This window comes from Arthrobacter sp. Soil761, from assembly GCF_001428325.1.
In the GTDB taxonomy this organism is placed as follows: domain Bacteria; phylum Actinomycetota; class Actinomycetes; order Actinomycetales; family Micrococcaceae; genus Arthrobacter.
Genome location: NZ_LMSF01000023.1, coordinates 284,081 through 396,795, shown reverse-complemented (window position 1 = coordinate 396,795; position 112,715 = coordinate 284,081). Strand labels below are relative to the sequence as shown.

The window sequence follows — 112,715 nt, the reverse complement described above, 5'->3', positions numbered from 1 at the left end:
TCACGCCGCCCTGGAACTTCCCGGTCGCCATCCCCGCAGGGTCCACCCTCGCGGCACTCGCCGCCGGCTCCGCCGTCGTCATCAAGCCTGCCAAGCAGGCCGCACGCAGCGGCGCCGTGATGATCGAAGCCCTGTGGGAAGCCGGCGTGCCCAAGGGCGTGCTGACCATGGTGCAGCTGGGGGAGCGGGAACTGGGCCGGCAGCTGATCAGCCACCCGTCCGTGGACCGCGTGATCCTCACCGGCGGCTACGAAACCGCCGAGCTGTTCCGTTCCTTCCGCAAGGACTTGCCGCTGCTTGCTGAAACGAGCGGCAAGAATGCCATCATCGTCACGCCCAGCGCGGACCTGGACCTGGCGGCCAAGGATGTGGCCTACTCCGCGTTCGGCCATGCCGGCCAGAAGTGCTCCGCGGCCTCGCTGGTGATCCTTGTGGGCTCGGTTGCCAAGTCCAAGCGCTTCCACAACCAGCTGATTGACGCCGTGACGTCCCTGAAGGTGGGCTACCCGCAGGACCCCACCAGCCAGATGGGCCCCATCATCGAGCCCGCCAACGGCAAACTCCTCAACGCCCTGACCACCCTGGGCGACGGCGAGAACTGGGCCGTGGAACCGCGGAAGCTGGATGACACCGGGCGGCTGTGGAGCCCCGGCGTGCGGTACGGCGTCAAGCGCGGCTCCTACTTCCACCTGACCGAGTTCTTCGGCCCGGTCCTGGGTGTGATGACCGCTGACACGCTGGAAGAGGCCATCGCCATCCAGAACCAGATCGAGTACGGCCTCACCGCAGGCCTGCACTCGCTGAACTCCGAGGAGCTGGGCATCTGGCTGGACACCATCCAGGCCGGCAACCTCTATGTGAACCGCGGCATCACCGGCGCGATCGTGCAGCGCCAGCCGTTCGGCGGCTGGAAGAAGTCCGCCGTCGGCGCCGGAACCAAGGCCGGCGGCCCCAACTACCTGGCCGGGCTCGGCGATTGGGCGCCGGGTACGGCCTCGGCGAATGCCGCTGTCACCCACCCCGGCGTGCGGCGCATCGTCAACGCCGCCGGCCCCGCCCTGCAGCCCGCCGAGCTCGAGTCCGTCCAGCGCGCCCTGGCCTCCGACGCCGAAGCGTGGGCCGAGGAGTTCGGCACCGCCAAGGACGTCTCCGGACTCAGCGCCGAGCGCAACATCTTCCGCTACCGGAGCCTGCCGGTCACTGTCCGGCTCTCCGAAGGCGCTCCGCTGGCGCACCTCGTCCGGACTGTGGCGGCCGGCGTGCAGGCGGGTTCGGCAGTCACCGTGTCCACCGCCGTCGAACTTCCCGCCCAGCTGCGCTCCGTGCTCACCGCCCTTGATATCGACGTAGTGGTGGAGTCCGACGCCGGCTGGCTGGCTTCGGCGGCAGGCCTCGCCTCCGCGGGCAAACTGTCTGGTGCGCGCATCCGCCTGATCGGCGGCGACGCTTCCGCGCTCGCCGATGCGACCGGCGGCCGGCCGGACGTGGCCATCTATGCCCACGCCGTCACAGAGGCCGGGCGCGTGGAACTGCTTCCGTTCCTGCACGAGCAGGCCGTCAGCATCACGGCACACCGGTTCGGCACCCCGAACCACCTGTCGGACGCGCTGATCTGAGCCATTGAGGCTCTGATCCCTTGAAACCCGCGCGCCGGAGCCAGGCGCAAGGAATGGCCGGGCAGCCACCGAACGGTGGCTGCCCGGCCGTGTCTCTTTAGGGCCGTGTCTCTTTAGAGCAGTGTGTTTAGCCGGTCTCGCTAGCCCAGATACCAGCCCGGTGGTGTCCAGGTGGCCGGGACGCTGTGGGCCGAGAATTCCTCGCAGCGGGTGCAGGTGTACGCCACTTCGCCAAGAGTGGCTACGGTTCCGTCACGCCGGTAGGTGGGCGGAATGTACGATTCGAGGTAGACGAACTCGTCCGTACGGCATTTGTCGCAAGTGGGTTTTCCCACGTAGCCGGAGTCCACGGAGGCGTGTCCGGTTCCGAGGGTGTTCTGGCGGGTGGACGGCCGTGCGGTGTTGTACGGGCGCGCGTGCGCTGAACCGAGATGGATGTTCCTGGCTGTCGTCATTGGCTGCCTGTCCCAAGCGCGGCTTTCCGGCATGCGGATGCGCGCTTGTTTTAGTGAACCGGCCTGCTGCTTGACCTTGGTAATTGAGCATAGGGGATGGCACCTCCCCTATCAATGGACACGGGCCCCCTAACTCCCCTAAATGCAGGAATTTGTGCCGGTAGGGAGTTAAGTTTGGCGGTTAATGGTCCTTCCGACGATCGATTGGGTGAGGGCGTCGATCACCTCGGCGTTGGCCAACGGGTTGCGGATCAGCGTGAAATCCACATCCCCCACCGCCGGAAGATCGAACCGGCGCGTGATGATTTTCAGGTCCTCAGGCACCAGCGACGTCGGCATCACGGCCACGCCGATGCCGGCCCGGACTGCCGCAAGCACGCCGCTGATCTGGCGGGTGGTGCAGGTAATCCGCCAGGTCCTGCCATGGGCTTCCAGCGCATCGATGGCCAGCTTTCGGCTGAGGCTCGGGGAAGGGTAGGCGATCAAGGGCACGGGCGTCCCAGGCTCCAGCACCGTCTGCTCCAGCCCCACCCAGGAGAAGGAATCGTGCTGGACCACGGTGCCGTCCTTTGCGCCGGCAACCCATTTCACGAACACCAGGTCCAGCTGTCCGGCGTTGAGCTTCCGGTACAGCTGGTCGCTTTGCCCAACGGTCAGTTCCAGGTTGATCTGCGGGTAGATCTGCCGGAATTCACGCAGGATCCGGGGCAGCCCGGTGATGGCGAGGTCGTCCGCGGTGCCGAACCTCAGGCGGCCGCGCATTGCCGAGCCGGAGAAGTAGCGCGCGGCGGCGTCGTGCGCGGACAGGATGTTGCGGGCAAAACCCGCCATGGCGTCGCCGTTGTCCGTGAGCCTGACGTCCCGGGTATCCCGGGCAATCAGGCTGCGTTTGGCGGCCGCTTCAAGTTTTCGGATGTGCTGGCTGATGGTGGGCTGGGCCAGGCCCAGGCGCTCGGCGGCCTTGGTGAAACTCAGGGTGTCCGCCACCGCGAGGAAGGAACGCAGCTGGGCTGGTTCAAACATTGTGGGTTCCCGGGCCTTCCACTCTGGATGGGTTATTGCGTTTCGCAATACGAGTTATAGGGACCATACGCCTCCATAATCTGCTCCGCCAGCCTAGCGTTAAAGACATCCCAGACCGCCCGCAATTTGAGGACACTCCTGTGGCACCCCCACCGCCTTCGTCGGCCTCCGTCTCCCAACCAGTCATCGACGCCGCGGGCACACCGCCGCCGGACAACCAGACCCAGCCGCTCGCCGTCGTCGCCGAAAAGCTCCCCTGGAAGCACACCTTCATCTCGTTGAAAGTGCCCAACTTCCGGATCTTCGCCGTGGGCCACTTCATCGCCGTCATTGCCATCTGGATGCAGCGCATCGCCCAGGACTGGCTGGTGCTGCAGCTCTCGGGATCGGTGACGGCCGTCGGATTCACGGTGGCCCTGCAGTTCATGCCCTCCCTGCTGCTTGGCCCGTGGGGCGGCATGATCGCCGACCGGTTCGCCAAGCGGAAAATCCTCATCCTGTGCCAGGCTGTGGCCGCCATCCTGGCTGCATCACTGGCCCTGCTGGCCCTCACCGGCGTCATCATGGTCTGGCATGTCTATGTCATCGCCTGCGTCCTGGGCCTGGTGACCGTCCTTGACCAGCCCGCACGGCAGGTGTTCGTCAATGAACTCGTCGGCCCCAAGTATCTGCGGAACGCCATCAGCGTCAACTCCACCACCTTCCAGCTGGGCGGGCTGATCGGCCCTGCGATCGCGGGCCTGCTCCTGACGGCAGTAGGGGCGGGCTGGGCGTTCGCGGCGAACGCCCTGGCCTGCTGCTCAACGGTGACCATGCTCCTGCTCCTGCGCAAGGACCAGCTGTACGTCAGCGCCCCGACGCCCAAGAGCAAGGGCATGCTCCGGGAAGGGCTGCGCTACGCCCTGAGCAAGCCCACCATCTACTGGCCATGGCTCATGGCAGGGTTCATCTCGGTCTTCGCCATGAGCCTGCCGGTGCTGCTTGCCGCCTACGCGGACCACATCTTCCAGGTGGGCGCCGGCGGGTACGGACTCCTCAACGCCCTGGTGGCACTGGGTGCCCTGTCCGGCGCCGTGGCGTCCACCCGCCGTCGGCAGCTCCGCCTGCGGTCCGTGGTGTTCTGCGCGGGGATGTATGGCCTGATGCTCTGCCTCGCAACCCTCGCCCCGTCCATGGTGTGGTTCGGGGCCGTGATGGTCCTGTCCGGGTTCTGGTGCCTGATGTTCCTTACCGGCTCAAACCAGCTGGTGCAGGTCAGTTCCAACATGGCCATCCGCGGCCGCGTGATGAGCCTGTACATCATGGTGCTGATCGGGGGCCAGGCGCTGGGCGGCCCCATGCTGGGCTGGATCGCCGAACATGCCGATCCCCACGTTGCCCTGCTGGTAGCCGGCGGTGTTCCCGCGCTGGCGGCCATGACGGTGGCGGTGGTCCTGGCGCGCAAGGGTGGATTGAAGCTCCGGATGGACCTGAAAGGCGGCCACCCGGTGAGGATCGTCAGCCGCCACGCAGGTGCCTAGGACTGCGCCAGCCGGTCCGCCATGTGAAGAACCTGGTGCGGATACTCCGGGGAGCGCTCCTGGAACTGGAGCACGGCTTCATTGCGGATGACCCCGTCACGGATCTCGATGGCCCGCGCGATGGTGTCATTGCCTTCCCAGGCGTCAGGACCGGCCATCACGGTTTCGAGGAACGGCTGCAGGGCCTGGCTGATCTCCCAGCTGGAGGAGTTCCAGAGGTAGGAGGGGCTGTGGTCCACCGCGTAGTAGTTGATGTGGTCCCCGACCGTAAACATCGGATCGGCAAACGTGGTGGAGCGGGCCCAGCTGAATCCCATGCCCTCATCACAGGAGACATCGATGATGAGGCTGCCCGGGCGGAATCCCGCCAGGTCCTCTGGCCGCAGGTACGTCAGCGGGTTGTTGGGGTCCTGCAGCGTGCAGTTGACCACGATGTCGCTTTCGGCGAGGAACGGGGCCAGCGGAACCCGGCCCCGCTCGGTGATGACCTGGCTCAGGAAGGGGGCCTCGGCGTCGTGGTCAAACTGCACGATGTTCACCGAATGGATAGGGGCACCCACCGCAGCCACACCGCGGTTGGTGAGCACCTGGACGTCGTGGACGCCGTGTGCGTTCAGTGCCGTCACAGCCCCGCGGGCGGTGGCGCCGAAACCGATCACCATGGCACTGAGGCGGCGCCCGTAGTCCCCGGTGGAACCGGTCAGGGCCAGCGCGTGCAGGACCGAACAGTAGCCGGCAAGTTCGTTGTTCTTGTGGAACACGTGCAGGCCGAACCCGCCGTCGCTGGCCCAGTGGTTCATCGCCTCAAAGGCGATGAGGGTGAGCTTCTTGTCAATGGCGAGTTGGGTGATTGCACGGTCCTGGACGCAGTGCGGCCACCCCCAGAGGACCTGCCCATCGCGCATGTCGGCAAGGTCTTCCGGCTGGGGTTTGGGCAGGAGCACGACGTCGGCCGCGGCCAGTAGCTCTTCCCTGTCCGCCATTCTTCCCACCAAGGTGGAGAGGTGGCTGTCCGGAACACCGAAGCGCTCGCCGTAGCCCTGTTCCAGGATGATGCGTCCGCGGAGTTCGGGGTCGATCCGCTCAAAATGCAGGGGATGGATGGGAACCCGGCGCTCGTCCGGTTTCCGCGTAGTGGCCAGGACGCCCAGGCTCAGCTGGGCCTGTTGGCCTGTCACTTCTTCTTAGCGGCCTTGCTGGATGTGATGTCCAGGGAGCTGGCCGGCGCAGCGGCGGCCTTCTTGTCTGCGCGCTTTTCCTTGAGGGACTTGCCGGACTTTTTTGATGCCGTTTGACGCGGGGACTTGTCAGCCATGATTGCTCCTGTAGCGGAACCGAAAAGGTTCCTGACTACCGACCCTACACCCCTGTACCTAATACGCGCCGGGGGTTGCAAAGCTGTGGGAAGAGGGAAAACAGAGCGGCTGACGGGAATCGAACCCGCGTATCAAGCTTGGGAAGCTAGCGCTCTACCATTGAGCTACAGCCGCATGCCGCCACTCGCGCGGGGCAGAACTTAGCTTAGCGCAGATCTGCGGGCTCCCCGCCAACCCCGAAGCTGCGCGGCTTTCGTGTCCTGAACGCGGGACGTCATCCAGTAACTCTTCAATAACGTCGGCGCTGTCGGCTGGGTCTGGGCGCCGGGCGCTGGCTAACCTGATCCGGGTAGCGGCCGCGTTGGGGGAGGCAGCTATTGCGGCAGCCCACGTCAACCACAGGAACTATCTTCATGGCAATCGCAGAGTACGAGGTCCTCATAGAACGCGACGCCATGGCCGTCTACCAGTACCTCCTCGACGCCACCAATCTTCCCTCCTGGCGCAACGATGTCCGCAGCGTGAAGCTCGTGCAGGGGCCGGCCGAGGCTGCGGGGGCTGTCTACCGGAAAATGGTGGCGGGCCGTTCGGGCCTGAGCATTCCCGCGGACCTGGAAATCACCAACGTGCGCCCCGGCGCAGAAATCCAGTTCCACGTTGTGTCCGGGCCGGCAACCCGCTGGGGCGGCTATTACCTGAGCACCGAAGACGCGGGAACCCGGGTCCGGTTCGCCATGGAAGCCAAACGCGAGGGGCGCCTCGGTTTCTTCAGCAGGTTCGGCTTCCTGGACGGTATGCTGCAGCGCCGTGTCAGCGCGGATGTGGCCCAACTGGACCGGCTGAAGCACGTGCTGGAGCTCCAACCGGCCATCTGAGCCCATGCCGGCAGTCCCGGCCTACTGGGCCAGCCGCTGCCCGGTCCAGGGTCCGGCAAGGTTCGACGGCGAGGCAAGGCTTCCCGCGGTCAGGTCCCAGTACTGCACGGTGTCGTTGGCGCGGCGGAGCGCCACGCCCGTGGAGTTCAGCCCAGTGACGTTGCGCAGCGCCCGGATTCCCGTAACGTCCGTCCAGCCGGTGGCCACGGTGGGCCGCGTCTCTGCACGTAGTGCGGTGGTGCCCCACCCGCGGTAGAGCTGCACGCTGCCGTCCGCTTTCAGCGCCAGCACGTCCTGGAAGCCATCGGCGTCATAGTCCACCATCGAAAGCCGGGAAGCGTAAACACCGGTGGCAACGGTGGCCCGCTCCGCGATGTCGCCGGTGCCCTTGTTGGCGTAGAGGAACAGGTTCCCGGCCCCGTCCAGGGCCAGGATCTGGGGCATCCGGTTGTTGGCGCACCAGCCGCCCACGGCCAGGGTCAGCGTGTTCCAGCCGCCCTTACCGAGAGTGATGGCGGCCTGGAACCCACCCCCGGCGATGCCCCGGTGCAGTGTGAGGTCGCCGCCGGTCCACTGGGTGAGGACGTCATATGTGCCGTCACGGTCCCAGTCCGTGACAAAGACTTCCTTCGCTCCGCTGAACCCTGCGCCGATCACCCTGGCCGGAGCATAGGTGCGGGGTCCGGTGGATGCCCTGTCCAGCAGCTGCCCTGCGGAGTCGACGGACACGATGTCGGCCGGGCCTGTGATCGCGGCGGCGGCGAGATTAAGCGTGGGCGGCATGTGCTTGGCGGGTGCATCGCACAGGCTAGGCGCCGGCGGCGGGAAAGCGTCCCCTGATCCCCGGCCGCCCGGGGAATCCAGGGTCCCCGCCGGCAGCGTGGTGTAGCCGAAGAAGTTCACCACGCCCCAGATCTGGTAGGTGGAGTTGGTGTAGGAAATGCCGGCACCCATCACGTTGAACCGTGGATCGAGGAGCATGGCGTTGTGGCCCGGCGACCCCTTCCACCATTCCACCAGCTGGGCGGCGTCGCGGTCGGTACGGATGGCGATCACCTCGCCGGCGCCGTTGTTGGGGCTGAGGGCGCGGGGATCGGTCCAGAAACTTGCCCGGTGCTCGATCACGTCACGGCCGGCGATGCTGTCCGACCATTCCTGCGACATGCCCGCCACCGTGGGGTGGTACTTGACCTTGTTCAGGCCGTTGGCCACCCGGTATTCGTTGATCCTGGTGAACACGGTGAGGATGGCTGCAGCATTCGAGTCCGGGACCAGTGCCTCCGTGGAGGGAAGCGCGGTGCCGGACTCAGGGGTGGCCAGCCGGGTGGCCGGCGGCGAAGCCAGTTCCTGGTCCGGCGCCCACAACGGAGGGACGGACACCGTCTGGGGTGCGGGCTCCGCCGGAACGGCAGTTGGTGATGCCACCGGTGACGTTTCCGTGGAGGGCACAAGCGCAGTAGTTGCAGGAGCGGCTGTCACGGGCGCGGACGCTGCAGTTGGCGTGGCTGTGGCCGCCGGCAGGGGCGAGGCCACCCGGATGTCCGGGTCCACGGCAGGGGTGAGGCGTCCTTCGGAACCGTCACCATCGACGGATGTTCCGCCCCGAACCACGGGAGCCGCCAGCGAGATGCCAGCCGAATCCGCCTGGCTGAACGGCAGCGGCGCGGGAGGCGCTGCTGCCGACGAGGAGACCAGTGCCCAAGCACAGAGCACGCCAATGAAAGAGGGTGCCACCAATTTATTCACAAACATCCCCAGCCCTGTTACGCCATCCGGGAGACCATTCCGGCGGCTTTCATTCGCAACATTAGCCCCACGAGGCCACAGCAACAACGGGAAAGTGCGGCTGTGGATAACCGATACGGTAATTTGGGACGGTGCTGATCTCTGACCGCGACATTCGTGCCGAAATTGATTCCCAGCGGATCGTGCTGGAACCGTTCGATCCTGCGATGGTCCAGCCGTCGTCCGTGGATGTCCGGATCGACAAGTTCTTCCGCCTGTTCGACAACCACAAGTACGCGCACATCGATCCCGCGCAGGAGCAGCCTGAGCTGACGAGGTTGGTGGAAGTGGAGCAGGACGAGGCCTTTATCCTGCACCCGGGGGAGTTCGTCCTGGGTTCCACCTATGAAACCGTGACGCTGCCCGACGACATCGCGGCCCGCCTGGAAGGCAAATCATCCCTGGGCCGCCTGGGCCTGCTCACGCACTCCACCGCAGGTTTCATCGACCCCGGATTTTCCGGCCACGTCACCCTGGAGCTGTCCAACATGGCCACGCTGCCCATCAAGCTGTGGCCGGGGATGAAGATCGGGCAGCTGTGCTTCTTCCGGCTCAGCTCGGCCGCGGAATACCCCTACGGCCAGGGCGAATACGGCAACCGGTACCAGGGCCAGCGCGGCCCGACCGCAAGCCGCAGCCACCTCAACTTCCACCGCACCAGCATTTAGCCGCACCAGCATTTAGCCGCACCAGCATTTAGCCGCACCAGCGTTCAGCTGCGGCAGTGTCCGGCAGAACCGGCACGGACGCCGGCGCGCCCCCAACGCCTAGAGCTGCGGGGCGACGGCCGGCCTCCGGATAAACGGCCTGGCCAGCGGTTCCACGTAACGTGCGGCCAGCGGGCCCAGCACCCCCATCAGCAGCACGTAGGCCGTAGCCAGCGCCGCCAGCTCGCGCGGGACCACTCCCGATGCAACGGCCAGGCCGGCGATCACGATGGAGAATTCGCCGCGGGCCACGAGCGCGGCGCCGGCGCGGAACCGGCCGGGCCTGGCGATGCCGGCGCGTTTGGCGGCCCAAATCCCGGTGGCCATCTTGGTGGCGGTGGTGGCCGCAGCAAGTACCAGGGCCCAGCCAAGGACCGGGGGAATGGATGACGGGTCCGTGTTGAGTCCGAACGCCACAAAGAAGATGGCGGCAAACAGGTCGCGCAGGGGTTCAAGGATCCGGGTGGCGTTGTGGGCCGTGGAACCCGAGATCGCGATGCCCAGCATGAAGGCCCCCACCGCGGCGGAGACCTGCATTGCCGATGCCGCCCCCGCCACCAGCAGGGCGGCCCCCAGGACGTTGAGCAGGAAGACTTCGGAATTCTCGCTGTGCACTGCCTTGGAAACATGGTGCCCGTGCCGCAGCGCCACCATGAGGACCATGGTGACCACCGCCAGGGCGATGCCCACCGCGGTGAGCCCGCCCAGGAAACTTACTCCCGCGAGCGTTGCCGTGAGGATGGGCAGGTAGACGGCCATGGCCAGGTCCTCGAACACCAGGATGGACAGCACCACTGGTGTCTCGCGGTTTCCCAGCCGGCCGAGGTCGGTGATGACCTTGGCGGCGATGCCGGATGAGGATATGTACGTGACGCCGCCCATGACCATGGCGCCCACGCCGCCCCAGCCCAGGAGCAGGGCCAGTCCCGCGCCGGGCAGGAAGTTAAGGACCAGGTCCAGGACGCCGGCCTGCCACGAGCGCCGCAGGCCGGTGAAGAGCTCAGACGCCGTATATTCCAGTCCGAGCATAAGCAGCAGCAGGATGACACCGATCTCGCCGGAGAGATGCGCGAACTCGTGCATGCCTTCCAGCTTGACGATGCCGCCCGCACCAAAAGCCAATCCGCCCAGCAGGTAGAGCGGGATGGGCGACATTCCGATCCGTCCGGCCAGCCTGGCCAACAGCCCCAGGCAGAACACAACGGCCCCCAGTTCAATGAGGGTCAGGGCCAACGGGTCCATAGGGCTTAGCCGTGGCGCAGGATATCGGCCGCTGAGTCGAGGCCTTCCTGGGTACCCACAGCCACCAGCAGGTCGCCGGGGTGCAGCACGACGTCGGGACCCGGCGACGGCAGCACCTCGCCCTCGCGCATGATGGCCACGATCGACACGCCGCAGCGGGTGCGGATGCAGGCCTTGCCCATGGGCTGGTTCTGGAACGGGGAGTCCGCGGCGATGGAGAACTGCCGGGTGACAATCCCGGGAACGTCCTTGTGCTCTTCCGCGAGCTTCATTGCCAGGTGCGTGCCGCCGAGGAGGTTGCCCAGGGTGGCGGCTTCGTCGCTGGTGAGCGGAATGGAAGCCTGGCAGGTGTCGGGGTCGTCCCAGGTGGAAACGATGAGTTCCGTCTGGCCTTCCCGCCGCTCCACGACACCGATGCGGCGTCCGGAGGCGGTCATGAAATCCTTCCGGCGGCCCAGGCCGGGAAGGTTGGTTTCGTCCACGTTCATAGGTCAAGCCTAGTCTGCCTGGCAACACTTGGCCGGGGCCTGGAACGTTGCCCGGAAGGTGTTTTCAGGCGGCGGGGACCACGGCGATGGGTGCCTTGGCCGGCGACTTCACCGGCAGCAGCACCAGGAGCCCTGCCAGGAGGACCACCATGATGCCCAGGATCCCCCACCGCTGTGCCTGCCCGGCCGGCACCAGGGGGGTGGCCACGGTGATGCAGAGGGTGAACAGCGCCGGCGCCAGGAAGCTGACGGCCCGTCCGGTGGTGGCGTAGAGGCCGAACAGCTCCCCGGATTCGCCGTGCGGCGCGAGCCGGGCCAGGTATGCGCGGGATGAGGACTGGGCAGGCCCGACGAACAGGCAGAGGAAGAGCCCGAATACCCAGAACGTGGTGGTCCCGGCCCACTGCATGCCGAAGAAGACATAGTCCCCGTTGCCCAGGGCCAGGATCGCCGACCCGGCGACCAGGAGGCCTGCCAGGGACCCGGCGATGACAGCCTTGGGGCCCACCTTGTCGTCCAGGAATCCGCCAATGACCGCCCCGACGGCAGCCACCACGTTTCCGAAAATGGCGAAGAAAATCACCTGGGACAGGGCAAAGCCGAAGGTACCGGCAGCGATGATGCCGCCAAACGTGAAGACGGCGGCCAGTCCGTCACGGAACACGGCACTGGCCAGCAGGAAGTAGATGGTGTGCGGGCTGGTGGCATAGATCGCCTTGATGCGCCGGAACAGCAGTCCGTAGCTGGCAAAAAAACCCAGACGGCCCGCCTGGGCGGACCGGGGCAGTTCGGGGACGGCAAACAGGACGGGGAGGGCGAAGACGAAGAACCACAGGGCGGAGAAGACGGCAACGAGCCTGATGTTGAGGCTGTCCCGGGTGGACGCGCCGAACCAGTCAAAGGCCGGCTGGACGAACAGCTGCAGGACGATCAGGAGTGCCACGATGCCGCCAAGATAGCCGGCTGCCCAACCCAGGCCGCTGACCTTTCCGATGTTTTGCGGCGTGGAGACCTGGGCCAGCATGGCGTTGTAGTTCACGCCTGCAAATTCAAAGAACACGTTGCCCAGGGCGATCAGCGATACCCCGAGGAGCAGGAATTCCGGGCGGGGGAATACGAAGAAGCACAGGGCCGTCAGGATGGCGACGGCGGCCGAATTGACTCCCAGCAACAGCTTCCGCCGGCCCCCCGCGTCCGAACGCTGGCCCGTGACGGGCGCCAGCAGGGCGATGGCGAACCCGGCAACGGCAAGTGCGGCGCCCAGGACCGCAGAGGCACTGTCCTCGCCGCCGAAAGCGTTGGACGTCAGGTAGACGGTGAAGACAAAGGTGGTCATCACTGCGTTGAAGGCCGCCGAGCCCCAGTCCCAGGAAGCCCAGGCCAGTACGCGGCCCTTGCTGGAGTTCCGGGTTCCGGCTTCGAGTTCCGAGGCAGGCTGCATTGCTCCCGGAGCGCTGGCGCTGTTCATACGATGCATCGTATCCGCCGGTGGCGAACACCCTTGGGACCACGGGCCTTTGACGGCGGGGTTCCGCCGTCGGTGGCGCCGCTGACGGGGGAAGACACCCGACGGGCCTTGATAAACTGAGCCCTCCCGGACCTTACTTTTTGCCGCCTGCTCCAACTTTTGACAATCGAATTCCTGACGTTGCGGAGAATACAGTGATCACAGTCCTTGCCGTGCACTTTTCGGTGGCTGTCCTCGCGCCCTTCCTCTTCAGGCTCTGGGGCCGCAACGCCTTTTACGCGCTGGCTGCCGTTCCGGCTGCTTCCTTCGGCTGGCTGGTGTTCCAGCACGGTCCCGTCTACTCAGGGTCAGGGTCAGGAGCCGTCACCGAGGCCTGGGACTGGATCCCCAGCCTCCACCTGGAATTCGCCTTCCGCATGGACGCACTGGCTTGGGTGATGTCACTGCTGGTGCTTGGCGTCGGCGCCCTGGTGCTGGTTTATTGCGCCCGGTACTTCAAACGGAAAGACCAGGACCTCGGCCCGTTCGGCGCCCAGCTGCTGGCCTTCGCCGGTGCCATGTTCGGGCTGGTCACCGCCGATGACCTGCTGCTGCTGTTCATCTTCTGGGAACTGACCACCATCCTGTCCTACCTGCTGATCGGCTTCGCCCGGACCAGGCTTGCCGCCCGCCGGTCCGCCCTCCAGGCACTGATGGTCACCACTGCCGGCGGCCTGGCCATGCTGGTGGGCCTGATCATGCTGGGCTACACCGCCGGCACGTACCGTATCTCCAGCATCCTGGAGCAGGCTTCCACACTGGCGTCCGGACCGTCCGGCGCCGTGGTGGGTGCCGCCGTCGTGCTCATCCTGGTGGGTGCCATCACCAAGTCCGCGCTGGTCCCGTTCCACTTCTGGCTCCCCGGCGCCATGGCCGCGCCCACCCCCGTCAGCGCCTACCTGCATGCCGCCGCCATGGTGAAGGCCGGCATCTACCTGGTGGCGCGCCTCGCTCCGGGATTCTCCGCGACGGCCTACTGGCAGCCCGTGGTCCTGGGCCTGGGCCTGGCCACCATGCTGGTGGGCGGCTACCGGGCACTGCGGCAGACCGACATCAAGCTGATCCTCGCGTACGGCACCGTCAGCCAGCTGGGCTTCCTCACCATGACGGTGGGCCTGGGAACGCCCGACGCCGCGCTGTCGGGCCTTGCCATGCTGCTGGCCCACGGCCTCTTCAAGGCCACGCTCTTCCTGGTGGTGGGCATCATCGATCACCAGTCCGGAACCCGCGACGTGCGCAAGCTGTCAGGGGTCTTCCGTTCCTCCCGTGCGCTGGGCATCGTGGCCGGCATCGGTGCCGCGTCCATGGCGGGCGTTCCGCTGCTGGCCGGCTTCGTCGCCAAGGAATCCGTGCTGGAGGCGTTAGTGCACCACGCCGCGGACCCGCACTCCGGACCGTGGGGCACGGTGGTCCTGGCTGGGCTGGTGGTGGGGTCAATCCTCACGTTCGCCTACAGCGCCCGCTTCATGTGGGGTGCCTTCGCGGTCAAACCCGGCGTGGACCCCATCCCCTTCAAAGCCATCCGGCCCTCCTTCCTCGCCGCCCCTGCCGTCCTCAGCGTCCTGACCATCGTGTACGGGCTCTGGCCCGTGCCGGTGGAGGCCTGGATCCAGCCGTACGCGGCGCTGTTCGCTTCCACAGCGCCCGACGCCGGCACTCCGGCCGCGCAGGCGGGCCACCTTGCGCTGTGGCACGGACTGACCCCGGCGCTTGGGCTGACGGCCGTCACCTTCGTGCTTGGCGCGGCCATGTATCTTGGCCGCAACGCGGTGGCCCGCGTCCAGTCCCTGGTCCCGGCCTGGGTGGACGGCGACCGTGCCTACCAGCTGACCATCGGCGCCCTGGACGACGTGGCCGTCTGGATCACCGGCCGGACCCAGCGCGGCTCACTGTACTTCTACCTTGCCGTGATCCTCAGCGTGGCGTTCGTCCTGCCGCTCACGGCCATCCTCCTGGGTGGCAACCCCCTGCCGCAGAACGTCTACCTGGTGGATCCCAACTCCCCGCTGCAGCTTGTGGCCGGGGTGGGCATCGTGATCGGCGCCCTGGCCGCCGTCAAGGCGAACAAACGCTTCCTCGCTGTGCTGATGGTCTCCGTGACCGGGTACGGCATCGCCCTGGTGTTCGCCCTGCAGGGCGCTCCGGACCTGGCGCTGACCCAGATGCTGGTGGAGACCATCATCCTGGTGGCGTTCGTCCTTGCCATGCGCAGCCTCCCGCCGGAACTGCGGGACCGCACAGGCGGCAAATACCGGGTGGTGCGCGTCATCATCGGTTTGGGTTTCGGCGCCACCATGGTGTTCGCGGCCATTTTCGCCATGGGCGCCCGGACCGCCCTGCCCGTATCACTGCAGTTCCCGCAGCTTGCCTACGAGGGCGGCGGCGGCCTGAACGTGGTCAACGTGACCCTGGTGGATATCCGCGCCTGGGACACCTTCGGCGAGATCAGCGTCCTTGCGCTTGCCGCCACCGGCGTCGCCAGCCTGATCTTCGTACGCGGGCGCGGCGACCGGCTGCAGCGGTCCGCATCCGTTGCCGAGGGCACGGTGGGACGGTCCCACGGCGTGGATCCCGGCTCCCGCGACGGCGCGGCACTGGCCATCAGCCGCAGGTTCGCAGCCGCAGCCCGCGATCCCTGGATCGTCGCGGGCCGCACCCTGGCCCCCGAACGGCGCTCCATCATCTTCGAAGTGGTCACCCGGCTGCTCTTCCACTCGATGATCATCTTCTCGCTCTACCTGCTGCTGGCCGGCCACAACCTGCCGGGCGGCGGTTTCGCCGGCGGCCTCACCGCCGGCCTGGCGCTGACTATCCGCTACCTGGCAGGCGGACGCTTCGAACTGCGGGAGGCGGCGCCACTGAGCGCCGGCGCGCTGCTGGGCACCGGCCTGGCCCTGGCCGCCGTGTCCGGCGTGGTGCCCCTGCTGCTGGGCGGCCAGGTGTTCCAGTCCGCCATCATCCAGGTGTGGCTGCCCGTCTTCGGGGACATCAAATTCGTCACCTCCACGATCTTCGATATCGGGGTGTACATCGTGGTGGTGGGGCTGGTGCTTGACGTGCTGCGCAGCCTCGGGGCCGAAATTGACGAGCACATGGAGGAACGATCGGCGGCCGCCCCACACCAGGACGAGCCGGACATCGACCGTCCCGGGCAGCCGGAACTGGAGGCTGAACGGGACCTGGAACCCCCGCTGGAGCCCGACACCGTCCCCGCCGAGACCACCGCAAAGGGCCACGCATGAGCGTCAACCTGACCCTGCTGATCGTCATGGGCGCCCTGTATGCCTGCGGCATCTACCTCATCCTGGAACGCAGCCTCACCCGGGTGCTGCTGGGGCTGATGCTCCTGGCCAACGCCACCAACCTGCTGATCCTGGCCACCGGGGGCTATGCAGGACTGGCGCCGCTGTTCGCCAAGGACACCCCGGCACAGGACTACAGCGACCCGCTCCCGCAGGCCCTGATCCTGACCTCGATCGTCATCTCCTTCGCCGTCACGGCGTTCATGCTCGGCATCATCTACCGCACCTGGCTGCTGGCGCGCCAGGACGACATCCAGGACGACCTGGAAGACCGCCGCGTGGCGGCGACCCCCAGCTTCGACGCGGAGGACGACGCCGAAGTTCCGGCGGAAACCTCCGAGTTCCCGCTCACCATGCTGGGATCGGACGGCCGGGACGTCTCAAACCATGCAGCGTCCAACAACAACGCAGATCTGCAAACGGACCAGCCGGTGGCCACGCTTGTGGCCGGCGGCCGGGAGATGCCCGCCGAACACGCTGCCGCGGAGGAAAAGCCCGGCTCACTCAACGTCGACTCCGGCCCGGAAGGAGGCGGAAAGTGAACATCGCAAGCTTTGCCCCGCTCGCCGTCGTACTTCCCATCCTGGGCGCTGCCCTGACCTTCCTGCTGATCCGGCATACCCGGGCCCAGCGCGCGGTGAGCATCGCCCTGCTCTCGCTGACGCTGGCGCTCGAATGCCTCCTGCTGGCATCGGCGTGGAACGGCGGGACCGCTGCCGTGGCCATCGGCGGCTGGCTGCCGCCGTGGGGCATCGTGATGGTGGTGGACCAGTTCTCGTCCCTGATGCTGGTGGTGTCCTCCGCCGTGAGCCTGGCCGTGCTGGTGTATGCCACCGGGCAGGGCATGGCCGACGGCGACCAGGACGCCCCGGTCTCGATCTTCCACCCCACCTACCTGATCCTGGTGGCGGGGGTGTCCAACGCGTTCCTGTCCGGGGACCTTTTCAACCTATACGTGGGCTTCGAGATCCTGCTCACGGCAAGCTACGTCCTGATGACGCTGGGCGGCACCGGGCCGCGCATCCGCGCCGGCGTCACCTACGTGGTGGTGTCCGTGGTGTCCTCGGTGCTGTTCCTGATCTCCATAGCCATGGTCTACGGCGCCACCGGAACGGTGAACATGGCGGATCTGGCCATCAAGCTCGGGGACCTGGACCAGGGCACCAGGACCCTGCTGCACGTCATGCTGCTGGTGGCCTTCGGCATCAAGGCCGCCGTCTTCCCCCTGTCCTTCTGGCTCCCTGACTCCTACCCCACGGCGCCGGCCCCCGTCACCGCCGTGTTCGCCGGGCTGCTCACCAAGGTGGGTGTGTACGCGATGGTCCGGACCGAGACCTTGCTGTTCCCCGGGGACACCCTCAACACCCCCCTGATGGTGGCGGCGCTGCTGACCATGGTGGTGGGCATCCTTGGTGCCCTGGCCCAAAGCGACATCAAGCGGCTCCTGTCGTTCACCCTGGTCAGCCACATCGGGTACATGGTGTTCGGCCTGGCCATGTCCTCCGTTGCCGGGCTGGCCGCAGCGGTTTTCTACGTGGCCCACCACATCACCATCCAGACCAGCCTCTTCCTGGTCACCGGCCTGATCGAACGGCGGGGCGGGAGTTCCTCCGTGGACCGGCTGGCCGGCCTGGCCAAACTGTCGCCCATGCTGGCGATGCTGTTCTTCGTTCCGGCCATGAACCTCGCTGGCATCCCGCCCTTCTCGGGGTTCCTCGGCAAGGTGGGCCTGATGCAGGCCGGCGTTGAGCTGGGCACGCCACTGGCCTACGCCCTGGTGATCGGCGGGGTGGTGACGAGCCTCCTGACCCTGCTGGCCGTTGCCAGGGTCTGGAACCGTGCGTTCTGGCGCAGACCCACCGACGCTGAGCATCCGGATCCGGTGCTCCTTGCCAGCCCGGCCCGGGTGTCGGGACCGGGCGCCAAGCTGAACACCGTGACCCTCCTGCCGCGCACCATGGTGGGCCCCACCCTGGGCCTGGTGGCGCTGGGCGTTGCCCTGACCGTCTTTGCCGGGCCGCTGTTCGGGCTCTCGGACCGGGCAGCGCGGGACATGCTGGACCGGACCCCGTACATCCAGTCAGTCCTGGGCCCTGATGTCCCGGTTCCCGCCACGCCTGCCGTGGGAGGTATGCGATGAGCCGCAAACGCATCTCCCTGCGCCAGGAACTGCCTCTCCTGGTCTGGCTGGTGATTGTCTGGGGCGCCCTGTGGCAGGACTTCAGCCCCGGGAACCTCCTCTTCGGTGCCCTGCTGGCAGTGGGCGTGGCCCGGTTGTTCTACCTTCCGCCGGTGGAGCTCAGCGGCCGGTTCAACATCCTTTACGCGGTTCCCTTCGCGCTTGCCTTCGTGGGCAAAGTGGTGGTGGCCAGCGCCCAGGTGCTGTACCTGGCCACGGTCCGCGGCCCCAAGGTGACCAACGCCGTCGTTGCGGTGAGGCTGCGCAGCCACCAGGACCTGATCGTCACCGCCACCGGCCACGTGATCTCCCTGATCCCGGGGTCCCTGGTGGTCGAGGTGGACCGCTCCACATCCACCCTCTACCTGCACGCGCTCAACATCGCCTCCAAGCAGGACGTGGAGGGCCTGCGGAACGAAGTCCGGTCCATCGAGGCCGGCCTGATCCGCATCATGGGCAGCCCGGAGGAACTCGAAGCCGTCCGAATGGAGGCCGCCACGTGATGCATGTTGTCCTGGCTGTTACAGCCGTCATCTTCTCGCTTGCTGCGGCCGGTGCCATCATGCGGATCGCCCGCGGCCCGTCATTGCTGGACCGGGTGCTGGCGGCCGACGTCCTCCTGGCCATCCTGGCCGGAGCCCTGTGCATCGACATGGCCGTGAACCGGCACCTGAACAACCTCATGCCGGTGGTGGCCATTTCCATCATCGGCTTCATCGGGTCCGTCACCGTGGCCCGTTTTGTGGCGGACCGAAGGGTGAAGCCCGATGAATCCTGACTTGTCCGGTCCCGACGGCTGGATCGACGCCGTCTCGGCAGTATTCATGGTGGTGGGGGCGCTCATGTCCCTGGGCGCCGCCATCGGCCTGCTCCGCTTCCCCGACCTGCTGAGCCGCATGCACGCGGCCACCAAACCGCAGGTCCTGGGCCTGTTCCTGCTGCTGGCGGCTATTGGACTGCAGATGCGGACATGGTGGGTATGGCCTGTCCTGGTGGTTGCCTGGATCTTCCAGCTGCTCACCGTACCGGTGTCCGCGCACATGGTGGGCCGCGCGGGGTACCGCACCAAGCACCTGCACCGGGAGCTGCTCACGGCCGACGAGCTGGAGGCCGTGGTGCAAAAAGCCGCCGCCGAGGCTGCCCGGAAAGACAGCCCCGACGGCGGCGGGTAATGCCGGGAGCTAGACGATGTCCTGCGACTTGGCGAAGCGGGTGATGGCGCGCTGGGTGCCGCGGTTGGCCAGGACCTGGATGATGGCGCTGACCGACGCCGAGATCAGCGCGAAGGTCAACGCCGAACGCAGGCTGGTGGGGACATCCTCGTTCTTGCCGGTGGGGGCTTTCTGCCCGGTGGTCTTCTCCCAGATGGTGTTGACCAGCTTGGTGCCGGCCAGGCCTGCGCCGAGGCTCACCCCGGTTCCGAGCAGCTTGATGAAAAGGTTCATTCCTATTACTCCTTGCGGGCGGAAAACGGACTGCCTCCAGCCTAGCCGTACGCCCGTGCCGGTCCGGGCAAGGCCGTGGCGTGCTGCAGGCAGGTTGTTGGACTAAATGGCTTGTTGGACTACTTCGCGGGCGGCTCGGTGCGGAACTTGATCATCTTGTGCGTGCCGTCGCAGTAGGGCTTGATGGCCGAGGCGCCGCAGCGGCACAACGCAACTGTCCTGCGGTCGCGGGGCACCGCGTCCCCGGATGGGGTGACGATCTCGAAATCACCCCTGACGATCAGGGGCCCGTCCGGGCAGACCACGATGGAGCCCGCGGCGGATTCGTGGTCCATGTCCGATCCTGTTCCATGCTGTCCGGGTTTCATGCCTGCACCGCTTTCGTCGTAGTCATGCTGCCGCCGGTACGGCCGCCCGCAGCGATGATGCCCCGGCTTCCCATGAGGACATCAGATGGGCGGACAGCCGGCCGTCGAGGGCCATGGCGGCAGTGGCCCCAAACAGGACGTCCGCGAGGAGTTCCGGCTCGGCTTCGACGAGGCCGCCGGCGAGGTCCCGGCCTGCGATCTGCTCGTGGACGGCGTCGGCCTCCACATGCTCATCGAAGTAGTGGGTGATGTCCGCGCCGAAACCGTGCCGGCGGAATCCGTTGCCGTAGAACCGGTTGGGCTGGGAGGAGGTCATCTCGTAGATCGCCAGGTGGCCGGTGATGGCACCCCGGAGCCGCCGGTTCAGGCCGCACAGCGACATGAGGTTGACGGACGCGAGGGAGACGGCGGGGACGGCATCCACGTACGCGCCGTAGCTGACGTCGAGGCCCAAACCGCGCATGGTCCGGGCGAACAGCGCGCTGTGCATGCGCTCGGGGCGGCCGCCGCCGTATTCATCCGCCTGGATTTCCACCAGGGCCGCCTTGGGCCGTCCGCTGAGCCGCGGAATGGCCCATGTATGCGGGTCGGCTTCCTTCAGCTGGTACATCGACTTGTGGATCAGGAACTCCCGGAGCTGGTCCAGGCCCGCCCTCCTGGCGACGTAGCGGGAGACGCTGGGCCCGGTGTCCGTGGCTGCGAGGCCGAACAGGACGTCGGCGACCTGGTCGCTGGTCAGGGCACCGGCAGGCAGTTCGAAGTCTGCGGCGGCCTGGTGCGCGGCAGCACGGAGGGCTGCCTCAAACGGTGCCTCGACCAGCTGCCGGACCCGGATTAACGCCGGCTCCCACTCCCAGTTGTCGGAGACGCCGGCCAGGCCGGAATAGTGGAGCTCGTAGAGGCAGAAGAGGGCCAGCTGGATGTCCTCGTCGCCGATGATGTCATTAGTGCCGGCCACCTGCCGTGCCGCGAGGTGGTACAGCCCGTCCAGCCCCGTCCCGGCTTCGGCCGGAGCCTGCGCAAGGAGTGCGAACAGGGCGTTGCTGAGGGGGCCTCTGGATTCCGGGATTCTCATGGTGCTCCTTGGTCTGCCGCGCTGGTGACGGGAACGAACGCGGGACCGCCCATGGTGACTCCCATGCCCTGTCCTCCTCGAAACCCGGGAACCAATATAGTAAGCATGATTACTAATAAAAGCTAAGCAGGCTTCCTGTTGGCGGCAGGTCAACCGGCGCCTAATCCCGCAGCGACGACCCCAGGATGTCGCGCAGCGCCTCAACCACCAGGTCATGGTCCTGCAGCTGCGGCAACCCGGAGACGGTCACCGTGGCCACGGCGCCCACGCCGGTGACGTAGATCGGAAAGGCGCCGCCATGGGCTGCATACCGGGATTGATCGAACCAGGCGTTGTCCTCGATCCGGCCGCCGCCCAGCCGGCCGCGAAGCCCCACCAAAAGTGACGGCACCTCGTACCGGGCGGCAGTGCGCTGCTTGGCGCGGATCCAGTGCCCGTTGTCCGGCGTGGCGCCCGGGAGCGCGACGTGGAACAGGACCTGCTCGCCCTTGGTGATGTCGATGGCGATGGGAAGGGACCGCTCCTTGCCCAGCTCCACCAGGAGCAGGCCCAGGTTCAACGCGTCATCCAGCGAAAAGCCGGGGAACTGGAGCTCCCGGACCTCCGCCTCGATGCGGGCGATCGACGCTTCCAGTGACCCCTCCAGCTGGGCGTCGGCGGAATCAGGATCGAATCCGGTCACATCCGGTGGAATGGCGCTCATGGCCCTCAATCTACCCCCGCCAGGTGTAAACTTGACCACGCCCGGAAGGGCAGTTCAAAAAGCCTTACCCATCCAAAAGCACCACTAATAACGACAGGGGAGCGCCGCCGTCGGACATCCTGGCACAAGCCGGGCACCGCAGGTGGGCGCTGAGAGTGCGGACAGCCGCAGACCCTCGAACCTGATCCGGTTAGTACCGGCGCAAGGGAGTCGAGTTCTCAAAGTGCCGCGGCTGCACGGCAACAGCCGTCAGCCGGGTCCACTTTCCCCTCCTGTTTCCCAGGAGGATCACATGAGTACTGCAGCAATCAAGAAGACCACCAGTAAGTCCTGGCGCGTCGTGGACATCGTGGTCGCCGCGCTGGTGGCCATCGCGGGCGGCGTCATTTTCTGGGCGTGGGACCAGGGAGCAGCCGCGCTTTCTGCCCCCATGAATGCCGCCTACCCGCCCCTGACCGGGCTGCTGGCGGGCGGCTGGATGATTCCCGGCGTGCTGGGAATGCTCATCATCCGCAAGCCCGGAGCCGCCCTGTTCTGTGAAACCGTGGCCGCCACCGGGGAACTCCTCATGGGTTCCCAGTACGGTGCCTCGGTCCTCTTCTCCGGCTTCATCCAGGGCCTCGGCGCGGAAATCATCTTCGCCATCTTCGTCTACCGCAAGTTCAACCTGCCCGTCTCCCTGCTGGCAGGCGCCGCGGCTGGATTCTTCTGCGGACTGAATGACTCGTTCGCACCGTGGGGCTGGAACATCGCCTACTCCGGTGCGGACAAGCTGGCGTACATCGTGCTGACCACCCTCTCCGGCGCCATTCTCGCCGGCGCCCTGTCCTGGCTGGCCACGCGCGGCCTGGCGCGTACGGGCGTGCTGAGCTCCTTCGCTTCGCGCAAGGCCGCCACGGAGCCTGTCTTCTCCTGATGGCACCAGCCCAGCGTGACGGCGGCACCGTCCGCCCTGCCGCCGTCACAGCCCGGGGCTGGGGGTGGCGGCATGCCGGCAGGGCCAAGCCTGCCGTCCACGCGCTTGACCTGGACATCAGCCCGGGGGAGCGGGTGCTCCTGCTCGGCCCCTCGGGTGCCGGGAAGTCCACGCTCCTGCATGCGCTCGCAGGGGTGCTGGGGGACATTAACGACGACGGCGGCGAGGCGGGGGACGCCGACGAGTCGGGTTCGCTGCTGGTTGACGGCGCCGTGCCCCGCGCCCAGCGCGGGCGCGCCGGACTTATGCAGCAGGACCCCGAGACGCAGGTGGTCCTGTCGCGGGTGGGGGACGACGTCGCCTTCGGTGCCGAAAACCTTGCCGTCCCACGGGAAGCAATCTGGGCGCGCGTGCACGAGGCGCTTGCCGACGTCGGACTGTCCCACCTGCCGCTGGACCACCCGACGTCGGCCCTGTCCGGCGGGCAAAAGCAGCGCCTGGCGCTGGCCGGCATCCTGGCCATGCGCCCGGGCCTGATCCTCCTGGATGAGCCAACCGCCAACCTGGACCCGGACGGCGTGTTGGAGGTCCGCGATGCCGTGGCGCGGTGCCTGGACAAGACCGGGGCCACGCTGGTGGTGGTGGAGCACCGGGTGTCCGTGTGGAAGGACCTGGTGGACCGGATCGTGGTCCTGCAGCCGGGCTCCGCCGCGGATCCTGCCGTACTCCTGGACGGGCCGCCGGACCAGGTGCTCACGGAGGCGCGGGCCATGCTGGCCGCCGCCGGTGTGTGGGTCCCCGGCTACGTCCCGGCAACCCGTGCCCGGGCGGTGGTCCCGGCCCCCGGCACGGGAAACCTCCTGCTCGCGGCCGAACAGTTGGGAGTCGCCCGCGAACGTCCCCGACGCAAGGGCTTAAGGAAGATTCCGCCGTCACCGGTCCAGGAAGGCCTGGCCGCGCAGGTGCGCGCCGGGCAGGCGCTCGCCGTGACGGGTCCCAACGGCGCCGGTAAGTCCACTTTCGCCCTGACCCTGGCAGGGCTGCTGGAACCGGTGTCCGGAAAGGTCTCCGCCACCATGGACCTGAGCCGCGGTGCCGGCATTGACCCGTACCGGTGGAAGGCGGATCAGCTGATTTCCCGAGTGGGGACGGTGTTCCAGGAGCCGGAGCACCAGTTCGTGACCGGCAAGGTGCTTGACGAACTGCTGTTCGGCCCCCGGCACCTGGGCCACGGCGGGGATCGGGTGGACGAACTGCTGGAGCGGCTGCGGCTCACCGCGCTGGTGGACGCCAACCCCTACACGCTCTCCGGTGGCGAGAAGCGGCGGCTGTCCGTGGCCACCGTCCTTGCCGCCAGCCCGCAGGTCCTGGTCCTGGATGAACCCACGTTCGGGCAGGACGCCAACACCTGGGCCGAGCTGGCGTCCTTCCTGTCCGAGCTCCTGGATGCCGGCACTGCCGTGGTGTCCGTGACCCATGACGCCGAATTCACCCAGGCCTTGGGCGGGGCCGAACTGCGGATGGCCGCGGCGGAAGCGGTGGCGCCATGAGGCAGCAACTCACCCTGGGCGGCAACCATGCCCTCCTGGTCCGCGCCAATCCACTAAGCAAGTTCGCTGCCGTCCTGCTGATCACCGCCGTCCTGGCGCTGTCCATCGACTGGGTTTCGGCGTCCGTGGCCCTGGTCTTTGAGCTTCTGCTGTTTCCCCTGGCCGGGCTCACCCTGTACCTGCTGTGGCAGCGCGGCTGGCCGCTGATCCTCGCCGCTGCCGTGGGTGGCTGGAGCACCTCCATCCTGGCCCCGGACAGCGGCCGGATCCTGCTCGACGCCGGGATCTGGTCCATGAGCGAAGGTTCCCTGCAGCTGGGCATCGGCTTCCTCCTGCGCGGCTTTGCGATCGCCCTTCCGGCCGTGCTCCTGATGAGCTGCACCGATCCCACGGACCTTGCCGACGCGCTGGCGCAGAAGGCGCGACTGCCGCACCGCTTTGTCCTGGGAACGCTCGCCGCGATGCGCCTGGTGGGGCTCATGGCTGAAGAATGGCAGACCATCGGGATGGCCCGGCGTGCGCGCGGCGTGGGTTCGCGCGGCAGCGTGGCCCAGCGGGTGAAGGCCACGCTGGGGCAGAGCTTCGGGCTTTTGGTGCAGGCCATCCGCCGCGCGTCCCGGCTTGCCGTGACCATGGAAGCCCGCGGTTTCGGCGGCGGCAGCCGGACCTGGGCCCGGGAATCCACGTTCAGCGCGCTGGACCTTGGGGTGGTGGCCGGCGGTGTCCTGGTGGCCGGCCTCGCGCTATTTGCTGCCCTGGCCGCCGGGACCTGGAACATGGTGTGGCTGGGCAGTTGATGTTGGCGGTCCGGCCCAGGTGATTCCTATCGCATGCAGTGGGTAGAGGCTTTCCCGGTGCCCCGTACCGGTGGCCGATCAGGGCTCGCGTAACTCATCTATGATATATTTGCGGGTATGACGCAGGAGACCGCTGAGCACGTTGCCGCCATGTTGAGGGATGCCCGGAGCGAGAAGGGCTGGACCCAGGGCCAGTTGGCCGCCGAGCTCGGCACCAGCCAGAGCGCCGTTGCCCGGATGGAGCAGGGCAAGCAGAACCTGAGCCTGAAGATGATCCAGAGGCTGGAGAAGATCTTCGACCGCAGCATCGTCAACGTCGGCAAGCCGCAGATGACGCACCTGCGGGTGGAGGGCGGCCGTACCCTCTCCGGTGCCGTGGATGTCAACAGCAGCAAGAACGCCGGCGTCGCCCTGCTGTGCGCCAGCCTGATTAACCGTGGCACCACCGTGCTCCGCCGGCTGGCACGGATCGAGGAAGTCAACCGCATCGTCGAAGTGCTGACCAGCATCGGCGTCGAGTGCACCTGGCTTAACGACACTGACCTGCGTCTTCGCCGCCCCGCCGTCCTGGACCTGGAAGCCATGGACGTTGACGCGGCGCGCAGGACCCGCAGCGTCATCATGCTGCTGGGTCCCCTTCTGGATGAGTCGCGGGAGTACCGGCTGCCCTACGCCGGCGGCTGCGACCTCGGCACCCGAACTGTGGAACCGCACATGCAGGCGTTGCGCCAGTTTGGGCTTGCCGTGGAAGCCACGGCCGGTTTCTACACGGTCCAGGCTCCGCCGGCGGACGCGCAGGACCGCTCCTTCGTCCTCACCGAACGCGGGGACACCGTCACCGAGAACGCCATCATGGCCGCGGCGCACCGGCCGGGAACCACCGTGATCCGCAACGCCAGCCCCAATTACATGGTGCAGGACCTGTGCTTCTACCTGCAGATGCTGGGCGTCACCATCGAGGGCGTGGGCACCACCACCCTGAAGATCACGGGCCGGCCCGACATTGACGCGGAGATCGAGTACTTCCCCTCCGAGGATCCCATCGAGGCGATGAGCCTCATCACGGCCGGCATCGTCACCAATTCCGAGGTCACGGTGCGGCGGGTGCCCATCGAGTTCATGGAAATCGAGTTGGCCACCTTGGGCCAGATGGGGCAGAAGCTGGAAATTTCGGGCGAGTACATGGCCCGCAACGGCCGCACCCGGCTGGTGGACGTCACCACCAAGCCCTCCGGGCTGCATGCCCCGGAGGACAAGATCCATCCGATGCCGTTCCCCGGGCTGAACATCGACAACCTGCCGTTCTTTGCCGTCATTGCCGCGAACGCCGATGGCCAGACCATGATCCACGACTGGGTCTACGAGAACCGGGCCATTTACCTGACAGAGCTGAACAGGCTTGGGGCGCAGGTGCAGCTACTGGATCCGCACCGGATCTACGTCAACGGGCCCACCAAGTGGCGCGCCGCCGAGGTGGGCTGCCCGCCGGCGCTTCGTCCGGCCGCCTGCCTGCTGCTGGCCATGCTCGCCGCCCGGGGCGTGTCCGAACTGCGGAACATCTACGTGATCGAGCGTGGCTACGAGGACCTGGCGGAACGCCTGAACACCATTGGCGCCAAGGTGGAGTACTTCCAGGACTAGCATTCACGGTTCGTCATGAATCGCCGGGGCCCCTCGAATGCCGGACAAGTATCGCAGAATGTTCGTATGCGTACTTTTGGCGTAGAGGAGGAACTCCTGATCGTTGATCCGGAGTCCGGGGAACCCCTTGCCCTGGCCGACGCCCTCCTGGCCGGCCACCGCGTTGCGGCTGACGATCTTCCCGTGGACCCGGAGGTCCACCACTCCGGAAAACAGGCGGATTACGACGACGAGATGGGCTTGAGTGCCGAGCTGAAGCTTGAGCAGATCGAGACCCAGACCCGTCCGTGCCTCGAATACGGGAGCCTGCTCGAACAGATCCGCGCGGGCCGCGCCCTGGCGGACCAGGCCGCCAGGAAGCATGGCGCCCGGGTGGCGGCCCTCGCCACCTCGCCCTTGGCCTCCACCACCCACACGACGCCCGACCCCCGGTACGCCAAAATGCTGGAGCGCTTCGGCCTCACCGCCCAGGAGCAGCTGACCTGCGGCTTCCATGTGCACACGTTCATCGAATCGCCCGAAGAGGGCGTGGCGGTCCTGGACCGGATCCGCGACAAGCTGGCAGTGCTGACGGCCCTGAGCGCCAATTCACCCTTCTGGAACGGCGTTCCAACCGGGTTTGAAAGCTACCGCACCCAGGCCTGGAACCGGTGGCCCACGGCGGGCCCGGCCGGTATTTACGGGACGTACCCTGCCTACCGGCGCGTGGTGACGCGGCTGCTGGAAAGCGGCGTCATGCTCGATGAGGGCATGCTGTACTTCGACGCCCGGCTGTCCCGCAACCACCCCACCGTCGAGGTTCGCGTGGCGGACGTCTGCCTTCGTGCCGAGGATGCAGCGCTCATTGCCGTGCTGGTCCGGGCGCTGGTGGAATCCGCCAGCAGGGAATGGCAGGCCGACGTGGATCCTGCGCCGGTTCCCACCGTCCTCCTCCGGATGGCCTCGTGGCAGGCCAGCAGCGCCGGGCTAAGCGGTGAACTCCTGGATTTTGGGAATTTCCGGCCCGCACCGGCCGCGGACGTGGTCCGGTCCCTGGTGGATTACCTGGCTCCCGTCCTGTCCGAACAGGGGGAGCTGGCACTGGCACGGCAGGGGGTGGAGGACATCATCGCCCGCGGAACAGGAGCCGCCGAACAGCGCCGCGCCCGGGACAAGGCGCTGGCGGGACCGCCCCCGGAGGACATGGGGTTCGGCGCCGTGGTGCGGCAGGCCGTCAACGTGACCATGCGGGATGCCCTGGATCTAGCTGACGTGGAGGGCACGCCCGAACTGCTGCGGGTCCGCCAGAGCTGACCTTCGATGCGCATATCCATTCCCGACGCGCAGATTCCTCCTCGCGGCCCATATTTGGTGCGCGCCAGGGAATCTGCGCATCGAGAGTGAGGAAGCGCGTCGCCCGGACCCAGAGGAGCTAGGGCTTCCCGCGCGGCTAGATCTGCTTGAGTGCCTGTTCCAGGTCGCGGAGGAGGTCCTCCGGGTCCTCGAGCCCTACCGAGAGCCGCACCACGCCGTCACTGAGCCCAATGGCGGCGCGCCCTTCCGGCCCCATGGCGCGGTGCGTGGTGGTGGCGGGGTGCGTGATCAGGGACTTCGAATCACCAAGGTTGTTGGAGATGTCGATGATGCGCAGCCCGTCCAGCAGTGCGAAGGCCGCTTCCTTGCCGGAGCGCCCGCCGGAGGGAGCCAGCTCAAGCGTGAGGACCGTACCGCCGGCGCTCATCTGCCGTGCCGCCAGGTCGTACTGCGGGTGGGACTTGAGCAGCGGGTACTTCACCCAGCTCACGGCGGGCTGTTCTTCCAGCCACTCTGCGAGCCGGAGCGCCGTGGCGGAGGAATGGTTCACGCGCAGGCTCATGGTCTCCAGGCCCTTGGTCAGGACCCAGGCGTTGAACGCCGAGAGTGCGGGCCCGGTGTGGCGCATGAGCTGTTTCACGGGGCCGTCGATGAACTCCTTGGTGCCCAGGATGGCGCCGCCCATGACCCTGCCCTGGCCGTCGATGTGCTTGGTGCCGGAGTAGACGATGACGTCGGCGCCCAGGTCACCGCAGCGCTGCAGCAGGGGAGTGGCGAAGACGTTGTCCGCCACCACCTTGGCGCCGGCGGCATGCGCAAGTTCGCTGACCGCGGCGATGTCCACGATCTCCTGCATCGGGTTGGACGGGGATTCGAAGAAGACGGCGGTGGTGGGCTTGGAGAGGGCCTCGCGCCACTGGTCCAGGTCCGGCCCGTCCACGAAGACGGTCTCCACGCCCCACCGGGGAAGGATCTCGTTCAAAATCACGAAGCACGAACCGAACAGCGACCGGGCGGCCACCACCCGGTCGCCGGCAGCCAGCAGGGCACCAAGCGCGGTGAACACCGCGGACATGCCCGACGCCGTCGCGAAGCAGGCTTCGGTGCCTTCCAGCAGCCGGAGCCGCTCCTGGAAGGTGGCCACGGACGGGTTGCCGTAGCGGGAGTAGACAAAGCGTTCGTCCTCGCCGGTGAAGGCGCGTTCAGCTGCTGCCGCGGATTCGTAGACGAAGCCGGAGTTCAGGAAAATGGCCTCGGACGTTTCCTGGAAGTTGGTGCGGTCCAGCCCGCCACGGACAGCCTGGGTGTCGGGGTTCCAGCCGGGGGCGTCTTGGTTGAAGGTCACTTAGTTCTTTCCGAGGTTGGTGGGAAGGCCGCGGTTTTTCCAGCCGTTGACGGTGCGTTCGCCATAGCGGTCCGGCTCGCCTTCAAAGCCCTCCAGCACGTTGTAGGAGGTGAAGCCGGCCCGGGTGGCCGCGATGGCTGCCGCGATGGACCGCTGGCCGGAGCGGCACAGGAACACCAGTTCGGTTGAACGGTCCTCGGGCGCCTGCTGGCTGAGGTCGTTGATGAAGTCGGGGTTGGGGATGCCGCCGGGGAAGGTCCACTGGATGAAGAGGGGGTCGTTGTCCGTGGCCTTGGTGTCCGGAATGCCGATGTGGGCCCATTCGCCCTCGGTGCGGACGTCCACCAGGATGGCGCCCTGTTCCAGCTTCTCCCATGCTTCCTGGGGCGTGAGGTCTCCCGCGTAGCTCATGCGTGGCCCTCGCCGTCGAACTCGCCTTCAAATTCGGCGTCCAGTTCATCCACTGCGGTGGCAACCGCGGCATCGGCCGAGGCGATTGCCGCCGGAAGGACCACTGCCTGCGCCACGATCACGCTGGTGCCGTTGAAGGTGGCTGCCGGGCTGCCGTGCAGCACATAGCCGTCGGCCAGGGCCGTGGAGATCCGCTCGCAGAATGAACGGTCATCCGGGCCGGTGATCAGGCGGTAGGACAATTTTTCGTCGGGGGCAGGTGCGTCAGACACGACGGATCTCCTTCTTTCACGCTTGCAGCTCGAATCGGTCGATATGCCGAGTATTCACCTGAGGCACCCCGCCGCGAAAGGGAGGGTTGCCGACCGGCCAGTCAGGGCTTCACACCGGTACTCATTACTCCCCAAAAACGTAACATCTGCCGCGCCAAGCCGCACCGCCGCCGTCGTCATGTTCCGTAATTGAGCAGCGCTGAAGGGAGGCGCGGGGTTGAAGGAAAGCGCGACGGCGGACATCGCCGCAGGTGGGCGGCCCGCCACGTGCCGCCCGGGGCCGCGGGGCCGATAAAGTTCTTACCGGGGCGCCGCCCCGTCGTCACAGCAATGAGCACCGGGGGTCCTGTCAGCATGCGGGCAAACACATCGCGCCACCAGGCCGCCATTTGCGGGACCCGCCGGCCGTCCATCGGTGCGTTCCTGGCCGCGGCCATCGTCAGCCTCCTTGCCCTGCTGGCGGCTGCGCCGGCGCATGCGGCGGACGCTGCGCCGGAGAAGGGAAAGCCCTGGCTGGGCGCGGTGCTCGAGTGGGGCGAGGACACCGCCGCAGGCTTCAGCGGCCGGCTTGGTGCCAGTCCGGCCGTCTTCGGCCACGACATCACCATCCCCTACCGCGATTCGGAACGGAACGACCTTGACGGCTTCCTTCAGCAGGCCGCGTCCCTAGGCGCCCACGCCCTGCTCACGGTGAAGCCGTCAGTGCCCCTGGGCCAGCTCGGCACCGCGGAAGCGGAAGCATTCGCAGCGCAGGTGCGCGACCTTACGTCCGGGTTCAAGGGGCAGCTGCTGATCCGGTTCGCCCCGGACATGAATGCAAGCTGGGTGGCCTGGGGCCAGCAGCCCGCCGCGTACCGGCAGGCCTTCAGGGCTGTGGCGGCAGCGTTCAAGAAGTACGACGGCGGCCGGGCCACCTTGGTGTGGGCGCCTTACCTGGGCAAGGACTACCCCTTTGACCGCAACCGGGATGCCCCGCAGCCCGGAACCGAAGGCTTTTCCCTCCTGGACACGAACGGCGACGGGGCCTGGAACTCAAGCGACAGCGCCTACGCCCCTTACTACCCGGGCGACGACGCAGTGGACTGGGCGGGGCTGGCCGCCTATCACGACGACACGGCCGGCGGCCCCGCCGTCAACTCCCAGCCGAGGGCCGGCGAGCTCCAGGACATGCTGACGGCCTCCGGCGGCGAAAACTTCTACGGCACCTATTCCGAGGGGCGCAACAAGCCGTTCCTCCTCCAGACCTCTGCTTTCTACAGCCCCGCGTCCGGCGGCGCGCAGGAGGCGGACATCAAGGCGGGCTGGTGGGACCAGGTGGTGGGAACTGCCACTTCCCCACCTTTTGCCGGGACGGCCGCCGTTGTCTGGGACGAGCGCACCAGCACCAGGGATACCGGCGTGGCGAGCATCAGCTGGCTGCTCACGGGACAGGCGGGCATCGCCAAAGCGGCCCTGGACAGGCTGAAGGCATCGCCAATGGTCACCGGGCCGGTCACCGACGTGGCATCCGGGAGCACCTACGTCCGGGCCAACACGCTCTCCGGGGCTGCCGCCTGGACTGTTGCCGCCGCCATGGCCATCCTCCTGGTGGCCCTGTGGCAGATACCCCGCCGGATCAACGCAGCCACGGCCTGGGGCTACCAGGATCCCTCCGCCAGGGACTCGCGCATCGATCTGCTGCGCGGGATGGCCATCGTCTTTGTGGTGGTGAACCACCTGGGCATGGCATCGCTGTTCCAGCTGCTCACCCAGGAGGCCGTGGGCTTCGTGTAGGGTGCGGAACTGTTCGTCCTGTTCTCCGGACTGGTGGTGGGCATGGTGTACGGACCCAAGGCCAGGGAGGACTTCGGGCAGGTGGTCGACCTCACGACCCGCCGCGCCGGCAAGCTCTACCTGACGGCGCTGGCCGTGCTGATCGGCGTCTTCCTTCTGTCCCTGCTCCCGTTCTTCCACACCGAGGCCCTGACCACGTTCGTGGACCAGGGGACCGGTGGCGCCGGGCACAACGGGGCCGGCCGGACCTACGACCTCTATGCGGGCATGTCATCGCTGTTCCAGTTCCCCGTGCCGCCCCAGGTGCTTCCGGCCATCGTGCTGCTGCAGTTCGGTCCCTGGCAGTTCAATGTCATGGGGCTCTATGTGGTGCTGTTGCTGGTCAGCCCGCTGATCCTCGCGGCGCTGAACCGCGGAAAGGCCATCTGGGTCGTGGCGGTGTCGGTTGCCGTGTATGCGGCAGGTGCCATGACCAGGTTCCGGATCCTGCCCTCGCAGTTTGAGGACTCCTTCCCGCTGCTGGTGTGGCAGGTGCTTTTCGTGCTTGGGCTGGTTGCGGGCTACCATCGGCGCAGCATCACAGCGTGGCTGTCGCGCCACACGTGGGTGGTGGTTGCCTGCACCACGGCAGCATTCGCTTTAGCCTTCCTGTCCTGGGGCAACCCCTACCTGGCCAACGCCTATGACGTCCGACTGGCGCTTCTGCCGGATGCGTCCTACCGGGCAATGTATGACGCCTTCTTCGGCCGGACATACCTGGCCCCGGGCCGGCTGCTCAACGTCCTGGTCCTTGTGGTGGCTGCGTACGCATTCCTCGGTGCTTACTGGAAACCGGTGGACCGGGCCCTGGGCTGGTTCCTGGTCCCGCTGGGCCGGGCCACGCTGTACGTCTTCATCATGCACGTGGTGCTGATCGCCGTCGTGGCCAACATCCCGGCCCTGCAGCAGCAAAGCATCCTCCTCAACACCGTGGCCTACGCCGTGGTCCTGGGGCTGCTCTGGGTGATGGTCCGCACCAGGTTCCTCTTCCGGATCATCCCTACCTAGCCGGGGGCATGAAAAATGCTGCGGCACGGGCATGCCACAGCATTTGATCATGTACCACCCGGCTGCCCGGTGGCCTCTTACGAATCCGGGGGTCTCAGACCAGGCCCGGGTAGCTGGTCATGATGTAGTCCGCAGCGGCAGGACCCTTCATGCGCAGCCCGTTGCGGCGCGGCGGGATCCGGTGCTTCATGGCTGCCCAGAAGGTGGACTCGGTGCCAGCCGGCTGCTGGTTGAGGAAGCACCAGCTGGTGTACAGGCCGTAGAGGCGGTCGCGGTCCATGCTGGAACCAGCGGCGTGGTCGGGGTAGGTGGCTTCGTGGAGAAAAGTATCGAACTGCGAATGTGCCATGATGGCTTCCCTTCGCTAAGTGCTCGGCGCCGCCGTTCGGCTACAGCAGCAAGATTTGATGCCCTGCACATGGCCATCGAATCTATAGGTTGGGTCCCGTGAAAAGCGTCCGGGGCCTCAGCGTCGTCAGCGCCTGTCTACGATGTAGACTTTACTCGTAGACTACAAGTAAGGCAACCGTCTCGATTAATCCGGGCCGCCACTTCCACCGCTAGGACAACACCATGAATCCCCCGCACGCTTCCGGCCGCACCCCCGCCAAGGCCAGGCTGAGCAGGGAGGTCGTGCTGGCCAAGGCCCTGGAACTGGTTGATGCCGAAGGACTGGATGCACTGACCATGCGCCGCCTGGGGCAGGAGCTTGGCCGGGACCCGATGAGCCTGTACCGCTACGCCGAGAACCGCGCGGCGCTGCTGGACGGGGTTTCTGAGCTGGTGCTCAACCAGCTTCCGATTCATCCGGAGGACCCGGATTGGAAAGCGCAGCTGCGGAGCATCGCCCACAACCTGCGGATGCTGGCGCTCAAGCATCCCAACGTTGTCCCCCTGCTGGTGACCCGGCCCCTCTCCACGCCGCTGGGCATGCGCCCGCTGGGCACGTTGCGGCCATTGGAGCAGATCCTGACCCTGCTGGTGGCGGCAGGATTCGAGCCGGCGGATGCGCTGCACGTCTACCGCGCCTACTACGGCTTCCTCTACGGGCACCTCCTGAACGAACTGCAGGAGTACGTGGTGGACCCGGAAGAGAACGAGGTGCTGCTGCGGCTGGGGCTCCACCGGCTGCCCGCGAAGGAATTCCCCCGGCTGCGTGCGCTGGCGCCGGCGTTGGCTGACTACGACGGCGCCAAGGAGCTTGACCAAGGGCTCACCATCCTGCTGTCCGGGCTGGAAGCCCAGCTTTCACGGCAGGCGGCAGGCTCCAGCGCCTGACGGAGCGGCCGTGTAAAGGCGTGGTCGTTGAGCGGCCGCTATTCGAATGACGCCCGGCGCCGGTCCTGGAGGCGGGTGTTCCAGACGTCCGGCCGGTTCACCTGGAACCTGCGTCCGGTCAGCGCCTTGGCGTTCAGCCTGACGTAGTTTGCCTTTTCGCCGGGCTGCCACGGCTCCAAGCCAAGGCTGTCCACCGCATCTTTGACGGCCTGGTCTTCGATGATCCCGGTATTGCCCCGCGCCACCACGCTCCAGGCCAGTTCGGTGGTGGGGTCGTAGCCGTCGATCTCCAGTGCGGCAGGGCGTTCCATTTTCGCGTCCCACAGTTTTGAGCCGGGTGCCGTGCGGAAGACGATGCTGCGCAGGTGGACAACGTAGTTCACGGGGAAGATTTCCGGATGTCCGTCCACCACGATGGCCAGCCTGCCCACCGTGTCGGTGTCAAGGAGTTCCCAGCAGTCGTCAAAGGACAGTTTTTCGATCGGCAGCTTGTGCGAGTCCATGGTGCACACCTTACGGGTGATGCCGGGGCGGGAAAAGGGCCGGCCCTGCCTGTTGCGGGCTAATGGATGCCGGCGAAAAGTCCGCTCAGTTCTGTGGTCAGTTCCTTTTGCACAGACGGGGTGCCGATCTCCCTGCCGTCAATCCGGTTCACGGGCGCCAGCAGGCGGACACTGGAGATCAGCCAGACCGCGTCTGCGTCCAGGAGGTCCTGTGGCACCAGCGGCCCGTAGCCCAGTTCCCAGCCCGCCGCCTTGGCGGCAGCAAAGAGAGCCCCCTGTGACGTTCCAGGCAGGATGCCGCTGTCCAGCTGTGGTGTGATGAGGCGCTTCACTGTTGTGCCGTCGTCGGACTTCTCCACATGCGCCAGCAGCACCGTGGAGGTGGGCCCTTCCAGGACCCGGCCATCGGAGGACGTGAAGATGACGTCGTCGGCGCCCTGTTTATGCGCGTGGCGCAGCGCTGCCATGTTGACGGCGTAGGAGAGCGTCTTGGCGCCCAGAAGCAGCCAGGGTGCCCGTTCGGCCACGTCACTGTCGTAGCCGCGGTCAAGGAGGATGACGTCGACACCCGTTTCCCGCTGGCGGCGGGCGGCAGCTCCGGCCGGTGAGGCCTGGACCCAGGCGGTGGGGGCGGGCGCGCCTTCCACGCCGCGGGTCACCACCAGTTTGACCACCAGTTCATCTGCCGCCGGGTCTGCCGGCGGGTTCTCCGAACGGTGCCGGGCAACGGCAGCGGCAATGGCGCGCCGCCACACATCCTGGTCCGGGATGTCCAGGTCCAGCGCCGCGGCGGATCCGGCAAGCCGGTCCAGGTGGGCCTGCATCTTCCGCACCGTTCCCCCAACCGCCAGCATGGTTTCGAACACGCCGTCACCGCGCGTGACGCCAAGGTCCGTGACCAGCAGCTGGGGCTGGGAGGCATCCGCCACCCTGCCGTCGGGGAAGGCGGGGTCAAGGAAAACGAGAACCACGGGGGCTGGAGAGCTCATGGCACCAGCTTAGTGCGGCACCGCGGATAAGCTGGGCAGAGCGCCCCGGCCGGAAACCGTTCCCCGGGGCCCAACCTCCCCGGGAGTTATTGACGTGTTGTGGCCTTTTTCGCTTGCCGGCACCGCGCCGACGTGGGTTGTGGTGCTCCTGGGCTTCGCCGACCTTGTCATCAGGGTCCTGGCACTGGGCATCATCCCCGGCAACAGGCGGCCCACCACGGCGATGGCCTGGCTCCTGGGCATCTTCTTTATCCCATTCGTGGGCATCGCGCTGTTCCTGCTGTTTGGAAACTTCCAGCTGTCCAGCCGCCGCCGCGCCCAGCAGGAGCAGGTCAACGACCGGGTGCGGGCCGGCATCACCGCCCTCTCGGACGTGGACAGCGACTACCCCGGCCCCGAGTGGGTCAAGTCCGCCGCCGAGCTCAACCGCACCCTGGGTTCGCTGCCCATGGTGGACAACAACTCCGTTGACCTCATCCCCGGCTACCCGGATTCCATCCTGGCCATGACCCACGCGGTGCGGAAGGCGAAGAAGTTCGTCAACGCCGAGTTCTACATCATGAGCTCCGACCACGTCACCAACGACCTGCTCACGGCCATGGAAGAGGCCGCCGCGCGGGGCGTGGAAGTGCGGCTCCTGTTCGACCACATCGGCACGCTGCGCATCAAGGGCTACCGGAAGCTGCTGAAGCGCCTGAGGGCCGGCAAGATCCAGTGGAAGCGGATGCTTCCCCTCCTGCCCATCCATGGCCAGTGGCGCCGGCCGGACCTGCGCAACCACCGCAAGATCATGGTGATCGACGGCGAAATCGCCTTCACGGGGTCGCAGAACCTGATCGAGCCGTCCTACAACAACCCGCGCCACCGCAAGGCCGGCCGCGAGTGGGTGGAGCTGATGGCGTGCCTGCGCGGGCCCATCGTGACCACCCTGAACGTCGTCTTCGCCACCGACTGGCTGAGCGAGACCGACGAATCCCTGGAACACCAGTTGCAGCTCCCCGCGAATCCGGAGCCCGGCCACGTCACGGCCCAGGTGGTGCCCAGCGGTCCCGGGTTCATCACGGAAAACAACCTCCGGCTCTTCAACACGCTCATCTACTCCGCGCAGCACCGGATCTCCATTTGCAGCCCCTATTTCGTTCCGGACGATTCACTGCTGTACGCCATCACCACGGCAGCGCAGCGCGGCGTCGACGTGGAGCTGTTCGTGTCCGAGAAGGGCGACCAGTTCCTGGTCCACCACGCCCAGCGCTCCTACTATGAGGCGCTCCTTGAGGCCGGCGTGCGGATCTACCTCTACAAGGCGCCGTTCGTGCTGCACGCCAAGCACTTCACCATCGACGACGAGGTGGCCGTCCTGGGTTCCAGCAACATGGACATGAGGTCCTTCTCGCTGAACCTCGAGGTCTCCGTGATGCTCCTGGGCGAGGACATCGTGAACAAGATGCGGGCGGTGGAGGACACCTACCGGGACATCTCCCATGAGCTGAAGCTGGCAGACTGGCTGAACCGGCCGCTCGCCGCGCGCTATGTGGACAACGTGGCACGGCTGACGGCCACGGTGCAGTAGGACGGCCGTGCCTCCCTAAACCCGGGTCAGTCTTCGGGAAACTCCGCCCCCAGGGTGGAGAGCACCCCGTAGGCCTTGGTGCGGATCTCCTCATATTCGTCGTCCGGGTCGGAGTCCGAGGTGATGGCACCGCCGACGCCGAGCGACAGTTCCGCGGTTCCGTCGCCAGCCGTGCTGACCACCAGGGTCCTGATGGCGACGGCGAGATCCGCCGCCGCGTTGAGCGAGAAGTAGCCGATGGCACCTGAATAGAGCCCCCGCGGCCCTGCCTCCAGGTTGTCAAGGATGGCCATGGTGCTGATCTTCGGAGCCCCCGTCATGGAGCCGGCCGGGAAGCAGGCCGCCACCGCCTCTGCCCGTGGTGCTCCGGACAGGAGGTGGGCGTCGATGGTGCTGACCATCTGGTGGACGGTGGCGTAGCTCTCGATGGCGCAAAGCCTGCTGACCGTAACGGAGCCAGGCATGGCAAAGTGGCTGAGGTCGTTGCGCAGCAGGTCCACGATCATGATGTTCTCGGCCCTGTCCTTGACGGAGGTGGCCAGGTCCGTCCGCAGGCGGCTGTCCTCCTGCGGGTCGGCAGCCCGGCGCCGGGTGCCCTTGATCGGTTCGGCGCGCATTCCGCCGTCGGACCCTATCTTCAGGAACCGCTCGGGCGAGGTGCTGGCCACGGCAACGTTTCCCAGCCGGAGGTAACTGGCGAACGGGGCCGGGTTCCTGCTGCGGAGCGACAGGTAGGTGGCCCATGGATCCAGCGAGCCGGCCGGGACAGTGGCTTCGAGGGTGGTGGTCAGGCACACTTCGTAGGTGTTTCCCTGGGCGATCTGATGCTGTGCGGCGGCAATCTTCTCCCGGTACCGTTCCCCGGTGTCCCGGCTGCGGAAAGTGGGTGGTGTGGTGGGACGCACGACGCCGGTGCTGCCGCCGGCTTCCTGCGTTGGGTCCGCGGCGGCTTCCACGGCTGCCCGCGCTTCCACCAGCCACCCGCCGGCGTCCGGTGCCTCCAGGGCCAGGAGCCAGGCCGTGCCTTCGGCGTGGTCCAGGACCACCGCCCGGCCCGCGAAGATCAGGGCTGCGTCCGGCGTGGGCGCGGAAAGATCGCTGCCGCCGGTTTCGCGTTTCAGCTCATACCCCAGGCAGCCCAGCCAGCCCAGGGTGAATTCGCCGGGGTAGCCCTCGGGGGCCCGCACCGCCCGGCGGCCCCAGACGGTGTCGAGCCAGCGGAAGAAGGGGCCGGGAACGTTGGCAGTGGACGAGCCGGCGCTGATCCGGCTCACACCGCCACGGTGCGTAACGCACTGGCCGAATGTGCCGCCGTCGTCCGCCATGATGCTGAACCGGCTGCGCTCTGCGGCAGTCCGCTGTACAGGATCCGTGCTGTCCGGTCCGCTGCCTGTGTTGGAGGAGTCCAGCCAGACGGCGTTGCCAGAGCCGCCATACAGTGAGTGGAACAGGGTGGGTGCGTCCGGGGCGGCTTCAATGCGCTCGGCGTGAAGGCGAAGGCCGCGGCGGGCTGACAACTCGGGGGCGAGGACCGGAGCCAGGGCGGGCAGGTAGGGGAGGAGTTGGAGGAGGTCCGCGGGGGCTGAGCCGTCGGCGAGGTTCCGGACGCGGAGGTCCGCGTGGCCGGGGACGTCGTCGCGGCCCAGCCACTCTTGCTCCTGGGCTGCCCACAGGTCCCAGTACGGTTCATATGTTGCGCCGTCGCGCTCCAGTGCCCGGGTCCGCCGGACGTCGTCCGGGGATTCCGCCCAGATCACCGCGCCCAGCATGGGGCGGGCGGCCTCGGCGGCGGCCCCCACTCCCTCAACGATGACGATCTCCGCAGGCAGCGTCACCCTGGCGTCGCCGTCGTAGTGGTTAGCCCAGTCCCAGCTGGTCCAGGAGGCCGCCTGCCCCCGGCTCAGCGGGGTGAGGACCGTGGAGACGTAGCGTTCAATGCCCGCCGCCAGTCCGTCCCAGCCCGGGTAGATGTCCTCAAGGTGGAACAGCGAGACCTTGTGGTGCGCCCGGAGCCGGGCCGCGAGCTCGACGGCGAGGGTGGTCTTGCCTGCGCCGGAGCGCCCGTCGATGGCGATGATGACGGGGGCTGGGCTCATGGACTAGAGCGTACCGTTTTCCGTTGCACCCTTTCACCCGCGGGGCAGTTGCTGCGCCGATGCGTGACGGCCGCTGCTCAGGTGGCCGCCCAGGAACCCGCTCACCAGCAGCAGGACAGCCGCTGCCCTCGCCAGGCGGCGTTGGCGCCGGCATGCACGATGCCTGCACGCTTCAGGGCGCGGTCCTTGTCGGGCCATGTCGCCCAGCCGGAGACTCTGCCTCTTCCAGTGTGGCGAGAAGCCGTGCGTACTTGCCGGATGTGCTGGGAAGGCCGTCCATGCAGCAAGAAAATACTCCTGGTGCCGCTGGATTGCACCGTCTTTTGAAGAGTTTTTGGTGCCTAGTGCGGCTGCAGCTGGGTGTTCCGAAGGACCGCGGACCTGATGTGCTGGACCAGGCCGGGCAGGGCTCCATGGATCTGGTGCCAGACGGCGTCGAAATCCGCGTGGCCGCCGTACCAGGGGTCCTCGATGCCCTGATCCAGGCGGTCCCGCTCCGCCATGGTGGGATCGAAGCTGCGGAGCATCCGGATCTTGTCCAGGGATTCCTGGTCCGGCGCCGCCTCGGTGAGCCACGCGTAGTGGTCGATGTCCAGGGCCAGGATCAGGTCGCGCTCGCGGAACCACCCGGGTTCCCACTCGCGGGCCACGTGGTGGTCCGAGGCCAGCTGGGTTGCGGCGAGCCGGCGGGCGGCGCGGGGATCAATGGGCCGGCCCGCCTCGTAACCGGTGGTGCCGGCGGAGTCCACCTCCACCAGGCCGTCAAGGCCCTCGCGTTCAAGCGCTGCCTTGAGCATGAGCTCGGCCATGGGGGACCGGCAGATATTGCCCGTGCAGACGGTGATGACGCGATATGCGCTCGACGCTGAGTTCATGCCCTAAGCATGCGCGCTTCCGAACGCTCTTGGCTAGCCGCCTGTTCACAAAGTTTTACGGGTTTGTAAAGATGCATGACTAACGCCCGAATGGGTACGTCACACGCTGGTGCCGAGTTTGGTGGGTACCTGGTTCAGTGGATCAGGGCCAGCAGGATACCCACACCCACGAACAGGACACCGAACACCCTGCTGAGGACCATTTGGCCCTGTTCCGTGTTGGTGAAGCGCTGGAATGACCTGGCAGCCGCCGCAAAGAAGAACCACATCACCAGGATGTCGATGACAACGATTGTTGCCGTCAACACGGCGTACTGGGTGAACAGGGGCAGGTCGGGCCGGATGAACTGGGGAGTGAAGGCGAGGAAGAACACGATCGCCTTCGGGTTCAACAGGTTGACCCAGAAGCCGCGCCGGAAAATGGACCACGCGGGTTCGTTGCGAAGGGCAGCTGCCTGCTCCTGGGCCACCGTGGGCTTGCTCAGGAACTGGCGGATGCCCAGGTACACCAGATAGGCCGCGCCCGCGTAACGGATCACGTTGAAGGCAAGGGGGGAACTGGCCACCAGCACCCCGACGCCCAGGGCCACGATCAGGACGTGCACCATCAGCGCAGCCTGCTGGCCCAGGATTCCCCAGATGGACCGGCGGAACCCCGCGTTCAGCGAGTTGCTCATGGTGTTGATGGCCCCGGCGCCCGGGGTGAAGCTGATCAGGGCGCCGGCACCTGCCAGGGCCAGCCAGAGGGAAAATTGCACTGAACAATCCTACGGTGGCAATTGGCTGCCCCTTTTTCAGTCCCTGTGCTGCTGTCTGGGCAACCAGGGATCAGGCCCGGGCGATGACCTCACCGTTCGGGATCAGGAACCATCCGTCGTCCGTGGAGCCCCAGCGGTGCCAGCCCGCAGAGATACGGGCAAGGTCGGCCGGGTTGGCGAACCCGTACTCCAGCGCCTGCTCGGCGAAGGCTGAGTGGAGCACCCGCTCACCCCAGACGCGCGCCTGCCAGCGCCGCTGCTGCGCGGTGGCGTAAAGCCAGTTGCTGCTGGTGGGGGCGACGTCGGTGAATCCCGCAGCCTGTGCCCAGCTGACCAGCCGCCGCCCGGCGTCGGGTTCTGCACCGTTCCGGCGGGCAATCCGCTGGTACAGGTCCATCCACTCGTCCAGTTCCGGAATGGCGGGGTACCAGCTCATGCCGTGGAAGTCGGCGTCGCGCACTGCCACGATGCCGCCGGGCTTGGCCACCCTCCGCATCTCCCTGAGGGCCTCAACGGGATCGGTCAGGTGCTGGAGCACCTGGTGGGCATGGACGACGTCGAACGTTTCGTCGGCGAAGTCGAGGTCGTAGATGTTGCCGGCAACGAATTCAACGTTGGGTACTTCCCGCTCGGTGGCGAGGGCCTGCGCCTGGGCGATGATGTCAGGTGAGCGGTCCAGGCCCGTGACCTTGCCGGGGCTGACCAGGGCGGCGAAGTCGCAGGTGATGGTGCCGGGGCCGCAGCCCACATCGAGCAGCGACTTACCAGGCGTGAGGTGCGGGAGGACAAACGCCGCGGAGTTTTCGGCGGTACGGGCGGCATGGGCGCGGACCACCGATTCGTGGTGGCCGTGCGTGTAAACGTCGTCTTCAGGCTGCTGCGCACTCATAACCAAACGCTACCCCCAACCTGCATTGCACGAGCGGATTGCCTGCGGGCTACGCGGACTCGCTCCGGGCAGCCACCGTGGCCTCCACCATTGCGGTCATAAAGCGTGTGACTGTTTCCAGCTCGTCTTGCGAGAAGTCCGCCATGGCGCTGCCCATGTGCTGGGCCAGGGGAGCGAAGACAGCGCCCCCGTCCTGGAAGGCCTTGGGGGTCATCTTCAGCTGGACCTGGCGCCGGTCCGTGCTGTCCCGCTCGCGCACGATATGCCCCGAGTGGTCCAGTCGGTCGATGAGGGCGGTGGTGGCAGGCGAGCTCAGGTTCAGCTCTTTGCGCAGGACCCCGGGCGTCACCACGCTCCCGGCGGCCGTGTGCCGCATGATGACGGCGAGGGCATTCATGTCCGTGCGGTGCATGTCCTTCCTGCCGCCGGCGACATCCACATAGCGGTTGGCCTCCATGGTGAACTCCTGCAGGAGGCGGATCAGCGGGTGTGGCGGACCACCGGGAGGGCCGCCGGATGGTCCTGGTGCCGCGCCAGCTGACGTCTTGCGTGCCATGCCCACCTCCCTGCCTTCCTGGTTCCACGCCCACACTTCCGTCCGGCCGTACTGACGGATATTACTGCAGGCCCGGCATTCGTCCCCTACCTGCCGAAAAAAGCTTGGCAGCCACTTATCTCTATGGTGGAGATAATCTATGCTGGAACAAATACTACTCCGCCCGCTTATCGATGGAAGGCGCCATGAACCGCAATAAAGTTGCCAAGGAGCGAGTCCCTTTCTGGCTGCGCTGGCTGGTCCCTGTCGTCCTGGTGCTGACCTGGCTGGGTCTCGCCGGGGTCGGCGGCCCCACCTTCGGCCGGTTGGAGGAGGTCTCCTCCAACGACCAGGCGTCATTCCTGCCCGCCAGCGCCGAGGCCACCGAGGCGCAGGACTGGCAGGCAAAGTTCCGGGACTCGGATGAGGTCCCGGGGATCATCGTCATCGAGAAAAGCGAGGCTTTCACTCCCGCCCAGCTGGGGGAGCTGGCCACGCTCAAGACCAGCCTTGAAGACCTCAAGCTGGGCAGCACGGTGATCGGCCCGATTCCCTCCAAGGACGCCAAGGCGGTGCAGTTCGTGGTCCCGGTCGGGTCCTCGGTTGAGCTCAAGGATGCGGTCAAGGAACTCCGCGGGACTGTCACAGAAGCGGCCCCGGCAGGTGCCCAGACCTTCGTGACCGGCCCCGCCGGCCTTGCCGCCGACCTCACCGCAGCCTTCGGCGGCATTGACGGCATCCTCCTGCTGGTGGCCTTGTCCGCGGTGTTCGTCATCCTCCTCATCGTTTACCGGTCCCTGCTGCTGCCCATCATGGTGCTGCTGACCTCCGTGTTTGCCCTGTGCGCAGCAATCCTGCTGGTGTTCGGCATGGCCAAAGCCGGCTGGATCCAGCTCAACGGCCAAAGCCAGGGCATCCTCTCCATCCTGGTAATCGGCGCGGCCACGGACTACGCCCTGCTGTTCGTGGCACGCTTCCGGGAAGCGCTCACCCACACCACCAACCGCACCGCGGCTGTCCTGAACGCCTGGAAGGCGTCCTTCGAGCCCATCCTGGCGTCCGGCGCCACCGTGATCATCGCGCTGCTGTGCCTGCTCTTCTCCGACCTGAACTCCAACAAGGCACTGGGACCGGTGGCGGCCGCAGGCATCCTGTGTGCCCTGTTCGCAGCGCTGACCCTGCTGCCCGCGCTGATGGCCCTGCTGGGCCGGGCAGCCTTCTGGCCGTTCCGTCCCAAGCTCCTCCCTGCAGACCAGCGTGAACCCGAGCTGGTTACGGGCCTGGAAGGCCAGAAGGGGCTGTGGCGTGCCACCGGTTCGCTGGTAGCGCGGCGGCCCAGGACCGTCTGGGTGGCTTCGGTCCTCCTGCTGCTGGTTGCGGCAGGCGGCCTGTTCCAGCTGAAGGCCAACGGCGTACCGCAGACCGACGTCATCCTCACCGCCTCCAACGCCGTCGACGGCCAGGACGCACTGGCCCGCCATTTCGACGCCGGCAGCGGCAGCCCCGCCGTCGTGATTGCTGACCAGGCCAAGGCCGCCGAGGTGCTGGACCGCGTGAAAGCGGACGACGGCGTGGGCGAGGCCTACCTGCTGGGCCCGGGCAGCGTCCCCATCACCGGAGCCCCCGGGGCTCCCAGCGCCCCGGACGTCCGCGAAGGAAAGGTGATCATCAACGCCACCCTCAACGACGCGGCGGACTCGCTGGAAGCGGAGGAAACCGTCAAGGCGCTGCGGGCCGGGGTGAAGGCCGTCGATCCCGGCGCTCTGGTGGGCGGCGTCACCGCTACGGCGCTGGACACCAACACCACCGCCCAGCACGACCTGGTGGTCATCATTCCGGTGGTCCTGGTGGTGATCCTCTTCATCCTGATGCTGCTGCTGCGCTCGATCGTGGCCCCGGTCCTGCTGGTGCTCTCCGTGGTGCTTTCCTACGCGGCGGCGCTCGGTGTGTCGGCCTTTGTCTTCAACAACATCCTTGGCTTCCCGGGCGCGGATGCGACGGTTCCGCTGTTTGGCTTTGTGTTCCTGGTGGCCCTGGGCGTGGACTACAACATCTTCCTGATGAGCCGGGTCCGTGAAGAGTCGCTCAAGCACGGCACCCGGCCCGGCATACTCCGTGGCCTGGTGGTGACTGGAGGGGTCATCACCTCCGCGGGCGTGGTGCTCGCGGCCACATTTGCAGCGCTTGGCGTCATTCCCATCATGTTCCTGGTGCAGCTGGCGTTCATAGTGGCGTTCGGTGTGCTGCTGGACACCGTTCTGGTGCGCTCGCTGCTGGTGCCGGCCCTGGCCTACGACATCGGACCGAAGATCTGGTGGCCCAGCAAGCTGGGGCGCGCGGACGGCGGGAATGCAGCCCGGCCGCGGGAGCCCGGCGTCGAGCCGCTGGAAGAAGTGCCCAGCCGCTGACCCTGCGCCAAAGCGCTAAACCTCGGAGCACTAACCCTGCTGCCGCCACCAGTCCACGGTGGCGGCAGCAGCCGTTTCCAGCGGAGTCGGACCGACTTCCAGGGCAGCCTGGGACGCGGCCGAGTCCATGATGAACGGCCGCTCAAACTGGTACAGCATCTCGGCCAGCTCGCGGGCGTCGGTTGAGAGCATCCCGGCGGTGCGGAGGGTCCAGCCGGGCAGGGTGCGCACCTTGGGCGCCGGCCGTCCTGCCGCGGCGGCGAAGGCGTGGGCCAGCTCCATCTGGGTAAGGGCCGGACCCGTGGGGGCGTGCCATACGGCATTCCAGGCGGAGGGCCTGTCCGCCGCCGCGATCATCGCCGTGGCCAGGTCCGGGACGTACGTGAACGAGTGCGGCTGCCGTGAGCTGCCCACCACGCTGACGTTCTTCCCCGCCAGGATGGGCACCACCATGCGCTCCCCGCCGTGCGCCATCCGGACGCGGGGACCAAAAAAGTCGCCTGCCACCACGCTCACCGTTGGCGTTGTGGCGGCCTCGCGGGCCCGGAGCAGCTCCGTCCGCACCCCGCGTTTGCCGCCCGCAGCGTGGCGCGGGCTGCCCTCCGTCATCACGCTGTCCGGCTCGCTGTAGGAGTAGAGGCTTTCCGGGAATACGACGACGGCACCCGCTTGGTGCGCCGCAGTGAGGACCGCCTGCTCGGCGGCGGGAAGCTCCGCCCGCCATGCCGCGGCGGTGTACGCCGAGCCGTGGATGCAGTGGAAGACTGCCCGGGCGCCGGCCAGGGCTGATCGCAGAACCTCGGGATCCTTCGCATCACCGGCCATGAGCTCGATCAGCGGGTGCTGTGGTCCGCTGCCCGACCGCGTGAGGACGCGCACCTGCCGTCCCAGGTCTGCCAACTGTTCGGCCACCGTCCACCCCACCGGTCCCGCTCCGGTTACTACGTACACATCTGCCATTGTGGCCTCCTTGTTCCTTTCCGAGAGCACCGCTCTCGGGAAACAGCATGACCCCATACGCCGGCTAAGTCAAGAGCGGTGCTCTCTTTTGATTCCGGCGCTCTCGTTTATGGCATGCTGGACCCGTGACTGACGTCGAAAAAACAGCCGGCACTGTTGTCCGCCCCCTCACCCCGCGGCAACGGGCAAGGGCGCAAACCGTGGCGGATATCGTCCGCCTGGGGCGGCAGCACCTGGCAACGCACGGTGCGGCCGCTCTCTCCCTGCGGGCGGTGGCGAGGGACCTCGGGGTGGTGTCCTCCGCGGTCTACCGCTATGTGGAGAGCCGGGACGAGCTCCTGACCTTGTTGCTGATAGACGCCTTCGGCGAGCTTGGGGACGCGGTGGACGCCGCCGTCGCCCAAGCGCCGGAGGATGACCACACTGCCCGCTTCCGGGCGCTGGGCCGCGCGGTCCGGGAATGGGCCCTGCGCGAGCCTGCCAGCTACGCGCTCCTTTTTGGCAGCCCCGTGCCCGGCTACAGCGCCCCGGCGGAGCGCACGACGGGCCCGGGCACCAGGGTCATCGTCAGCCTCATCGGCATCCTGGACGCAGCTTCCCGGGCAGGGCAGCTGGCAGTTCCGGCCGAAGGCGCACCGCAACTGCCGCCAACCCTGGGCAGGGACCTTGCCGCCATCCGTTCCGAGTTTGGCCTGGACCTTCCGGAGGAACTGGTGGCGAGGGGTGTCCTGGTGTGGAGCTCCCTCTTTGGTGCGGTCAGCTTCGAGGTGTTCAACCAGTACGGGCCGGATACCTTCCATGCGCCCGCTGACCTCTTCGACCATCACCTCGCCGTCCTGGCAGGCATCGCCGGCCTGCCGGCAGGGGCCTCCCGATAGGTGCCGGCGAAGCCCTGTTGGTGCGCGCGGGCCGTCGATAGACTGCCAGTGCGCCCGCATGGACGCGGAGCCTCGAAGGAGAGATGCACCATGACCGAGAACCCTGAAGTTGCAGCCGAGGAGCCCCGCAAGGGAAGCAGCGCACCCGGACTGGAGGGTGAAGGCGGGCAGTACGTGGATGGTGACTATGGCGATGCCGGAGCCGTGGAAAGGCCGGCGGGTGAACGGGACGACCAGTATCCGGAAGGCAACTACGGCGATGCCGGAACAGTTGGGGCCCCTGCCGGAGGTGCGGGCGAAGGCGGGCAATACGTGGACGCGGACCATGGCGCCGCCGGTACCGTCAACGGGCCCGGGCGGGACCTTGCCGACGGCGAATACGAGGAAGGCGACTACGGGGAGGCCGGCACAGCCGGCGGCGCCCGAACAGAGGAGGCCGTGCGTGAAGGGCTTACCGACCGCCAGGTCCAGGCGACGGCGGAAGAGCGCGGCCCGCTGCACGGCGATCGGGACACGGAGCGCTGAGTAGCCCGGCGCCGCGTTCTCCTAAAGCGAACCCGCCTTCCGGCGTCGTAATTCTGCGCGCAAAAGCCCGGAAATCCAAGGAATACCGCGGCTGTTATCCGGCGCGGCTCCAAAGTTGAGCGGACTGCACTCAACTTTGGATTGACATCGGTGGCGCCCTGAGTAAAGTTGAGTGCAGAACGCTCAATGCTTAGGGCGCCAACCAGTTTCCAAGGAAAGAAGGAAGCAACACATGTCACGTGCAGTAGGTATCGACCTCGGAACCACCAACTCCGTCGTCTCCGTTCTCGAAGGTGGCGAGCCCACCGTTATTGCCAACGCCGAGGGTGGCCGCACCACGCCGTCGGTCGTTGCATTCTCCAAGTCCGGCGAGGTCCTGGTTGGCGAAATCGCCAAGCGCCAGGCCGTCAACAACATCGAGCGCACCATCGCTTCAGTCAAGCGCCACATGGGCACCGACTGGAAGGTGGACATCGACGCCAAGAAGTACACCCCGCAGGAAATTTCCGCGCGTATCCTCATGAAGCTGAAGAACGACGCCGAGTCCTACCTGGGTGAAAAGGTCACCGACGCCGTCATCACCGTCCCGGCCTACTTCAACGACGCCGAGCGCCAGGCCACCAAGGAAGCCGGCGAAATCGCAGGCCTGAACGTCCTGCGCATCGTCAACGAGCCCACCGCCGCGGCACTGGCCTACGGCCTCGACAAGGGCAAGGAAGACGAACTCATCCTGGTCTTCGACCTCGGTGGCGGCACCTTCGACGTCTCCCTGCTGGAAGTCGGCAAGGACGAAGACAACTTCTCCACCATCCAGGTCCGCGCCACCGCCGGTGACAACCGCCTGGGCGGCGACGACTGGGACCAGCGCGTCGTTGACTACCTGCTGAACCAGCTCAAGGTGAAGGGCATCGACCTCTCCAAGGACAAGATCGCCCTTCAGCGCCTCCGCGAAGCAGCTGAGCAGGCCAAGAAGGAACTCTCCTCCTCCACCAGCACCAACGTCTCGCTCCAGTACCTCTCCGTCACCCCCGACGGCCCGGTCCACCTGGACGAGCAGCTGACCCGCGCCAAGTTCCAGGACCTCACCAAGGACCTGCTGGAGCGCACCAAGAAGCCGTTCCACGACGTCATCAAGGAAGCCGGCATCAAGCTCTCCGACATCAACCACATCGTGCTGGTGGGCGGTTCAACCCGTATGCCCGCCGTCTACGACCTCGTGAAGGAACTGGCCGGCGGCAAGGAGCCCAACAAGGGCGTGAACCCGGACGAGGTCGTCGCAGTCGGTGCAGCCCTGCAGGCCGGCGTGCTGAAGGGTGAGCGCAAGGACGTCCTCCTGATCGACGTCACCCCGCTGTCCCTCGGCATCGAAACCAAGGGTGGCGTGATGACGCACCTGATCGAGCGCAACACCGCCATCCCCACCAAGCGGTCCGAGACCTTCACCACGGCGGATGACAACCAGCCGTCCGTGGCCATCCAGGTCTTCCAGGGCGAGCGCGAGTTCACCCGCGACAACAAACCGCTGGGCACGTTCGAACTCACCGGCATCGCCCCGGCACCGCGCGGTATTCCGCAGATCGAGGTCACCTTCGACATCGACGCGAACGGCATTGTGCACGTCTCCGCCAAGGACAAGGGCACCGGCAAGGAGCAGTCCATGACCATCACCGGTGGCTCCAGCCTCTCCAAGGAAGACATCGACCGGATGGTCCGCGACGCCGAGGAGCACGCAGCCGAGGACAAGGCGCGCCGCGAGGCAACCGACACCCGCAACACGGCCGAGCAGCTTGCCTACTCCGTGGACAAGCTGATCGCCGACAACGCGGACAAGCTGCCCGAAGAGGTCAAGACCGAGGTCCAGGCCGACGTCGACAGCCTCAAGAAGGCCCTTGAGGGCACCGACGACGCCGCTGTGAAGTCCGCGTTCGAGAAGCTGCAGGCTTCCCAGACCAAGCTGGGCGAGGCCATCTACGCCCAGGCCGGTTCGCCGGACGGCGCAGGCGCTGCAGGTGCTGCAGGTGCTGAAGGTGCCGCCGGAGCTTCGGCAGGTTCCAAGGACGAGGACATCGTCGACGCCGAAATCATCGACGAAGACGAAGCGAAGAAGTAACCCATGCCGCACCACGGTAACGAGGAAGAGCACAACACATCCGCAAGCCAGCAGAACACGCAGGGCAACGGCCAGGAGCCCGTCATTCGGGACAACCGCAAGGTTGACCCGGTGACCGGGCAGGCCCGGCACCCCGGGGGCGGCCAGTCCGCTCCGGGGGCCGGTTCCCGGGCCGGGGCAGCAGATTCCGACGGCGACGCGCTGGCCCAGGCCGAGGAGATTCTCAACGGCGTGGACGTGCCGGCCGAGGAATCCGTGGCCCAGGGTGCGCCCGCAGGGTCCGCCGGCGCCGAGGCAGCCGAACTGCGCAACGACCTGCTCCGCCTTCAGGCTGAGTACGTCAACTACCGCAAGCGCGTTGAACGCGACCGTGCCGTGGCAGGGGAAATGGCCGTCATCGGCGTCCTGAATTCCCTGCTCCCGGTTCTGGACGACGTCGACGCCGCACGGCAGCACGGTGACCTCACCGACGGCCCCTTCGCCGCGATCGCCACCAAACTGGAGAACGCGCTGAAGACCTACGGCCTGGTCCGCATCGACGAAACCGGCGTGGAGTTCGATCCCACGATCCACGAAGCCCTGATCCAGCAGCCCGGCGAGGACATCGAGGTTGACACCGTCAGCCAGGTCCTCCGCTCCGGCTACAAGTCAGGCGACCGTGTCCTCCGCGCAGCCCAGGTGATCGTGGCCGTCCCGGCTTAGTTGCCCCTCGCCTCCGCGGATGAGGGGGTCCCGCCCGGGCCCCCTCATCCGCTCCGGCGTTCAGCGGTAATCTCGCCCTAACGCTTTTGTACTTTGAAAGGAAACGCCATTGGCTAGCCAGGATTGGGTGGACAAGGACTTTTACAAGATCCTTGGTGTTGCCAAGGACGCTTCCGACGCCGACATCAAGAAGGCCTACCGGAAGCTTGCGCGGCAGCACCACCCTGATACGAATGCGGGGAACGCCGCTTCCGAGAGGAAGTTCAAGGACATCTCCGAGGCTTATTCGGTGCTTTCGGATCCGGATGAGCGCCAGCAGTATGACGCCATCCGGGCCATGGGCAGCGGGGCCCGCTTTGCTCCCGGCGGCGCCGGCGCCCCCAACGGCGGGTTTGAGGACATGTTCGGCGGCCTGTTCACCGGCAATACCGGACGGCACGCCGGTGGTTTCAATCCCTCCGCCGGCGGCATCCCGCCCGAGTTCGCCGACCTCTTCGGCGGCTTCGGCGGCGCCCCCGGATTCCAGCGCGCCCCGCAGAAGGGCGCCGACCGGACCGCGTCGACCAGCATCTCCTTTGCCGGCTCCATCCGCGGCACCACCATCGGCCTGCGTGAACCCAGCGGCGAGGTCATCGATGTCCGGGTTCCCGCGGGTATCAAGGACGGCCAGAAGGTCCGCGTGCGTGGCAAGGGCCAGCCCGGTCCCGCCGGCAATGGTGACCTGGTGGTCTCCGTGTCGGTCCAGCCACATGCGTTTTACACGCGCGACGGCGACAACCTCCGGATCCACGTCCCCGTCACCTTCCCGGAGGCTGCTTTGGGCGCGGACATCGAAGTTCCCACCATCGACGGCGACAAGGTCAAGGTCCGCGTCCCGGCAGGCACGCCGTCCGGCCGTACCCTGCGGGTCAAGGGCAAAGGCGTCAAGACGCCCAAGGCCACCGGCGACCTGCTGGTGACGATCGACGTCGCGGTTCCCAAGAATCTCAACAAGGACGCCGAAGCTGCGGTCAAGGCGTTCGCCGAGGCCACGTCGTCGGCGGACGTTCGCGAGGGCCTGGCAGCCAAGGCCCGGCTCTAGGCGCGGAGGTGAGGCGTGGACATCAATGCTGACCAGCCGATCTTTGTGATTTCGGTGGCGGCAGAGCTGGCGGACATGCACCCCCAGACCCTGCGGCAGTACGACAGGCTTGGCATCGTCAAGCCCAGCCGTGCCCCTGGAAAGTCCCGGCGCTATTCGCAGCGTGACGTGAACATGCTGCGGGAAGTGCAGCGGCTGTCGCACGAAGGTGTGTCGCTGGAGGGGATCAAGCGCATCCTGGAACTCGAAAACCAGGTGGCAGCCCTCCAGAGCCGGATCGCTGAACTCACCGAGGAACTCGGGCGGCGGCCGCGTTCCGTGGATTCGCGCATCTTCGCCGCCGGCGCCGCGGGCGATGTGGTGAGCCTGGCCCGTGGCCAGCGCCCACGGCCCCGGTCACAGGCGGTCATGCTGTGGCGGCCCCGGGCGATCGGACAATAAGTGCCCTCGGACAATAACCGGATGCCGGAGAGCAGGTAGCGTTTTCCCGGTGCCCCGGACAAATATGAGTACCCGCTACTCGTGACGGAAAAGCCCCCTGGAATTTGAATGGAACCATCGCCGGATCAGCGGCGATGGTTCCGCAATTTCTGGGGGTTTTCGTGTTTAAGGTTCTCAGCGAAGCTGCTTCAACCCGGGTCCGGCCATGAGCCCGGGGATGGAATCCGTGGCCGCGTTCAGCAGCTCCTTGCCGGGGCAGATCCTGCTGGCCATCGGGCAGACCATTGTTGTGGTCTGCGTCTGCTTTGACATGGTCCGTGAATTGTCCGTCCCGCGGTCCCACCGGCGTTACGTGGCCAGCACCGTCTTCCGTACCCTGGCGATCCCGTCGATCGTGGCCAATGCCATGACCGTCTTCATCGCCCTGGTGGTGTCCTCCTGGGTGGACGTGGTGATGGGCATGTTTGTCCTGGTGGCCATTGTTTTCCGGTTCCACCACAACCAGGACGAGGACAACTGGTGGAAGGGCAAGGGCAAGAAACTTGCCCGGTGGGCCCGCCGGCAGTTCGCCGGCCGGACGTCCACGGCCCCGGCCATGGGGTAGCGCCGCGAAGCCCCGGGAGCCCGGCGCCGGCAACCTTGCGTGCCGGGCTCCCGCGTCAACATCAGCCGTTGATCACCTGCGGTACGCCCAGGGCCTTGAGGCCCTCCACGCCGAATTCCACGCCGTAGCCGGACTGCTTGGCGCCGCCGAACGGGATGCGCGGGTCCACGGCGCCGTGCCGGTTGATCCACACGGTTCCGGCCTGGATGCGGGCCGCGACCTCCCGGGCTGCTTCCAGGTTGGGGGACCAGACGGAGGCGCCCAGGCCGACGTCGAGCCCGTTCGCCTTTTCCACCGCCTCGTCGATGCTGCTGTAGCGGATGATCGGCAGGGCGGGGCCGAACTGTTCCTCGGCCACCAGCGGGTTGTCGTTGTCGATGTCCGCCACCAGGGTGGTGGGGTAGAAGTAGCCGGGCTGGCTGGTATCCGGGTTCCCGCCCAGCAGGACGCGTGCCCCGGAAGCCTTGGCCGCCTCCACGAGGGTGGCCACGACGTCGTACTGCGCCTTGTTCTGCAGCGGTCCCAGCACGTTGTTCTCGTCCAGGCCGTTGCCCATGGGCATCTGCTTGGCGACCGCCACGAGCTCGTCACAAACGGCGTCGTAGATGTCGTCGTGGACGTAGAGGCGCTTGAGCGCGGCGCAGGTCTGGCCGGTGTTGAGGAAGGCGCCCCAGAAGATGTCCGTGGCGATGGCCTTGGGGTCGGCGTCGGGCAGGACAATGCCGGCGTCGTTGCCCCCAAGTTCCAGGGTGAGCCGCTTGACGGTGTCGGCGGAGGACTTGATGATGGCGCGGCCGCCGGCGGTGGAGCCGGTAAACATGATCTTGCCGATCGCCGGGTGGTCGGTGAGGCGGGCGCCCACCTCGCGGCCGCAGGACACCACGGACAGGATGCCTTCGGGGAGTTCCTCGTTGAGGACCTTGACCAGCGCCAGCACGGAGAGCGGAGTGTTGCCGGAGGGCTTGACGACGACGGTGTTGCCCATGCGCAGGGCCGGCGCCAGCTGCCAGACGGCGATCATCATGGGCCAGTTCCACGGACCGATCGCCCCGACCACGCCGATGGGCCGGTAATGCAGCTCGGCGCGGGTCTCACCGTCGTCCACGATGGTTTCCGGTTCCAGCGGCAGGCCGGCCGTGGCGCGGAGCCAGGCGACGCAGGCGCCCACTTCGAAGCGGGCGTTTGGACCGTTCAGCGGTTTGCCCTGCTCGCGGGAGAGCAGCTGGGCGAGTTCCTCGGCGGAGCGTTCGACGGCGTCGGCTGCCTTGAGCAGCGCGGCGGACCTTGCGTCGTGGCCCAGGGCAGCCCAGGCTGGCTGCGCGGCCACGGCTGCGGCCACGGCGCTTTCCAGGTAATCGCGGCTGTGGACGGGGGCTTCGCCTACCGGTTCGCCCGTGGCCGGATTGAGGATGGTCCGGCCAGTGCCGGCAGCGGGGGCAATGGAGGCAAGAAGTGCATCGTACGTTTCCAAGGGATACTCCACATCGAGTAGGCGAGGACGCCAGCCGGTCGGCGTAGCGGGTTACTCCCCAGTTTGGGTGAGTGCCCGCCCCCGCTCTTGTGTTTGTGCGCAGGACTGTTGGCGGAGAGGGAACGGCGTAAAAATCGGCCCGCCTTATTGTGAACTTGTCAGATTAAGCCTTAGGGTGGGGATCAGGCCGGCGAAGCCCTCGAGAACCGCCGGGTAACTCCTCCCCGGATCCAGGCAAACGACCCCGTCAAACGCCCAGCAGCGGTACCGCGGCCCTTATTGCGCCACGGCGCACAGGTGCTGGGTTTTGCGTCGTCGACGCCCCCGACAAGCAGGAGAACACCATGACCGTGGAGTCCGAGCTCACTGAAGCGCCCGCAACAGCACCTACCGACATCTCCCGAGGGGGCAGCTACGTTACGTTGCCACCCGGATCGGAGGTATCGCCGAAGCTTGAGGGCAGCTACGTCACGGTGCCCGGAGCCCTTCCCGGACATGGCAACAGGGCCCAGGGCACGTACGTGACACTTCCCGCGGCGCCGGCGGGGGCGACCGAGATCAGCTACACCCGCGTCGGCTGACCCGCGTCAAGAAGCACCTGCCACCCTTTCGACCAGGGCGGCAGGTGCTTCTTCCCCGCGGTTACCCGGCGTAGGGGTCGGCGATGCCGATGTATTGGGTGGTGGTGTATTCGGCGATGCCTTCGGAGCCGCCTTCGCGGCCCAGGCCGGATTGCTTGACGCCGCCGAAGGGTGCGGCGGCGTTGGAGATGACGCCGGCGTTGAACCCGACCATGCCGAATTCGATCTGTTCCGCGACGCGCAGGAGGCGGTTGAAGTCGCGGCTGTAGAGGTAGGACGCCAGACCGTATTCGGTGTTGTTGGCGAGCCGGATGGCGTCTTCCTCGGTGCTGAAGGTGGTCACCGGGGCTACGGGGCCGAAGATTTCCTGGCCAAGGATCGCCGCGTGGTTGGGCACGTTGGCCAGGACGGTGGGCTGGTAGAAGTAGCCCGGTCCGTCCACCGGTGCGCCGCCGGTCACGGCCACTGCTCCGGCGTCGACGGCGGCGCTCACCAGTGCATGCACCTCATCACGGGCGCCCGCGTCGATGAGGGGTCCCACCTGGGTGGCCGCCTCGGTGCCGCGCCCGGTGTGCAGGGCGCCCATGGCGGCGGCGAACTTCCGGGTGAACTCCTGCGCCACGGATTCGTGGACCAGGAACCGGTTGGCCGCGGTGCAGGCTTCGCCCATGTTCCGCATCTTGGCTGCCATGGCCCCTTCGACGGCCTTGTCCAGGTCGGCGTCTTCGAAGACGATGAACGGCGCGTTCCCGCCGAGCTCCATCGAGGTGCGCAGCACGTTCTGCGCGGCGTCTGCCATGAGGCGCTTGCCGACGGGGGTGGAGCCGGTGAAGGAGACCTTCCGCAGCCTTGAGTCCTTCAGGAGCGGGCCGGAAATCCCGGACGCGGAGGAGGATGCGACGACGTTGAGGACCCCGGCGGGAAGGCCGGCGTCGAGCATGGTCTGGGCGAAGTACTGCGCCGTGAGCGGGGTGAGCTTGGCGGGTTTGAGGACCATGGTGCAGCCGGCGGCGATGGCGGGGGCGACCTTGCGGGTGGCCATGGCGAGCGGGAAGTTCCAGGGGGTGATGAGCAGGCAGGGGCCCACGGGTTTGTGCTGGACCAGGATCTTGTTCCTGCCCTCCGGGGTGGTGAGGTAGCGGCCGTAATCGCGGACGGTTTCCTCCGCGAACCAGCGCAGGAACTCCGCCCCGTAGGTGACCTCACCGCGGGCCTCGGCCAGCGGTTTGCCCATTTCCAGGGTCATCAGCAGGGCGAAGTCCTCGGCCCGCTCGGTCACCAGGTCGAAGGCCCGCCGGAGGATCTCCGCCCGGGTCCTAGGTGCGGTGCGCGCCCAGGACGCCTGCACGGCGTCGGCTGCATCGAGTGCGGCAATGGCGTCTTCGCTGGTGGCGGAGGCGAGGGTGGCGAGCACCTCCCCGGTGGCGGGGTCGTGCACATCGAACGTGCCGCCGTCGGACGCCTCGCGCCACTGACCGTTGATGAGCAGGCCGGTAGGGACGGAAGCCAGGAGCGAGGCTTCATGCTCCGGCGAAAAGGCAGGGGAGATCGCAGAAAGTGTCATGGGAAGTCCTTAGGAAGGGAAGGTCAGTAGCTGGCGGGGGTGTCGCCGTCGGCGTGGGGAATGTACTTTGCTGCGAGGGCCTCGGAACCGCGGGCGAGGAGTGCGACGTCGGCGCCCACCAGGATGAAGTCCGCGCCGTTGGCGAGGTAGTGCTCGGCCGTGGCGGGAGCGAAGGCGTTGACGCCCCCGGGTTTCCCGGCCGCCTTGGCAACGGACAGGCAGTGTTCGACGGCGGCGCGCACCTCGGGGTGTTCCTGCTGTCCCAGCAGGCCCATGGAAGCGGCGAGGTCGGAGGGGCCCACGAAGATGGCGTCCACACCGTCCACTTTGAGGATGTCCTCCACAGCCTCGACGGCCGCCGTCGATTCAATCTGGACGGTGACGCTGATGGTCTCGCTGGCCCGGGCGAGGTAGTCCGGGACCCGGTTCCAGCGTGCGGCGCGGGCCAGGGCCGAGCCCACGCCGCGGGCGCCGTAGGGCGGATAGCGGGTGGCAGCAACCGCCGCCTCCGCTTCCGCCACCGAATTCACCATGGGGATCAGCAGGTTCTGAACCCCCAGGTCCAGGTACTGCTTGATCACCACCGTGTCATTCACCGGCGGCCGGACCACGGTGTGGACCGGGTAGCCATGGATGGCCTGGAGCTGGGCGAGGATGGACTCGAGGCCGTTGGGGCTGTGCTCCGCGTCCACCAGCAGCCAGTCCAGCCCTGCCCCCGCGCAGAGTTCGGCGACCAGCGGGCTGCCGGAGCACACCCACATCCCGGCGAGCGGGCGGCCTGCCTTTCCCTTTTGCTTTTGCGCAGCCAGGGCGGAGCGGAAGGTGTCTTCTATTCGAAACGGCATGTCACAGCTCCCAGGGGTCCGTAGTCGGCGTGGACGGTGTCGCCCTTGTACACCCACAGTGGGCGGGTGAACGAGCCGGCCAGGATGATGTCGCCTGCCTTGAGCGCGTCGCCGTGGGCGGCGATCTTGTTGGCCAGCCAGTGCACGCCGTTGGCGGGATGGTCCAGCACGCCCGCGGCCACGCCGGTTTCCTCCACGGTCTGGTTCTTGTAGAGGATGGCGGAGACCCAGCGCAGGTCAACGGCGTCCGGCTTGACCGGGTTGCCGCCGATCACCATGGCGCCCATGGCGGCGTTGTCCGAGATGGTGTCCACGATGGTCCGGCCCTCCATCTCGATCCGGGAGTCCAGGATTTCGAGGGCCGGAACCACGTAGTCGGTGGCCTTCAGGACATCAAAGATGGTCACGCCCGGGCCCTTGAGTCCGTCCCTGAGGACGAACGCCAGCTCCACCTCCACGCGCGGGTGGGTGTACTGGTCCCACCGAACGGAGCAGCCGGTCTCCAGCACCATGTCATCGAAGATGGCGCCGTAGTCCGGTTCGGTGATGCCGGTGGCGGCCTGCATGGCCTTGGACGTGAGGCCGATCTTGCGCCCCACCAGGGTCCGGCCGGCGTCCTCGTTGCGGCGCCGCCACAGCTGCTGCACCGCGTAGGAATCCTCCACCGTCATCTCCGGGTACCGGGCGGTCAGGCGGGGGACAGGGGTGCGGGTCCGGCCGGCTTCCACCAGCTCGTCCGCGATGGCCTCAATCGTCGTGGGCTCCAGCATGGCTAGACCTGGACTCCCAGCTTGAAGCCCGTCCGGTCGCCTTCGGGCGAGCCGTCCTTGCGGGTGTAGGAGAAGCCGTCGGCGCCCACCGTGACCGCCATCTCGGACTTTTCCTCGCGGACGATGACCGGCTGCGGGTTGCCGTCCAGGTCCAGGACCAGGGAGGCCTCGGTGTACCAGGAGGGGACCACGGGGTTGCCCCACCAGTCGCGGCGCTGGTTGTCGTGGACGTCCCAGGTGATGGTGGGGTTGTCCGGGTCGCCGGTGTAGTAGTCCTGGGTGTAGATCTCAATGCGGTGGCCGTCCGGGTCCAGGATGTAGAGGTAGAACGCGTTGGACACGCCGTGGCGGCCGGGGCCGCGTTCGATCCGGTCGCTGATGCGCAGGGCGCCCATCTTGTCGCAGATCTGGATGATGTTGTGCTTCTCGTGCGTGGCGAACGCGACGTGGTGCATGCGGGGGCCGTTGCCGCCGGTCAGGGCGGTGTCATGGACGGTCTGCTTGCGGTGCATCCAGGCGGCGTAGGTGACGCCGTCGGCATCCTTGATGTCCTCGGAGACGCGGAAGCCCAGGTCCTCCAGGTACTTGCGGCCGCGCGGGACGTCCGGGGTGACCTGGTTGAAGTGGTCCAGGCGGACCAGTTCACCGGCGGAGTAGAGGTCGTAGCGCTGGGTGAGCCGCTCCACGTGCTCCACGTCGTAGAAGAACTCGTACGGGAAGCCCAGCGGGTCCTCCACTCGGACGGAGTCGCCGATGCCTTTGGTGAAGCCTTCCTTGCGGCGCTCCACCCGGCAGCCGAGCTCCTTGTAGTAGGCCTCGGCGGCATCCACCTCGGCCGGGGACTTCACCCGGTAGGCGAAGGCGGCGACGGCGGCGATGGGTCCCTTGCGGAGCACCAGGTTGTGGTGGATGAATTCCTCCAGGGAGCGCAGGTAGATCGCGTTCTCGTCTTCCTCGGTGACGTGCAGGCCCAGGACGTCGACGTAGAACTCGCGGGACCTGGCCAGGTCGGTGACCACGATCTCCATGTAGGCGCAGCGGACGATGTCCGGTGCCGGGACGGTGGGGGTGGGAACGAAGTTGGTCATGATGGTCTCTCTTCTTTGAAAGGGGGCTTCTTCCCCAACTGACTGGCAGTTGTTGTCGTTTTGAGGCCTCAAAACGACAACAAGTGCGAGCTGGTTGGGTTCAGGCGCCGAATTTGGGGGTGTGGACGGTGCCGAGCGTGATGTGCACGGCCTGCTGGTCGGTGTAGAAGTCGATGGAGCGGTAGCCGCCCTCGTGGCCCAGGCCGGAGGCCTTGACGCCGCCGAACGGGGTGCGCAGGTCGCGGACGTTGTGGCTGTTCAGCCACACCATGCCGGCCTCGACGTTCTGCGAGAAGTTGTGGGCCCGGGTCAGGTTCTGGGTCCAGATGTAGGCGGCCAGGCCGTACTTGGTGTTGTTCGCCAGGGCGAGGGCCTCGTCGTCGTTCTCGAACGGGGTGATGGCCACGACGGGTCCGAAGATTTCCTCCTGGAAGATCCGGGCATCGGGCGCGACGTCGGCGAACACCGTGGGTGCGATGTAGTTGCCTTCGGGCAGGTGGCCGGGGCGGCCGCCGCCGGCCAGGAGCCGGCCTTCGGACTTTCCAATCTCCACGTAGGAGGCCACCTTGTCGTAGTGCTCGGGGTGGACCAGGGCCCCCACTTCGGTCTTGGGGTCATGGGGGTCACCCACCACGATGTTCTTTGCCCGGGCGGCGTACTTTTCGCAGAATTCGTCGTAGATGGCGCGCTCCACCAGGATGCGTGAGCCGGCGGTGCAGCGCTCCCCGTTGAGGGAGAAGACCCCGAACAGGGCGGAGTCGATGGCGGCGTCCACGTCGGCGTCGGCGAACACGACGCAGGGGGATTTGCCGCCGAGCTCCATGGACAGGCCCTTGAGGTTGGCCGCGGCGTTGCGGAAGATCGTCTGGCCGGTGGTGGTCTCGCCGGTGAAGGAGATCAGCGGGACGTCCGGGTGCTTGACCAGGGCGTCGCCGGCCTCCTCGCCCAGGCCGTTGACCAGGTTGAAGACGCCGTCCGGCAGCCCTGCATCCTTGAAGATGGTGGCCCACAGGGAGGCGGACAGCGGGGTGAATTCGGCGGGCTTGAGGACCACGGTGTTGCCGGTGGCCAGCGCCGGGGCGAGCTTCCACGACTCCAGCATGAAGGGGGTGTTCCACGGCGTAATCAGGCCGGCGACGCCGATGGGCTTGCGGTTGACGTAGTTGATCTGGGAGCCGGGGACCTTCATGGCGTCATCGAACTGGGCCACGATCAGGTCGGCGAAGAACCGGAAGTTCTCCGCAGCGCGGAGGGCCTGGCCCTTGGCCTGGGTGATCGGCAGGCCGGTGTCGAACGTTTCGAGTTCGGCGAGCCGGGCTTCCTGGGCCTCGACGGCGTCGGCAATCCGGTTCAGGACACGGGCGCGTTCACGGGGCTTCATCCGGGGCCACGGGCCGTTCACGAATGCTTCACGGGCGGCCGCGACGGCGAGCTCGATGTCTTCCTTCTGCCCGGCCGCGGCGGTGGCGTAGTTGCGGTTGGACACCGGGTCCAGGACATCGAAGGTCTTGCCGGAGATTGAGTCCACGAACTTGCCGTTGATGTAGTGCTGGATGTGGCTGGGCAGGTCATCCGGAACGTAGTGCTTGGTGGTTTCTACTGAGGTCGTCATCGTTGAAGTCCTAACTGTGGTCTCTTCGTACAAGTGGTCGCGTCGTACAACTGGTCTTTTCGTACTAATTGGTTTGGGCGAGGTAAGCGTCCAAGGTCGCCGTGCGGTGCCGGCGGGCTGCCTTCTCGATGTCGTCGGCATCGGCACCGGACTCGATCAGCTTCAGGAGTTCCTCATGTTCCTCCACCGAGTCGCGGGCCCGGCCGGGGACGAAGCGGAAGGTGGAGGACCTGAGTGCGGCCAGCCGGTTCCAGCCGCGGTGTACCAGGTCCAGGATGTGCGGGTTGGGGCAGTGTTCGAACAGGACGCTGTGGAAGTCCTGGTTGAGCTGGGTGAAGCGCACCGGATCGAAGTGCTCCAGGCACTGGCGCATTTCCTGGTTCACGGCACGGGCCCGGGCAATGGCCTGGCCGTCGATCAGCGGTGCGGAGAGTGCCGTGGCGGCACCTTCCACGATGCTGAGGGTCTGCATGGTGTAGAGGTATTCGGTGGGGTCGATGCCTGCCACCGTGGCGCCGACGTTCCGTTCAAACGTCACCAGTCCCTCGGCTTCAAGCCTGCGGATCGCTTCCCGGACCGGAACCACGCTGAAGCCCAGGTCCTTCGCTATGGCACCCAGGACCAGCCGGTAGCCGGGAGTGTAGGTGCCTTCCACGATCCGTGCCTTGACGGCCTGGTACGCCTGTTGGGACTTGCTGCCGGGAGTGGCTGCCACGGCGGTTTCAGTCATGGCGGTTGCCTGCCCATTCCTTGTACCGGGCCTGCCATTCGGCGTTCATCGGGTAGAGGCCGTCCACGCTGTTGCCCTGCTTGACCATCTCGAAGATGAAGGTTTCCTCCTTTTCCTGCTGGATGCAGTCCTCAACGAGTTCTTCGGCGATGGCGGGCGGGATGACCAGGATGCCGTCGGAGTCGGCCACGATGATGTCGCCGGGCTGGACGGTGGCTCCGCCGCAGGCGATGGTGATGTCCGTGTCCCACGGGATGTGTCGGCGGCCCAGCACGGCGGGGTGCGGGTTGGCGAAGTACGTGGGCATTTCCAGGCCGGCCACCGCGGTATAGTCGCGGACGCCGCCGTCGGTGATGATCGCTGCCGCGCCGCGGACCTGGGCGCGCAGGGCCAGGATGTCGCCCACGGTGCCGGTGCCCTTTTCGCCGCGGGCTTCCATGACCAGGATTTCGCCTTCGTTGACGGAATCGATGGCCCGTTTCTGGGCGTTGAAGCCGCCGCCATGGGTCTTGAAGAGGTCTTCCCGGTTGGGCACGTAGCGCAGGGTCCGGGCCAGTCCCACCACGCGCCGGTCCGGGCGGGTGGCCTGGAGGCCGTCGATGCTGACGTTGTTAAGGCCGCGCTTGCGCATCTGGGATGACAGGGTGGCGGTGGCGACCGACTCGAGCTTGGCTTTCAGTTCCGGGGTGAGGGCGCTGTCAGGAGCAGGGAGCCCTGCGGCTTCGCGGGATCCGTAGGCCTCCTCCCGCTGCAGGTCGTCAACCTTGGGCTGGGCACCAAAGTCCGCGAACGCCGTCGTGCCTTGCTCAACGGTGGTGACCAGGCGTCCGGTGGTGAGGGTGCCATCAATCGTGCCCGCCTCAACCTCCAGGACGTCGCCCGGTGCGGCCACGGAGGCGCCGGCAGGGGTGCCGGTGAGGATGATGTCGCCCTCCTCGAGGGTGAGGAGCTGGGACAGGTCCGCCACCAGCCGGGCGAAGGGGAAGAGCAGGTCAGCGGTGGTGTCGTCCTGGACCAGTTCACCGTTGTGCCAGGTGCGGATGCGAAGTTTGGAAGGGTCGACGGCGTCTGCCGGAAGAAGTGCCGGGCCTACGGGGGTGAACCCGTCCCCGCCCTTGGACCGGAGGTTGGAGCCCTTGTCCGCGTAGCGCAGGTCGTACACGCCGAGGTCGTTGCTGGCGGTGACGGCGGCAACGTGGCTCCAGGCCTCCTCGACCGTGACGCGGCGGGCGGCCTTGCCGATGATGAGCGCAATCTCGCCTTCGTAGCCGAGCAGTTCGCAGCCGGCCGGGCGCTCCACGGGGCTTCCGCTCAGCGCCAGCGAGCTGGAAGGCTTGAGGAAGTAGGACGGTTGGGCCGGGGTGCGGCCACGCTGGGCGGCCCGGCTGGGGTAGTTGATGTGCACCGCGACCACCTTGCGTGCTGCTGCCAGGGTGTCGCCGTTGACCTGCTCCAAAACGTCTCCTCATCAGGTACGAAATCGTATACGATCACTATCCATAGATTTGCAGCTTCCGTCAACCCCCTTGTTTCGGCTGTTTTTGCGGCACTTCCGGAGCCACTTGTCGCCCGCGTCACAACCGGCGTACAGTGGAAAACAAGTTTAGAGTTTTCGATTATCGAATCTACTGTTCTGATATAGAACACGAACTGATGTGAATCATCCACAACGAAGTGAGGAAAGCCCGTGCAGTTCCACCACCACGGATACGTATCCGGTGACCCGCGCATCAAGCCGGCAGCCGGCGTCGGACTGAACCGCCCCGAGGAGCTCCCGGAGGAAGTGGACGTGCTCATCGTCGGCACCGGCCCGGCCGGAATGCTCGCCGCCGCGCAGCTGTCCATGTTCCCCAATGTCACCACGCGGATCATTGACCGCCGGCCGGGCCGCCTCGCTATTGGGCAGGCTGACGGGATCCAGGCGCGCAGCGTCGAAACCTTCCAGGCCTTCGGGTTCGCAGAGCGGATCATCGCCGAGGCGTACCGGATCACGGAGATGGCGTTCTGGAAGCCGGACCCTGCCAACAACGCCAACATCATCCGCGCCGCACGCGCCGTCGACGACGAAACAGGGATCAGCGAGTTCCCGCACCTGATCGTCAACCAGGCCCGCGTGCTGGACTACTTTGCCGAGTTTGCGGCGAACTCTCCCACCCGCCTCAAGCCCGACTATGGCTATGACTTCCAGGGCCTCACCGTCGCCACCGAGGGCGACTACCCGGTCACTGTGACGCTGCTTCACACCGCCGGACCCAACGAGGGCCAGGAGCGGATTGTCCGTGCAAAGTACGTGGTGGGGGCCGACGGCGCGCGCAGCAAGGTTCGCCAGGCGATCGGCTGCACGCTGGCAGGGGACCAGGCCAACCACGCCTGGGGCGTCATGGACGTCCTGGCCGTCACCGACTTCCCTGACATCCGCACCAAGTGCGCCATCCAGGCCGAGAAGGGCAGCATCCTGCTGATTCCGCGGGAAGGCGGCTACCTGTTCCGCATGTACGTGGACCTGGGCGAAGTGGATCCTGCCACCCACCACGCCGTCCGCAACACGAGCATCGAGCAGATCATCCACAAGGCAAACGAGATCCTGCACCCCTACACCCTGGATGTACGCAACGTGGCATGGCACAGCGTGTACGAGGTGGGCCACCGCCTCACGGACAGGTTCGACGACGTCCTGCCCGCGGACCGCGGCACCCGCACCCCGCGGGTGTTCATCACCGGCGATGCCTGCCACACCCACAGTGCCAAGGCCGGCCAGGGCATGAACGTCTCCATGCAGGACGGGTTCAACATCGCCTGGAAGCTGGGGCATGTGCTGGAGGGCCGCAGCCCCGAGAGCCTGCTGACCACCTACTCGGAGGAGCGGCAGGTGGTGGCCAGGAACCTGATCGACTTCGACAAGGAGTGGTCCACCATGATGGCCAAGAAGCCCGAGGAGTTCGAGCACCCCTCGGACCTTGAGGACTTCTACGTGCGGACCGCCGAGTTCCCGGCAGGTTTCATGACCCAGTACGCGCCGTCCCTGATTGTTGGCGGCACCGACCACCAGGACCTGGCCGCCGGCTTCCCCGTGGGCAAGCGTTTCAAGTCGGCACCGGTAGTCCGCGTGGGCGACACCAACCCCATCCACCTGGGCCACCACGCCACGGCTGACGGCCGCTGGCGGATCTATGTCTTCGCGGATGCGGCCCAGCCCGGAACGGACTCCACCACGGACAAGCTTGCCGAGTGGTTCGCGCACTCGCCGGAATCACCCCTGGCAGCAACACCCGCGGACGCCGACCCGGACGCGTGGTTCGATCTGAAGGTCATTTACCAGCAGCCGCACACCGCCGTCGACATCAATGCCGTCCCCTCCGTCTTCAAGCCGCAGGTGGGCCCGTTCAAGCTCACCGACTACGAGAAGGTGTACGCAACCGATCCCACGGCGGACATCTTCGACCTGCGCGGACTGGACCGCAACGGCGTCGTCGTGGTGGTCCGCCCGGACCAGTACGTGGCCAACGTCCTGCCGCAGACGGCAACCGCCGAGCTCGGCGCGTTCTTCGCGCCGCTGCTCAAGGCCGCGCCCGCACAGCCACGTCAGGCGGTGGCTGCCGCCGCCCGGTAGTCAGCCGCGGGGTACACGCCGAGGATCCGCACCTCGGTGGTGAAGAAGTCCAGTTCCTCGAGGGCCAGCTTCAGCGGCAGGTCCTCGGGGTGGCCTTCGACGTCGGCCATGAACATGGTGGCGGCAAACTCGTTGCCCACCATGTAGCTCTCCAGCCGCGTCATGTTCACGCCGTTCGTGGCAAACCCGCCCAGCGCCTTGTACAGGGCGGAGGGGACGTTGCGGACGCGGAACACGAAACTGGTGACTGCCGGTCCGGGAAGATCCTGCCGGGCCGGCAGTGCCGTTTCCCGGGCAAGGACCACGAAGCGGGTGGTGTTGGAGGGGTCGTCCTCCACGCGCGAGGCCAGCACCTGGAGGCCGTAGATCTCCGCGGCCAGCGGGGGAGCCAGCGAGAGCTTGCGGGGGTCATTCCACTCGGCCACCTCCCGGGCGGACCCGGCGGTGTCACCGGCGATGACCGGCTTGAGGCCGTGGTCGCGGATCAGCTTCCGGCACTGGCCCAGGGCGTGGATGTGGCTGTGCACCTCGGTGGCGCCCTCAATGGTGCTGCCCGGAATGCCCAGCAGGTCGAAATGGATGGGCAGGAAGTATTCGCCCACGATCTGCAGGTTGGACTGCGGCAGCAGGATGTGGATGTCCGCCACCCGGCCCGCGATGGAATTCTCGATGGGTATCATGGCCAGGTCCGCTTCGCCGCCGGCCACCAGTTCGAAGGCGTCCTCGAAGCTGGCGCACGGGACGCTTTCCATGTCCGGGAACATCTGCTGACACGCGATATTGGAGTTGGCGCCAGGCTCACCCTGGTACGCAATCTTGGAGGCCATGGTCCGTATGCTTTCACGCGCGCGGGCCCGTTGCGAAAACGGGCCCGCGAGTGCTACGCGGGGGTGACGCGCAGCCAGAGGTACTGCCGGGGGAGGAGGGTGATGCCGTCGTCCAGTTGCAGGGTGGCTTCGGAGAGAAGGTCGACGGCGGCAGGGGAGTACCCGCCAAAGGTTTCCGCCGGGAGGGTCTGGGCGGAGTCGCTGAAATTGGCGAGGGCCAGGACGGTGCTGCCACCGTCCGGACCGCCCGGGCGCTGGTAGCCGAGCACCGAGCGGTTGTTCGTACTGAAATCCACCAGCGTGGTTCCGGCAAATTCAGGAGTGCCCGCCCGGACCTCGATCATGCGCTTCAATCCGGCGTAGACGGCCCCCTCGGGGGTGGAGGGATCGGCACGGCGGGCGTATTGTTCGGCGGGAAAGTGCGGCCGGTGCACCCAGCGGCTGTCCTCCTCGTGGCCGGGCTCGGACGCGTAGGAGTAGTCGTTGACCTGCCCCACTTCGTCGCCCAGGTACAGCAGCGGGATGCCGCCGGTGCTGAAGGGCACCGAATGGGCCAGGAGGATCCGTTCCACCGCCTCCGCCGGGTCAACCTCCATCCCGCACAGGGACGCCGTCGTGCCGGAAATCCGGCAGTCACCCGTCTTGGGGTTGTCCTGGAAGGGGACGCCGCGGGCGAAGCTGCCCGGGAACCGGTTGACGTAGAAGGAGTTCAGGAAGCGGCGGTGGTCAAAGCCGTTGATGCCCAGCTCGGCCGCGTCCTCATCGGCGAAGGTCCAGCCGATGTCGTCATGGCTGCGGACGTAGTTCACCCATGCCGTACCGTCGGGGATGTTGTGCCTGCGCTCCAGCGCCTGTGACAGCAGGGACACGTCCCTGGTGGCCAGGGACTCCCAGATCAGGGCCATCTGCAGCGGGTTGTAGGAAAGCTGGCATTCCGCGGGGTCGATGTACAGTGCCACCTCGTCGGGGTGCACGATGGCCTCCGACTTGAACAGCAGCGACGGTGCCGCCAGGCGGCAGACCGCGTTGAACGCCCGGAGCAGCATGTGCGCCTGGGGGAGGTTTTCGCAGGGCGTCCCCAGCTGCTTCCAGATGAAGGCGACAGCGTCCATGCGCAGGATATCCACCCCCTGGTTGGCCAGGAACAGCATCTCGGCGGCCATGGCCCGGAAGACGCCGGGGTTGGAGTAGTTCAGGTCCCACTGGTAGGTGTGGAACGTGGCCCACACCCACCGGCCGTCCGCCATCTGGATGAAGGACCCCGGATGGTTCTCCGGGAAGATCTCGCGGACATTCGCCTCAAAGGCGTCCGGCATGGTCCGGTCCGGGAAGATCCAGTAGTAGTCGCTGTACTCGGGATCGCCCGCGGCTGCCTTCCGGGCCCATTCGTGCTCGTCCGAGGTGTGGTTGAAGATGAAGTCCACCACCAGGCTGATCCCGTTGGCGCGCAGTTCGGCCGCGAGGGAGCGCAGCTGTTCCATGGTGCCCAGCTTGGGGTTGACCTCCCGGTAGCTCGACACGGCGTAGCCGCCGTCCGAATGCGGTTCGGGCGCCAGGAACAGCGGCATCAGGTGCAGGTAGGTGAGGCCCAGCTCCTTGAAATAGGGAATGCGGCTGCGCACTCCCTCCAGGCTTTCGGCGTAGCGGTCCACATAGCAGACGCCGCCCAGCATGCCGTTGGACTGGAACCAGTCCGGCGCCTCCTCGCGTTCGGCGTCCAGCGCCTTCAGCTCCGGGGAGCGCTCCTGCCACGACCGCGCGCTCTGCACCACCAGGGCGGACAGCTGCTCCAGCCAGTCCTGCCGGGCGCCGTAAAGCGAGTGGAACAGGCTGCGGAGGGTGGGGAAGTGCTCATCCAGCCGCCGGTCAAAGTCCGGATCCGCAGGGAGGCCGAGGTCCCGCTGCCGGGCGAGTGAAGCGATGACCGCCTGGCGCGCCTCTTCGTCCTCGTTAACGGTTTCCTGCATGCCACTGCCCCTTCCAGCCGCCGCCGAGATGTCCGGCCGCACATGTACTGAAGTATTCCATGTCACACATACTGAGCCTGTCCATCCTTGAGCCGCCTGCCGGCAAGGGCGGCGCCCACAACGCCCGCGGCGTTCTCGAGGCTGGCCGGAATGACCGGGGTGCGCAGTGAGAGGCGAGGGAGGTATTCGGTACTGCACGCTGAAATGCCCCCACCGATGATGATGAGGTCGGGCGAGAAGAGGAACTCCACGTGCGACAGGTACTGCTGCAGCCGGTCGGCGTACTCCACCCAGGTGAGGCCTTGGTTCTCCCTGACGACGGCCGATGCCCGGGACTCTGCTTTGCAGCCGCCGATTTCCAGGTGGCCCAGCTCGAAATTGGGAACGAGCCTGCCGTCCACCAGCAGTGCGGATCCGATGCCCGTCCCCAGGGTCAGGACCAGGGCAACGCCGCGCCGGCCTTTCCCGGCGCCGTACAAGGCTTCCGCCGTACCGGCAGCGTCTGCGTCATTCACGACGCAAACGGATCGTCCAAGCCGGGACTCCAGGTAGGACTGGACATCAAGTCCCACCCAGCTGCCGTCAATGTTTGCTGCCGACAGCGCCACTCCGCGCTGGACAATCGAGGGGATGGCGACGCCGGCAGCCAGGTTCCCGTGCCCGGGGCTTTCGGATTGGAGCTCACTGATGAGCTGGTCCAGGGTGTCTGCCACGTCATCCACCCTGCCGCTGGACGGGGTCCGCAGGCGGCGGACACCGCCGGCCGGGATGCCGCTGCCCAGGTTGACGAGTGCACCCTTGATCCAGGTCCCGCCAACATCGATTCCTATTCCGAAATCCGGTCCGGAGCCGGCGGCAGGTGCGCTCACCGCAGCCACGCCGTGGCAGCGCCGGGCAGCCGGCCGGCTTCGAGTGGCGAGCTGGAGACCAGCAGCTGGCCCGCGGGCAGCTCGAAGGGTTCCGTACCGAAGTTCGTTATGGAGGTCCAGCCGTTGGGGCGCCGGAAGGCCAGGACGTCATCCCGGCCGGTTTCCAGCAGCTCCAGCGCTTCTGTTGTTTGCAGCTGCGACCGCAGGGCGAGTGCCCGGCGGTAGAGGGACAGGGTTGAATCCCCCTGGCCCTCCTGGGCCTCCACTGAGCTGCCCGCGAACCATTCCGGCTGCGGCAGGTGGGAGCCGCCGGGGCCGAAACCGAATGAGCTGCCCGCCGAGGTCCACGGCAAGGGGACGCGGCAGCCGTCGCGGCCGATCTCCACGCCCTTGTTCCGGAAGAAGGCCGGATCCTGCCGGGCGGAGTCCGGGATTTCATTGCCGACTTCCTGCAGTCCCAGTTCCTCGCCTTGGTACAGGTACGCAGAACCCGGAAGGGCGAACATCAGCAGGGACGCGGCTCGGGCGCGGCGCAGGCCGAGTTCGGCGTCGACATCTTCCTGCCTGCCGCCGGCCAGAAGCCACCGCTTGCCCGCCTGCCCGGCCATGATGTCACCTCCGGCCGAAGGCTCGGACGCGGGGAGGCCGTAGCGCGTGGCATGCCGGACCACATCGTGGTTTGAGAACACCCAGGTGGACGACGCGCCGGATGCTTTGGCCTCTGCCAGGTTCTTGATGATCGTCTTCCGGAACTGGGCGGCGTCGAAGTCCGCCTGCAGCAGGTCGAAGTTGAAGGCCTGGCCCAGTCCCTCCGGGCTGGCGTAGCGGGCGCGGCGGTCGGTATGGACCCAGGCTTCGGCGACGGCGGTGCGCGGCGGGTTGTATTCATTGAACACGCGGCGCCACTCGGCGTAGATTTCGTGGACCTCGTCGCGGTCCCAGTACGGGTGCTGCCCCGTGAGGTACAGCGCCTCGCCCTGGGCCTCGAGGTCCGCCTTGGTGGGCAGGGTTTCTTCCAGGTTCTTCGTCAGGGCGTGGGCGACGTCGATGCGGAAGCCGTCCACGCCCCGGTCCGACCAGAAGCGCAGGGTTTTCAGGAAGTCTTCGCGGACTTCGGGGTTGTCCCAGTTGAAGTCGGGCTGTTCCTTGGCAAAGATGTGCATGTACCACTGCCCCGGGCTGCCGTCGGGTTCGGTGATGCGCTCCCAGGCGGGGCCGCCGAACACCGAGTCCCAGTCCGACGGCGGCAGCTCGCCTTCTTCGCCCAGCCCGTCGCGGAAGATGTACCGGTTGCGCGCCGCGGACCCCCTGGGCGAGGCGAGGGCTTCCCGGAACAACTGGTGCCGGTCCGACGAGTGGTTGGGCACGATGTCCACGATCAGCTTGAGGCCGGCGGCGTGCAGGGCGTTGGCCATCGCGTCGAAGTCCTCCAGCGTGCCCAGCAGCGGGTCCACGTTGCGGTAGTCGTCCACGTCGTAGCCCCCATCGGCGAGTGCGGAGGGGTAGAAGGGGCTCAGCCAGACGGCATCGATGCCCAGGTTTTTCAGGTACGGAACCTTGGCGGTGATGCCGTTGATGTCGCCGATGCCGTCGCCGTTCGAGTCCGCAAAGCTACGGGGGTAGATCTGGTAGACGGAAGCCTGACGCCACCAGTTGGGGTCGGCCGTGGGGGCGGGGTTGCTTTGGGTTGCCTGGGTGGCGGTGGTGGGCAAGATTGCTTCCTTCAGTTTCAGCTGTATCAGGTGTGTGGGTCCGGAGTTACTTGACGGCGCCCTGGGTGAGGCCGGACATGACCCAGCGCTGGGTAAACAGGTAGACGATGATCGCGGGGGCCATTGCCATCAGGTAGGAGGCGAAGGCCACGTTGTAGCTGTTGCTGAACTGCGTCTGGAAGATCTTTTGCAGCACGGGGATGGTCTGCAGTTCAGGATCGGAAATGATGAGTGACGGCATCATGAAGTCGTTCCATGACGCGATGAAGGCGAAGATGCCCACGGTTGCGCTCATGGGCCCCAGCAGGGGGAAGATGAGCTTCCAAAACACCTGCCACGTTCCCGCGCCGTCCATCCGCATGCTTTCCTCCAACTCCAGGGGGATCGAGCGGAGGAAGGCGGTGAAGAGCATGGTGTTGAAGGCCAGGGCGAAAACGATGTGCAGGATGGCCACCCCGAGCGGGTTGTCGAGTCCGACGAGTCCCGTGAGCTGGATCTGCGGCAGCGCCACCACGGGGAACGGGATGAACATTGCCGCGAGCAGGTAAAAGAAGGACCAGCGGAAGAGCCGACGGTCCCAGTTGCGGACGATGGCGTAGGCGGCCAGGGCCGAAACGATGATCTCCCCTGCAACGGCGATCACCGACACGAACACGGAAATTCCAAAGCCGCGGGGGAAGTTTGTGAGCGTCCAGGCCTGGGCAAAGCTGTCGAAGGTCAGGGGGCTTGGCAGGGAGAAGGCGTTGCCGTCCACTGCCTGGCCAGTGGTTTTGAAGGCCATGCTGACCGTGACGTAGAGCGGGACGAGCACGCTGAGCGTGCAGACAACGAGGATGATGGTGGCGGGCCACTGGATGCGTTCGGGCCCGGCGGGTAGCCGGCGGCCCTTGGCGGCCGCCGCGGGTTCTGCCTGGATGATGCTGGGTGCGCTGCTCATGCTGCGATCCCTCCCTTGCCACGTGTGAAGCGAAGTTGGACGAGTGCGATGACGATGCTGATGAGGAAGAAGATCACGGCGTTGGCCATCTGGTAGGCATAGTCGCCGCCTTCGAAGCCGCGGAAGATCGACATCGCGACGCTTCGTGTGGCCACGCCGGGCCCGCCGTCGGTGAGGCCGATGATGATGTCGTAGGCGTTGAGGTAGTTCTTGAACCCCAGGACCGTGTTGATCACGGCGTACCCCGCAATGAGCGGCAGGGTGATGTGCCGCAGGTTCTGCCAGGGCGATGCCCCGTCGATGGAACTCGCCTCGTAGACCTCGGCGGGGACCGTGAGGAGCCCCGCGATGTAGATCAGCATGGCACTCGGGATGGACTGCCACGCCGTGACGAAGACGATCGCAAGCCACGCGAGCTGGGGGTTTGCGAGAAGGCTGGTGGCCAGCGGCTCGATTCCCATGCTTTTGCCGGCAAGGGGCAGCGAGTTCGAGAAGAGGTACTGGAACACGAACGCGATGACGATGCCGGAGATCACCATGGGGATGACGAAGACGGTGCGAAGCGCGGCACGGAAGCGGACGCGGGACGTGAGGCCCAGGGCCAGGAGGAAGGCCACGGCATTCACGACGATGACGGTGACCAGCGAGAAAACGAGGGTGAAGCCGTAGGCGCCGAGGACTCCTTCATCACGGAACACCGCAATGAAGTTCCGGATGCCGATGAAATCGAAGTCACCGAAGCCCACGGAGTTCGTGAAGCTGTAGATGAACCCGAGAACGGCGGGCAGCGTGACGGCCAGCGTGAAGATCACCAGCGAGGGCAGGAGGAAAACATAGTAGAGCGGATCAACGCGGCTTTTGCGCACGCGTGTGGTTCCAGTCGCTGCCGGGGCCGTCACCTCCACCCTGGTGGAAGGTCTCGTCATTGATGACATGGATGGTCCTCGTTTCGTGCTTTGAGAGATCGAAAGTGTGGGTCTAAGCGCGGAAAGCCAGGCGGGCCCAGTCGGCGTCCATCCTGCGCAGCGTGCTCTCGGCATCGGCGCCGCCGATGATCGACTGGATGTAGTTGGCGGCCGGAATCGAGTTCGGAATGAACTGTGAGGCGCCCATGTAGAAGCGGCCCTCGTCGTAGTACTTCTGCATCTCGACGATTCGTGGGTCGGTCACCGGTGGCGCGTCCTTGGTCGTCCCGAAACCCAGGAATTTGGCGTTGTAAGGGTTCTGGATCTCCGGCCGCATCAGGTACTGCAGGAAATCGCGGGCACCCTGCTGCCCGTTGGCGACCTCGGGAACCCAGAGCGAGAGGTCGATGTTGACGCGGACTTTGAGATCTGCGGGATCACCGGTCATGGGCAGCGGGAAAGTTCCCAGATCCAGGTCTTTGCCGGCCTTTTCGATCTCGCCAAAGGCCCAGGGTCCCTGGAAGTACATGGCGGCCTGGCCCTGGGCCATTGCCGTGTTGCCGTCTCCGTAGCCGCGGCTTGCCGCATCGGGATTGACGTATTTGGTCAGTTGGACCATGCGTTTCACCGGCTCGAGCATCGTTTTCTGGAACGAAACTTCCGAATCCGGTCCGACGTTTTCGCCAATCCCATGCATTTTCTGATAGAAGTCGCGCACGTTGACCATGCCGCCCACCGTGTAGTCGAACAATCCCTGTGCCACGGTCCAGGGGTCGCGGAAAGTGCCGTAGATCGGCGTGATGCCTGCTGCCTTGAGCACCTCGCACACCTCGATCAGTTCATCCCAGGTTGTTGGGACGGCCACCCCGTTCTCTTCGAAGATGCGGCGGTTGTAGATGACCGAGGCCGCCATGACCGAGTAAGGGATGACGCTGGTGCGGCCGGCATAGGTTGGATACCAGTTGGTGAGGTCCAGCACGTCGTCCCGGATGGAGGCCGCTGCCGGGAGGTCGGAAAGATCCGAGAGCGCCCCGCGCTCCATGAACCGCGCCATCTCCAGGTTGTAGTTGAGGCATCCGAGGTCCGGGGGACTGCTGCGGACGAAGCTGGCAGAGAGATTTGTGGCCATGTCATGCAGGACGCGCACCCGGTCCTGCGAGTCGGTGAACTTCGCAGCCAGGTCCCGGAAGTATGGAACTGCCTCCGGCTTTGACTGGTGGAACGTGATGGTGGGCCTGGCACTGGCCGGGGCGCAGCCGGCCAACCCGAAAGCGGTGAGCGCACCTCCCGCAGCGGCAAGGAAAGTGCGCCGGGAAACGTGTCTCCCGGCGGACGTCAAAGGTGGCAACATCGGCTCCTCTTGGACTCTCGGATAATTTATATGGGTCTTATATTTAGGACCTATATGAGGATGGGGGACGCAGGGGCTATCGTCAAGGGGTGGACGGAAATACGGCGAGCTCGACACAACTGTTACGGCAGATCAACTCGGAGGCGCTGTTGCGCTTCGCCCTCCAGGAACAGGTGTTTACTGCCGGAGAAGCCATGGCTGCCACCGGGCTTACCCGCGCCACGGTGCTCGGGGTTTGTGACGGCCTGGTTGATGCGGGCTGGCTGGAGGAATTGACTGACGCCCGTACCGAGGCCGGCAGGCTCAAGGGCAGGCCGGCGCGGCAGTACCAGCTGCGCGAAGCTGCGGGTGTGGTTGTGGGCCTGGATGCCGGGGAGGGCTACTTCACAACCATCGTTGCCGACCTGCGCGGCCGCGAGCTGGGCAAGCGCCGCCAAAGCATTGATTCGCACGCGCTGGGACGCGCCGGCCGCGTGGCGAATGCACGGGAGCTGATCCGCCTGACCCTTGAGGATGTTTCATGCACCCCGGAGGATGTCCTGCTCACGGCCGTCGGCGTCCCGGCGCCCATTGACGCGAACGGCGCGTCTCCCGCCGGAGGAGAATTCTGGCAGTTGATGAATTCCGGCTTCGCAGGGCACCTTTGGGGCACTGTCATCGTCGAAAATGACGCCAATCTCGCCGCCATCGCGGAGCAGGCACAGGAGCCGTCAGCCAACGTGGCCACCTTGCTGTCGGGTGAGCGGTTTGGTGCCGGCCTGATTGTCGATGGGCGCCTGCTGCGGGGTCGCCAGGGGGGCGCGGGGGAGATGCGGTTCCTGGATGAGCTGGACAGCAAGTTCGTGCCGGATGAGGGGAGCTCGGACGGGTTCGGAGCACTTGCGCGGAAGTGGGCGCGTGCCCGCATCCATTCCTACGATGGCGAGACGGTGCTGCGGCACATACCCGAGGGGGACATCAGCGCCGAAGATGTCTTCCAGGCGGCCCGCGCGGGAGACCCGCTGGCACAGGACATTATCGCCAGGCTCGGGGTGCGGCTGGCGCGAATCGCTGTGGTGCTCTCCAGCCTTCTTGACATTGAGCGGGTGGTCATCGCCGGCGCGATCTCACGCGCCATCGAACCGGTCCTGGAGCACGCCCGCAGCCTGCTGCCCACGGATTCCGGCCTGCCGCTGCCGGATCTGGTTGCGAGCACTCTCGGGGCGGAATCCGTAGTCCGGGGTGCCATTGAGTCGGCGCTGATGCGGATCAGGCGTGAACCCTCAGCGTTCATTCCGCGGGCGCCCCGTTCCTGAAAGGCGGGCGGGCGGACAGCCTAAAGCACGCTGCGGATGGCCTGCTCGAAACTGGTCACGTGCTCAAGGGCCAGCTTGCCCGCCCGGTCCGAGTCGCCGTCGGCCACTGCCTCCAGCAGTTCCACGTGTTCGGCGATGTGCTCCGCCACTGACGGCACCTTTTCCAGCACCATGCACCAAATGCGGGTGGCCAGGTTGTCGTAACGGATCAGCACGTCCTCGAGGTGGGTGTTGGCGGCGGCCCGGTAGATGAGGCGGTGGACCTTGATGTCATACCGCATGAGGTCATAGGGATCGTCATCCGCCCCCATCCTGGCAATTGCCGCCGCGGTTTCCCGTATTTCCTTGCGCAGGGCAGGGGTTGCCAGCTTGGCGGCCCGGCGGGCTGCCAGAGGTTCCAATGACTCCCGGAGTTCGGAGACGTCCGCGAGTTCGGTGATGTCGACGACGGTGGCGAACGTTCCACGGCGGGGGTACGACACGACGAGGTGGTCACCTTCCAGGCGCTTGAGCGCTTCCCGGACCGGCGTGCGGCCGATCCCGAGCTCGGCGGCGAGCTTGCCGTCGTTGATGGCCTCACCCGGCCGGATGTCGAGCATGATGAGCCGGTCCCGGAGGTGCCGGTAGGCCTGCTCGGCGAGCGAGAGGTCGCCTTCTCCGGCCAGCTGGTTCTCTGTCATTACGCTCATTCCGAGCTCTCCCAAGGTAGCTATTGACTGCCGCGTGATCTACAACATACTATTACGTCAGTTCTAATATATCAGTTACAGATCAGTTATGGATCAGTAACTTCGAAGGGCCCCAGAAGGAGAACCATGCAGGATGTACTGAACGCCTCGCTCGCCACGGTTGACGCCGACGTCGCCGCCGCTGTGGCACGGGAACTGCACCGCCAGCAGTCCACCCTTGAAATGATCGCGTCGGAGAACTTCGCTCCGTCAGCCGTGATGGAAGCCCAGGGCTCGGTCCTGACCAACAAGTACGCCGAAGGCTACCCGGGCAAGCGCTACTACGGCGGCTGCGAGCACGTGGACGTCATTGAACAGCTCGCCATCGACCGCGTCAAAGCCCTCTTCGGCGCCGAATTCGCCAATGTCCAGCCGCACTCCGGCGCGCAGGCCAACGCCGCCGCCATGTTCGCCCTGCTGAACCCGGGTGACACCATCCTTGGCCTCTCCCTGGCCCACGGCGGCCACCTGACCCACGGGATGAAGATCAACTTCTCCGGCAAGCTCTACAACGTGGTCCCCTACCACGTCCGCGAATCAGACCTCCGCGTGGACATGGCCGAGGTGGAAGCGCTGGCCCTGGAACACAAGCCCAAACTGATCGTGGCCGGCTGGTCCGCCTACTCCCGCCAACTGGACTTCGCAGAATTCCGCCGGATCGCCGACCTCGTGGGGGCCTACCTCATGGTGGACATGGCCCACTTCGCCGGCCTGGTGGCTGCAGGCCTGCATCCCAACCCCGTCCCGTACGCCGACGTGGTCACCACCACCACCCACAAGACCCTTGGCGGACCCCGCGGCGGCGTCATCCTCGCCAAGGAGGAATACGCCAAGAAGATCAACAGCGCCGTGTTCCCCGGCCAGCAGGGCGGACCGCTGGAGCACGTGGTTGCCGCCAAGGCGGTGGCCTTCAAGCTTGCCGCTGCTCCTGAATTCAAGGAACGCCAGGAGCGCGTCCTGCAGGGAGCAAAGCTGCTGGCAGAGCGACTCCTCCAGCCGGACGTCCAGGCCGCAGGCATCTCCGTGGTCAACGGCGGCACCGACGTCCACCTGGTCCTGGTGGACCTGCGCCACTCCGAACTGGACGGCCAGCAGGGTGAAGACGCCCTCCACAAGATCGGCATCACCGTCAACCGCAACGCCGTCCCGTTTGATCCCCGCCCGCCGATGGTTTCCTCCGGCCTCCGGATCGGCACCCCCGCCCTGGCCGCCCGCGGATTCGGCGCCGCCGAGTTCACCGAAGTGGCCGACATCATCGCCTCCGCGCTGATCGCATCGGCCGGCACGGGCACCCTGCCCGGGGACACCGCCGTCGAACTCCGCGAACGCGTGACGGCCCTGGCCGAAAAGTTCCCCCTTTACCCGCACTTCACCGCCGACGCCGGCCTGGCCGACGCTGAAGCAGACCTGATTGGAGCCGCCCAGTGAGCACCCAGCACCTTCCGGAGCACCCGGACTTCCTCTGGCGGAACCCGGAACCCAAGTCCTCCTATGACGCCGTGATCGTGGGCGGCGGCGGGCACGGCCTGGCCACCGCCTACTTCCTGGCCAAGAACCACGGGATGACCAACATTGCCGTCCTGGAAAAAGGCTGGCTGGCCGGCGGCAACATGGCCCGCAACACCACCATCATCCGCTCCAACTACCTCTGGGATGAGAGTGCGGCCATCTACGAGCACGCCCTCAAGCTCTGGGAGATCCTGCCCGAGGAACTCGAGTACGATTTCCTGTTCAGCCAGCGCGGCGTGATGAACCTGGCCCACACCCTGGGCGACGTCCGCGAAAGCATCCGCCGCGTGGGCGCCAACAAGCTCAACGGCGTGGACGCCGAATGGCTGGACCCGCAGCAGGTCAAGGAACTCTGCCCCATCCTGAACATCCGCGACAACATCCGCTACCCCGTCATGGGCGCCACCTACCAGCCGCGCGCCGGCATCGCCAAGCACGACCACGTGGCCTGGGCCTTCGCCCGCAAATGCGACGAAATGGGCGTTGACATCATCCAGAACTGCGAGGTGACCGGCTTCCTGAAGGAGGGGGACCGCGTGGTGGGCGTCAAGACCAACCGCGGCACCATCAACACCGAAAAGGTGGGCCTCTGCGCCGCAGGCCACAGCTCGGTCCTGGCCGAAATGGCCGGCTTCCAGCTGCCCATCCAGTCCCACCCCCTCCAGGCGCTGGTGTCCGAACTGCACGAGCCCGTCCACCCCACGGTGGTCATGTCCAACCACGTCCACGTCTACGTCTCCCAGGCCCACAAGGGCGAACTGGTCATGGGCGCCGGCGTCGACTCCTACAACGGCTACGGCCAGCGCGGCTCCTTCCACGTCATCGAGCAGCAGATGGCGGCCGCCGTCGAGCTCTTCCCCATCTTCGCCCGGGCCCACGTGCTCCGGACCTGGGGCGGGATCGTGGACACCACCCTGGACGCTTCCCCGATTGTGGGCCTGACCCCGGTGGAGAACATGTTCGTGAACTGCGGCTGGGGTACCGGCGGGTTCAAGGGCACGCCCGCCGCCGGCCTGACCTTCGCGCACACCATCGCCACCGGCGCCCCGCACGCACTGAACAAGCCGTTCTCGCTGGAGCGCTTCGAAACCGGCGCCCTCATCGACGAACACGGCGCCGCCGCCGTGGCCCACTAGCCGCCGCCACCAGAAAAGGACTAACGCACATGCTGCTGATCCCATGCCCCAACTGCGGCCCGCGGGACGAAACCGAATTCCACTACGGTGGCCAGGCCCACGTTCCGTACCCGGAGAACCCGTACGAGCTGAGCGACACCGAATGGTCCCGCTACCTCTTCTACCGCGAGAACCCCAAGGGCATCTTCGCCGAACGCTGGGTCCACAGCACCGGCTGCCGCCAGTGGTTCAACATGCTCCGCGACACCGTGAGCTACGACATCCAGGCCGTGTACCCGATGGGCGTGCCGCGGCCGGCCGCGCCCGTCCCGCCTGCAGCCGATACCGGCACCGCAAGCACCGGCCCGGCGAGCACCACCCCCCTCAGCCCCAGCACCGCCCCGGAAGGAGCGACCAAGTGACTTCCCAGAACGCCCGCCTGGCAACCGGCGGCCGCATCGACCGCACCATTTCCTGGCGCTTCACCGTTGACGGCGAGGAGTTCACCGGGCACCCCGGCGACACCCTGGCCTCGGCACTGCTGGCCAACGGCCACATCGCCGCAGGCAACTCGCTCTACGAGGACCGCCCCCGCGGCATCATGTCCGCCGGCGTCGAGGAAGCCAACGCCCTGGTCCGCGTGGAGGCCCGGTTCCCCGGCCACGTCGCCGAGTCCATGCTCCCTGCCACCACCGTCTCGCTGGTGGACGGGCTGCAGGCCACCCTGCTGAACGGCCTGGGCAAGCTGGATCCGGAAGATGACCGCGCCGAGTACGACAAGAAGTACGTCCACACCGACATCCTGGTCATCGGCGGCGGCCCTGCCGGCCTGGCCGCGGCCCGCGAGGCAGTCCGCAGCGGTGCCCGCGTGATGCTCCTGGACGACCAGCCCGAGCTCGGCGGCTCCCTGCTCTCCGGCTCCACGGCCCCGGGCGTGGCAGAGACCATCGAGGGCAAGCCCGCCCTGGAATGGGTGGCCGACGTCGAAGCCGAGCTGGTGTCCGGCGCGGAATCCACCGTGCTGAACCGCACCACCGCGTTCGGCGCCTACGACGCCAACTACGTCATCGCCGTCCAGAACCGCACCGACCACCTGGGCAGCCCCGCGGCTCCCGGTGTGTCACGCCAGCGGATTTGGCACATCCGTGCCAACCAGGTGGTCCTGGCGCCCGGCGCCCACGAACGTCCCCTGGTGTTCGAGAACAACGACCGCCCCGGCATCATGCTGGCATCGGCCGTCCGCACCTACCTCAACCGGTACGGCGTGGCCGCCGGGAAGCGCGTGGTCATCAGCACCACCAACGACAGTGCCTACGCCGCCGCAGCCGATCTCGCCGCCGCCGGCGTCAAGGTTGCCGCGGTGGTGGACGCCCGCCCTGCGCTGACCGCCGTGGCAACTGCCGCCGTCGAATCCGGAATCCGGGTGCTGATCGGCAGCGCGGTGGCCAACACCTCTGCCGACGCATCCGGCCGGCTGGACGGCGTCACCGTCCGCAGCATCAACGACGACGGCGAGCTCACCTCCGGCATCGAGCAGATCGCCTGCGACCTGCTGGCGGTGTCCGGCGGCTGGAGCCCGCTGGTCCACCTGCACTCGCAGCGGCAGGGCAAGCTGCGCTGGGACGACGAGCTGGCAGCCTTCGTGCCCAGCACCGAAGTGCCCAACCAGCAGACCATCGGCTCCGGCCGCGGCTCCTTCGCCACCGCCGACTGCCTTGCCGAGGGCGTCTCCGCCGGCGCGCGGGCCGCCATCGCCGCGGGCTTCGAATCCGCCGTCGAGCCTTCCGTTTTCGCTGAGCCCAAGGCCGCCGCCCCCACCCGCCAGCTCTGGCTGGTGCCGGGGGAGAACGGCACCCCCGACGACTGGCACCACCACTTCGTGGACTTCCAGCGCGACCAGTCCGTGGCTGATGTGCTGCGCTCCACCGGGGCCGGCATGCGTTCCGTGGAGCACATCAAGCGGTACACCTCCATCAGCACCGCCAACGACCAGGGCAAGACCTCCGGCGTCAACGCCATCGGCGTGATCGCGGCGGCCCTCCGCACGGCCGGCGAGGCCTCGCGCGGCATCGGCGACATCGGCACCACCACCTACCGTGCACCGTTCACCCCGGTGGCCTTCGCGGCACTGGCCGGACGCCAGCGCGGTGAACTGTTCGATCCCGCCCGCATCACCTCCATCCACCCCTGGCACGTCGCCAAGGGCGCACTGTTCGAGGACGTTGGACAGTGGAAGCGGCCCTGGTACTACCCCCAGGGCGGGGAGGACATGGACGCTGCCGTGCTCCGCGAGTGCGCCGCCGTCCGCGAATCCGTGGGCTTCATGGACGCCACCACCCTGGGCAAGATCGAGATCCGCGGCAAGGACGCGGGGGAGTTCCTGAACCGGGTCTACACCAACGCGTTCAAGAAGCTCGCCCCGGGTTCGGCGCGTTACGGCGTCATGTGCACGCCGGACGGGATGATCTTCGACGACGGCGTGACCCTCCGCGTGGACGACGCCACCTACTTCATGACCACCACCACCGGCGGCGCCGCGAAGGTCCTGGACTGGCTGGAGGAGTGGCTGCAGACCGAGTGGCCCGAACTGGACGTGCACTGCACCTCGGTGACGGAACAGTGGAGCACCATCGCCGTCGTGGGACCCAAGTCCCGCGAAGTCATCGCGAAGGTGGCTCCGGAACTGGCTGCCAACGGTGGCCTGGAGGCCGAGGCGTTCCCGTTCATGACCTTCCGCGAAACCATCCTTGCCTCCGGCGTGCGGGCCCGGATCTGCCGGATTTCGTTCTCCGGTGAACTGGCCTACGAAATCAACGTGCCGGCCTGGTACGGACTGAACACCTGGGAAGCCGTGGCCGCCGCAGGTGCTGAATTCAACATCACCCCCTACGGCACGGAAACCATGCACGTGCTGCGCGCCGAAAAGGGTTACCCGATCGTCGGCCAGGACACGGACGGCACCGTCACGCCGCAGGATGCCGGGATGGAGTGGATTGTCTCCAAGGCCAAGGACTTCATCGGCAAGCGCTCCTACTCCCGGGCCGATGCCCAGCGCGAGGACCGCAAGCACCTGGTGAGCGTCCTGCCCGTCGACGGAACGCTCCGGCTGCCCGAAGGCACCCAGCTGGTGGAAAAGGGCCGCTCAACCAACCCGGCCTACGGCCCGGTGCCGATGGAAGGCTTCGTGACTTCCAGCTACCACAGCGCAGCGCTGGGCAGGTCCTTCGGCTTGGCCCTGATCAAGAACGGCCGCAACCGCATCGGCGAGACCCTGGTGGCCGCCGCCGGCGACCAGCTGGTTGACGTGGTTGTTGCAGAAACAGTGCTTTTTGACCCAGAAGGGACCCGTAAAGATGGCTGAAACAGCAGCATCCCCCACCGCCGCAGACAAGAATCTCGCAGCCCGCGTCAGCCCTGCCAGGCAGCTCGCGGAGGCCTTCGCGGCAGACTCCCTGGCCGGCACCGTCGAACTTAGGGAGCTGCCCTTCCTCACCATGGTGGGTCTCCGGGCCCAGGCAGGATCGGACACCGCGCAGCGCCTGGCCGCCGTCACCGGCGGACTGCCGGCCGGCGTCGGCGCCGTGGACAGCTCCGGCGACACCTCGGTCCTCTGGCTGGGACCCGGTGAATTCCTGGTGGTGGCACCCACCGAGGCACACGAGTCCCTGGGCGGCGGCCTGATCCCCGCCCTCCGGGACGCGCTGGGCGACGGCGCGGGCCAGGTGGTGGACCTGTCCGCCAACCGGACCACGTTCGAACTGTCCGGCCCCCGTGCCCGGGCGGTCCTGGAAAAGGGCTGCTCGCTGGACCTGCACCCCCGGGTGTTCAAGGCCGGCACCGCCTACTCCACGGAGATCGCCAACATCCCCGCCATCCTGTGGAAGACCGGTGAGGACTCCTTCCGGATCTTCCCGCGGGCATCGTTCGCCGAGTTCCTGGGCCGGTGGCTGCTGGACGCCATGCGGGAGTACGCCTCGCCAGAGGTCCCCTGATGGCGCTCAGCGTCCTGGACCTGTTCTCTGTTGGCATCGGGCCCTCGTCATCACACACGGTGGGCCCGATGCGGGCGGCCAAGCTCTTCGCCGATGGCCTGAAGGGCGACGGCCAGCTGGCATCCACCGTGCGCGTCCAGTCGGAACTGTTCGGTTCCCTGGGCGCCACGGGGCGCGGCCACGGCTCCGACAAGGCGGTGGTCCTGGGACTGCAGGGCCTGGAACCCGAAACGGTGGATACGTTCACCGCGGACGACCAGGTGGCGGCCGCGGCCCTCAACGCTGAACTGCACGTCGCCGGTTCGCACCGCGTGGACTTCAACTGGGAAGAGGACGTGGTGCTCCACCGCCGCAAGTCCCTTCCCGCGCACCCCAACGGCATGACCTTCCGGGCTTTCGACCACACCGGAGCCGTGCTGAGAGAGCGGAGCTTCTACTCGATCGGCGGCGGGTTCGTGGTGGACGGCGACGCGGAAGGCGCGGACAAGGTGGTGGCGGACGACACCGTCCTGCCCTACCCGTTCTCCACGGCGGACGAGCTCCTGCAGATCTGCAGCCGCGAAGGCATGTCCATCTCCGACGTCATGCTGGCCAACGAGCTCACCTGGCACAGCGAAGCCGAACTGCGGGAGAAGCTGCTGGGCCTGTGGGCCGTGATGCGCGAATGCGTGGAGAACGGCTGCAACGCCGAGGGCATCCTGCCGGGCGGCCTCAAGGTACCCCGGCGCGCACCTGCGCTGTTCCGCACGCTGACTGCCTCCGCAGCATCGGCGGAGGCGTCCGCAAAGGCGGCGGCAGCAACGCCGTCGCCCGTCCAGGCGCCGGCGGACCCGCTGCTGGCGATGGAATGGGTCAACCTGTTCGCGCTCGCCGTCAATGAGGAGAATGCGGCCGGCGGGCGGATCGTCACCGCGCCCACCAATGGCGCTGCCGGGATCGTGCCTGCCGTGCTGCACTACTACGTGAAATTTGTTCCGGGAGCAGACGACGACGGCGTGGTCCGCTTCCTGCTGGCGGCTGCCGCCGTCGGAATCCTGTTCAAGACGAACGCCTCCATCTCCGGTGCCGAAGTGGGCTGCCAGGGGGAGGTGGGCTCCGCCTGCTCGATGGCGGCGGCCGGGCTCTGCGAAGTGCTCGGCGGAACGCCCGCCCAGGTTGAGAACGCCGCGGAGGTGGGGATCGAGCACAACCTGGGCCTCACCTGCGATCCGGTGGGCGGCCTGGTGCAGATCCCCTGCATCGAGCGGAACGCGATCGCCAGCGTGAAGGCGATCAACGCAGCCCGCCTGGCCCTGCACGGGGACGGCAGCCACAAGGTCTCGCTGGACAAGGCCATCAAGACCATGCGCGACACCGGAGCCGACATGAAAACCAAGTACAAGGAAACCTCCAGAGGAGGACTCGCCGTGAATGTGATCGAGTGCTGAGCCATGACTGTTACTGAAACCCAGATGCCCGCCCCGAAGGCGCCCACCACCGTGGAACACGTCCTGACCCTCGACTGCGCCGAGGGCCCCGGCATTGTGCACGCCGTCTCCGGCTTCCTGCTGGAACACGGCTGCGACATCATCGACAACAAGCAGTTCGGTGAGCGCTCCGAGGGCCACTTCTTCATGCGCGTCCACTTCGTGTCCGAGGGGGACGAGTCCACGCTGGATACCCTGCGGAAATCGTTTGCTCCCGTGGCGGACAAGTTCGGCATGCGGTGGCAGCTGGAACGCCACGGTTCAAAGCGCAGGGTGCTGATCATGGTGTCCAAGTTTGGGCACTGCCTCAACGACCTGCTGTTCCGGGCCCGCATCGGCGAACTTCCCGTTGACGTGGTGGCGGTGGTGTCCAACCACCGTGACCACCAGGCCCTGGTGGAGTGGCACGGCATCCCGTTCCACCACATCCCGGTCACGGCTGACACCAAGCCCGACGCCGAGGCCAGGCTCATGGAACTGGTTGATGGGCTGGAGGTGGAACTGGTGGTGCTGGCCCGCTACATGCAGGTGCTCAGTGACGACCTGACCCGGAAGCTGGACGGCCGCGCCATCAACATCCACCACTCGTTCCTGCCAAGCTTCAAGGGCGCCAAGCCGTACCACCAGGCCTATGCACGTGGCGTCAAGACGGTGGGCGCCACCGCCCACTACGTCAACGCCGAACTGGACGAGGGACCCATCATCGCCCAGCAGGTGGTGGAGGTGGACCACACCTACGGGCCCGAGGACCTGGTGGCCGCCGGCCGCGACACGGAATGCAAGGCCCTCTCCAACGCGGTGAAATGGCACTGCGAGGGCAGGGTCCTGCTGCAGGGCAACCGGACCGTGGTGCTGCGGTAGGCCGGTACAACTAAACATCACCGGCGCGGCCGGCTGCCCCCAAGGGCGGCCGGCCGCGCTTTGGCGTGCCCGGGCGGTGGCGGCCGCTCACGCCTCCCGCCGCGAAAGCACAACCCGGTGTACCTCCTCAAGGGCCGCGGCAATCTGGTCCCGCCCAACCCCGGCCAGGTACTGCAGCACCAGTCCGTCCAGGGCCGCGAAGAGCGTGCGGGCAACGATGCGGACGTCGCCCTGGACGCCAAAAGCCTGCAGCCCCTCGGCAAGTGCGTTGACGTAGTTTTCGTACAGTTCCGCCACCGGGCCGGCCAATTCGGGGCGCCTGCGTGCTTCCAGGATCATCTCGTACTGGAATACCTGCAGTCCGGGATCCTCCAGCAGCAGCTCCAGCAGTGCTTCGGTGAAGCTTCCCTCCTGCTCCGCTGCCTCCCGCAACCTGGACGCGGCGATGGATTGCTCCGAGGCCCATCGCAGCGCGGCGGCAATCAGCGCATCCCGGGACCCGAAGTGGTGTGCCACCAGGGAATTGTTCACGCCCGCGGCCTCCGCCACTGCCCGGTAGGTAAGCCCGCGCAGGCCCTTTTGCGCCACCACGTCCACCGCGGCGCGCAGCAGGGCTTCACGCCCTTTGCCGTACCCGGGTGTCGCCGCGGGGGCAGTTGAAGCAGTCATGACGACGAGTCTAGCCAGCACCAGGCCGGTTCAAATCCCCTATTGACTTAAAACTAAGCAATTGCTTAGATTGCTTCCATCGGGTGATGCCCATCACAGGCGAACCTGTTCCGTCCCGTTTTCCGGTGACCGCCCCGGCAACAAGCCGGCCCTTCCCTTGGAGCACTTATGACCACAACGACTGCATTCACCACCTCGTCCTCCTTTGACCCCGCCAGGAATGAGCCCTTTGAACTTGGCCGCGTCCAGTGGATCCGCCGCTTTGGCGAGGGCGGCCGGCCTGCCCTCGCCTGCGGCTACTGGCACGTCGACCCCACAGAGGCGCCCGAGCCTTTCGATCTCGTTATGGAGGCGGACGAGACCATCCACATCATCGAGGGCCACCTCCGCATCGAAGTGGAGGGCGGGGATGTGTATGAGCTCACCGCCGGCGGTGCCGCATCCTTCAACAAAGGGGCACGCACGCGCTGGGCCGTGCTGGCGCCCACCGTCGAATTCTTCGTCTACTCCTAGGCCGCCCCATGGATCAGGAACGCAGCGCCGTGGAAAACGACGGCCTGGACGTCATTATCGTGGGGGCCGGGTTCGCCGGCCTGACCGCTGCCCGGGAACTGAACCGGCAGGGGTTGTCCGTGCACATCGTGGAAGCCAGGGCCCGCATAGGAGGCAGGACCTGGCTGGACCACCGGCTGGGCCGGGACCTTGAGATCGGCGGAACGTGGGTGCACTGGACCCAGCCTTACGTTTGGGCCGAACTGAAGCGCTACGGCATCGGCACGGTTCCGAGCCCGGAGCCGCAGCAGGCCTTCTGGTGGGCCGACGGCGCCCGCCGGGCAGGTGCCCCCGCCGACCTTCTGGAACTGATCGGCACCTGCAATGCGCAGTTCGTCCAGGACTCGCGCCGCTACTTCCCCGAGCCCTTCAGTCCGTTGGCCAGCGATGACTTCAAGGAGATCGACCACATCGCGGTCCAGGACCGGATCCGGGAGCAGTTCCCCGCGGGGACTGCGCGGGACATCCTGGAATCGTTCTGGGCATTGAACTTCAATGGTCCGCTGGAGGACGCCGCCCTGACCCAGGCGCTGCGTTGGGTGGCCCTGACCAACGGTGACTGGGCCGTCAACTTCGAAGCCTGCGCCACCTACAAGATCCAGGGTGGAACCGCGGCCCTGGCCAACGCCATCCTCCAGGACACACAGGCGGGCATGGACTTCGGCTTCACGGCGGCGGGGATCGTCGACGACGGACATTCCGTGACCGTCCGCAGCACCGGCGGCCGGACGGTGACCGCAAAGACGGCCATTGTGACGGTGCCTATGCATGTCCTCCCGGGAATCGTGTTCGAGCCGCCGCTGCCACCGGCCAAAACGGACGGCGCCCGGCGCGGGCAGATCTCCAAAGGCGTCAAGGTATGGATCCGGCTCCGGGGCGAACGTGCACCCTTTGTCGCACTGGGGAACGCCGACTGGCCGTTGAACTTCTTCCAGGCTGAATACACGCTCGACGGCGACACGATCGTCGTCGGCTTCGGCCCGGACGCGTCGAAGCTCGACGCCGCTGACAGGGCCGCAGTGCAGGCTCAGCTGGCCCGGCTGGTGCCCGGCGTTGAGGTGCTGGAGGTGGCCACCCACGACTGGGTGGCGGATCCGCTGGCAGGGGAGACATGGCCGATGCACAGGACAGGCTTCCTGGCCAACCACCTGGCCGCCCTGCAGGCTGGGCACGGAAACGTCCTCTTTGCCGGCTCTGACATCGCCAACGGCTGGGGCGGCTTCATTGATGGTGCCATCGAGAGCGGCATGGAGGCCGCGCTTGAAGCAGCATCGATTGTCAGCGGCCGGCCGGCACTGCGCTGACGGACAACAACTCATCGCTGGTGGACAAAGCAGCAGCGGGCGCCGCTGCCAAGCTGGATCCCACAGCAATTTTCCCGAACTCATGACCGTTAAGAAGGATCCAATGAGTATTTCGAATTCCGAGGCCCGGACCACTGACGCTCCGGCAAAGGAGCATTCCACGGCCCTCCGCGCCGGCAGCATCGGCGTGCTGGGCATCCTGTTCTTCGTCCTGTCCGCCCAGGCACCACTGACGGGGATCGTCGGCGCAGCGCCGCTCGCGGCAGCGCTGGGCAACGGCGCCGGCGCCCCGGGCGCCTACCTGATCGTGGGCATCGTCATCGTGATCTTCGCCGTGGGTTTTGTGGCGATGAGCCGGAAGATCCAGGCCAACGGAGCCTTCTACGCCTACGTGACGGCGGCATTCGGCAGGCGGACCGGAGCCGGCGCGGCCTGGCTGGCACTGCTGGCCTACAGCACCGTCCAGGCTGCCATGTACGGGCTCTACGGTGCGGCGTTCTCCGGGCTCCTTGCCTCTGCCGGGCTGGACATTCCCTGGTGGTTGCTGGCCCTGGCCACCATGGCCGGCGTCCAGGTACTGGGCTCCCTCAACATCGAACTCGGCGCCCGCGTGCTGGCCGTGCTGGTGGGGCTGGAGGTGGCCATCCTCCTGATGTTCGGCTTCACCGTGCTGTTCCATGGCGGCGGCCCGGAAGGCATCAGCGTGGCCGCGTCCTTCTCCCCGGAAGCCATCGGCGCAGGAGCTCCCGGTGTTGCCATCATGTTCGCGGTGGCCTCCATGTTCGGCTTCGAGTCCACGGCCATCTACTCCGCCGAGGCCAAGGATCCGCACCGCACCGTGGCCCGGGCAACCTACCTGTCCGTCGGCGTGATCTCGGTGTTCTTCGCCTTTATTTCCTGGATGCTGGTCAGCTATTACGGCCCCTCGCAGGTGATGGACGCCGCGGGCGCCGCGCTCGAATCAGGGGATGCCACGTCCTTCGTCCTGGGCCCGCTCGTGGAACTGTTCGGCCCCTGGGCGGGCATCGTGGCCGGCATCCTCCTGGTCACCTCGCTGCTCGCCGGCATCATCGCCTTCCATAACGGCATCAACCGCTACCTCCACTCCCTGGCGCTGCGTGGTTCCATGCCCGCCGTCCTCGCCCGGACCAACCGGCACCGGGCACCTGCCGTGGCAGCCTGGGTCCAGTCCGCCACCGCCGTCGTGCTGGTGGTGCCCTTCGCCATCCTGGCCCTGGATCCCGTCCTGACGCTGTTTTCCTGGTTCAGCGGCCTGGCCGTGGCGGCACTGCTGGTGCTGTACATGCTGTGCTCCGCGGCCGTCGTCGCGTTCTTCCGCCGGGAAAGCGCCGGCGCCCAACTGTGGCAGACCCGCGTCGCCCCCGTCCTGGCGGCGGTCCTGCTGGCCTGGGTTTTGTCCCTGGTGGTCAGCAACTTCACCGCCCTCATCGGCGGCAGCGCCGAGACTGCGACGGCCCTGCTGGTGGCGGTCCCGGTGGTCTTCCTGGCCGGCGTCCTGGTGGAATCGGCCATCCAGCGCCGCCACCACATTGCCACCCTGGGCCACGCGCTCACTTAGCCGGCAGGGACTTCCCGGCACCGGCCCGGCGCGGAACATTCTGTCCGCGCCGGGCCAGTGTGCGTGCTGCCACGAACAGGCCCGCCAGGAGCAACGCGGCCAGCCACGCAACGGCGGCCGATCGCGGCCAGAGACCGGCCAGGCCAAGAAGCGCCGGAACCGTGGCCGACGCCTGGCTGGTGAGCACCAGGGCCCAGCCCGTGAAGGGTTCGAGCCGCACTGCGTCGAGAGCCATGCCGGCGAACAGCAGTGCCCACAGCGCGGACCAGCACAGCCAAAGAACCGCGAGCAGCGGGTCAATGGCCAGCCAGGCGGCCGCCAGCACCAGCCCGCAGAATGCCACCATCCCGCAGAACCAGCCCAGGCCACGGCCCCCGAGTGCCAGCAGCAAGTCCAGTCCCGAGTACAGGTAGGTCACCGCGAACAGGAACATGCCGGCGGCCGTCAGGAGCATCGCCGGAGCGTCCCCGGACGAGGAAAGCTGGACGACGCCGAGCGCCAGTTGGGTGCCCCCGACGACGAGGCTGAGGACGGCGGCGTCGCGGCGGGGGAGGTGCCCAAGGGTGGCGAGGCCGTTGACCAGCAGGGCGGCGCCCGAAAGGAGGAGGCAGACGTACGGCATCAGGGCATCCTGTCCCGGCCACGCGGCTGATGGAATCTCATATAGCGGAAGGTTGCTGTCACAATGTGGAGATTAGCGCACGTGGGGGTGCCCGGCTAACGGCGCCCGGTCGCAATCCGATAGGTTGAAACGTAAACCTATCGGGGCGATGTTGCCTGCCCGGCGGCCGCTCCTGCCCCGGCGCAACGGTAAGGAAAAAGTTCATGGACGCACGGCTGGAAGCCATTAGGGACACCGTCCTGGCACGGAACCCGGGGGAAACAGAATTCCACCAGGCGGTGGTGGAGGTCTTTGAAAGCCTGGGCCCGGTGCACGACCGCCACCCCGAATTCCTGGAAGCCGCGATCCTGGAGCGCCTCTGCGAGCCCGAGCGCCAGATCATCTTCCGGGTCCCCTGGACGGACGACTCCGGCCGCGTGCGGATCAACCGCGGCTTCCGGGTGGAGTTCAACTCCGCCCTGGGCCCGTACAAGGGAGGCCTGCGCTTCCACCCTTCCGTATACCTCGGGATCGTCAAGTTCCTCGGCTTTGAGCAGATTTTCAAGAACGCCCTGACGGGAATGCCCATCGGCGGCGGCAAGGGCGGTTCCGACTTCGATCCCCGCGGCTGCAGCGACGCCGAAGTCATGAGGTTCTGCCAGTCCTTCATGACCGAGCTCTACCGCCATATCGGCGAATACACCGACGTCCCCGCCGGCGACATCGGTGTGGGCGGCCGCGAAATTGGCTACCTCTTCGGCCAGTACAAGCGGATCACCAACCGGTATGAGTCCGGCGTTCTCACCGGCAAGGGCATCTCCTGGGGCGGATCACTGGTGCGGCCGGAGGCCACCGGATTTGGCACTGTGATCTTCACAGAGCAGATGCTCCGGACCCGCGGGACGTCCTTTGATGGCCAGCGCGTGGTTGTCTCCGGATCCGGCAACGTGGCCATCAACGCCATCGCCAAGGCGCAGTCGCTCGGCGCTACCGTGGTGGCCTGCTCCGATTCCTCCGGTTATGTGGTGGATGAGGCGGGCATCGACGTCGGACTGCTCCGCGAGGTGAAGGAAGTGCAGCGGGCGCGGCTCAAGGACTACGCCGAGCGGCGGGCGGGCGTTGCCTACGTGGACGGCGGCTCGGTCTGGGACGTGGACGCTTCGGTGGCGCTGCCGTGCGCCACCCAGAATGAGCTCGACGGCGGTGCTGCCGCCCGGCTGGTGCGCGGCGGCCTGATGGCCGTCGGGGAAGGTGCCAACATGCCGTCCACGCGCGACGCCGTGGCGGTGTTCCAGGACGCCGGGGTGCTCTTCGGTCCCGGCAAAGCGGCGAATGCGGGAGGGGTAGCCACGTCGGCCCTGGAAATGCAGCAGAACGCCAGCCGGGACGCGTGGTCCTTCGAGCATACCGAGGCGCGGCTGACGGACATCATGGTGGGCATCCACGACCGGTGCGCGGCAACCGCCGAGGAATACGGCGAACCGGGCAACTACGTGCTCGGCGCGAACATCGGCGGCTTCATCAAGGTGGCCGACGCCATGTTGGCGCAGGGCTTGATCTAGCAGGGCTTGATCCGGGAGGGCTTTTTCCAGCAGGGCTTGATTTAGCCGCCGCGGCGCCACTGGGTGGGGGAGACCCCGAACGCGTCCCGGAACGTGCGGCTGAAGTGGGCGGCGTCCAGGAATCCCCAGGCGGCGGCCACGGCGCCCACGGACTTTCCGGCGTGCAGCGGGTCCCGAAGGTCCCGCCGGGCACCGTCCAGGCGCTGGCTCCGGATGAAGCCGGCAACTGTGCTGCCGGACTCGTGGAAGACGTTGTGCAGGTGCCGGGTGGAGATGAAGTGCGCCGCGGCGATTCCCGCCGGTGACAGCAGCGGCTCGGAGAGGTTGGCCTCGATGTACTCCCGGATCGACACGGCCAGGAGTGCCTGCGGCTTCATCCTGTCCGGGGAGATGTCCATTTCCGCATGCAGCATGGTGGACACCAGGTCCAGGGCATTCGTGGCCAGCCTGGATCCACTGGGCCCGTTCAGGACATCCAGGTTCGACGACAGCTGCCGGATGAACTGGCCCACAATGCCGCTGAGGCCGCTGCTGCCCATCCGTACCGCCGCAAGCTGGCCGACGTAATCCGTGGGCAGGGACAGCGCGTCGCAGGGAAACATGAGCACCATGATCCGGGTATTTTCCTCGAAGGCGAGGGTATAGGGCCGGTTGGTGTCGTAGATGGCAAGGTCCCCGGGGTGAAGCACCGCTTCCCGGTTGTCCTGGATCAGCAGGCCCGTTCCCTCCAGCTGCAGGTTCAGCTTGAAGTAGCGCTCGTGGGCCTGGGCGATCAACGCCGGCGTGCGGTGGACCTCGTGGGAGCTGGCGGTGACTTCAACGATGGACATCCGGTCCAGCACCCGCGAACGCATCTGTCCCCGGAAGCCGTCCACGTCGTCGGTCCGCGCTGTGAGGGGCACGAAGGATTCGGCCACCAGGTGCTTCCAGTGGTCGAACGAGCCGGCCACCCTGGAAACAAGGTCCTGCGGTGCATGTCCGGACGTTGCCCGGGTTGGAGCTGTTGCTGGCATGGTGTTCCTCGTTACGTATGCAGCGTGACGTTCCCCCGGCTGTGTCGTGGGACACAGTGAGTCCAGATTAACCCCGGCTCCGTCTTTTTTCAACAGTTGGCGAAAATAAAACTGCGGCTCCGCGCTGGGTAAATCCGGCGCGCGCTTCACAGGTGGGCTGCAGCCTCCCGTGGCAGGATCGAGCCATGGACGGAGCAGCTGCCCCCGGGGGCATCAAGCGGAACTTTAATTCCCCTGCGCACCACTCGCGGCTCAGGATGCTGGTGATGCTGGGCGTGGGCCTGGCTGCCGCCCTGCTGGTGGGCTTTTGGGGCAATTGGGCATACGCACCCGCTCTTGGCTGGGCTGCTGCGTCCGTGACGTACCTGCTGTGGGTGTGGATCGTCATTGGGCGCCTGGGGCCCGCCGCCACCGCGGCCCATGCGTTGCGTGAGGACCCGGGCCGGGTCTTTTCGGATGCGCTGGTGCTCACGGCCACGGTGGCCAGCTTTGCGGGCGTGGGGCTGATCCTGGCGGATGCCTCCAATGCCCAGGGCTACACCAAGGACGCAACCGTGGCCATGGCCCTGGGCAGCATTGCCTTGTCCTGGTTCCTGGTCCACACCCTGTTCACCCTGAGGTATGCGGCCATTTACTACCGGGACGGGACCGGCGTTGATTTCAACGAGAAGACCCCTCCCCGGTACGCGGACTTCGCCTACCTGGCCTTCACTGTGGGGATGACGTTCCAGGTGTCCGATACCGACCTCAAAACCAACGCCATCCGTTCCACCGTCCTGCGGCAGGCACTGCTGTCCTACCTCCTTGGTGCGATCGTGCTGGCCACCACCATCAACCTCGTGTCGGGTCTTATCCACTAGCCGCGCCGCCGGGCTGGCGGGACATAGTCTGGGTCCATGGCGGACATCAGAGTCAACTGGCACCGGCGGCACAAGGAAGGGCTCACCCCTGGCGAAAGGGCCGCGGACACCCTCCGGAACGGGATGGGCAGCTGGCCCTTCGTGGGCATCTTTTTGGCTTTCATGATGCTGTGGGCTGCCCTGAACTCCTACGTCCTGGCAACCAGTGCGTGGGACCCCTATCCCTACATCCTCCTGAACCTTTTCCTGTCCATGCTGGCCGGCCTGCAGGGGGCCATCCTGCTGATCGCGGCCAAGCGCCAGGATGCCATTGCCTCGGCGATGGCGCAGCATGACTATGAGACGGACGTGAGGGCGGCGGCGCAGATAGAAATGCTCATGAACATCAATGCCGAACAGTTGAAGCTGCTGCAGGAACTGCGGGACATGAGGAACGGGCCGCCCGCCGAAGGCGCCGGAGCCGAATTCCCCTGAAAACGACAATGGGTGCAGCTCCTGCTGGAGCTGCACCCATTACGCGAGCGTCGATTAATCCTTCTTGAACGCATCCTTGACGTGCTCGCCGGCCTGCTTGAGGTCCGACTTTGCCTGGTCTGTCTGGCCTTCGGCCTTCAGGCTTTCATCGCCTGTGGCGTTTCCGGCAGCTTCCTTGCCCTTGCCGCCGAGCTTCTCTGCTGCGTTGCCAATCTTGTCATCCAAACCCATGGAGATGCTCCTTACAGTTCGTGCTCGCTCCGGTGTGAACCAGAACCTGACCCCTCAATAGTAAGCATACTTTCGAGTATGGCGCTCATTTGCCCGCGGGATTTTTGCCGAGCAGCGCAAGGTAGCCCTCAAGCTGGGCGGCGTGTCCAAAGTCCGTCCTGCCCTCCGGCGCAAGGGCAGCCTCAATCTGCGCGCCAAGGAGCATGTTCAAAAGTTGGCCGGCCAGGACGTGGTCGTCGACGGCGGCGGTCACGTCCCCGCTGTCCCTCGCCTCCGCCAGGTAGCGCCGGATGGCGGCCAACCATTCGTCCATGGAGCGCTGGTGGATCCCGGCTTTTTCGGCATCGTTGACCGCCCTCTGCCAGAACGGGATAACAATCCGTGCCTCGTTGACGCGCTCCTCATCCAGGGGGAGCACTTCAAGGCAAAAGGCCCGGAGTGCGGCGAGGCCGGACTTGCCCTGCGTGACCTCTGCAATCCGCTGGTTGGTGCGGTTGAACACATGGCTGAATGCGAACTCCAGCAGTGTGTCCTTGGTGGGGAAGTAGGGTTTCAGTGCGCCGTTGGCGAATCCTGCCTCCATGGCAATCTCCCGCATGGTGGCGCCTTCGAGGCCCTGCCGGGCAATGATCCTCCAGGTGGCATCCACCAGTTCCAGGCGCCGCTCGTCATGGTCAACAATCTTGGGCACTGCGGCCACTCCCCGAAAAAATATTGGTCCAGCCTCTTGTGAGCCATGTTACGGACGTTTATTCTCTACAACTATAGAAAATAAACCCAGTGGCCGGAAACGGCCCGGACAAAGGTTCACCCCCATGACGCTTGCCCCAACCGAAACTGTCTCCGCCTTTGGCCTGGCAACCGCCGCCGAAATCCTGCAGGTTCGGGCCATCCTGCAGGCGGAAGGCCACCTGGGCCCGCAGCACAGGATCGCCTACCTTGGCCTGCTCGATCCCGCCCGCGGCGCGGCTCCGGAAACCGCGGACCGCCGCTTCCGTGTGTTCATCCACGACGTCTCCGGCGCGGCCCCACGCGACGTCATTGTCTCCGCCACGCATCAAAAGGTGGCCTCCGCCGTCGAACTCGACACCGCGGTGACCGGCGAACTACCGGTCCTGGAGGAGGAATTCGAAGTGGTGGAGTCCCTGCTGGCCACCGATGAACGGTGGCTCAAGGCGCTGGCGGACCGCGGTCTCGCCGTGGAGAAAGTCCGCGTGGCTCCGCTGTCCGCCGGTGTCTTCGAATATGCCGGGGAGAAGGGCCGGCGCATTCTGCGCGGGCTGGCATTCGTCCAGGAGTTCCCGGAGGACAGCGCCTGGGCGCACCCCGTGGACGGCCTGGTGGCCTATGTGGACGTGGTCAGCAAGGAGGTCACCCAGGTGATCGACCTCGGCGTGATGCCCATCCCGGCCGAGCACGGCAACTACACGGACCCGGAACTGACCGGGCCGCTGCGGACCACCCAGAAACCCATCAGCATTACCCAGCCGGAGGGGCCCAGCTTCACGGTGACGGGCGGCAACCACGTGGAGTGGGAAAAGTGGAGCGTGGATGTGGGGTTCGATGTCCGTGAAGGCGTGGTCCTGCACAACCTTGCCTTCCAGGACGGCGGCCGGAAGCGGCCCATCATCAACCGGGCGTCCATCGCCGAGATGGTGGTCCCGTACGGTGACCCGTCACCGGTCCGGTCCTGGCAGAACTACTTCGACACCGGCGAATACCTGGTGGGCCAGTACGCCAACTCCCTGGAACTGGGCTGCGACTGCCTGGGCGAGATCACCTACCTGAGCCCCGTCATCTCCGATGCCTTTGGCAACCCCCGGGAAATCCGCAACGGCATCTGCATGCACGAGGAGGACTGGAGCATCCTCTCCAAGCACTCGGACCTCTGGAGCGGCGTCACCTACACCCGCCGCAACCGGCGCCTGGTCATTTCCTTCTTCACCACCATCGGCAACTACGACTACGGCTTCTACTGGTACCTCTACCTGGACGGCACCATCGAATTCGAGGCCAAGGCCACCGGCATTGTCTTCACGTCCGCCTTCCCCGAGGGCGGCTCGGATAACATTTCGCAGCTGGCACCCGGGCTGGGCGCGCCCTTCCATCAGCACCTCTTCAGTGCCCGGCTGGACATGGCCATCGACGGGTTCACCAACCGCGTGGAGGAGGAGGATGTGGTCCGCCAGGCCATGGGACCCGGCAATGAGCGGGGCAATGCCTTCTCCCGCAGGCGCACCGTCCTGGCCCGTGAATCACAGGGTGTCCGGGAGGCCGACGCGCGCACCGGCCGGACCTGGATCATCTCCAACCCGGACTCCCGGAACCGGCTGGGCGAACCCGTGGGCTACAAGCTGCATTCCCACAACCAGCCCACCCTGCTGGCGGATCCCGGCTCCTCCATCGCCCGCCGGGCCGCGTTCGCCACCAAGGACCTGTGGGTCACCCGCTACGCCGAGGACGAGCGCTACCCCACGGGCGACTTCGTGAACCAGCACGCCGGGGGAGCGGGCCTGCCGGCCTACGTGGCGCAGGACCGCGATATCGACGGGCAGGACATCGTGGTGTGGCACACCTTTGGCCTCACCCACTTCCCCCGCGTGGAGGACTGGCCCATCATGCCCGTGGACACCGTGGGCTTCAAGCTCCGTCCCGAGGGCTTCTTCGACCGCAGCCCGGTGCTGGATGTCCCGGCCGATCCGAACATGCAGGCTGCGGCCTGCCACACCGAGGGCGGCAGTGGTGGCTCCTGCCACTGACCTCCTCGCGCCGGCAGGGAGCACGACGGCGGCAGGACGGGCCGGTGCCAGGGGTCCGGTCCTGCATCCGCGGCTGGTGGCCGTGGTCACCGCCGTCTGCTGCGCGGCACACCTGTGGCTGGCCGCTGCCGGCCGTCATGGGGTGTGGCTGAGTGTACTCATGCTGGCACTCGCCGCCATCTGCATGCCGTGCGCGGTCCACATCTGGCGGCACAGCCGCGTGGGCGCCCTGCACCAGGTCACCGCCGCTGCAGTGGCCATGGCCGCCGTGCACGCTTTTCTGCTGCTGGCCGCCGGCGGTGCGGGGCACGCCCATGCCGGCGCCCCGCCGTCGTCCGTTGCCCCTGCGGACGGCGCGGCGGAACTGCTGCTGGTCATCGCACTGGAATTGGCGACAGCCCTGCTGGCCGCCGCGCTGGTGGCACGGCTCCGGCGGGTGCCCGTTTAGCGGGTGCCGCCCGGCCGGAGTCAGCCCGCGGGGACGCCCAGGGGCCGGGCGACGTGCAGCCGCTCATGCTCCACCAGCCATTGGATGGATTCGAAGACGGCCTGCTCCGGCTCATACCGGGGCGCATAACCCAGCACGGACGCGGCCTTTTCAATGCTGAAGCAGTGGCTGCGGTAGAGGTGGCCCCAGCTGGACTCGGCGTAGTCCCGGGAGGTGTTTTCGCGGAAGCGGTCCCACGTCACCGTCTCCAGCACGGCGGCGTGCCCGAACCAGGCAGCCGCGATGTCCGCGTAGCCACGCACGGTCAGGGCTGTGGGGGCCACGATGTTGAAGTCCTCGCCGGCGGCCGCCTCCCGCTGCGCGATGGCCTTTTCGAAAGCCTGGGCGACGTCGTCGGCATGCACGTGGTGCATCAGTTCCGCGCCGCTGCCGGGGATCCGGAGGGGCTGGCCGGCGGAGAGCGTCTGCCAGACGGACGGATCCAGGTTTCCGAGCGGGCCAACGGGGTGCCACCCCGGACCGACGATGTGGCCGGGGTGCAGCGACGTGGTTGCCAGGCCTCCGCTGGCGGTCTCTTCCTTGAGCATCAACGCGATCCGGTTCTTCTGGATGCCGTAGTCGCCAAAGGGTGCTGCGGCGGAATCCGAACCTTCCCGGATGGGCAGCTTCAGGCTTTGCCCGTAGCGCCAGATGGAGCCGCAGTGCAGCAGGTGCCCCACCTCGCCGCGCAACCGGTGCACCAGCGCCGCCGCAGATTCGAGGGAGAAGCAGACCAGGTCCACCACGGCATCCGGCTTGAGCGCGGACACCCGCTCGGCGAACGTTCCGTCCCGGTCTTCCTCCTGCCGGTCCGCGGTGACCTGGTGGACCTGTTGCCATTCGGGCGTGTCCGTGTAGGGGGCGCTGGTGCCGCGGCTGATGTTGGTGACTTCGTGGCCTGCGCGGACCAGCCGGGGGACCAGGAACGAACCGATGTGGCCGCTGCCGCCGATGACGGTGACTTTCATTGCTCTCCGATCGTCGTGTTCCCCTCAACGGTAGGGCCCCGGCGGCAGGAAAGGGAGGTCTGGGGGACCTCCCTTTCCTGCCGGGTCGCCGTGCTTCCGCAGAATCAGGCGGGCTTGGCGTACTCGGCCGCGCTGATGACTTCATACCCAACGAACGTCTCGCCGCCCTCCACCCAGGCGTCGTGCCCGGCCGGGATGGAATAGGCGTCACCGGCGTGGATGGTCTTCTGCGTTCCATCGTTGAGCTGCACCGTCAAGGTGCCGCCGGTGCAGAAGCCCAGATGGTTGTTCTGGCAGCTGTCCGTCTTGACCACCGTCTTCACGGTTTCAGACCAGCGCCAGCCGGGCTCGAAGGTGAACCGGCCAAGGGTGGCGCCGCCAATGCTGACCACATCCACCTGGGTCTTGGGTGGGCGGCGCTTCTCATCGGGCTCGTCGAAAGATTTGGTTGCAAGGTCCGTGACCGTTACTGCGGGCATTTCTGGCTCCTTCATAAGGAGTGGTTATTGAGTTCGTCCGGGGCTGTGTGCGCCGGGAAAGGGGACCGGCAGGGCGGGATGTGCCCGTCCAGAACCTGCCGGCCCCGTGTGCGACGCTCCCAATGTGCTCCCGGACGGACCCGATGTCAATGACGCTTCTCGCAGATCAACCTACTTTTCGCCAGGGCCCAGGTCCGGGGCGCCGGCGAACCCCACCAGCCGTGTGGAGCTGCCGTGCAGTTCCAGGATGGCCAGCTCATTGAGCCCCTGCCGGACGAGCGGCCCGGGTATGTAGAGGGTGCGCTGCGGGCCGCGGCTCCAGTAGCGTCCCAGGTTGACCCCGTTGATAAAGGCGTTGCCCTTGGTCCAGCCGTCGAGCCGGAGGTATCGGTCGCCGGGACCGTCGGCAGCAAACGACCCGAAGGACACGGATGGGCCCGCAACGCCGCCGGAACCTTGGAGTTCCCCGGCTTCCTGCCGGAAGTCACCCAGCGGGGCAAGGTCCACCGGCCGGAGGGCCCAGTCCAGAACCTCTGCGCCATCCAGTAGCGCCGGTGCGATCAGGCCCTTCGCTTCGCCGATCCTGGGCCCGTAGTTGACCCTGCCCTGGTCCTCTACAAGCACCTGCAACAGCCCTTCCCGGGGGATGACGATGGAGCGCTCGCCGAGTTCGCGGCTCAGCGTTCCCAGCGGAAAGCCGTCCAGGAAGAACTGCGCCCGGTCACGTACGTCGGTGAAGGAGAGTACACCGCTGCGGGCAAGGACCTTTTCGTAAAGGAAGAATCCGCGGTATTGGCCGGTGGCTTCGGCGGCTGGAACCGCTCCGGCCACCACCTGGGCCGGACTGCCCAGCCATGAGACATCCAGCAGCGGTACGCTTTCCGTCAATTCCACCCCGGCCTGGGCGGCAACAGGCCGGCGGCCTGGTACTTCGGCCGGAACCGGGAAGTGCTTGGCGATGACACTGCGGAACGCGAAGTACTTTTCCGTAGGGAAGCCGTCTTCGGCCAGGGGGGCGTCGTAGTCGTAGGACGTAATGGTGGGCTCGTAGATGCCCTTGTCATTGGCGCCGTTGGTGAAACCGAAATTGGTGCCGCCGTGGAACATGTAGATGTTTACCGATGCCCCGGCGGACAGCAGGGCGTCCAGTTCCGCTGCAGCGGCGGCAGCATCGGTGGTGTGGTGGTGGGTTCCCCAGTTGTCGAACCAGCCGTTCCAGAACTCGGCGCACATCAACGGCCCCGTGGGCTGCCGCTCCCGCAGGAAGGCCAGCCGTTCATCCGCCCTCGAGCCAAAGGTGCCGGTCTTGTGCAGCCCGGGGAGCGAACCGTCCTCGATCATGGTGCCGAAAGGCTGGTCACAGGTGAACAACGGCACCTCCACGCCCGCCCGCTTGGCAACGTCCACGAGGTGCTGGAGGTATTCCTTGTCCGCGCCGTAGGCTCCGTACTCGTTTTCTATCTGGAGCAGGATGACGGGACCGCCCGTGGTGACCTGCCGTTCCACCACGATGGGCAGCAGCTGGTCCATGAAGGCATCCACGGCGGCCAGGTAGCCGGGCTCACTGCTGCGCACGCCGATGGTGGGATCCGTGAACAGCCACGCCGGCAGCCCGCCGTTGTCCCATTCTGCACAGATATACGGGCCGGGCCGGACGATGGCACGCATGCCCTCGGCCGCCACGAGGTCCAGGAAGCGGCCAAGGTCCAGGCTGCCATCAGTCCGGAAAACGCCTGGGCTGGGGGCGTGTTCATTCCAGGCCACATACGTTTCGATGGTGTTGAGCCCCATCAGCCGTGCCTTGCGGATCCGGTCTGCCCATGAACCCGGGTGCACCCGGAAGTAGTGGATGGCGCCGGAAAGGATTCGAAACGGCTCGCCGTCCAGGAGGAAGTCGCGCTCGCCGATGGCAAAAGAGGTCAATGGGTATCCTGGGGAGTGCGGAGTGCAGCGGAGAAGGCATAATCGGAGTTGCTCCACACCACGAACAGCAGCGGCGCCGGGGCCAGCGCCACGCCGAGGACCGGCTGGAGCAGGGCGGCGGCAGCGATGATTCCCAGAAGCACCAGCATGGCCAGGCTCAGGTACCAGCGCTGCACGGACACGTATAAAGCGGCCTTGACCAGGCCCTTGAGGCCGGCGGCCGGGAAGAGTGCGACGCCGGCAACCGCCATCACGGCAACGGCCACCGTTAGGGCTGCGGCCACCGCGATCACCGGCACCAGCAGCGCCGCGGCCGGCATGGACTGGACGATGGCCAGGTCCACGCCAAGGAACAGCAGTGCCGCCACGGCGGCCAGGCCCAGCAGGGCCGAGCGCCGGAAGCCGTGCCGGTAGCCCCGCAGGAAGGAGGCGACCGGCTTGACCGCAATACCGTCGTCGTTCAATGCCTTGAAGGCGGCGAACAGGCCGGAGAGAGACGGCGGGACGGTGGCCGAAAGTGCCAGGAAGAACGGCCATGCGGCAACAGGGTCCGCTACCAGGGCCAGGCACAGCACCAGCGGGGCGTTGGCCGCAGCCATCAGCACGTTCCCGGCCAGGAACGTATAAACGAACCCGAAGATGCTCCCAAAGGTGTCAAACCCGGGACTCGGAATCCGCCCGGCCAGTCCGCGCCGCGGTGCTGCTTGCTCCCGCACTGCACTCAACCCTTCATGCCGCTCGTTGCGATGCCTTGGATGAAGTACCGCTGGCCAACCAGGAAGATCGCCAGGATGGGGATCACCGAGATGACCGAGCCGGTCATGATCATTGCGTACTCCGCGTCGAACTGTCCTACGAATGAACGCAGTCCCAGCTGGACCGTCCAGAGCCGGTTGGACGTGAGGTAGATGAACGGCCCCATGTAGTCATTCCAGGTGTTCACGAACGTCAGCAGTGCCAGGCTGGCGAGCGCCGGCTTGGACAGCGGCAGGATCACCCGCGCCCAGATGCCGTACTCGCTCAGGCCGTCAATCCGGGCGGCCTCGCACAGTTCATCCGGGATGGTCATGTAGTACTGGCGCATCAGGAACACGCCGAACGCGCCGAACGCCTGCAGCAGGATCAGGGCGTTAAAGCTGTTGGTGAGCCCCAGGTTCTGCATCATGATGTACTGCGGCACCATGTAGGCCTGCCACGGCACAGCGATGGTGCCGATGTAGGCCAGGAACAGGACATCCCTGCCTGGGAAGCGGACCTTCGAGAACCCGTAGGCGGCCAGGGAACCCGTCAGCACCTGCAGGCACGTGATGATCACGGCCAGGTACAGCGAATTCTGCAAGTAGCCCATCATGGGAATGCGGGTCCAGATGTCCGTGTAGTTGCTCCACACGAATTCGCTGGGAATCCACTGGATGGGAACCGTGAGGACCTGGTTGTTCTCCTTCAGCGACGAGGAGACCATCCAGATAAACGGCACCATGAGTGCCACCACCAGGACGGCGAGGACGGAATAGATGACCAGGTCACTGGTGCGCTTTTCCCGCTCCCGGGTCGAGCGTCTGCGGTCAATCCGACGGCGGTCTTCCGTGGCAGGTGCCAGGCCGGCGAGGGGAGCTTCGGTCTTGAGGTCTTCGGCCATGTTGGTCATCAGCGTTCCCTCCGCTGTTGGATCTTGAACTGCAGGACGGTGACCGTCAGGACGATGAGGAACAGCACCAGGGAGATGGCGGACGAGTAGCCGAACTTTCCTTCACCGATGCCTTCCTGGTAGATGAGCTGGGACAGCACGGTGGTGGAGCGTCCCGGTCCGCCGTTGGTCATGACCACGATCAGGTCGAAGACCTTGAAGCTGGAGACTGTCAGCATGACCACCACGAAGAAGGTGGTGGGCCGCAGGGACGGGATGGTGACGTTCCAGAAGCGCTGCCACGCACTGGCGCCGTCCACCTCTGCCGCTTCATACAGTTCGGTAGGGATGGCCTGCAGCCCGGCCAGGTACAGGACCATGTAATAGCCCATATCCCGCCAGACGCTGGTGATGATGACTGCGGGCAGTGCCCAGTCGGAGCTGGAGGTCCAGCCCGGCGCATTGGCGATGCCAATGGCGTGCAGGAACTGGTTGATGGGGCCGTTGTCCGGGCTGAACAGCATGTTCCAGACCACTGCCACCGCCACCAGGGAGGTGATGTAGGGGAAGAAGATGGCCACCCGGAAGAAGCCAATGCCCTTGAGTTTGCGGTTCAGCAGCATGGCCAGCAGAAGGGCCAGGGCCATGGTGAGCGGAACGTGCCCGATGGCGTAGACCACGGTGTTCCGCAGTGCCACCCAGAAGGAATCGCTGGCGAACATCCGCTGGAAGTTGGCCAACCCCACCCATTTGGGGGCGGTGAAGGAGGTCCACTCCATGAAGGAGAGGGCGAATGCTGCCAGCACCGGAATGAGCGTGAAGGCCAGGAACCCCAGGAAGTTTGGCAGGATGAACGTCCAGCCGATCAGGGTGTTGCGCCTGGCCTGCTTCCGGTTGCCCCGGCCGGCGGCCGGGGCAACCTTCGAAGGAATGGTTTCAGTAGTCATGCTGCTGTTACTGACCGAGGACTTCGCTCTTGACGCGCTTGCCCATCTCGGCAATAGCGTCGTCCACCGGGCGTTCACCCACCATGATGAGGTCGTGCTCCTGGTTCAGGACCTTGTCTGTCGCAGCGGACTTGTCGCTGACCGGCATTTCCAGGGCAATCTGGTCCGGGGTGAAGGCCTTCTTGGACAGGTCGTCCGTGGGCATCCCCTCGAGCTTGAAGTAGGCGTCCTTGACGGCATCGTTCTGCAGGGCCGGAACAACGCCGATCCTGGAGATCGCCTTGGCGCCCTCCTCACCGGCTGCCCATTCAATGAACTTCCTTGCCTCGTCCGAGTGCGCAGCGTTCTTGTTTACGGCGAAAGCCGTGGGGGAGCCGAACGTGGTAACCTTCCCGCCCTCGCTCTTCTGGGGCATGGGAGCCAGGCCCCAGTTTACGTTCGTCTTTCCGTCCTTCTTAGCCTGCAAAACTCCTGCGATGTACCAGGTGCCCATGGGCATCATGGCAGCCTGCCCACTTTCAAACATGGTGCGGTAGCTGGTCTTCTGGCTCTTGGCCGTCCCGAAATCCAGTGTGGCGCCGCTCTTCTGGAGGTCCAGTGCGGTGTTGTACTGGTCCTTGAAGAAGCTGTAGTCGCCGCTGTTCTGGTCGGCGTTGTTCTGTGCGGCGGCGATGGCCTGCACCACGGAACGCCAAATGTGGTGGTAGGTGCCGTACACCTTCTTGCCGCCCGCTTCGGTGGTGAGTTTCTTGGCAAGCGCGGTGTACTCGTCCCAGGTCAGGTCCGCCGGGTTCTCCACGCCGGCGGCCTTGAGCAGGTCCTTGTTGTAGTACAGCAGCCAGAAGTCCTGCCGGTACGGCGCGGCGAAGTACTTGCCGTTGATATCGAACGCATCAATGCCGGCCAGGTTGTCCTTGCCCACCTTGTCCACCACAGTGTTTATTTCCTGCAGCTGGCCGTTGTTGGCGTAGCGCGCGTAATCAATGACGTTCTTCATGGTCAGGACGTCCGTGGTGTCGCCGCCGGCCAGCATGGTGGTGACCTTCTGGGGGTAGTCGTCCGCCAGGATGTCCACGGGTTCAATGTCCACCTTGGGGTTGGCGGCCTCGTAGCTGTCGAACAGTGCCTTGAATTCGGGGGTGCCTTCGTAGTTCCACACGGACACGGTAAGGCGGGTCTTTCCGTCCTGGCCTTGGGGTTCGGCCGGGCCGGCTGCCCCGGCGCAGCCGGTGAGTCCAAGGCCGGCAGTCACTGCCAGGGCGATGGCGGCGAGGGTTGTGCGCTTCATTGCGGTCTCCTTACTAGGTTTTCAAATGGGCCGCGGGCTGCGGCGGTTACGTTGTCAGGCGCTGAGTGAAAGGTCCGCGGACACCACTTGCGCGGCCAGCTGTTGTCCGGTGAGGTACCGTTCGAGGTCGTTCAGGGCGGCGTCGGACATGCGGCGGGTTTCGGTGCCCAGCGACCCTGCAATGTGGGGGGTGATCTGGACATTCGGGAGGTCGTACAGCACCGAATCCGCCGGCAGCGGTTCGGGCTCAGTCACGTCCAGCAGGGCCTGGATGCGCCCGGTAGCGCACTCGGCTTCGAGGGCCTTCGTGTCCACGAGTGAGCCCCTGGCCGTGTTGATCAGCGTTGCGTTGTCCTTCATGGCCCGTAGTTCGGCCGCGCCGATCATGTGTTTGGTCTCGGGTAGGGCAGGTGCATGCACCGTCACCACGTCCGATGCGGCCATCAACTCCGGGAGGGACACCAGCTGCCCTCCCTCCGCGGCCACGGCGGCGGGATCCGCGTAGGGATCGCTGACTAGGCAACGGACATCCTGCAGTTGCTGGACCAGGTGCACTACCCGGCGTCCAATGCGGGAGAACCCGATGACGCCAATGACCCGTCCAATGTTGCCCAGCTCACCCCGTTTCGTGGTGTAGTTCCAGTCGTCCCGGAAGACCCGGGCATCATTGGCCAGCACGTGTGCCTTCTTTCCAGCCAGCACGATGGACGCAAAGGTGAACTCCGCTACCGGGATGGCATTGGCGTCTGCCCCGTTGGTCACCAGGATGCCCCGCTCCCACAGTTCCGGAGTGACAAAGCTGCGCACGGTGCCTGCGCAATGGAATATTGCACGAAGCTTTGGCATGCGTGCGAGGGCGGCACCGTCGAGCCGCGGCACGCCCCAGCTCGTCAGCAGGATTTCAACATCGGCCAGGCGCCCGGCAAGCGCAGGCCGGTCAAGGGACGCGGTCCAGGGTTCCGGGCCGAGATCTACCAGGCGCGCCAAACGGTCAAGCCGTGTGGAATCGAACTGGTCAGCAAATGTTTTCTGGTTCATGACCAGCAGGGCCTTGGGTTTCCGCGCCACTCGGGCCTCCTTTCCTCCGTGAAGTGAAATGCGGGAATCCGCGTTCCATGTCTTGCATCACATCTAACAATCAGTAGATACTCATGAACAAGACAGAACATTCAACATGGTCATGATCGTCCTAAAACGATCGTATTCGAACAAGAGAACCGGTTTCTGCATGACAACCACCACAGGCCATTCCGACGCGGAGCGTCCGGCACCGCTCATCTCCGCATGGTGCCAGGCCGCCACCGCTGCGGAGTTGGTCACGTCACTTCAGGGCGCAACTAAGCGACTGTCCGTCCCGCCCGCTGAGGCGTCCGCATGGAGTGCAGTTCCGGCTGACGCCCTACGCATGATCAGGGAGCAGGCCGGCACGGAACGGGGAACTCCGTGGCCGCAGCCCCTGGTGTCCCATTACGCGCGCTTCTTCCGCGACGGGAACCGTACCGCGTACGAAAGCCTGGTGCGTGCACGGCAGCAAAGGCTCACCCGCGCGGTGGTCATGGCCCTGACGTCAGCGGACCGTGAGGCCACCGACCTCTGGCTCGACGAATCTATCGACGGTGCCTATCTTCTGTGCGAACAGAGTTCCTGGAGCTGGGCGGCCCACGATGATGTCTACAGCCGCTCTGGAGAAGTTGTCCCGGACCTGGCCCGGCCCTTCCTGGACCTGGGCGCCGGCGAGGTGGCTGCCCAGCTGGGCTGGCTGGACCACGTGCTGGGCAGTGAACTCGACGCGCGAGCCCCTGGCCTGCGGCGGCGCCTGCGCGATGAGGCGGCTGCACGCGTCTTCCAGCCGTTCCTTGAACGGCTGGACTGGCACTGGCTGGGCCTGGACGGGGACGTCCACAACTGGAACCCGTGGATCCACTCGAACCTGGGCGCCGCCGCACTGTTCCTGGTGGAGGATCCCCACCTCCAGGCACGGATCATGGAACGGTGCATCGAGGGCCTGGACCGCTTCCTGGCCTCAATCCCGGTTGACGGCGCCATCGATGAAGGATTCGCCTACTGGTGGAACGGCGCGGGGCGGGCGCTGGAGGGGCTCAAGCTGCTGGAGGAGGCCACCGGAGGAGCCGTCGACGCCGGACTGCCAGTCGTCCGTGAACTGGTGGCCTTCCCGCACCGCATGCACATCGGAGGTTCCTGGTTCCTGAACGTGGCAGACGGGCCGGCGCGGGCGGCGGACGCCCTCCCCTGGGACATGCTGCACGGCTGGGCGGACCGGCTGGGGGACCAGGATGCAGCGAACCATGCCGCGTCGATGCTCGCCCGGGAGCCGGATGCCGCTGCCGGGCTGGGCCGCGTCCTGCACTCGCTCCTCGCCACCTCACCGAGGCCCGCAGGGATCCCGCCACTGGTTTCCTTCAGCTATCTCCCGTCCGTCCAGATCATGGTGGCCCGCCAGAAGGCCGGGTCTACGGAGGGGCTGCTCCTGGCAGCGAAGGGCGGCCACAATGGCGAGCACCATAACCACCAGGATGTGGGTTCTGTGGTGGTGGCGGTGGATGGTGTTCCCCTCCTGGTGGACGCCGGCCAGCCCACCTACACGGCGAAAACCTTCGGCCCGGAGCGCTACGGCATCCGCGCCATGCAGAGCGCATGGCATAGCGTCCCGGCGCCATGGGGGCTTGAGCAGGGCACGGGCAGCGAATTCACCGCCCAGGTCCTTCGGCAGCCCACGGTCCACCAGCCCCGCCTGGAACTTGCCCTCGGCGCAGCCTATGGCCTCGATCCCGGGCAGTGGGTTCGAACTTTCGATCTCGACAGAAACACCGGCCGCGTCACCATCGGGGACCGCTGGGAGCTTCCGGAGTCCGCGGCACCGGGGACGCCCGACGTCGACATCACCTACCTCACGGCCGGTACCCTGCGCCGTGGACCGGACGGGGCGGCCACTGTGCATCCCGCCGGAATCCCCACCGCCGCAATCCCGGGAAAACCATCGGGCCGCGGAGCCGTGCTGCGCTGGGAGCCGGCCACCGCCGTCGTGCTGGTGGATGAATGGCACCTGGATGATCCGCTGCTGGCGGACATCTGGGGACAGTCCCTGACCCGGCTTCGCTTCCGCATGCCCGCAACAACCGGTGCCGACGGCGCATTCACCCTCACCGTGGAGGCAGCATCATGAGTCCTGACCAACCCGCCGAGCCCGCAGGAAAATCCCTCTTCTCGCTTCAGCGCAGGGAGCGGCTCATGGAGGAGCTGCGCGCCCACGGCGCCATCACCGTCCGGGACATCGCCGGCAAGCTGGGCGTCAGTGAACTCACCATCCGCCGCGACGTTAATCTACTGGCAGATGAGGGCCTGGTGTCCCGCGTGCACGGCGGGGCCACGCTTCCCAGCCCGCTGGACCGGACCGCCGCCGGGCGCGCAGTAACCCACAGCTACTCAATCGGCATGGTGGTGCCGTCCCTGGATTACTACTGGCCGCAGGTCATCAGCGGCGCCCGTGCCGAAGCGGAAGAGCAGAACCTGCGGATCATGGTCCGGGGTTCCACATATGACGCCGCGGACAACCGCCGCCAGGTACAGGCCCTGCTGGACACCCAGAACATTGACGGGCTGATCGTGGCACCTGACATGGGAGGGGAACGCGGCCAGGAACTGCTGCGGTGGCTGAACGCGCTTCCCATTCCCGTGGTGCTGGCCGAACGGCGCGCACCCGCAGAAGTCCCCGCCCACCGCCTGGAATGGGCGGCAACGGACCACGCGTTCGGTGCCGGCATGGCCGTGCGCCACTTGTGGCAGGAAGGGCACCGGCGGATCGGCTGCCTGACCGACTCGTCCAGCCCCACCAGCCCGCACGTGGTCCGCGGTTGGCAGCAGGCCCTGGCGGCGCTGAAAATCCCACTCCAGGAAACCGTCCACGAGGATTCGGTCAAGCAGGGGGACGGCGGGCGCAGCGCCCACTTCGATCATGTCCTGGAGCTCTGCCGCAAAACCGGCACCACGGCCATGCTGGTGCATTCAGACACCCAGGCGGTGGCGTTCGTGCAACATTGCGTGGACCGGGGGCTGGCAGTTCCGGGCGACATCGCGGTAGTGGGCTACGACGACGAGGTAGCCTACCTGGCAGAGCCGGCCATCTCTGCCGTCCGTCCGCCCAAGCACTACGTGGGCAAGGTGGCTGTGCAGCTCATGGCAGCTCGGCTTGCCGAGGGGCGCATGCGCCCGGTGCACCGTGTGGAACTCAACCCCGAACTGATCCTGCGGGACTCCTCAATAGGCGCTCCGCGGCTGCCTGCCATGGGCGTACTCGAGGATTCCCGGTGACCGCCCCGCTGGGCGGTGCGCCCACCGCCCTGCTCCTCACCGGCGAGGGACGGTATGCGGATCCGTGGCACCCGTTCGCTGACACCTCGCATGCGTTGGCAGGCCTGTTGCGGGACACGGGCTTCGACGTCGTCATTTCCGGCGATGTTGACGAAGCGCTGGCCGACCTTGCACATGCGGACGCCACTGGCCTTCCTTCGGTACTGGCCGTGAACGTCGGCCTGCCCCGTGACGGCCGCCCGTCGCCGGGAACGCCGGATGCCTCGGCAGGGCTAGTGCGGTGGCTGGGCTCGGCCCGGCCAATGCTGGTGACCCATTCAAGCTCCACCAGCTTTGTTGACCTGCCTGCCTGGGAGGACGGGCTGGGCGGCCGCTGGGTCAGGGGCACGTCCATGCACCCGGATTATGGGCCGGCTGCCGTCCGTCTCCTTCATGACTCCGGGCCGGTGGTTGCCGGCATCCCGGATTTCGTGCTGCCGGATGAGCGCTACAGCTATCTCAGCACCTGCCCGGACATCACCGTTCACGCCACCCACAGGCACGACGGACGCGACCATCCGCTGATGTGGTCCCTGCACCGGGGGACCGGCACGGGCGGCAGGCGGGGCCGGACCTTCTATGACGCCCTGGGCCACGACGCCGCCTCGTATTCGTCCCCTGAACACCGTGCCATCCTGCTGCGGGCCATCGCCTGGCTCGGTGGCAACTGAGACAACCCAAGGAATCCATGACCACCTCTGCACTCCCTGCTGCCCTGGTCCTTCCGCCACTGGACCGCGAACTCTCCCCGTTCACCGGCTTGACCCGTGAGCACTGGTGCGCCTGCGCCGACCACCTGCTGCGGTCCGCTCACCGTTACGCCACCGGTGATCACGCCAACTTGTACCTGCCCGGCGCCACCAGCAACTATGGCCCTCGCAGCGACTCCCTGGAGGCCTTCGCCAGGACATTCCTGCTGGCGTCTTTCCGGATCGCCGGCAGCCCGGAGGACACCGGATGGCTTGTGGATTGGTACGCGCAGGGGCTTGACGCCGGAACCGACCCGGCCAACCCTGACCGCTGGCCCACGCCGGGGGAGCTGGGCCAGGCGAAGGTGGAAGCCGCCTCGCTCGCGGTGGGCCTGTCGCTTACCCGGGAGCTGCTGTGGGACAAGCTGCCGCAGCGGGTCCAGGAGCAGCTCATTGCCTGGTTCGAGACCGTGATCGGCGGCCAGTACCCGCCCATCAACTGGGTGTGGTTCCAGATCGTCGTGGAGATGTTCCTGGCCAGCGTGGGAGGCCAGTTCTCCAACGCCGACATCGACGCCGGCCTGGCCATCCACGACTCGCTGTACCGGGGCCATGGCTGGTTCGCCGACGGCCCGGAGCGGGCTTACGACCACTATGTGGGCTGGGCATTCCAGGTCTATCCGCAGCTGCTGCAGCTGATGGTACCGGAGGACCCGCGTGTCCAGGCCAGAACTGCTGTTGACGGGGAACGGCTTGCCGATTTCCTTGATGACGCCGTGCATCTGGTGGGGGCTGACGGCGCCCCGCTGGTCCAGGGCCGGAGCCTGATCTACCGGTTTGCGGCGGCTGCGCCCTTCTGGTCAGGGCAGCTCTTGGGCCATACCCGGCTCAGCCCTGGCCTCTCGCGGCGGGCCGCGTCCGGGATCCTGGGCTATTTCCTGGAACGCGGGGCAGTGAACCGCGACGGTTTGCTGACTATCGGGTTCCACGGCGAGTTTCCCGGCATGAAGCAGGCCTACTCCGGGGCCGGCTCGCCCTACTGGGCGGCCAAGGGGATGATGGGCCTGGCCCTGCCGGCAGACCATCCCGTTTGGACCGCGGTGGAGGAGCCGTTGCCGGTGGAGGTTGGAGACACGCAGCGCTTCATTGTTGCGCCGGGCTGGCAGGTGGACGGGACTGTGGCAGACGGCATCGTCCGGGTCCTCAACCATGGGACCGACCACGCCAACCCCGGCGTCCAGGTGGCCGATTCGCCGCTGTATGCCCGCTTGGGCTATTCCACGGCCACCTTTCCGGACTTGGAGCCGGAGTCGCTCGATAACGCGGTGGTCTTCGAAGATGCCGGCGGCCGGCTGACGCACCGCACGGGATTCGAATTCTTGGGGCACTTCACGCTGGACGGTATTCAGGTGGGAGCCTCCCGGACCGCCACCAGCTGGATCGCCATTGATCCCGACTGCGGTCCCGACCACGGCAGCGGCGCCGCCGGGACCGCAACTCCAGGCCCCGAGGCCACAGTGGTGTCCCTGACGCGCGGTGCCGTAGAGCTGCGGCTGGTCCGCGTCCGTGGCGGGTCCAGCCTTGCCGCCAGGATGAGGATCGGCGGGTGGCCCATCGAGGCAGGCTCCGCGCTTGCCTCCGAGGTCAGGCCCGTCCCCTGGGGAGGGAAGCTCGACGACGGCGGAACCTGGGGACGGCAGGCGCCGTACCCTATGGGATCACACCTGACCATCCCCTGGATCGGCACGTCGGGTGGGGTTGCAGACGGCGACTATGCCGCCGTCGTCGGACTGGGCGGACAAGGCCTGCATGTGGAACTGGACGGCTCGCACGTCCTGCCGGACGGCCGTTTTGCCTTCGTCGACGGCAGCACAGTGGATCCCATCGACGTCTGGGCCCGGCTCGGGCTGTAGCCGTTTGCGCCTACTACTCCTGGAACCACTCCCGGGCAGGGTTGGTCACCGCCGGGGCTGAACGGCCCAGCTCCGGCTGGGCCGCCCACTTGACGCCGTTGGCCAGGACCCGCTGGACCTGCGGGTGGTGGTACACCGGGTACTCCTGGTCGCCGGGGCTGAAGTAGAAGATGCGGCCCTTGCCCCGGGTGAAGGTGACGCCGGAACGGAACACCTCGCCGCCCGCGAAGGAGCTGATGAAGATGAGGTCGTCCGGCTCCGGGATATCGAACAGCTCGCCGTACATCTCCTGTTCGGGGATGACGATGGGACTGTCCACGCCTTCGGCGATGGGATGGGACGGCTTGACGGTCCAGACCAGTTCCCGCCCGCCGTCGTTGCGCCAGGCGAGGGAGCAGCTGGTGCCCAGGAGTTTGGTGAAGATCTTCGCGAAGTGCCCCGAATGGAGCACAATCAGTCCCATGCCGCCAAGCACGTGCCGGTGGACGCGTTCGACGACGGCGTCGCCCACCTCGGCGTGGGCCATATGGCCCCACCAGAGCAGGACGTCCGTCTCCGCAAGCACCTCCTCGTCAAGGCCGTGCTGGTCGTCGGTGGCCAGGACCGCCGTCGTGATGTCAGCGTCCGGGAAGTAGGAACGAAGTCCTGCCGCAATGGCACCGTGGATGCCGTCAGGATAGATCTCCCCGATGTGCGACGGCTCGTTGATGGCCTCGTGGACGCCCTCGTTCCACACCCGGATCCTCAGTTTGCCGTTCATTAGAGACGAACCTCCCTCTGCTCAAGTGCGGACTGGTAGCACGCGTCAATGATCTGTGCACGGTAGAGCGCGAGGGAGCCGTCATGCCCGGCCCAAACGGCGTCGCCGCCGCGCACTGCCGTAACGAAGTCTTCCACCACTGCGTCATGCGCGCGGCCCGGGAGCACAGCTGGCACGTAGTCTGCGGATTCGCCGTCCTTGTCGGTAAACACCCGGAGCTGGCCGACCGGCGGGAAGGGTGCGCCGTGCACCTTGAGCTCCGCGCCGCCGTCGGTGCCGTAAACCGTGAAATCGAGCAGGTCGTCCTGTTCCCGGTAGGTGGCCCAGCCCGCCTCGATCAGCAGTGTGCCGCCGCCCTCAAGCCGGAGGAACGCTGACGCGAAGTCTTCCACCTCGAACGCGTGGCTGGTGGCCTGGGCCGTATACCGGCTGCCGCCGCCCCTGCCCTGCGGGCCAAGCTCCGAGTGGGTGGCGGCGGAGACAGCCAGCACCTTCGGTTCGCCCAGGAGGTGGAGGGCGTAATCCAGCGCGTGCACGCCGATGTCCGCCAGCGGTCCGCCGCCGGCAAGCTCGGGGTTGGTGAACCAGCTTCCCAGCGTCGGGATGCCGGAGCGGCGCAGCCAGGAAGCCTTGGCGTAGTAGGGCCGGCCCAGCCCGCCGTCGTCGATCACTTCCTTCAACGCCTGGATGTCGCCGCGCCGGCGGTGGTTGAAGGCGACGTCCAGGACACGGCCTGCCTTGCGGGCGGCGTCCACCATGGCCTGGCCCTCGACGGCGTTGCGCGCGATGGGCTTTTCGCTCAGCACGTGGATTCCCCGCTCCAGGGCGGCGATGGCGATGGGTGCGTGGAGGAAGGTGGGCACTGCCACACTGATGGCGTCCAGGCCGCCGTGGTCCAGCATGTCCTGCCAGTCCGCGAAGGCGTTGGGGATGGCGTATTCGACCTGCAGGGAGTCACGGAGCTCCTGCTCCATCCCGGCCAGCGACACGATGCGGACACCGTCCAGCTCGGAATAGGCCTTGAGGTGCTGCTGGCCGGCCCAGCCAATGCCCACCACGCCCACGCGCAGTTCCGGGTTTCCTCCTGGCGCTGGCGGCTGCTGGACGGGGGTTTGCTGGTTGTTCACGAGGTTCTTTCCTTTTCCGGGCGGCGTTGGGGTGAGGGTCATGGAATCGATTCCAAAATGGTTGGGGGTGGATCGCAGAGGTTTTGGAATCGATTCCAAAATCCTTTCAGGAACTGCCCCGGGGAGTCAACCCCTGTCAGTTCTTTGTGGAATCCCGGATGACGAGCTCGTGCGGGAGGAATGTCCGGCCGCGGCGGTGGGCCGGGCCGGTCATCCGTTCGAGGAGTGCTTCGAAGGCCACGCGGCCCAGGTCGTAGGCCGGTTGCCGGATGGTGGTGAGCTCCGGGATGCACATCTCCGCCTGGATGGAATCATCGAAGCCGGCAACCGCCACATCGTCCGGCACCCGCAGGCCGGCGTCGATGATTTCCCGGACGCAGCCCGCCGCCACCGTGTCGCTGCCGCAGAACACGGCATCGGGCAGGCGGTCCATGGCCAGCAGTTCCCTGGTGAGGCGGCGGCCGACGTGGAAATCGAAGTCACCGTTGGCGAACAGGCCCTGTTCCGCGGCCAGGCCCGCCTCGGACAGGGCCTCCCGGAACCCCTTTTCGCGCAGCCTGCCGGAGCGGGCAGCCCGGTTGCCGATGATGGCAAGCCGCCGGGCGCCTGTCCCGATGAGGTGCCGCGTAATGTCGTAAGCGGCCTGCCGGTCGTCAATGGATACACCGAACGCTGCCTCGGAATCGACGATCTCGCAGACCTGGACAACGCTCAGCTGCTCAGCCAGCGCTTCAACGTCGCCGTCCGGCATGGTGGGGGAAAACAGGATCAATCCGTCCACGGACCCGTTGCGCAGCATATCCACGAGCTGCTGTTCCCGCTCGAGGTCGCCGGACGTCGGGGCGATCAGGCTGACATAGCCGGACAAGGCCGCGGC

103 protein-coding genes, 1 tRNA gene, 1 pseudogene and 2 riboswitches (2 of these 107 running past the window's edge) are annotated in these 112,715 nt (G+C 66.6%); of the genes and pseudogenes, 48 read left to right on the top strand and 57 right to left on the bottom strand.

What is annotated here, in order from left to right; genetic code table 11:
• On the top strand, positions 1-1,616 hold the 3' portion of the coding sequence (locus tag ASG79_RS13965) for a bifunctional proline dehydrogenase/L-glutamate gamma-semialdehyde dehydrogenase (protein WP_056391944.1). 1,891 nt of this gene lie to the left of the window's left edge; the window shows 1,616 of its 3,507 coding nt (coding positions 1,892-3,507); the start codon falls outside the window, past its left edge; the stop codon is at positions 1,614-1,616.
• A 140-nt stretch (positions 1,617-1,756) separates the two neighbouring features.
• Here ASG79_RS13965 and ASG79_RS13960 read toward each other — a convergent pair whose 3' ends face one another.
• Together ASG79_RS13960 and ASG79_RS13955 are read right to left on the bottom strand one after the other, a co-directional pair.
• Positions 1,757-2,071, bottom strand: a complete 315-nt coding sequence (locus ASG79_RS13960) for a hypothetical protein (RefSeq protein ID WP_018769960.1) — start codon at positions 2,069-2,071, stop codon at positions 1,757-1,759.
• A gap of 168 nt (positions 2,072-2,239) precedes the next feature.
• The gene (locus tag ASG79_RS13955; RefSeq protein WP_018769961.1) at positions 2,240-3,094 is read right to left on the bottom strand and encodes a LysR substrate-binding domain-containing protein; all 855 of its coding nucleotides are present in this window, start codon (positions 3,092-3,094) and stop codon (positions 2,240-2,242) included.
• A 140-nt stretch (positions 3,095-3,234) separates the two neighbouring features.
• On the opposite strand from ASG79_RS13955, the gene ASG79_RS13950 reads away from it, so the two are divergent.
• Positions 3,235-4,614 (top strand): MFS transporter, encoded by a 1,380-nt coding sequence (locus ASG79_RS13950; RefSeq protein WP_056391942.1) that lies wholly within the window; start codon positions 3,235-3,237, stop codon positions 4,612-4,614.
• Here the strand turns inward: ASG79_RS13950 and ASG79_RS13945 are convergent.
• The 3 genes from ASG79_RS13945 to ASG79_RS13940 all read right to left on the bottom strand — a co-directional run bounded on the left by ASG79_RS13945 (position 4,611) and on the right by ASG79_RS13940 (position 6,104).
• On the bottom strand, positions 4,611-5,792 hold the full coding sequence (locus tag ASG79_RS13945; protein ID WP_056391939.1) for a N(5)-(carboxyethyl)ornithine synthase: 1,182 nt from the start codon (positions 5,790-5,792) through the stop codon (positions 4,611-4,613). The two genes, ASG79_RS13950 and ASG79_RS13945, sit on opposite strands and share 4 nt — an antisense overlap.
• A complete protein-coding gene (locus tag ASG79_RS23860) occupies positions 5,789-5,929 on the bottom strand; it encodes a hypothetical protein (RefSeq protein WP_018769964.1) in 141 nt (46 codons plus the stop codon). The genes ASG79_RS13945 and ASG79_RS23860 overlap by 4 nt, the downstream gene beginning before the upstream one ends.
• Before the next feature lie 104 nt (positions 5,930-6,033).
• A tRNA-Gly gene (locus ASG79_RS13940) sits at positions 6,034-6,104 on the bottom strand.
• 239 nt (positions 6,105-6,343) lie between these two features.
• Between ASG79_RS13940 and ASG79_RS13935 the strand changes: the two genes are divergently transcribed.
• A complete protein-coding gene (locus ASG79_RS13935; protein WP_056391937.1) occupies positions 6,344-6,805 on the top strand; it encodes an SRPBCC family protein in 462 nt (153 codons plus the stop codon).
• A gap of 21 nt (positions 6,806-6,826) precedes the next feature.
• Here ASG79_RS13935 and ASG79_RS13930 read toward each other — a convergent pair whose 3' ends face one another.
• Positions 6,827-8,557 carry a CAP domain-containing protein gene (locus tag ASG79_RS13930; RefSeq protein WP_082581761.1) on the bottom strand — a complete coding sequence of 577 codons (1,731 nt, stop codon included), beginning with the start codon at positions 8,555-8,557 and terminating at the stop codon, positions 6,827-6,829.
• A gap of 125 nt (positions 8,558-8,682) precedes the next feature.
• Between ASG79_RS13930 and dcd the strand changes: the two genes are divergently transcribed.
• Entirely contained in the window at positions 8,683-9,258 is a 576-nt protein-coding gene (gene dcd / locus ASG79_RS13925) for a dCTP deaminase (RefSeq protein WP_018769967.1), read from the top strand.
• Between the two features lie 99 nt (positions 9,259-9,357).
• On the opposite strand, the gene ASG79_RS13920 is transcribed toward dcd, so the two are convergent.
• From ASG79_RS13920 to ASG79_RS13910, 3 genes are all read right to left on the bottom strand, one after another.
• Positions 9,358-10,539 (bottom strand): cation:proton antiporter, encoded by a 1,182-nt coding sequence (locus ASG79_RS13920; protein WP_056391935.1) that lies wholly within the window; start codon positions 10,537-10,539, stop codon positions 9,358-9,360.
• A gap of 5 nt (positions 10,540-10,544) precedes the next feature.
• Positions 10,545-11,027 carry a cation:proton antiporter regulatory subunit gene (locus ASG79_RS13915; RefSeq protein ID WP_018769969.1) on the bottom strand — a complete coding sequence of 161 codons (483 nt, stop codon included), beginning with the start codon at positions 11,025-11,027 and terminating at the stop codon, positions 10,545-10,547.
• Between the two features lie 64 nt (positions 11,028-11,091).
• On the bottom strand, positions 11,092-12,495 hold the full coding sequence (locus tag ASG79_RS13910; protein ID WP_056391932.1) for an MFS transporter: 1,404 nt from the start codon (positions 12,493-12,495) through the stop codon (positions 11,092-11,094).
• Positions 12,496-12,689: 194 nt separating this feature from the next.
• Here ASG79_RS13910 and ASG79_RS13905 point away from each other — a divergent pair, with 194 nt between their 5' ends.
• Genes ASG79_RS13905 through mnhG form a run of 6 tightly spaced genes read left to right on the top strand, consistent with a single transcriptional unit; the run spans position 12,690 to position 19,187 of the window.
• On the top strand, positions 12,690-15,776 hold the full coding sequence (locus ASG79_RS13905) for a Na+/H+ antiporter subunit A (RefSeq protein WP_056391930.1): 3,087 nt from the start codon (positions 12,690-12,692) through the stop codon (positions 15,774-15,776).
• Positions 15,773-16,378: a Na(+)/H(+) antiporter subunit C gene (locus ASG79_RS13900; RefSeq protein ID WP_018769972.1), complete on the top strand. Its 606-nt coding sequence runs from the start codon at positions 15,773-15,775 to the stop codon at positions 16,376-16,378. The genes ASG79_RS13905 and ASG79_RS13900 overlap by 4 nt, the downstream gene beginning before the upstream one ends.
• Positions 16,375-17,976 carry a Na+/H+ antiporter subunit D gene (locus ASG79_RS13895; RefSeq protein WP_018769973.1) on the top strand — a complete coding sequence of 534 codons (1,602 nt, stop codon included), beginning with the start codon at positions 16,375-16,377 and terminating at the stop codon, positions 17,974-17,976. The genes ASG79_RS13900 and ASG79_RS13895 overlap by 4 nt, the downstream gene beginning before the upstream one ends.
• A complete protein-coding gene (locus ASG79_RS13890; RefSeq protein ID WP_018769974.1) occupies positions 17,973-18,518 on the top strand; it encodes a Na+/H+ antiporter subunit E in 546 nt (181 codons plus the stop codon). Before ASG79_RS13895 ends, ASG79_RS13890 begins: the two co-directional genes overlap by 4 nt.
• Positions 18,518-18,793, top strand: coding sequence for a monovalent cation/H+ antiporter complex subunit F (locus tag ASG79_RS13885; protein WP_200953182.1), 276 nt, complete (start codon positions 18,518-18,520; stop codon positions 18,791-18,793). The genes ASG79_RS13890 and ASG79_RS13885 overlap by 1 nt, the downstream gene beginning before the upstream one ends.
• Complete coding sequence (gene mnhG, locus ASG79_RS13880) at positions 18,783-19,187, top strand: monovalent cation/H(+) antiporter subunit G (protein WP_018769976.1); 405 nt, start codon at positions 18,783-18,785, stop codon at positions 19,185-19,187. Before ASG79_RS13885 ends, mnhG begins: the two co-directional genes overlap by 11 nt.
• Before the next feature lie 9 nt (positions 19,188-19,196).
• Here the strand turns inward: mnhG and ASG79_RS13875 are convergent, their stop codons facing one another.
• The 4 genes from ASG79_RS13875 to ASG79_RS13860 form a co-directional block, all read right to left on the bottom strand.
• On the bottom strand, positions 19,197-19,460 hold the full coding sequence (locus tag ASG79_RS13875; RefSeq protein WP_018769977.1) for a DUF4235 domain-containing protein: 264 nt from the start codon (positions 19,458-19,460) through the stop codon (positions 19,197-19,199).
• A 119-nt stretch (positions 19,461-19,579) separates the two neighbouring features.
• On the bottom strand, positions 19,580-19,795 hold the full coding sequence (locus ASG79_RS13870) for a CDGSH iron-sulfur domain-containing protein (RefSeq protein WP_056391927.1): 216 nt from the start codon (positions 19,793-19,795) through the stop codon (positions 19,580-19,582).
• Positions 19,796-19,850: 55 nt separating this feature from the next.
• Positions 19,851-20,903 (bottom strand): iron-containing redox enzyme family protein, encoded by a 1,053-nt coding sequence (locus ASG79_RS13865; RefSeq protein WP_056391925.1) that lies wholly within the window; start codon positions 20,901-20,903, stop codon positions 19,851-19,853.
• Positions 20,904-21,063: 160 nt separating this feature from the next.
• Positions 21,064-21,606, bottom strand: coding sequence for a heme-degrading domain-containing protein (locus ASG79_RS13860; RefSeq protein ID WP_082581760.1), 543 nt, complete (start codon positions 21,604-21,606; stop codon positions 21,064-21,066).
• Between the two features lie 85 nt (positions 21,607-21,691).
• A riboswitch (TPP riboswitch) is annotated at positions 21,692-21,832 on the top strand.
• A 66-nt stretch (positions 21,833-21,898) separates the two neighbouring features.
• On the opposite strand from ASG79_RS13860, the gene ASG79_RS13855 reads away from it, so the two are divergent.
• From ASG79_RS13855 to ASG79_RS13835, 5 genes are all read left to right on the top strand, one after another.
• A complete protein-coding gene (locus tag ASG79_RS13855; RefSeq protein ID WP_018769981.1) occupies positions 21,899-22,522 on the top strand; it encodes an ECF transporter S component in 624 nt (207 codons plus the stop codon).
• Positions 22,522-24,072 (top strand): ABC transporter ATP-binding protein, encoded by a 1,551-nt coding sequence (locus ASG79_RS13850; RefSeq protein WP_056391924.1) that lies wholly within the window; start codon positions 22,522-22,524, stop codon positions 24,070-24,072. Before ASG79_RS13855 ends, ASG79_RS13850 begins: the two co-directional genes overlap by 1 nt.
• Positions 24,069-24,869 (top strand): energy-coupling factor transporter transmembrane component T family protein, encoded by an 801-nt coding sequence (locus ASG79_RS13845; RefSeq protein WP_056391922.1) that lies wholly within the window; start codon positions 24,069-24,071, stop codon positions 24,867-24,869. The genes ASG79_RS13850 and ASG79_RS13845 overlap by 4 nt, the downstream gene beginning before the upstream one ends.
• 117 nt (positions 24,870-24,986) lie before the next feature.
• Positions 24,987-26,510, top strand: a complete 1,524-nt coding sequence (locus ASG79_RS13840; protein WP_056391920.1) for a UDP-N-acetylglucosamine 1-carboxyvinyltransferase — start codon at positions 24,987-24,989, stop codon at positions 26,508-26,510.
• A gap of 66 nt (positions 26,511-26,576) precedes the next feature.
• Entirely contained in the window at positions 26,577-27,803 is a 1,227-nt protein-coding gene (locus ASG79_RS13835; RefSeq protein WP_056391918.1) for a glutamate--cysteine ligase, read from the top strand.
• Positions 27,804-27,939: 136 nt separating this feature from the next.
• On the opposite strand, the gene ASG79_RS13830 is transcribed toward ASG79_RS13835, so the two are convergent.
• The 3 genes from ASG79_RS13830 to ASG79_RS13820 are packed head-to-tail and all read right to left on the bottom strand — an operon-like array spanning position 27,940 to position 29,831.
• Positions 27,940-29,148 carry an O-succinylhomoserine sulfhydrylase gene (locus ASG79_RS13830; RefSeq protein WP_056391915.1) on the bottom strand — a complete coding sequence of 403 codons (1,209 nt, stop codon included), beginning with the start codon at positions 29,146-29,148 and terminating at the stop codon, positions 27,940-27,942.
• Entirely contained in the window at positions 29,149-29,559 is a 411-nt protein-coding gene (locus ASG79_RS13825; RefSeq protein WP_018769987.1) for a rhodanese-like domain-containing protein, read from the bottom strand.
• Positions 29,556-29,831 (bottom strand): DUF1737 domain-containing protein, encoded by a 276-nt coding sequence (locus tag ASG79_RS13820; protein WP_018769988.1) that lies wholly within the window; start codon positions 29,829-29,831, stop codon positions 29,556-29,558. Before ASG79_RS13820 ends, ASG79_RS13825 begins: the two co-directional genes overlap by 4 nt.
• A gap of 13 nt (positions 29,832-29,844) precedes the next feature.
• Positions 29,845-29,960: riboswitch (SAM riboswitch) on the bottom strand.
• A gap of 225 nt (positions 29,961-30,185) precedes the next feature.
• Here ASG79_RS13820 and opgC point away from each other — a divergent pair.
• Positions 30,186-32,651 (top strand): annotated as a pseudogene (gene opgC, locus ASG79_RS13815) (OpgC domain-containing protein).
• A gap of 94 nt (positions 32,652-32,745) precedes the next feature.
• Here opgC and ASG79_RS13810 read toward each other — a convergent pair.
• The gene (locus ASG79_RS13810; protein ID WP_018769990.1) at positions 32,746-33,000 is read right to left on the bottom strand and encodes a hypothetical protein; all 255 of its coding nucleotides are present in this window, start codon (positions 32,998-33,000) and stop codon (positions 32,746-32,748) included.
• Between the two features lie 224 nt (positions 33,001-33,224).
• Here ASG79_RS13810 and ASG79_RS13805 point away from each other — a divergent pair, with 224 nt between their 5' ends.
• On the top strand, positions 33,225-33,929 hold the full coding sequence (locus ASG79_RS13805; protein ID WP_056391914.1) for a TetR/AcrR family transcriptional regulator C-terminal domain-containing protein: 705 nt from the start codon (positions 33,225-33,227) through the stop codon (positions 33,927-33,929).
• A gap of 38 nt (positions 33,930-33,967) precedes the next feature.
• Here ASG79_RS13805 and ASG79_RS13800 read toward each other — a convergent pair whose 3' ends face one another.
• On the bottom strand, positions 33,968-34,432 hold the full coding sequence (locus tag ASG79_RS13800) for a pyridoxamine 5'-phosphate oxidase family protein (protein ID WP_018769992.1): 465 nt from the start codon (positions 34,430-34,432) through the stop codon (positions 33,968-33,970).
• Positions 34,433-34,491: 59 nt separating this feature from the next.
• A complete protein-coding gene (locus ASG79_RS13795) occupies positions 34,492-35,421 on the bottom strand; it encodes an aminodeoxychorismate lyase (RefSeq protein WP_056391913.1) in 930 nt (309 codons plus the stop codon).
• Between the two features lie 94 nt (positions 35,422-35,515).
• Here ASG79_RS13795 and cls point away from each other — a divergent pair, with 94 nt between their 5' ends.
• A complete protein-coding gene (gene cls, locus ASG79_RS13790) occupies positions 35,516-36,991 on the top strand; it encodes a cardiolipin synthase (protein ID WP_414730914.1) in 1,476 nt (491 codons plus the stop codon).
• 26 nt (positions 36,992-37,017) lie between these two features.
• Here the strand turns inward: cls and pabB are convergent, their stop codons facing one another.
• From pabB to ASG79_RS13765, 5 genes are all read right to left on the bottom strand, one after another.
• On the bottom strand, positions 37,018-39,087 hold the full coding sequence (gene pabB, locus ASG79_RS13785; protein WP_056391911.1) for an aminodeoxychorismate synthase component I: 2,070 nt from the start codon (positions 39,085-39,087) through the stop codon (positions 37,018-37,020).
• 341 nt (positions 39,088-39,428) lie between these two features.
• Positions 39,429-39,962: a low molecular weight protein-tyrosine-phosphatase gene (locus ASG79_RS13780; RefSeq protein ID WP_056391910.1), complete on the bottom strand. Its 534-nt coding sequence runs from the start codon at positions 39,960-39,962 to the stop codon at positions 39,429-39,431.
• 134 nt (positions 39,963-40,096) lie between these two features.
• A complete protein-coding gene (locus ASG79_RS13775) occupies positions 40,097-40,720 on the bottom strand; it encodes a LysE family transporter (protein ID WP_018769997.1) in 624 nt (207 codons plus the stop codon).
• 70 nt (positions 40,721-40,790) lie between these two features.
• Positions 40,791-41,609, bottom strand: coding sequence for a methyltransferase domain-containing protein (locus ASG79_RS13770; protein WP_056391909.1), 819 nt, complete (start codon positions 41,607-41,609; stop codon positions 40,791-40,793).
• 49 nt (positions 41,610-41,658) lie between these two features.
• Positions 41,659-42,165: a MarR family winged helix-turn-helix transcriptional regulator gene (locus ASG79_RS13765; RefSeq protein WP_056392093.1), complete on the bottom strand. Its 507-nt coding sequence runs from the start codon at positions 42,163-42,165 to the stop codon at positions 41,659-41,661.
• A 185-nt stretch (positions 42,166-42,350) separates the two neighbouring features.
• Between ASG79_RS13765 and ASG79_RS13760 the strand changes: the two genes are divergently transcribed.
• Positions 42,351-44,552 (top strand): MMPL family transporter, encoded by a 2,202-nt coding sequence (locus tag ASG79_RS13760; protein WP_056392092.1) that lies wholly within the window; start codon positions 42,351-42,353, stop codon positions 44,550-44,552.
• A gap of 30 nt (positions 44,553-44,582) precedes the next feature.
• Here ASG79_RS13760 and ASG79_RS13755 read toward each other — a convergent pair whose 3' ends face one another.
• Positions 44,583-45,512, bottom strand: a complete 930-nt coding sequence (locus ASG79_RS13755; protein WP_056391908.1) for an NAD-dependent epimerase/dehydratase family protein — start codon at positions 45,510-45,512, stop codon at positions 44,583-44,585.
• A gap of 125 nt (positions 45,513-45,637) precedes the next feature.
• Between ASG79_RS13755 and ASG79_RS13750 the strand changes: the two genes are divergently transcribed.
• The 7 genes from ASG79_RS13750 to ASG79_RS13720 all read left to right on the top strand — a co-directional run bounded on the left by ASG79_RS13750 (position 45,638) and on the right by ASG79_RS13720 (position 51,853).
• Positions 45,638-46,390, top strand: coding sequence for a TetR/AcrR family transcriptional regulator (locus ASG79_RS13750; protein WP_056391907.1), 753 nt, complete (start codon positions 45,638-45,640; stop codon positions 46,388-46,390).
• Positions 46,391-46,480: 90 nt separating this feature from the next.
• Positions 46,481-46,915, top strand: a complete 435-nt coding sequence (locus ASG79_RS13745) for a hypothetical protein (RefSeq protein ID WP_056391906.1) — start codon at positions 46,481-46,483, stop codon at positions 46,913-46,915.
• A gap of 232 nt (positions 46,916-47,147) precedes the next feature.
• On the top strand, positions 47,148-49,025 hold the full coding sequence (dnaK, locus tag ASG79_RS13740) for a molecular chaperone DnaK (RefSeq protein WP_018770004.1): 1,878 nt from the start codon (positions 47,148-47,150) through the stop codon (positions 49,023-49,025).
• Positions 49,026-49,028: 3 nt separating this feature from the next.
• Positions 49,029-49,727 (top strand): nucleotide exchange factor GrpE, encoded by a 699-nt coding sequence (locus ASG79_RS13735; protein ID WP_056391905.1) that lies wholly within the window; start codon positions 49,029-49,031, stop codon positions 49,725-49,727.
• Positions 49,728-49,836: 109 nt separating this feature from the next.
• Positions 49,837-50,808, top strand: a complete 972-nt coding sequence (locus ASG79_RS13730; RefSeq protein WP_026265889.1) for a DnaJ C-terminal domain-containing protein — start codon at positions 49,837-49,839, stop codon at positions 50,806-50,808.
• Positions 50,809-50,823: 15 nt separating this feature from the next.
• A complete protein-coding gene (locus tag ASG79_RS13725) occupies positions 50,824-51,249 on the top strand; it encodes a heat shock protein transcriptional repressor HspR (RefSeq protein ID WP_018770007.1) in 426 nt (141 codons plus the stop codon).
• 217 nt (positions 51,250-51,466) lie between these two features.
• Entirely contained in the window at positions 51,467-51,853 is a 387-nt protein-coding gene (locus ASG79_RS13720) for a hypothetical protein (RefSeq protein WP_018770008.1), read from the top strand.
• 61 nt (positions 51,854-51,914) lie between these two features.
• Here ASG79_RS13720 and ASG79_RS13715 read toward each other — a convergent pair whose 3' ends face one another.
• Positions 51,915-53,324 carry an aldehyde dehydrogenase family protein gene (locus ASG79_RS13715; RefSeq protein ID WP_056391904.1) on the bottom strand — a complete coding sequence of 470 codons (1,410 nt, stop codon included), beginning with the start codon at positions 53,322-53,324 and terminating at the stop codon, positions 51,915-51,917.
• 344 nt (positions 53,325-53,668) lie between these two features.
• On the opposite strand from ASG79_RS13715, the gene ASG79_RS13710 reads away from it, so the two are divergent.
• Complete coding sequence (locus tag ASG79_RS13710; protein ID WP_056391903.1) at positions 53,669-53,905, top strand: hypothetical protein; 237 nt, start codon at positions 53,669-53,671, stop codon at positions 53,903-53,905.
• A 61-nt stretch (positions 53,906-53,966) separates the two neighbouring features.
• Here ASG79_RS13710 and ASG79_RS13705 read toward each other — a convergent pair whose 3' ends face one another.
• From ASG79_RS13705 to ASG79_RS13675, 7 genes are all read right to left on the bottom strand, one after another.
• Positions 53,967-55,469 carry an NAD-dependent succinate-semialdehyde dehydrogenase gene (locus ASG79_RS13705; RefSeq protein ID WP_056391902.1) on the bottom strand — a complete coding sequence of 501 codons (1,503 nt, stop codon included), beginning with the start codon at positions 55,467-55,469 and terminating at the stop codon, positions 53,967-53,969.
• 23 nt (positions 55,470-55,492) lie between these two features.
• Positions 55,493-56,314, bottom strand: a complete 822-nt coding sequence (locus tag ASG79_RS13700) for an HpcH/HpaI aldolase family protein (RefSeq protein ID WP_186447761.1) — start codon at positions 56,312-56,314, stop codon at positions 55,493-55,495.
• Complete coding sequence (hpaH, locus tag ASG79_RS13695; protein WP_056391900.1) at positions 56,299-57,084, bottom strand: 2-oxo-hept-4-ene-1,7-dioate hydratase; 786 nt, start codon at positions 57,082-57,084, stop codon at positions 56,299-56,301. The genes ASG79_RS13700 and hpaH overlap by 16 nt, the downstream gene beginning before the upstream one ends.
• A gap of 2 nt (positions 57,085-57,086) precedes the next feature.
• Positions 57,087-58,172 (bottom strand): 3,4-dihydroxyphenylacetate 2,3-dioxygenase, encoded by a 1,086-nt coding sequence (hpaD, locus tag ASG79_RS13690; RefSeq protein WP_018770014.1) that lies wholly within the window; start codon positions 58,170-58,172, stop codon positions 57,087-57,089.
• Positions 58,173-58,272: 100 nt separating this feature from the next.
• The gene (hpaE, locus tag ASG79_RS13685; protein WP_056391899.1) at positions 58,273-59,784 is read right to left on the bottom strand and encodes a 5-carboxymethyl-2-hydroxymuconate semialdehyde dehydrogenase; all 1,512 of its coding nucleotides are present in this window, start codon (positions 59,782-59,784) and stop codon (positions 58,273-58,275) included.
• Between the two features lie 64 nt (positions 59,785-59,848).
• Complete coding sequence (locus ASG79_RS13680; protein ID WP_056391898.1) at positions 59,849-60,514, bottom strand: GntR family transcriptional regulator; 666 nt, start codon at positions 60,512-60,514, stop codon at positions 59,849-59,851.
• On the bottom strand, positions 60,507-61,970 hold the full coding sequence (locus ASG79_RS13675) for a fumarylacetoacetate hydrolase family protein (protein WP_056391897.1): 1,464 nt from the start codon (positions 61,968-61,970) through the stop codon (positions 60,507-60,509). The genes ASG79_RS13680 and ASG79_RS13675 overlap by 8 nt, the downstream gene beginning before the upstream one ends.
• Before the next feature lie 231 nt (positions 61,971-62,201).
• On the opposite strand from ASG79_RS13675, the gene ASG79_RS13670 reads away from it, so the two are divergent.
• A complete protein-coding gene (locus tag ASG79_RS13670; RefSeq protein ID WP_056391896.1) occupies positions 62,202-64,124 on the top strand; it encodes an FAD-binding monooxygenase in 1,923 nt (640 codons plus the stop codon).
• On the opposite strand, the gene ASG79_RS13665 is transcribed toward ASG79_RS13670, so the two are convergent.
• The 7 genes from ASG79_RS13665 to ASG79_RS13635 all read right to left on the bottom strand — a co-directional run bounded on the left by ASG79_RS13665 (position 64,097) and on the right by ASG79_RS13635 (position 72,692).
• Positions 64,097-64,951: a prephenate dehydratase gene (locus ASG79_RS13665; protein WP_056391895.1), complete on the bottom strand. Its 855-nt coding sequence runs from the start codon at positions 64,949-64,951 to the stop codon at positions 64,097-64,099. The genes ASG79_RS13670 and ASG79_RS13665 overlap by 28 nt on opposite strands.
• A 53-nt stretch (positions 64,952-65,004) precedes the next feature.
• Positions 65,005-66,918 carry an amylosucrase gene (locus tag ASG79_RS13660; protein WP_056391894.1) on the bottom strand — a complete coding sequence of 638 codons (1,914 nt, stop codon included), beginning with the start codon at positions 66,916-66,918 and terminating at the stop codon, positions 65,005-65,007.
• A 62-nt stretch (positions 66,919-66,980) separates the two neighbouring features.
• On the bottom strand, positions 66,981-67,796 hold the full coding sequence (gene ppgK, locus ASG79_RS13655) for a polyphosphate--glucose phosphotransferase (RefSeq protein ID WP_082581759.1): 816 nt from the start codon (positions 67,794-67,796) through the stop codon (positions 66,981-66,983).
• Positions 67,784-69,499, bottom strand: a complete 1,716-nt coding sequence (locus tag ASG79_RS13650) for a glycoside hydrolase family 13 protein (protein ID WP_056391893.1) — start codon at positions 69,497-69,499, stop codon at positions 67,784-67,786. The genes ppgK and ASG79_RS13650 overlap by 13 nt, the downstream gene beginning before the upstream one ends.
• A 46-nt stretch (positions 69,500-69,545) precedes the next feature.
• Positions 69,546-70,436 carry a carbohydrate ABC transporter permease gene (locus ASG79_RS13645; RefSeq protein WP_056391892.1) on the bottom strand — a complete coding sequence of 297 codons (891 nt, stop codon included), beginning with the start codon at positions 70,434-70,436 and terminating at the stop codon, positions 69,546-69,548.
• Positions 70,433-71,371: a carbohydrate ABC transporter permease gene (locus ASG79_RS13640; RefSeq protein WP_056391890.1), complete on the bottom strand. Its 939-nt coding sequence runs from the start codon at positions 71,369-71,371 to the stop codon at positions 70,433-70,435. The genes ASG79_RS13645 and ASG79_RS13640 overlap by 4 nt, the downstream gene beginning before the upstream one ends.
• A gap of 43 nt (positions 71,372-71,414) precedes the next feature.
• Positions 71,415-72,692, bottom strand: a complete 1,278-nt coding sequence (locus tag ASG79_RS13635) for an ABC transporter substrate-binding protein (RefSeq protein ID WP_196804766.1) — start codon at positions 72,690-72,692, stop codon at positions 71,415-71,417.
• A gap of 89 nt (positions 72,693-72,781) precedes the next feature.
• Here ASG79_RS13635 and ASG79_RS13630 point away from each other — a divergent pair, with 89 nt between their 5' ends.
• Positions 72,782-73,987 (top strand): ROK family transcriptional regulator, encoded by a 1,206-nt coding sequence (locus tag ASG79_RS13630; RefSeq protein ID WP_200953172.1) that lies wholly within the window; start codon positions 72,782-72,784, stop codon positions 73,985-73,987.
• A gap of 20 nt (positions 73,988-74,007) precedes the next feature.
• Here the strand turns inward: ASG79_RS13630 and ASG79_RS13625 are convergent, their stop codons facing one another.
• Entirely contained in the window at positions 74,008-74,667 is a 660-nt protein-coding gene (locus ASG79_RS13625) for a GntR family transcriptional regulator (RefSeq protein WP_082581758.1), read from the bottom strand.
• A 135-nt stretch (positions 74,668-74,802) separates the two neighbouring features.
• Between ASG79_RS13625 and glyA the strand changes: the two genes are divergently transcribed.
• From glyA to purU, 7 genes are read left to right on the top strand one after another with little or no spacing between them, the layout of a single operon-like run.
• The gene (gene glyA, locus ASG79_RS13620; protein ID WP_056391885.1) at positions 74,803-76,143 is read left to right on the top strand and encodes a serine hydroxymethyltransferase; all 1,341 of its coding nucleotides are present in this window, start codon (positions 74,803-74,805) and stop codon (positions 76,141-76,143) included.
• Positions 76,140-77,360: a sarcosine oxidase subunit beta family protein gene (locus tag ASG79_RS13615; RefSeq protein WP_018770029.1), complete on the top strand. Its 1,221-nt coding sequence runs from the start codon at positions 76,140-76,142 to the stop codon at positions 77,358-77,360. Before glyA ends, ASG79_RS13615 begins: the two co-directional genes overlap by 4 nt.
• A gap of 29 nt (positions 77,361-77,389) precedes the next feature.
• Positions 77,390-77,761, top strand: a complete 372-nt coding sequence (locus tag ASG79_RS13610; RefSeq protein WP_018770030.1) for a sarcosine oxidase subunit delta — start codon at positions 77,390-77,392, stop codon at positions 77,759-77,761.
• Positions 77,758-80,700, top strand: a complete 2,943-nt coding sequence (locus ASG79_RS13605; protein ID WP_056391884.1) for a sarcosine oxidase subunit alpha family protein — start codon at positions 77,758-77,760, stop codon at positions 80,698-80,700. The genes ASG79_RS13610 and ASG79_RS13605 overlap by 4 nt, the downstream gene beginning before the upstream one ends.
• Positions 80,693-81,331, top strand: a complete 639-nt coding sequence (locus tag ASG79_RS13600) for a sarcosine oxidase subunit gamma (protein ID WP_056391882.1) — start codon at positions 80,693-80,695, stop codon at positions 81,329-81,331. The genes ASG79_RS13605 and ASG79_RS13600 overlap by 8 nt, the downstream gene beginning before the upstream one ends.
• Complete coding sequence (locus ASG79_RS13595; RefSeq protein WP_056391880.1) at positions 81,331-82,758, top strand: L-serine ammonia-lyase; 1,428 nt, start codon at positions 81,331-81,333, stop codon at positions 82,756-82,758. The genes ASG79_RS13600 and ASG79_RS13595 overlap by 1 nt, the downstream gene beginning before the upstream one ends.
• Before the next feature lie 3 nt (positions 82,759-82,761).
• A complete protein-coding gene (gene purU / locus ASG79_RS13590) occupies positions 82,762-83,658 on the top strand; it encodes a formyltetrahydrofolate deformylase (RefSeq protein WP_056391878.1) in 897 nt (298 codons plus the stop codon).
• Positions 83,659-83,745: 87 nt separating this feature from the next.
• On the opposite strand, the gene ASG79_RS13585 is transcribed toward purU, so the two are convergent.
• Complete coding sequence (locus ASG79_RS13585; RefSeq protein ID WP_056391876.1) at positions 83,746-84,327, bottom strand: TetR/AcrR family transcriptional regulator; 582 nt, start codon at positions 84,325-84,327, stop codon at positions 83,746-83,748.
• Positions 84,328-84,495: 168 nt separating this feature from the next.
• Here ASG79_RS13585 and ASG79_RS13580 point away from each other — a divergent pair, with 168 nt between their 5' ends.
• The 3 genes from ASG79_RS13580 to ASG79_RS13570 all read left to right on the top strand — a co-directional run bounded on the left by ASG79_RS13580 (position 84,496) and on the right by ASG79_RS13570 (position 87,762).
• The gene (locus ASG79_RS13580; protein ID WP_056391874.1) at positions 84,496-84,840 is read left to right on the top strand and encodes a cupin domain-containing protein; all 345 of its coding nucleotides are present in this window, start codon (positions 84,496-84,498) and stop codon (positions 84,838-84,840) included.
• Between the two features lie 8 nt (positions 84,841-84,848).
• Positions 84,849-86,183 carry a flavin monoamine oxidase family protein gene (locus tag ASG79_RS13575; RefSeq protein WP_056391872.1) on the top strand — a complete coding sequence of 445 codons (1,335 nt, stop codon included), beginning with the start codon at positions 84,849-84,851 and terminating at the stop codon, positions 86,181-86,183.
• Between the two features lie 103 nt (positions 86,184-86,286).
• Positions 86,287-87,762: an APC family permease gene (locus ASG79_RS13570; RefSeq protein ID WP_018770038.1), complete on the top strand. Its 1,476-nt coding sequence runs from the start codon at positions 86,287-86,289 to the stop codon at positions 87,760-87,762.
• Here ASG79_RS13570 and ASG79_RS13565 read toward each other — a convergent pair.
• The gene (locus tag ASG79_RS13565) at positions 87,755-88,384 is read right to left on the bottom strand and encodes an AmiS/UreI family transporter (RefSeq protein ID WP_056391871.1); all 630 of its coding nucleotides are present in this window, start codon (positions 88,382-88,384) and stop codon (positions 87,755-87,757) included. The two genes, ASG79_RS13570 and ASG79_RS13565, sit on opposite strands and share 8 nt — an antisense overlap.
• Positions 88,385-88,587: 203 nt before the next feature.
• Between ASG79_RS13565 and gdhA the strand changes: the two genes are divergently transcribed.
• The gene (gene gdhA, locus ASG79_RS13560; protein WP_056391869.1) at positions 88,588-89,925 is read left to right on the top strand and encodes an NADP-specific glutamate dehydrogenase; all 1,338 of its coding nucleotides are present in this window, start codon (positions 88,588-88,590) and stop codon (positions 89,923-89,925) included.
• A gap of 41 nt (positions 89,926-89,966) precedes the next feature.
• Here the strand turns inward: gdhA and ASG79_RS13555 are convergent, their stop codons facing one another.
• On the bottom strand, positions 89,967-90,938 hold the full coding sequence (locus ASG79_RS13555) for a helix-turn-helix domain-containing protein (RefSeq protein WP_056391868.1): 972 nt from the start codon (positions 90,936-90,938) through the stop codon (positions 89,967-89,969).
• Between the two features lie 185 nt (positions 90,939-91,123).
• On the opposite strand from ASG79_RS13555, the gene ASG79_RS13550 reads away from it, so the two are divergent.
• Positions 91,124-91,798 carry a DUF1345 domain-containing protein gene (locus ASG79_RS13550; protein ID WP_056391865.1) on the top strand — a complete coding sequence of 225 codons (675 nt, stop codon included), beginning with the start codon at positions 91,124-91,126 and terminating at the stop codon, positions 91,796-91,798.
• 36 nt (positions 91,799-91,834) lie between these two features.
• Positions 91,835-92,272 carry a DUF1003 domain-containing protein gene (locus ASG79_RS13545; RefSeq protein ID WP_018770043.1) on the top strand — a complete coding sequence of 146 codons (438 nt, stop codon included), beginning with the start codon at positions 91,835-91,837 and terminating at the stop codon, positions 92,270-92,272.
• Positions 92,273-92,326: 54 nt separating this feature from the next.
• Here ASG79_RS13545 and ASG79_RS13540 read toward each other — a convergent pair whose 3' ends face one another.
• Together ASG79_RS13540 and ASG79_RS13535 are read right to left on the bottom strand one after the other, a co-directional pair.
• Positions 92,327-92,503, bottom strand: a complete 177-nt coding sequence (locus tag ASG79_RS13540; RefSeq protein WP_018770044.1) for a CsbD family protein — start codon at positions 92,501-92,503, stop codon at positions 92,327-92,329.
• Positions 92,504-92,588: 85 nt separating this feature from the next.
• The gene (locus ASG79_RS13535; RefSeq protein WP_056392088.1) at positions 92,589-93,194 is read right to left on the bottom strand and encodes a TetR/AcrR family transcriptional regulator; all 606 of its coding nucleotides are present in this window, start codon (positions 93,192-93,194) and stop codon (positions 92,589-92,591) included.
• Between the two features lie 124 nt (positions 93,195-93,318).
• On the opposite strand from ASG79_RS13535, the gene ASG79_RS13530 reads away from it, so the two are divergent.
• Together ASG79_RS13530 and ASG79_RS13525 are read left to right on the top strand one after the other, a co-directional pair.
• Positions 93,319-95,262 carry a primary-amine oxidase gene (locus tag ASG79_RS13530; RefSeq protein ID WP_056391863.1) on the top strand — a complete coding sequence of 648 codons (1,944 nt, stop codon included), beginning with the start codon at positions 93,319-93,321 and terminating at the stop codon, positions 95,260-95,262.
• Positions 95,243-95,710, top strand: coding sequence for a hypothetical protein (locus tag ASG79_RS13525; protein ID WP_056391860.1), 468 nt, complete (start codon positions 95,243-95,245; stop codon positions 95,708-95,710). Before ASG79_RS13530 ends, ASG79_RS13525 begins: the two co-directional genes overlap by 20 nt.
• Positions 95,711-95,730: 20 nt before the next feature.
• Here ASG79_RS13525 and ASG79_RS13520 read toward each other — a convergent pair whose 3' ends face one another.
• The 8 genes from ASG79_RS13520 to ASG79_RS13485 all read right to left on the bottom strand — a co-directional run bounded on the left by ASG79_RS13520 (position 95,731) and on the right by ASG79_RS13485 (position 104,049).
• Positions 95,731-96,717: an NAD-dependent epimerase/dehydratase family protein gene (locus ASG79_RS13520; RefSeq protein WP_056391857.1), complete on the bottom strand. Its 987-nt coding sequence runs from the start codon at positions 96,715-96,717 to the stop codon at positions 95,731-95,733.
• 104 nt (positions 96,718-96,821) lie between these two features.
• The gene (locus ASG79_RS13515) at positions 96,822-97,196 is read right to left on the bottom strand and encodes a cupin domain-containing protein (RefSeq protein ID WP_018770049.1); all 375 of its coding nucleotides are present in this window, start codon (positions 97,194-97,196) and stop codon (positions 96,822-96,824) included.
• A gap of 171 nt (positions 97,197-97,367) precedes the next feature.
• Positions 97,368-99,119: a glycoside hydrolase family 35 protein gene (locus tag ASG79_RS13510; protein WP_056391854.1), complete on the bottom strand. Its 1,752-nt coding sequence runs from the start codon at positions 99,117-99,119 to the stop codon at positions 97,368-97,370.
• Entirely contained in the window at positions 99,116-99,835 is a 720-nt protein-coding gene (locus ASG79_RS13505) for a hypothetical protein (protein ID WP_235509809.1), read from the bottom strand. The genes ASG79_RS13510 and ASG79_RS13505 overlap by 4 nt, the downstream gene beginning before the upstream one ends.
• Before the next feature lie 5 nt (positions 99,836-99,840).
• A complete protein-coding gene (locus ASG79_RS13500) occupies positions 99,841-100,767 on the bottom strand; it encodes a carbohydrate ABC transporter permease (protein ID WP_082581756.1) in 927 nt (308 codons plus the stop codon).
• Positions 100,767-101,693 carry a carbohydrate ABC transporter permease gene (locus tag ASG79_RS13495; RefSeq protein ID WP_056391847.1) on the bottom strand — a complete coding sequence of 309 codons (927 nt, stop codon included), beginning with the start codon at positions 101,691-101,693 and terminating at the stop codon, positions 100,767-100,769. Before ASG79_RS13495 ends, ASG79_RS13500 begins: the two co-directional genes overlap by 1 nt.
• 7 nt (positions 101,694-101,700) lie before the next feature.
• Complete coding sequence (locus tag ASG79_RS13490) at positions 101,701-102,981, bottom strand: ABC transporter substrate-binding protein (RefSeq protein WP_056391844.1); 1,281 nt, start codon at positions 102,979-102,981, stop codon at positions 101,701-101,703.
• A 54-nt stretch (positions 102,982-103,035) separates the two neighbouring features.
• Positions 103,036-104,049 carry a hydroxyacid dehydrogenase gene (locus ASG79_RS13485; RefSeq protein WP_082581755.1) on the bottom strand — a complete coding sequence of 338 codons (1,014 nt, stop codon included), beginning with the start codon at positions 104,047-104,049 and terminating at the stop codon, positions 103,036-103,038.
• Between the two features lie 160 nt (positions 104,050-104,209).
• On the opposite strand from ASG79_RS13485, the gene ASG79_RS13480 reads away from it, so the two are divergent.
• The 4 genes from ASG79_RS13480 to ASG79_RS13465 are packed head-to-tail and all read left to right on the top strand — an operon-like array spanning position 104,210 to position 109,951.
• The gene (locus ASG79_RS13480; RefSeq protein ID WP_235509808.1) at positions 104,210-106,165 is read left to right on the top strand and encodes a heparinase II/III family protein; all 1,956 of its coding nucleotides are present in this window, start codon (positions 104,210-104,212) and stop codon (positions 106,163-106,165) included.
• On the top strand, positions 106,162-107,310 hold the full coding sequence (locus ASG79_RS13475) for a LacI family DNA-binding transcriptional regulator (protein WP_056391843.1): 1,149 nt from the start codon (positions 106,162-106,164) through the stop codon (positions 107,308-107,310). Before ASG79_RS13480 ends, ASG79_RS13475 begins: the two co-directional genes overlap by 4 nt.
• The gene (locus tag ASG79_RS13470) at positions 107,307-108,020 is read left to right on the top strand and encodes a ThuA domain-containing protein (RefSeq protein WP_056391841.1); all 714 of its coding nucleotides are present in this window, start codon (positions 107,307-107,309) and stop codon (positions 108,018-108,020) included. Before ASG79_RS13475 ends, ASG79_RS13470 begins: the two co-directional genes overlap by 4 nt.
• 17 nt (positions 108,021-108,037) lie before the next feature.
• Positions 108,038-109,951 (top strand): DUF2264 domain-containing protein, encoded by a 1,914-nt coding sequence (locus ASG79_RS13465; RefSeq protein WP_056391834.1) that lies wholly within the window; start codon positions 108,038-108,040, stop codon positions 109,949-109,951.
• A 13-nt stretch (positions 109,952-109,964) separates the two neighbouring features.
• Here ASG79_RS13465 and ASG79_RS13460 read toward each other — a convergent pair whose 3' ends face one another.
• The 3 genes from ASG79_RS13460 to ASG79_RS13450 all read right to left on the bottom strand — a co-directional run.
• Complete coding sequence (locus tag ASG79_RS13460; protein ID WP_056391830.1) at positions 109,965-110,711, bottom strand: ThuA domain-containing protein; 747 nt, start codon at positions 110,709-110,711, stop codon at positions 109,965-109,967.
• A complete protein-coding gene (locus ASG79_RS13455; protein ID WP_235509807.1) occupies positions 110,711-111,880 on the bottom strand; it encodes a Gfo/Idh/MocA family protein in 1,170 nt (389 codons plus the stop codon). The genes ASG79_RS13460 and ASG79_RS13455 overlap by 1 nt, the downstream gene beginning before the upstream one ends.
• Before the next feature lie 94 nt (positions 111,881-111,974).
• Positions 111,975-112,715, bottom strand: partial view of a LacI family DNA-binding transcriptional regulator gene (locus tag ASG79_RS13450; protein WP_056391825.1) — the 3' portion only. The gene runs 255 nt beyond the window's last position; the window shows 741 of its 996 coding nt (coding positions 256-996); the start codon falls outside the window, past its right edge — the gene reads right to left on this strand; its stop codon occupies positions 111,975-111,977.

Coding starts and splice junctions, on each gene's coding strand:
- ASG79_RS13500 (WP_082581756.1), bottom strand. CDS start 100,767: ATGACCAACATGGCCGAAGACCTCAAGACCGAAGCTCCCCTCGCCGGC.
- ASG79_RS13610 (WP_018770030.1), top strand. CDS start 77,390: ATGCTGCTGATCCCATGCCCCAACTGCGGCCCGCGGGACGAAACCGAA.
- ASG79_RS13680 (WP_056391898.1), bottom strand. CDS start 60,514: ATGACTGAAACCGCCGTGGCAGCCACTCCCGGCAGCAAGTCCCAACAG.
- gdhA (WP_056391869.1), top strand. CDS start 88,588: ATGGACGCACGGCTGGAAGCCATTAGGGACACCGTCCTGGCACGGAAC.
- ASG79_RS13755 (WP_056391908.1), bottom strand. CDS start 45,512: ATGGCAGATGTGTACGTAGTAACCGGAGCGGGACCGGTGGGGTGGACG.
- ASG79_RS13555 (WP_056391868.1), bottom strand. CDS start 90,938: ATGCCAGCAACAGCTCCAACCCGGGCAACGTCCGGACATGCACCGCAG.
- glyA (WP_056391885.1), top strand. CDS start 74,803: ATGCAGGATGTACTGAACGCCTCGCTCGCCACGGTTGACGCCGACGTC.
- ASG79_RS13455 (WP_235509807.1), bottom strand. CDS start 111,880: ATGACCCTCACCCCAACGCCGCCCGGAAAAGGAAAGAACCTCGTGAAC.
- ASG79_RS13825 (WP_018769987.1), bottom strand. CDS start 29,559: ATGAGCTACGCGGGAGACCTCACGCCCCAGGAAGCATGGGAGAAGCTG.
- ASG79_RS13705 (WP_056391902.1), bottom strand. CDS start 55,469: ATGACACTTTCTGCGATCTCCCCTGCCTTTTCGCCGGAGCATGAAGCC.
- ASG79_RS13800 (WP_018769992.1), bottom strand. CDS start 34,432: ATGGACTCGCACAAGCTGCCGATCGAAAAACTGTCCTTTGACGACTGC.
- ASG79_RS13660 (WP_056391894.1), bottom strand. CDS start 66,918: ATGCAGGAAACCGTTAACGAGGACGAAGAGGCGCGCCAGGCGGTCATC.
- ASG79_RS13760 (WP_056392092.1), top strand. CDS start 42,351: ATGAACCGCAATAAAGTTGCCAAGGAGCGAGTCCCTTTCTGGCTGCGC.
- ASG79_RS13570 (WP_018770038.1), top strand. CDS start 86,287: ATGAGTATTTCGAATTCCGAGGCCCGGACCACTGACGCTCCGGCAAAG.
- ASG79_RS13845 (WP_056391922.1), top strand. CDS start 24,069: ATGAGGCAGCAACTCACCCTGGGCGGCAACCATGCCCTCCTGGTCCGC.
- ASG79_RS13915 (WP_018769969.1), bottom strand. CDS start 11,027: ATGAACGTGGACGAAACCAACCTTCCCGGCCTGGGCCGCCGGAAGGAT.
- pabB (WP_056391911.1), bottom strand. CDS start 39,087: ATGAGCCCAGCCCCCGTCATCATCGCCATCGACGGGCGCTCCGGCGCA.
- purU (WP_056391878.1), top strand. CDS start 82,762: ATGACTGTTACTGAAACCCAGATGCCCGCCCCGAAGGCGCCCACCACC.
- ASG79_RS13910 (WP_056391932.1), bottom strand. CDS start 12,495: ATGAACAGCGCCAGCGCTCCGGGAGCAATGCAGCCTGCCTCGGAACTC.
- ASG79_RS13855 (WP_018769981.1), top strand. CDS start 21,899: ATGAGTACTGCAGCAATCAAGAAGACCACCAGTAAGTCCTGGCGCGTC.
- ASG79_RS13930 (WP_082581761.1), bottom strand. CDS start 8,557: ATGTTTGTGAATAAATTGGTGGCACCCTCTTTCATTGGCGTGCTCTGT.
- ASG79_RS13780 (WP_056391910.1), bottom strand. CDS start 39,962: ATGAACTCAGCGTCGAGCGCATATCGCGTCATCACCGTCTGCACGGGC.
- ASG79_RS13465 (WP_056391834.1), top strand. CDS start 108,038: ATGACCACCTCTGCACTCCCTGCTGCCCTGGTCCTTCCGCCACTGGAC.
- ASG79_RS13770 (WP_056391909.1), bottom strand. CDS start 41,609: ATGAGTGCGCAGCAGCCTGAAGACGACGTTTACACGCACGGCCACCAC.
- ASG79_RS13585 (WP_056391876.1), bottom strand. CDS start 84,327: ATGACTGCTTCAACTGCCCCCGCGGCGACACCCGGGTACGGCAAAGGG.
- ASG79_RS13515 (WP_018770049.1), bottom strand. CDS start 97,196: ATGCCCGCAGTAACGGTCACGGACCTTGCAACCAAATCTTTCGACGAG.
- ASG79_RS13520 (WP_056391857.1), bottom strand. CDS start 96,717: ATGAAAGTCACCGTCATCGGCGGCAGCGGCCACATCGGTTCGTTCCTG.
- ASG79_RS13530 (WP_056391863.1), top strand. CDS start 93,319: ATGACGCTTGCCCCAACCGAAACTGTCTCCGCCTTTGGCCTGGCAACC.
- ASG79_RS13635 (WP_196804766.1), bottom strand. CDS start 72,692: ATGTTGCCACCTTTGACGTCCGCCGGGAGACACGTTTCCCGGCGCACT.
- ASG79_RS13580 (WP_056391874.1), top strand. CDS start 84,496: ATGACCACAACGACTGCATTCACCACCTCGTCCTCCTTTGACCCCGCC.
- ASG79_RS13735 (WP_056391905.1), top strand. CDS start 49,029: ATGCCGCACCACGGTAACGAGGAAGAGCACAACACATCCGCAAGCCAG.
- ASG79_RS13935 (WP_056391937.1), top strand. CDS start 6,344: ATGGCAATCGCAGAGTACGAGGTCCTCATAGAACGCGACGCCATGGCC.
- dnaK (WP_018770004.1), top strand. CDS start 47,148: ATGTCACGTGCAGTAGGTATCGACCTCGGAACCACCAACTCCGTCGTC.
- ASG79_RS13710 (WP_056391903.1), top strand. CDS start 53,669: ATGACCGTGGAGTCCGAGCTCACTGAAGCGCCCGCAACAGCACCTACC.
- ASG79_RS13645 (WP_056391892.1), bottom strand. CDS start 70,436: ATGAGCAGCGCACCCAGCATCATCCAGGCAGAACCCGCGGCGGCCGCC.
- ASG79_RS13665 (WP_056391895.1), bottom strand. CDS start 64,951: ATGGCCTCCAAGATTGCGTACCAGGGTGAGCCTGGCGCCAACTCCAAT.
- ASG79_RS13890 (WP_018769974.1), top strand. CDS start 17,973: ATGAGCCGCAAACGCATCTCCCTGCGCCAGGAACTGCCTCTCCTGGTC.
- ASG79_RS13850 (WP_056391924.1), top strand. CDS start 22,522: ATGGCACCAGCCCAGCGTGACGGCGGCACCGTCCGCCCTGCCGCCGTC.
- ASG79_RS13495 (WP_056391847.1), bottom strand. CDS start 101,693: ATGACTACTGAAACCATTCCTTCGAAGGTTGCCCCGGCCGCCGGCCGG.
- ASG79_RS13810 (WP_018769990.1), bottom strand. CDS start 33,000: ATGGCACATTCGCAGTTCGATACTTTTCTCCACGAAGCCACCTACCCC.
- ASG79_RS13595 (WP_056391880.1), top strand. CDS start 81,331: ATGGCGCTCAGCGTCCTGGACCTGTTCTCTGTTGGCATCGGGCCCTCG.
- ASG79_RS13765 (WP_056392093.1), bottom strand. CDS start 42,165: ATGGCACGCAAGACGTCAGCTGGCGCGGCACCAGGACCATCCGGCGGC.
- ASG79_RS13600 (WP_056391882.1), top strand. CDS start 80,693: ATGGCTGAAACAGCAGCATCCCCCACCGCCGCAGACAAGAATCTCGCA.
- ASG79_RS13795 (WP_056391913.1), bottom strand. CDS start 35,421: ATGAGCTCTCCAGCCCCCGTGGTTCTCGTTTTCCTTGACCCCGCCTTC.
- ASG79_RS13460 (WP_056391830.1), bottom strand. CDS start 110,711: ATGAACGGCAAACTGAGGATCCGGGTGTGGAACGAGGGCGTCCACGAG.
- ASG79_RS13835 (WP_056391918.1), top strand. CDS start 26,577: ATGCGTACTTTTGGCGTAGAGGAGGAACTCCTGATCGTTGATCCGGAG.
- ASG79_RS13565 (WP_056391871.1), bottom strand. CDS start 88,384: ATGCCGTACGTCTGCCTCCTCCTTTCGGGCGCCGCCCTGCTGGTCAAC.
- ASG79_RS13700 (WP_186447761.1), bottom strand. CDS start 56,314: ATGCCGTTTCGAATAGAAGACACCTTCCGCTCCGCCCTGGCTGCGCAA.
- ASG79_RS13870 (WP_056391927.1), bottom strand. CDS start 19,795: ATGGACCACGAATCCGCCGCGGGCTCCATCGTGGTCTGCCCGGACGGG.
- ASG79_RS13625 (WP_082581758.1), bottom strand. CDS start 74,667: ATGACAGAGAACCAGCTGGCCGGAGAAGGCGACCTCTCGCTCGCCGAG.
- ASG79_RS13805 (WP_056391914.1), top strand. CDS start 33,225: ATGAATCCCCCGCACGCTTCCGGCCGCACCCCCGCCAAGGCCAGGCTG.
- ASG79_RS13885 (WP_200953182.1), top strand. CDS start 18,518: ATGCATGTTGTCCTGGCTGTTACAGCCGTCATCTTCTCGCTTGCTGCG.
- ASG79_RS13840 (WP_056391920.1), top strand. CDS start 24,987: ATGACGCAGGAGACCGCTGAGCACGTTGCCGCCATGTTGAGGGATGCC.
- hpaE (WP_056391899.1), bottom strand. CDS start 59,784: ATGACGACCTCAGTAGAAACCACCAAGCACTACGTTCCGGATGACCTG.
- ASG79_RS13920 (WP_056391935.1), bottom strand. CDS start 10,539: ATGGACCCGTTGGCCCTGACCCTCATTGAACTGGGGGCCGTTGTGTTC.
- ASG79_RS13875 (WP_018769977.1), bottom strand. CDS start 19,460: ATGAACCTTTTCATCAAGCTGCTCGGAACCGGGGTGAGCCTCGGCGCA.
- mnhG (WP_018769976.1), top strand. CDS start 18,783: ATGAATCCTGACTTGTCCGGTCCCGACGGCTGGATCGACGCCGTCTCG.
- ASG79_RS13960 (WP_018769960.1), bottom strand. CDS start 2,071: ATGACGACAGCCAGGAACATCCATCTCGGTTCAGCGCACGCGCGCCCG.
- ASG79_RS13955 (WP_018769961.1), bottom strand. CDS start 3,094: ATGTTTGAACCAGCCCAGCTGCGTTCCTTCCTCGCGGTGGCGGACACC.
- ASG79_RS13480 (WP_235509808.1), top strand. CDS start 104,210: ATGACAACCACCACAGGCCATTCCGACGCGGAGCGTCCGGCACCGCTC.
- ASG79_RS13865 (WP_056391925.1), bottom strand. CDS start 20,903: ATGAGAATCCCGGAATCCAGAGGCCCCCTCAGCAACGCCCTGTTCGCA.
- ASG79_RS13490 (WP_056391844.1), bottom strand. CDS start 102,981: ATGAAGCGCACAACCCTCGCCGCCATCGCCCTGGCAGTGACTGCCGGC.
- ASG79_RS13475 (WP_056391843.1), top strand. CDS start 106,162: ATGAGTCCTGACCAACCCGCCGAGCCCGCAGGAAAATCCCTCTTCTCG.
- ASG79_RS13720 (WP_018770008.1), top strand. CDS start 51,467: ATGGAATCCGTGGCCGCGTTCAGCAGCTCCTTGCCGGGGCAGATCCTG.
- ASG79_RS13860 (WP_082581760.1), bottom strand. CDS start 21,606: ATGAGCGCCATTCCACCGGATGTGACCGGATTCGATCCTGATTCCGCC.
- ASG79_RS13640 (WP_056391890.1), bottom strand. CDS start 71,371: ATGTCATCAATGACGAGACCTTCCACCAGGGTGGAGGTGACGGCCCCG.
- ASG79_RS13550 (WP_056391865.1), top strand. CDS start 91,124: ATGGACGGAGCAGCTGCCCCCGGGGGCATCAAGCGGAACTTTAATTCC.
- hpaD (WP_018770014.1), bottom strand. CDS start 58,172: ATGACCAACTTCGTTCCCACCCCCACCGTCCCGGCACCGGACATCGTC.
- ASG79_RS23860 (WP_018769964.1), bottom strand. CDS start 5,929: ATGGCTGACAAGTCCCCGCGTCAAACGGCATCAAAAAAGTCCGGCAAG.
- ASG79_RS13745 (WP_056391906.1), top strand. CDS start 46,481: ATGACCGAGAACCCTGAAGTTGCAGCCGAGGAGCCCCGCAAGGGAAGC.
- ASG79_RS13900 (WP_018769972.1), top strand. CDS start 15,773: ATGAGCGTCAACCTGACCCTGCTGATCGTCATGGGCGCCCTGTATGCC.
- ASG79_RS13545 (WP_018770043.1), top strand. CDS start 91,835: ATGGCGGACATCAGAGTCAACTGGCACCGGCGGCACAAGGAAGGGCTC.
- ASG79_RS13540 (WP_018770044.1), bottom strand. CDS start 92,503: ATGGGTTTGGATGACAAGATTGGCAACGCAGCAGAGAAGCTCGGCGGC.
- hpaH (WP_056391900.1), bottom strand. CDS start 57,084: ATGCTGGAGCCCACGACGATTGAGGCCATCGCGGACGAGCTGGTGGAA.
- ASG79_RS13575 (WP_056391872.1), top strand. CDS start 84,849: ATGGATCAGGAACGCAGCGCCGTGGAAAACGACGGCCTGGACGTCATT.